Source organism: Kitasatospora sp. NPDC048239 (assembly GCF_043202015.1).
In the GTDB taxonomy this organism is placed as follows: Bacteria; Actinomycetota; Actinomycetes; order Streptomycetales; family Streptomycetaceae; genus Kitasatospora.
Genome location: NZ_JBICZP010000016.1, coordinates 55597 through 169350, shown reverse-complemented (window position 1 = coordinate 169350; position 113754 = coordinate 55597). Strand labels below are relative to the sequence as shown.

Annotated in this window: 100 protein-coding genes and 1 pseudogene (1 of these 101 only partly in view); 64 read left to right on the top strand and 37 right to left on the bottom strand. The window is 73.3% G+C overall.

What is annotated here, in order from left to right:
* From ACGFZP_RS32675 to ACGFZP_RS32665, 3 genes are all read left to right on the top strand, one after another.
* Window positions 1–1367: the 3' portion of an alpha/beta fold hydrolase gene (locus tag ACGFZP_RS32675; RefSeq protein WP_392939850.1), read on the top strand. 22 nt of this gene lie to the left of the window's left edge; only the last 1367 of its 1389 coding nucleotides appear in the window; the start codon falls outside the window, past its left edge; the stop codon is at window positions 1365–1367.
* Between the two features lie 94 nt (window positions 1368–1461).
* Entirely contained in the window at window positions 1462–1965 is a 504-nt protein-coding gene (gene tsaE, locus ACGFZP_RS32670) for a tRNA (adenosine(37)-N6)-threonylcarbamoyltransferase complex ATPase subunit type 1 TsaE (protein WP_392939848.1), read from the top strand.
* Between the two features lie 146 nt (window positions 1966–2111).
* Window positions 2112–2363, top strand: coding sequence for a hypothetical protein (locus tag ACGFZP_RS32665; RefSeq protein WP_392939846.1), 252 nt, complete (start codon window positions 2112–2114; stop codon window positions 2361–2363).
* 26 nt (window positions 2364–2389) lie between these two features.
* On the opposite strand, the gene ACGFZP_RS32660 is transcribed toward ACGFZP_RS32665, so the two are convergent.
* Window positions 2390–2962, bottom strand: a complete 573-nt coding sequence (locus ACGFZP_RS32660; protein WP_392939894.1) for a hypothetical protein — start codon at window positions 2960–2962, stop codon at window positions 2390–2392.
* A gap of 174 nt (window positions 2963–3136) precedes the next feature.
* Here ACGFZP_RS32660 and tsaB point away from each other — a divergent pair, with 174 nt between their 5' ends.
* The 5 genes from tsaB (at window position 3137) to ACGFZP_RS32635 (ending at window position 6690) form a co-directional block, all read left to right on the top strand.
* The gene (gene tsaB / locus ACGFZP_RS32655; RefSeq protein ID WP_392939844.1) at window positions 3137–3793 is read left to right on the top strand and encodes a tRNA (adenosine(37)-N6)-threonylcarbamoyltransferase complex dimerization subunit type 1 TsaB; all 657 of its coding nucleotides are present in this window, start codon (window positions 3137–3139) and stop codon (window positions 3791–3793) included.
* A 23-nt stretch (window positions 3794–3816) separates the two neighbouring features.
* Entirely contained in the window at window positions 3817–4296 is a 480-nt protein-coding gene (gene rimI, locus ACGFZP_RS32650; protein ID WP_392939892.1) for a ribosomal protein S18-alanine N-acetyltransferase, read from the top strand.
* Entirely contained in the window at window positions 4289–5392 is a 1104-nt protein-coding gene (gene tsaD, locus ACGFZP_RS32645; RefSeq protein WP_392939842.1) for a tRNA (adenosine(37)-N6)-threonylcarbamoyltransferase complex transferase subunit TsaD, read from the top strand. Before rimI ends, tsaD begins: the two co-directional genes overlap by 8 nt.
* Entirely contained in the window at window positions 5389–5652 is a 264-nt protein-coding gene (locus tag ACGFZP_RS32640; protein ID WP_392939840.1) for a hypothetical protein, read from the top strand. The genes tsaD and ACGFZP_RS32640 overlap by 4 nt, the downstream gene beginning before the upstream one ends.
* 66 nt (window positions 5653–5718) lie before the next feature.
* Window positions 5719–6690, top strand: coding sequence for a polysaccharide deacetylase family protein (locus ACGFZP_RS32635; RefSeq protein ID WP_392939839.1), 972 nt, complete (start codon window positions 5719–5721; stop codon window positions 6688–6690).
* A 25-nt stretch (window positions 6691–6715) separates the two neighbouring features.
* Here ACGFZP_RS32635 and ACGFZP_RS32630 read toward each other — a convergent pair whose 3' ends face one another.
* The gene (locus tag ACGFZP_RS32630; protein ID WP_392939837.1) at window positions 6716–7891 is read right to left on the bottom strand and encodes a methyltransferase domain-containing protein; all 1176 of its coding nucleotides are present in this window, start codon (window positions 7889–7891) and stop codon (window positions 6716–6718) included.
* 298 nt (window positions 7892–8189) lie between these two features.
* Here ACGFZP_RS32630 and groES point away from each other — a divergent pair, with 298 nt between their 5' ends.
* The 3 genes from groES to ACGFZP_RS32615 all read left to right on the top strand — a co-directional run bounded on the left by groES (window position 8190) and on the right by ACGFZP_RS32615 (window position 11428).
* Complete coding sequence (gene groES / locus ACGFZP_RS32625) at window positions 8190–8495, top strand: co-chaperone GroES (protein ID WP_014136232.1); 306 nt, start codon at window positions 8190–8192, stop codon at window positions 8493–8495.
* Window positions 8496–8629: 134 nt separating this feature from the next.
* Window positions 8630–10258 carry a chaperonin GroEL gene (gene groL / locus ACGFZP_RS32620; RefSeq protein WP_209414095.1) on the top strand — a complete coding sequence of 543 codons (1629 nt, stop codon included), beginning with the start codon at window positions 8630–8632 and terminating at the stop codon, window positions 10256–10258.
* A gap of 141 nt (window positions 10259–10399) precedes the next feature.
* Window positions 10400–11428, top strand: a complete 1029-nt coding sequence (locus ACGFZP_RS32615) for a LysR family transcriptional regulator (RefSeq protein ID WP_392939835.1) — start codon at window positions 10400–10402, stop codon at window positions 11426–11428.
* Between the two features lie 78 nt (window positions 11429–11506).
* On the opposite strand, the gene ACGFZP_RS32610 is transcribed toward ACGFZP_RS32615, so the two are convergent.
* Window positions 11507–11833 carry a WhiB family transcriptional regulator gene (locus ACGFZP_RS32610; RefSeq protein WP_387948329.1) on the bottom strand — a complete coding sequence of 109 codons (327 nt, stop codon included), beginning with the start codon at window positions 11831–11833 and terminating at the stop codon, window positions 11507–11509.
* Between the two features lie 561 nt (window positions 11834–12394).
* On the opposite strand from ACGFZP_RS32610, the gene ACGFZP_RS32605 reads away from it, so the two are divergent.
* The 4 genes from ACGFZP_RS32605 to ACGFZP_RS32590 all read left to right on the top strand — a co-directional run bounded on the left by ACGFZP_RS32605 (window position 12395) and on the right by ACGFZP_RS32590 (window position 17176).
* Entirely contained in the window at window positions 12395–13006 is a 612-nt protein-coding gene (locus ACGFZP_RS32605) for a response regulator transcription factor (RefSeq protein ID WP_014136228.1), read from the top strand.
* 476 nt (window positions 13007–13482) lie between these two features.
* Window positions 13483–14067 (top strand): RNA polymerase sigma factor ShbA, encoded by a 585-nt coding sequence (gene shbA, locus ACGFZP_RS32600; protein WP_387948528.1) that lies wholly within the window; start codon window positions 13483–13485, stop codon window positions 14065–14067.
* Window positions 14068–14363: 296 nt separating this feature from the next.
* On the top strand, window positions 14364–15872 hold the full coding sequence (gene guaB / locus ACGFZP_RS32595; RefSeq protein ID WP_392939890.1) for an IMP dehydrogenase: 1509 nt from the start codon (window positions 14364–14366) through the stop codon (window positions 15870–15872).
* Window positions 15873–16048: 176 nt separating this feature from the next.
* On the top strand, window positions 16049–17176 hold the full coding sequence (locus ACGFZP_RS32590) for a GuaB3 family IMP dehydrogenase-related protein (protein ID WP_392939833.1): 1128 nt from the start codon (window positions 16049–16051) through the stop codon (window positions 17174–17176).
* Window positions 17177–17259: 83 nt separating this feature from the next.
* Here ACGFZP_RS32590 and ACGFZP_RS32585 read toward each other — a convergent pair whose 3' ends face one another.
* The gene (locus ACGFZP_RS32585) at window positions 17260–17844 is read right to left on the bottom strand and encodes a hypothetical protein (protein WP_392939832.1); all 585 of its coding nucleotides are present in this window, start codon (window positions 17842–17844) and stop codon (window positions 17260–17262) included.
* A gap of 253 nt (window positions 17845–18097) precedes the next feature.
* Between ACGFZP_RS32585 and ACGFZP_RS32580 the strand changes: the two genes are divergently transcribed.
* The gene (locus tag ACGFZP_RS32580; RefSeq protein ID WP_392939830.1) at window positions 18098–20092 is read left to right on the top strand and encodes a serine/threonine-protein kinase; all 1995 of its coding nucleotides are present in this window, start codon (window positions 18098–18100) and stop codon (window positions 20090–20092) included.
* A gap of 45 nt (window positions 20093–20137) precedes the next feature.
* Here ACGFZP_RS32580 and ACGFZP_RS32575 read toward each other — a convergent pair whose 3' ends face one another.
* On the bottom strand, window positions 20138–20680 hold the full coding sequence (locus tag ACGFZP_RS32575) for an SHOCT domain-containing protein (RefSeq protein ID WP_392939828.1): 543 nt from the start codon (window positions 20678–20680) through the stop codon (window positions 20138–20140).
* Between the two features lie 69 nt (window positions 20681–20749).
* Between ACGFZP_RS32575 and ACGFZP_RS32570 the strand changes: the two genes are divergently transcribed.
* The 8 genes and pseudogenes from ACGFZP_RS32570 (at window position 20750) to ACGFZP_RS32535 (ending at window position 33090) form a co-directional block, all read left to right on the top strand.
* On the top strand, window positions 20750–21844 hold the full coding sequence (locus ACGFZP_RS32570; protein WP_392939826.1) for a hypothetical protein: 1095 nt from the start codon (window positions 20750–20752) through the stop codon (window positions 21842–21844).
* Between the two features lie 158 nt (window positions 21845–22002).
* On the top strand, window positions 22003–23742 hold the full coding sequence (locus ACGFZP_RS32565; RefSeq protein WP_392939825.1) for a serine/threonine-protein kinase: 1740 nt from the start codon (window positions 22003–22005) through the stop codon (window positions 23740–23742).
* A 90-nt stretch (window positions 23743–23832) separates the two neighbouring features.
* Window positions 23833–25470, top strand: coding sequence for a succinic semialdehyde dehydrogenase (locus tag ACGFZP_RS32560; RefSeq protein ID WP_392939824.1), 1638 nt, complete (start codon window positions 23833–23835; stop codon window positions 25468–25470).
* Window positions 25471–25524: 54 nt separating this feature from the next.
* Window positions 25525–27330 carry a GMC oxidoreductase gene (locus ACGFZP_RS32555; protein WP_392939823.1) on the top strand — a complete coding sequence of 602 codons (1806 nt, stop codon included), beginning with the start codon at window positions 25525–25527 and terminating at the stop codon, window positions 27328–27330.
* A 120-nt stretch (window positions 27331–27450) separates the two neighbouring features.
* Window positions 27451–29205 carry a hypothetical protein gene (locus ACGFZP_RS32550; RefSeq protein ID WP_392939821.1) on the top strand — a complete coding sequence of 585 codons (1755 nt, stop codon included), beginning with the start codon at window positions 27451–27453 and terminating at the stop codon, window positions 29203–29205.
* A gap of 1090 nt (window positions 29206–30295) precedes the next feature.
* Window positions 30296–31879, top strand: coding sequence for a glutamine-hydrolyzing GMP synthase (guaA, locus tag ACGFZP_RS32545; protein ID WP_392939888.1), 1584 nt, complete (start codon window positions 30296–30298; stop codon window positions 31877–31879).
* 194 nt (window positions 31880–32073) lie between these two features.
* Window positions 32074–32604, top strand: a pseudogene (locus ACGFZP_RS32540) (DoxX family membrane protein); the annotation flags it as partial.
* Between the two features lie 42 nt (window positions 32605–32646).
* On the top strand, window positions 32647–33090 hold the full coding sequence (locus ACGFZP_RS32535; RefSeq protein ID WP_392939886.1) for a ubiquinol-cytochrome c reductase iron-sulfur subunit: 444 nt from the start codon (window positions 32647–32649) through the stop codon (window positions 33088–33090).
* A gap of 59 nt (window positions 33091–33149) precedes the next feature.
* Here the strand turns inward: ACGFZP_RS32535 and ACGFZP_RS32530 are convergent, their stop codons facing one another.
* Both ACGFZP_RS32530 and ACGFZP_RS32525 read right to left on the bottom strand, forming a co-directional pair.
* On the bottom strand, window positions 33150–33359 hold the full coding sequence (locus tag ACGFZP_RS32530) for a hypothetical protein (protein ID WP_392939819.1): 210 nt from the start codon (window positions 33357–33359) through the stop codon (window positions 33150–33152).
* Window positions 33356–34843, bottom strand: coding sequence for a PspC domain-containing protein (locus ACGFZP_RS32525; protein WP_392939818.1), 1488 nt, complete (start codon window positions 34841–34843; stop codon window positions 33356–33358). Before ACGFZP_RS32525 ends, ACGFZP_RS32530 begins: the two co-directional genes overlap by 4 nt.
* Window positions 34844–35045: 202 nt before the next feature.
* On the opposite strand from ACGFZP_RS32525, the gene ACGFZP_RS32520 reads away from it, so the two are divergent.
* The 3 genes from ACGFZP_RS32520 (at window position 35046) to pcrA (ending at window position 39891) form a co-directional block, all read left to right on the top strand.
* Window positions 35046–36446, top strand: a complete 1401-nt coding sequence (locus ACGFZP_RS32520) for a PspC domain-containing protein (RefSeq protein ID WP_392939884.1) — start codon at window positions 35046–35048, stop codon at window positions 36444–36446.
* Window positions 36439–37191, top strand: a complete 753-nt coding sequence (locus tag ACGFZP_RS32515) for a LuxR C-terminal-related transcriptional regulator (RefSeq protein ID WP_392939816.1) — start codon at window positions 36439–36441, stop codon at window positions 37189–37191. The genes ACGFZP_RS32520 and ACGFZP_RS32515 overlap by 8 nt, the downstream gene beginning before the upstream one ends.
* Window positions 37192–37275: 84 nt before the next feature.
* On the top strand, window positions 37276–39891 hold the full coding sequence (gene pcrA, locus ACGFZP_RS32510) for a DNA helicase PcrA (RefSeq protein ID WP_392939814.1): 2616 nt from the start codon (window positions 37276–37278) through the stop codon (window positions 39889–39891).
* Between the two features lie 73 nt (window positions 39892–39964).
* Here pcrA and ACGFZP_RS32505 read toward each other — a convergent pair whose 3' ends face one another.
* Window positions 39965–40771, bottom strand: a complete 807-nt coding sequence (locus ACGFZP_RS32505; protein WP_392939812.1) for a M23 family metallopeptidase — start codon at window positions 40769–40771, stop codon at window positions 39965–39967.
* Between the two features lie 332 nt (window positions 40772–41103).
* Here ACGFZP_RS32505 and ACGFZP_RS32500 point away from each other — a divergent pair, with 332 nt between their 5' ends.
* A complete protein-coding gene (locus tag ACGFZP_RS32500; RefSeq protein WP_392939883.1) occupies window positions 41104–41511 on the top strand; it encodes a cobalamin B12-binding domain-containing protein in 408 nt (135 codons plus the stop codon).
* Between the two features lie 16 nt (window positions 41512–41527).
* Here ACGFZP_RS32500 and ACGFZP_RS32495 read toward each other — a convergent pair whose 3' ends face one another.
* Window positions 41528–43126 (bottom strand): DUF5691 domain-containing protein, encoded by a 1599-nt coding sequence (locus ACGFZP_RS32495; RefSeq protein ID WP_392939810.1) that lies wholly within the window; start codon window positions 43124–43126, stop codon window positions 41528–41530.
* A 58-nt stretch (window positions 43127–43184) separates the two neighbouring features.
* Window positions 43185–44513, bottom strand: coding sequence for an SWIM zinc finger family protein (locus ACGFZP_RS32490; protein WP_392939809.1), 1329 nt, complete (start codon window positions 44511–44513; stop codon window positions 43185–43187).
* 194 nt (window positions 44514–44707) lie between these two features.
* On the opposite strand from ACGFZP_RS32490, the gene ACGFZP_RS32485 reads away from it, so the two are divergent.
* The 5 genes from ACGFZP_RS32485 (at window position 44708) to sucD (ending at window position 51896) form a co-directional block, all read left to right on the top strand.
* Window positions 44708–45790 carry an AAA family ATPase gene (locus ACGFZP_RS32485; RefSeq protein ID WP_392939807.1) on the top strand — a complete coding sequence of 361 codons (1083 nt, stop codon included), beginning with the start codon at window positions 44708–44710 and terminating at the stop codon, window positions 45788–45790.
* Window positions 45791–45827: 37 nt separating this feature from the next.
* Window positions 45828–48215 carry a DUF5682 family protein gene (locus ACGFZP_RS32480; protein ID WP_392939805.1) on the top strand — a complete coding sequence of 796 codons (2388 nt, stop codon included), beginning with the start codon at window positions 45828–45830 and terminating at the stop codon, window positions 48213–48215.
* Window positions 48216–48307: 92 nt separating this feature from the next.
* The gene (locus ACGFZP_RS32475) at window positions 48308–49480 is read left to right on the top strand and encodes a VWA domain-containing protein (RefSeq protein ID WP_392939803.1); all 1173 of its coding nucleotides are present in this window, start codon (window positions 48308–48310) and stop codon (window positions 49478–49480) included.
* A 337-nt stretch (window positions 49481–49817) separates the two neighbouring features.
* Window positions 49818–50993 carry an ADP-forming succinate--CoA ligase subunit beta gene (gene sucC, locus ACGFZP_RS32470; RefSeq protein ID WP_392939801.1) on the top strand — a complete coding sequence of 392 codons (1176 nt, stop codon included), beginning with the start codon at window positions 49818–49820 and terminating at the stop codon, window positions 50991–50993.
* A gap of 18 nt (window positions 50994–51011) precedes the next feature.
* A complete protein-coding gene (gene sucD, locus ACGFZP_RS32465) occupies window positions 51012–51896 on the top strand; it encodes a succinate--CoA ligase subunit alpha (protein WP_392939800.1) in 885 nt (294 codons plus the stop codon).
* A gap of 76 nt (window positions 51897–51972) precedes the next feature.
* On the opposite strand, the gene ACGFZP_RS32460 is transcribed toward sucD, so the two are convergent.
* On the bottom strand, window positions 51973–54087 hold the full coding sequence (locus tag ACGFZP_RS32460) for a sigma factor-like helix-turn-helix DNA-binding protein (RefSeq protein ID WP_392939798.1): 2115 nt from the start codon (window positions 54085–54087) through the stop codon (window positions 51973–51975).
* A gap of 135 nt (window positions 54088–54222) precedes the next feature.
* Between ACGFZP_RS32460 and ACGFZP_RS32455 the strand changes: the two genes are divergently transcribed.
* Window positions 54223–55716, top strand: a complete 1494-nt coding sequence (locus ACGFZP_RS32455; RefSeq protein ID WP_392939796.1) for a DUF6350 family protein — start codon at window positions 54223–54225, stop codon at window positions 55714–55716.
* Between the two features lie 28 nt (window positions 55717–55744).
* Here ACGFZP_RS32455 and ACGFZP_RS32450 read toward each other — a convergent pair whose 3' ends face one another.
* Window positions 55745–56380 (bottom strand): hypothetical protein, encoded by a 636-nt coding sequence (locus ACGFZP_RS32450; protein WP_392939794.1) that lies wholly within the window; start codon window positions 56378–56380, stop codon window positions 55745–55747.
* 358 nt (window positions 56381–56738) lie between these two features.
* On the opposite strand from ACGFZP_RS32450, the gene purN reads away from it, so the two are divergent.
* Both purN and purH read left to right on the top strand, forming a co-directional pair.
* Window positions 56739–57398, top strand: a complete 660-nt coding sequence (purN, locus tag ACGFZP_RS32445; protein ID WP_392939792.1) for a phosphoribosylglycinamide formyltransferase — start codon at window positions 56739–56741, stop codon at window positions 57396–57398.
* Complete coding sequence (purH, locus tag ACGFZP_RS32440; RefSeq protein WP_392939791.1) at window positions 57395–58978, top strand: bifunctional phosphoribosylaminoimidazolecarboxamide formyltransferase/IMP cyclohydrolase; 1584 nt, start codon at window positions 57395–57397, stop codon at window positions 58976–58978. Before purN ends, purH begins: the two co-directional genes overlap by 4 nt.
* Before the next feature lie 101 nt (window positions 58979–59079).
* Here the strand turns inward: purH and ACGFZP_RS32435 are convergent, their stop codons facing one another.
* Window positions 59080–59826: an RDD family protein gene (locus tag ACGFZP_RS32435; RefSeq protein ID WP_392939789.1), complete on the bottom strand. Its 747-nt coding sequence runs from the start codon at window positions 59824–59826 to the stop codon at window positions 59080–59082.
* 475 nt (window positions 59827–60301) lie between these two features.
* Here ACGFZP_RS32435 and ACGFZP_RS32430 point away from each other — a divergent pair, with 475 nt between their 5' ends.
* The 6 genes from ACGFZP_RS32430 (at window position 60302) to ACGFZP_RS32405 (ending at window position 65951) form a co-directional block, all read left to right on the top strand.
* Window positions 60302–61156, top strand: a complete 855-nt coding sequence (locus ACGFZP_RS32430) for a bifunctional methylenetetrahydrofolate dehydrogenase/methenyltetrahydrofolate cyclohydrolase (protein WP_392939787.1) — start codon at window positions 60302–60304, stop codon at window positions 61154–61156.
* A gap of 55 nt (window positions 61157–61211) precedes the next feature.
* The gene (locus tag ACGFZP_RS32425; RefSeq protein ID WP_387948391.1) at window positions 61212–61637 is read left to right on the top strand and encodes a DUF3017 domain-containing protein; all 426 of its coding nucleotides are present in this window, start codon (window positions 61212–61214) and stop codon (window positions 61635–61637) included.
* A gap of 203 nt (window positions 61638–61840) precedes the next feature.
* Window positions 61841–62833 carry a malate dehydrogenase gene (locus ACGFZP_RS32420; protein ID WP_392939785.1) on the top strand — a complete coding sequence of 331 codons (993 nt, stop codon included), beginning with the start codon at window positions 61841–61843 and terminating at the stop codon, window positions 62831–62833.
* A gap of 131 nt (window positions 62834–62964) precedes the next feature.
* The gene (locus ACGFZP_RS32415) at window positions 62965–64287 is read left to right on the top strand and encodes a hemolysin family protein (protein WP_392939783.1); all 1323 of its coding nucleotides are present in this window, start codon (window positions 62965–62967) and stop codon (window positions 64285–64287) included.
* A 30-nt stretch (window positions 64288–64317) separates the two neighbouring features.
* The gene (gene trpS, locus ACGFZP_RS32410) at window positions 64318–65358 is read left to right on the top strand and encodes a tryptophan--tRNA ligase (RefSeq protein ID WP_392939781.1); all 1041 of its coding nucleotides are present in this window, start codon (window positions 64318–64320) and stop codon (window positions 65356–65358) included.
* Window positions 65355–65951, top strand: a complete 597-nt coding sequence (locus tag ACGFZP_RS32405; protein ID WP_392939780.1) for a 2'-5' RNA ligase family protein — start codon at window positions 65355–65357, stop codon at window positions 65949–65951. The genes trpS and ACGFZP_RS32405 overlap by 4 nt, the downstream gene beginning before the upstream one ends.
* A 7-nt stretch (window positions 65952–65958) precedes the next feature.
* On the opposite strand, the gene ACGFZP_RS32400 is transcribed toward ACGFZP_RS32405, so the two are convergent.
* Together ACGFZP_RS32400 and ACGFZP_RS32395 are read right to left on the bottom strand one after the other, a co-directional pair.
* On the bottom strand, window positions 65959–68457 hold the full coding sequence (locus tag ACGFZP_RS32400; RefSeq protein WP_392939779.1) for a CDP-glycerol glycerophosphotransferase family protein: 2499 nt from the start codon (window positions 68455–68457) through the stop codon (window positions 65959–65961).
* 281 nt (window positions 68458–68738) lie between these two features.
* Complete coding sequence (locus ACGFZP_RS32395; protein ID WP_392939778.1) at window positions 68739–72311, bottom strand: CDP-glycerol glycerophosphotransferase family protein; 3573 nt, start codon at window positions 72309–72311, stop codon at window positions 68739–68741.
* Window positions 72312–72486: 175 nt separating this feature from the next.
* On the opposite strand from ACGFZP_RS32395, the gene ACGFZP_RS32390 reads away from it, so the two are divergent.
* Both ACGFZP_RS32390 and ACGFZP_RS32385 read left to right on the top strand, forming a co-directional pair.
* Window positions 72487–73485 carry a glycosyltransferase family 2 protein gene (locus ACGFZP_RS32390; protein WP_392939776.1) on the top strand — a complete coding sequence of 333 codons (999 nt, stop codon included), beginning with the start codon at window positions 72487–72489 and terminating at the stop codon, window positions 73483–73485.
* A 102-nt stretch (window positions 73486–73587) separates the two neighbouring features.
* A complete protein-coding gene (locus tag ACGFZP_RS32385; protein WP_392939775.1) occupies window positions 73588–74523 on the top strand; it encodes a YihY/virulence factor BrkB family protein in 936 nt (311 codons plus the stop codon).
* A 39-nt stretch (window positions 74524–74562) separates the two neighbouring features.
* Here the strand turns inward: ACGFZP_RS32385 and ACGFZP_RS32380 are convergent, their stop codons facing one another.
* Window positions 74563–75774 (bottom strand): D-alanyl-D-alanine carboxypeptidase family protein, encoded by a 1212-nt coding sequence (locus tag ACGFZP_RS32380; RefSeq protein ID WP_392939773.1) that lies wholly within the window; start codon window positions 75772–75774, stop codon window positions 74563–74565.
* Window positions 75775–75920: 146 nt separating this feature from the next.
* On the opposite strand from ACGFZP_RS32380, the gene ACGFZP_RS32375 reads away from it, so the two are divergent.
* Window positions 75921–76178 (top strand): SCO4848 family membrane protein, encoded by a 258-nt coding sequence (locus ACGFZP_RS32375; RefSeq protein WP_392939772.1) that lies wholly within the window; start codon window positions 75921–75923, stop codon window positions 76176–76178.
* Window positions 76179–76293: 115 nt separating this feature from the next.
* On the opposite strand, the gene ACGFZP_RS32370 is transcribed toward ACGFZP_RS32375, so the two are convergent.
* The 4 genes from ACGFZP_RS32370 to sdhC are packed head-to-tail and all read right to left on the bottom strand — an operon-like array spanning window position 76294 to window position 79744.
* Window positions 76294–77067 carry a succinate dehydrogenase iron-sulfur subunit gene (locus tag ACGFZP_RS32370; protein WP_392939770.1) on the bottom strand — a complete coding sequence of 258 codons (774 nt, stop codon included), beginning with the start codon at window positions 77065–77067 and terminating at the stop codon, window positions 76294–76296.
* A complete protein-coding gene (gene sdhA, locus ACGFZP_RS32365) occupies window positions 77067–78809 on the bottom strand; it encodes a succinate dehydrogenase flavoprotein subunit (RefSeq protein ID WP_392939768.1) in 1743 nt (580 codons plus the stop codon). Before sdhA ends, ACGFZP_RS32370 begins: the two co-directional genes overlap by 1 nt.
* Window positions 78810–78863: 54 nt before the next feature.
* The gene (gene sdhD, locus ACGFZP_RS32360; RefSeq protein ID WP_392939766.1) at window positions 78864–79355 is read right to left on the bottom strand and encodes a succinate dehydrogenase, hydrophobic membrane anchor protein; all 492 of its coding nucleotides are present in this window, start codon (window positions 79353–79355) and stop codon (window positions 78864–78866) included.
* A gap of 8 nt (window positions 79356–79363) precedes the next feature.
* Window positions 79364–79744: a succinate dehydrogenase, cytochrome b556 subunit gene (gene sdhC / locus ACGFZP_RS32355; protein ID WP_392939764.1), complete on the bottom strand. Its 381-nt coding sequence runs from the start codon at window positions 79742–79744 to the stop codon at window positions 79364–79366.
* Between the two features lie 255 nt (window positions 79745–79999).
* On the opposite strand from sdhC, the gene ACGFZP_RS32350 reads away from it, so the two are divergent.
* A complete protein-coding gene (locus tag ACGFZP_RS32350) occupies window positions 80000–80779 on the top strand; it encodes a hypothetical protein (RefSeq protein ID WP_392939762.1) in 780 nt (259 codons plus the stop codon).
* Window positions 80780–80785: 6 nt separating this feature from the next.
* Here ACGFZP_RS32350 and ACGFZP_RS32345 read toward each other — a convergent pair whose 3' ends face one another.
* From ACGFZP_RS32345 to ACGFZP_RS32335, 3 genes are all read right to left on the bottom strand, one after another.
* Window positions 80786–81271 carry a 2-oxo-4-hydroxy-4-carboxy-5-ureidoimidazoline decarboxylase gene (locus ACGFZP_RS32345; RefSeq protein WP_392939761.1) on the bottom strand — a complete coding sequence of 162 codons (486 nt, stop codon included), beginning with the start codon at window positions 81269–81271 and terminating at the stop codon, window positions 80786–80788.
* 346 nt (window positions 81272–81617) lie between these two features.
* Window positions 81618–83282, bottom strand: coding sequence for an alpha/beta hydrolase (locus ACGFZP_RS32340; protein WP_392939759.1), 1665 nt, complete (start codon window positions 83280–83282; stop codon window positions 81618–81620).
* 67 nt (window positions 83283–83349) lie between these two features.
* Entirely contained in the window at window positions 83350–84105 is a 756-nt protein-coding gene (locus tag ACGFZP_RS32335) for an SDR family oxidoreductase (RefSeq protein ID WP_392939757.1), read from the bottom strand.
* A 179-nt stretch (window positions 84106–84284) separates the two neighbouring features.
* On the opposite strand from ACGFZP_RS32335, the gene ACGFZP_RS32330 reads away from it, so the two are divergent.
* The 8 genes from ACGFZP_RS32330 to ACGFZP_RS32295 all read left to right on the top strand — a co-directional run bounded on the left by ACGFZP_RS32330 (window position 84285) and on the right by ACGFZP_RS32295 (window position 94749).
* Window positions 84285–85874 (top strand): methylmalonyl-CoA mutase, encoded by a 1590-nt coding sequence (locus ACGFZP_RS32330; RefSeq protein WP_392939756.1) that lies wholly within the window; start codon window positions 84285–84287, stop codon window positions 85872–85874.
* Between the two features lie 226 nt (window positions 85875–86100).
* The gene (locus tag ACGFZP_RS32325) at window positions 86101–87363 is read left to right on the top strand and encodes an amidohydrolase (RefSeq protein ID WP_392939754.1); all 1263 of its coding nucleotides are present in this window, start codon (window positions 86101–86103) and stop codon (window positions 87361–87363) included.
* A 253-nt stretch (window positions 87364–87616) separates the two neighbouring features.
* Window positions 87617–88672, top strand: a complete 1056-nt coding sequence (locus ACGFZP_RS32320; RefSeq protein WP_392939752.1) for a BMP family protein — start codon at window positions 87617–87619, stop codon at window positions 88670–88672.
* A gap of 89 nt (window positions 88673–88761) precedes the next feature.
* Window positions 88762–90552 carry an ABC transporter ATP-binding protein gene (locus tag ACGFZP_RS32315; protein ID WP_392939750.1) on the top strand — a complete coding sequence of 597 codons (1791 nt, stop codon included), beginning with the start codon at window positions 88762–88764 and terminating at the stop codon, window positions 90550–90552.
* Between the two features lie 4 nt (window positions 90553–90556).
* Window positions 90557–91720 (top strand): ABC transporter permease, encoded by a 1164-nt coding sequence (locus tag ACGFZP_RS32310; RefSeq protein ID WP_392939749.1) that lies wholly within the window; start codon window positions 90557–90559, stop codon window positions 91718–91720.
* A complete protein-coding gene (locus tag ACGFZP_RS32305; RefSeq protein WP_392939747.1) occupies window positions 91717–92982 on the top strand; it encodes an ABC transporter permease in 1266 nt (421 codons plus the stop codon). Before ACGFZP_RS32310 ends, ACGFZP_RS32305 begins: the two co-directional genes overlap by 4 nt.
* Complete coding sequence (locus tag ACGFZP_RS32300; protein ID WP_392939745.1) at window positions 92979–93374, top strand: cytidine deaminase; 396 nt, start codon at window positions 92979–92981, stop codon at window positions 93372–93374. Before ACGFZP_RS32305 ends, ACGFZP_RS32300 begins: the two co-directional genes overlap by 4 nt.
* 97 nt (window positions 93375–93471) lie before the next feature.
* On the top strand, window positions 93472–94749 hold the full coding sequence (locus ACGFZP_RS32295) for a thymidine phosphorylase (RefSeq protein ID WP_387948443.1): 1278 nt from the start codon (window positions 93472–93474) through the stop codon (window positions 94747–94749).
* Between the two features lie 89 nt (window positions 94750–94838).
* Here the strand turns inward: ACGFZP_RS32295 and ACGFZP_RS32290 are convergent, their stop codons facing one another.
* Window positions 94839–95513, bottom strand: coding sequence for an alpha/beta fold hydrolase (locus ACGFZP_RS32290; protein WP_392939744.1), 675 nt, complete (start codon window positions 95511–95513; stop codon window positions 94839–94841).
* Window positions 95514–95765: 252 nt separating this feature from the next.
* Window positions 95766–97067 (bottom strand): MFS transporter, encoded by a 1302-nt coding sequence (locus ACGFZP_RS32285; RefSeq protein ID WP_392939742.1) that lies wholly within the window; start codon window positions 97065–97067, stop codon window positions 95766–95768.
* Window positions 97068–97198: 131 nt separating this feature from the next.
* On the opposite strand from ACGFZP_RS32285, the gene ACGFZP_RS32280 reads away from it, so the two are divergent.
* From ACGFZP_RS32280 to ACGFZP_RS32270, 3 genes are all read left to right on the top strand, one after another.
* A complete protein-coding gene (locus ACGFZP_RS32280; protein ID WP_392939881.1) occupies window positions 97199–98146 on the top strand; it encodes a LysR family transcriptional regulator in 948 nt (315 codons plus the stop codon).
* Window positions 98147–98254: 108 nt separating this feature from the next.
* Window positions 98255–99403 (top strand): adenosine deaminase, encoded by a 1149-nt coding sequence (locus ACGFZP_RS32275; RefSeq protein WP_392939740.1) that lies wholly within the window; start codon window positions 98255–98257, stop codon window positions 99401–99403.
* 201 nt (window positions 99404–99604) lie between these two features.
* Window positions 99605–99973: an ATP-binding protein gene (locus tag ACGFZP_RS32270; RefSeq protein ID WP_392939739.1), complete on the top strand. Its 369-nt coding sequence runs from the start codon at window positions 99605–99607 to the stop codon at window positions 99971–99973.
* A gap of 154 nt (window positions 99974–100127) precedes the next feature.
* Here ACGFZP_RS32270 and ACGFZP_RS32265 read toward each other — a convergent pair whose 3' ends face one another.
* Window positions 100128–100310 carry a PspC domain-containing protein gene (locus ACGFZP_RS32265; RefSeq protein WP_392939737.1) on the bottom strand — a complete coding sequence of 61 codons (183 nt, stop codon included), beginning with the start codon at window positions 100308–100310 and terminating at the stop codon, window positions 100128–100130.
* 295 nt (window positions 100311–100605) lie between these two features.
* Here ACGFZP_RS32265 and ACGFZP_RS32260 point away from each other — a divergent pair, with 295 nt between their 5' ends.
* Entirely contained in the window at window positions 100606–101445 is an 840-nt protein-coding gene (locus tag ACGFZP_RS32260; RefSeq protein ID WP_392939735.1) for a MerR family transcriptional regulator, read from the top strand.
* A 131-nt stretch (window positions 101446–101576) separates the two neighbouring features.
* Here the strand turns inward: ACGFZP_RS32260 and ACGFZP_RS32255 are convergent, their stop codons facing one another.
* The 3 genes from ACGFZP_RS32255 to ACGFZP_RS32245 are packed head-to-tail and all read right to left on the bottom strand — an operon-like array spanning window position 101577 to window position 102287.
* Window positions 101577–101903: a hypothetical protein gene (locus ACGFZP_RS32255; protein WP_392939734.1), complete on the bottom strand. Its 327-nt coding sequence runs from the start codon at window positions 101901–101903 to the stop codon at window positions 101577–101579.
* Between the two features lie 40 nt (window positions 101904–101943).
* On the bottom strand, window positions 101944–102078 hold the full coding sequence (locus tag ACGFZP_RS32250; protein ID WP_392939732.1) for a hypothetical protein: 135 nt from the start codon (window positions 102076–102078) through the stop codon (window positions 101944–101946).
* On the bottom strand, window positions 102075–102287 hold the full coding sequence (locus tag ACGFZP_RS32245; RefSeq protein WP_392939730.1) for a hypothetical protein: 213 nt from the start codon (window positions 102285–102287) through the stop codon (window positions 102075–102077). Before ACGFZP_RS32245 ends, ACGFZP_RS32250 begins: the two co-directional genes overlap by 4 nt.
* Before the next feature lie 2 nt (window positions 102288–102289).
* On the opposite strand from ACGFZP_RS32245, the gene ACGFZP_RS32240 reads away from it, so the two are divergent.
* The 3 genes from ACGFZP_RS32240 to ACGFZP_RS32230 are packed head-to-tail and all read left to right on the top strand — an operon-like array spanning window position 102290 to window position 103487.
* Entirely contained in the window at window positions 102290–102445 is a 156-nt protein-coding gene (locus tag ACGFZP_RS32240; RefSeq protein WP_392939728.1) for a hypothetical protein, read from the top strand.
* A gap of 29 nt (window positions 102446–102474) precedes the next feature.
* Window positions 102475–103275 (top strand): DUF5753 domain-containing protein, encoded by an 801-nt coding sequence (locus ACGFZP_RS32235; protein WP_392939727.1) that lies wholly within the window; start codon window positions 102475–102477, stop codon window positions 103273–103275.
* Window positions 103276–103286: 11 nt separating this feature from the next.
* On the top strand, window positions 103287–103487 hold the full coding sequence (locus ACGFZP_RS32230; protein ID WP_392939726.1) for a DUF397 domain-containing protein: 201 nt from the start codon (window positions 103287–103289) through the stop codon (window positions 103485–103487).
* A 73-nt stretch (window positions 103488–103560) separates the two neighbouring features.
* Here ACGFZP_RS32230 and ACGFZP_RS32225 read toward each other — a convergent pair whose 3' ends face one another.
* On the bottom strand, window positions 103561–103998 hold the full coding sequence (locus tag ACGFZP_RS32225; protein ID WP_392939724.1) for a hypothetical protein: 438 nt from the start codon (window positions 103996–103998) through the stop codon (window positions 103561–103563).
* A gap of 135 nt (window positions 103999–104133) precedes the next feature.
* Between ACGFZP_RS32225 and ACGFZP_RS32220 the strand changes: the two genes are divergently transcribed.
* Window positions 104134–104781 (top strand): PhzF family phenazine biosynthesis protein, encoded by a 648-nt coding sequence (locus ACGFZP_RS32220; RefSeq protein WP_392939722.1) that lies wholly within the window; start codon window positions 104134–104136, stop codon window positions 104779–104781.
* A gap of 25 nt (window positions 104782–104806) precedes the next feature.
* Here the strand turns inward: ACGFZP_RS32220 and ACGFZP_RS32215 are convergent, their stop codons facing one another.
* A complete protein-coding gene (locus ACGFZP_RS32215; RefSeq protein WP_392939721.1) occupies window positions 104807–104950 on the bottom strand; it encodes a hypothetical protein in 144 nt (47 codons plus the stop codon).
* Window positions 104951–105165: 215 nt separating this feature from the next.
* Here ACGFZP_RS32215 and ACGFZP_RS32210 point away from each other — a divergent pair, with 215 nt between their 5' ends.
* A complete protein-coding gene (locus ACGFZP_RS32210) occupies window positions 105166–107685 on the top strand; it encodes a tetratricopeptide repeat protein (RefSeq protein WP_392939719.1) in 2520 nt (839 codons plus the stop codon).
* On the opposite strand, the gene ACGFZP_RS32205 is transcribed toward ACGFZP_RS32210, so the two are convergent.
* The 4 genes from ACGFZP_RS32205 to ACGFZP_RS32190 all read right to left on the bottom strand — a co-directional run bounded on the left by ACGFZP_RS32205 (window position 107660) and on the right by ACGFZP_RS32190 (window position 110944).
* Window positions 107660–108202, bottom strand: a complete 543-nt coding sequence (locus ACGFZP_RS32205) for a VanZ family protein (RefSeq protein WP_392939717.1) — start codon at window positions 108200–108202, stop codon at window positions 107660–107662. The genes ACGFZP_RS32210 and ACGFZP_RS32205 overlap by 26 nt on opposite strands.
* 139 nt (window positions 108203–108341) lie before the next feature.
* Window positions 108342–108725 carry a hypothetical protein gene (locus ACGFZP_RS32200; protein WP_392939715.1) on the bottom strand — a complete coding sequence of 128 codons (384 nt, stop codon included), beginning with the start codon at window positions 108723–108725 and terminating at the stop codon, window positions 108342–108344.
* A complete protein-coding gene (locus ACGFZP_RS32195; protein WP_392939713.1) occupies window positions 108722–110227 on the bottom strand; it encodes an ATP-binding protein in 1506 nt (501 codons plus the stop codon). Before ACGFZP_RS32195 ends, ACGFZP_RS32200 begins: the two co-directional genes overlap by 4 nt.
* Before the next feature lie 39 nt (window positions 110228–110266).
* The gene (locus ACGFZP_RS32190) at window positions 110267–110944 is read right to left on the bottom strand and encodes a response regulator transcription factor (protein ID WP_329487983.1); all 678 of its coding nucleotides are present in this window, start codon (window positions 110942–110944) and stop codon (window positions 110267–110269) included.
* 558 nt (window positions 110945–111502) lie between these two features.
* Between ACGFZP_RS32190 and ACGFZP_RS32185 the strand changes: the two genes are divergently transcribed.
* Window positions 111503–112207, top strand: coding sequence for a SigE family RNA polymerase sigma factor (locus tag ACGFZP_RS32185; protein ID WP_392939879.1), 705 nt, complete (start codon window positions 111503–111505; stop codon window positions 112205–112207).
* A gap of 182 nt (window positions 112208–112389) precedes the next feature.
* Here ACGFZP_RS32185 and ACGFZP_RS32180 read toward each other — a convergent pair whose 3' ends face one another.
* A complete protein-coding gene (locus ACGFZP_RS32180) occupies window positions 112390–113040 on the bottom strand; it encodes an ATP-binding protein (protein ID WP_392939711.1) in 651 nt (216 codons plus the stop codon).
* 63 nt (window positions 113041–113103) lie between these two features.
* Window positions 113104–113520, bottom strand: coding sequence for a hypothetical protein (locus ACGFZP_RS32175; protein ID WP_392939710.1), 417 nt, complete (start codon window positions 113518–113520; stop codon window positions 113104–113106).
* Window positions 113521–113754 lie beyond the last annotated feature (234 nt).

Sequence of the window (113754 nt, the reverse complement as noted above, 5' to 3'; positions counted from 1 at the left end):
GCCCGGTGGCGGCTGTGGCCAGGGCGGCCGGCGCGGCGTCCGGGGTGAGCCGGGCGGGCCTGATCGGGATCTCGGTCGGCGTGGTCGCGGCCGGCGCCGCCGCGGGTGTGGCGATCGAACGGCTGACCGTCGGCCGGGCGATGCGCCGCCGGGCCCGCGCCGAGCTGGACGCCGAGGCCCCCTACGGCTCGCTGCGCGGACGCCCGCGGCTCGTCCCCGCCCCGGACGGCACCGAGCTCTACGTCGAACTGGACGGCGCCGGCTGGCCCGGGCCCCTTGCCCTCGGGGCCCCCGCGGCACCGCTGCACGACGGCTCCGGGCGGCGCGGCTGGTTCGCCCGCCGCGCCGAGGAGGCCGGCCCGGACGGCGAGCGCCCGGTGGACCGGGCCGGACTGCCCGGGCTGCTGGCAGGCTCCGGCGCGCTGGCCCGGGCCGGGAGCCGCCAGGGCTTCGGCGCGGACGCCCCCGCCGGCCGGGAGCCGCTGACCGTCGTCTTCTGCCACGGCTACTGCCTCAACCAGGACAGCTGGCACTTCCAGCGCGCCGCGCTGCGCGAGGGCGTGCGGCTGGTCTTCTGGGACCAGCGCAGCCACGGCCGCTCCGAGCGCTCCCGCTCCTACCTGGCCGGCGAACCCGCGAGCATCGACCAGCTCGGCGGGGACCTCAAGGCCGTGCTCGACGCCGTCGTGCCGACCGGGCCGATCGTGCTGGTCGGCCACTCGATGGGCGGCATGACCGTGATGGCGCTGGCCGACCAGCACCCGGAGCTGTTCCGGGAGCGGGTCGCCGGGGTCGCGCTGATCGGCACCCTGGCGGGGGACTGGGACGCCGTCACCCTCGGCCTGCCCGCCGTGGGCGCCAAGCTCCTCAAGCGGGCCGCGCCGGGCGTGATGAAGCTGCTCGGCCGCCAGGTCGAGCTGGTGGAGGCGACCCGGCGGTTCGGGGCGGACTTCGCCGCGGTCTTCTACCGGAAGTTCTCCTTCGGCGGCCGGGACGTCGACCCGGGCGTCGTCCGGTTCGCCGAGCAGCTGCTGGACGCCACCCCGATCGACGTGGTCGCCGAGTTCTACCCGGTCTTCGGCGCGCACGAGAAGACGGCGGCGCTGGCCACCCTGAGCGGCATCCCCACCCTGGTACTGGCCGGGACGAAGGACCTGCTCACCCCGCCCGGCCACAGCGCGGCGATCGCCGAACGGCTGCCCGGTGCCGAGCTGGAGCTGGTCGAGGACGCCGGACACCTGGTGATGCTGGAGCGCCCCGAACTGGTCGACCGGCGGCTGGCCGCACTGCTGCGCCGCGCCGCCGCCTTCCGGGGCGCGGCCCCGCCGCCGGCCGCGGTGTCCGAGCCCGCCGAGCCGCAGGACTGAGAGCCCGGGGCCGGCCGGCCGCGCGGATGTGGCACCGTAGCGGAGGGCGGCCGGAGGTCGGCACGCCGTACGGACCGAAGGGCATGACACGCGCATGGGCTCGCACGCCACTCTCACCGTCCCCACCCCCGAGCGGATGGGCCGGCTCGGCCGGGAGCTGGCCGCGCTGCTGCGGCCGGGGGACCTCGTGCTGCTCTCCGGTGAGCTGGGGGCCGGGAAGACCACGCTGACCCGGGGGCTCGGGGCGGGCCTCCAGGTGCGCGGCGCGGTCACCTCGCCGACCTTCGTGATCGCCCGGGTGCACCCGTCGCTGGTCGGCGGCCCGTCGCTGGTGCACGTGGACGCGTACCGGCTGGGCGGGGACCTGGACGAGATGGAGGACCTCGACCTGGACGTCTCGCTGCCGGAGTCGGTGGTGGTGGTCGAGTGGGGCGAGGGCAAGGTCGAGCGGCTCTCCGAGGACCGGCTGGAGGTGCGGATCGAGCGCGCCCTCGGCGACACGGCCGACGGGGCGGACGGCGACCTGGACCCGCGCCGGGTGCTGCTGACCGGCGTCGGCCCGCGCTGGGAGGGCGTGGAGCTCACCGCGCTGGGCTGAACGGGAGGGCCCGGACACGGCCCGGGCGCGCCGCCGCTGCCCGAAAGGGTCGCTTCCCGACAGGCTGTCGGCAAAGTGTTGCGGGCGGGGTGCCGGGCGTGATGGGATGGGTGCTGCGGTTAGGTCTGCCTAACTAGGGAGGCGCCATGTCGAGCACCACCCCCGTTCCGGAGCGCGCACCGCGCGGAGCCGGAGCCGGAGAGCCCGCCCACAGCGCTCACGCCCAGGCGTCCCCCGGGAGCCAGGCGGCGCAGGGAGCGCCGATGCGGGCCCTGCTGGCCGCGTGCGCGGCCGCGGAGGCGGTGTCCACCCCGCCCGAGCGCCCGGAACGCCCCGAGCGCCGCACGGCCGCGGACCGCACGGAGACGGCCGAGGCCGCCACCCCCCGCGCGGCCTGACGACGGCTCCTAGGACCGGACAGCGCCTAGGCGATCACGACCACCTTGGTGCCGTTCGGCGCGAAGTCCCAGAGCAGCTGCCCGTCCTGGCGGCTGCTGCGGATGCCGCCGGTCTTGCCCTTCGGGTCGGCGGTCGCGGTGGCGCCGTCGACGGCCGCGCTGAAGCCGAACACCACGCCGTTCTGCTGGGTGAACCGCACCACGTGCTCGATCTGGCGGCCGTCGGTACCCGTGGTGGCGGGGGTGCGGCTGTAGACGGGGTAGCTGCCCGGGGTCGGCTCCACGGTGCCCGGGGTGACCGTGAAGGCGGCCACCACCTGCGGGGTCTTCTTCGGGTCGACCAGCCAGACGCTGTGGCTGCCGACCGAGTAGACGACCCGCAGCCCGGCGCCCGAGCTCGCGGGCAGCGCGGGGACGGTCGGCGTGGCCGGGGCGGAGGGCGTGGCCGTGGCCGTCGGGCCGCTCGACGAGGAGGACGCGCTCGGACTGGGGTGCGGACCGCCCGCGCGCTCCTGCGCGCCGTTGGCCTGGAAGGCCAGCAGGCTGACCACCGCCAGCGCCCCCAGGGTCAGCCCGGTGACCACCACTCCCGGACCCATCTTCGCCACGTGCCGCTCCCACCGCCGTCCCAAAACCCGTCGGCCCCATCGTGCCAGGTCCACCCGCCCGGACCCGCACCCCGTAGGACGTGTGTTCCGAATCCGGACACCCGGTCGACCGGGTGGACCGGCTCCGGCGGCCGCCGCCCGCCCCGACCGGTCTAACCTTGACCCGTGCTGCTGCTCGCGTTCGACACCGCTACCCCCGCCGTCACCGCCGCCGTCCACGACGGCACGGCCGTCCTCGCCGAGACCGACCAGGTCGACGCCAGGCGCCACGGCGAACTGCTCCTCCCCGCCATCGACCGGGTGCTGCGGGAGGCCGGTGTCGACAAGCACCGGCTCACCGGCATCGCCGTGGGCGTCGGCCCGGGCCCGTACACCGGCCTGCGGGTCGGCCTGGTCACCGCCGCGGCCCTCGGCCACGCGCTCGGCCTGCCCGTGCACGGCGTCTGCACCCTGGACGCGATCGCCCACCGGGCCCGCGCCGAGGGCCTGGCCGGCGTGCCGTTCACGGTGGCCACCGACGCCCGCCGCAAGGAGGTCTACTGGGCCTCCTACGACGCCGACGGCCGCCGTACCGAGGGGCCCGCCGTGGACCGCCCGGCCGAGCTGGCGCCGCACCCGCGGGCGGTCGGCGCCGGTGCGCTGCTCTACCCGGAGGCCTTCCCCGGCGCGCACGGCCCCGAGCACGTCTCGGCCGGCGCGCTCGCCGACTTCGCCGCCGCCGAGCTGGCCGCCGGCCGCGAGCTGCTCCCCACCGTGCCGCTCTACCTGCGCCGCCCGGACGCCCAGGTGCCGGCCGGCTACAAGGCGGTGCTCCCGGCGTGAGCAGCGGCACCACCCTGCGCCCGATGCGCTGGTGGGACATCGCCCCGGTGATGGAGCTGGAGCTGCGGCTCTTCCCCGAGGACGCCTGGTCGACCGGGATGTACTGGTCCGAACTGGCCGAGGCCCACCCCGGCGGTACCCGCCACTACACCGTCGCCACCGACGCCGACGGCGCGATCGTCGGCTACGCCGGACTGATGGCGGTGGCCGGCGAGGGCGATGTGCAGACCATCGCCGTCGACCGGCGCCACCAGGGCGCCGGCCTCGGCGCGGCGCTGCTCACCGACCTCATCCGGGAGGCCGCCCGGCGCGACTGCGCCGAGCTGCTGCTGGAGGTGCGGGTGGACAACCCGCGCGCCCAGCGGCTGTACGAGCGCTTCGGCTTCGAGGCGGTCGGCATCCGGCGCGGCTACTACCAGCCCGCCAACGTCGACGCGCTGGTGATGCGCCTCGACCACCCCTGCACCGAACCGAAGGACCTGAAGGAAGACCGCCATGGCTGACGAACCGCTCGTCCTCGGTATCGAGACCTCCTGCGACGAGACCGGCGTCGGCATCGTGCGCGGCACCACGCTGCTCGCCGACGCGGTCGCCTCCAGCGTCAACGACCACGCCCGCTTCGGCGGCGTCGTCCCCGAGATCGCCAGCCGCGCGCACCTGGAGGCCATGGTCCCGACCATCCAGCGCGCCCTGGACACCGCCGGGGTCAAGGCCTCGGACCTCGACGGCATCGCCGTCACCGCGGGCCCGGGCCTGGCCGGCGCGCTGCTGGTCGGCGTCAGCGCCGCCAAGGCGTACGCCTGGGCGCTGGACAAGCCGCTGTACGGGGTCAACCACCTCGCCTCGCACATCTGCGTGGACCAGCTGGAGCACGGTCGGCTGCCCTCGCCGACGATGGCGCTGCTGGTCTCCGGCGGGCACTCCTCGCTGCTGCTGAGCGAGGACATCACCACCGACGTCCGCCCGCTCGGCGCGACCATCGACGACGCGGCCGGCGAGGCCTTCGACAAGGTCGCCCGGGTGCTCGGACTCGGCTTCCCCGGCGGCCCGGTGGTCGACCGCACCGCCCGCGAGGGCGACCGCAAGGCGATCGCCTTCCCGCGCGGCCTGAGCGGCCCGAAGGACCCGGCGTACGACTTCTCCTTCTCCGGTCTGAAGACCGCCGTCGCCCGCTGGGTGGAGGCCAAGCGCCGGGCCGGCGAGGAGGTGCCGATCGCGGACGTCGCGGCCTCGTTCCAGGAGGCGGTCACCGACGTGCTGACCCGCAAGGCCGTCAAGGCGTGCAAGGAGAACGGCGTCGACCACCTGATGATCGGCGGCGGGGTGGCGGCCAACTCCCGGCTGCGTGAGATGGCCCAGCAGCGCTGTGACAAGGCGGGCATCCGGCTGCGGGTGCCGCGTCCGGGCCTGTGCACCGACAACGGCGCGATGGTCGCCGCGCTCGGCTCCGAGATGGTCTGGCGGGACCGCGCGCCGTCCTCCTTCGACCTGTCGGCCGACTCCTCGCTGCCCGTCACCGACGTGCACGTGCCCGCCGCGGCCGCGCACGGCGACGTCCACGGCCAGGCGTACCTGGCGCTGGGCGGCGACGCGCGGTGACCACCACCGCCGCGATGTGGGAGGCCCGGGCCGCGGAGGGGCGCGGCGCCGCGCTGGAGGCCTGGGTCCGCGAGGCGGTGCTGCCCGCGCTGCGCGGCTCGGCCGGCCTGGTCCGCACCGAGCTGTTCGACGCGCCCGGCGACCGGGTGCTGCTGATCACCTGGTGGACGGGTGCGCCCGCCCCCGTGCCCGAGCCGCCCGCCGGGCTGCTCGGCCGCCCGGTGCACCGCTGGTCCTTCACCCGTACGCACGCGGAGTAGACCGGCTCCGACACGCCTTCGACGCCCCGGCAGGGCCGGCGGGGAACCGAACAGCCGACCGTTACCGTGCAAGCTGATAAGAAGCTGAACGGGACCGGGGAGCGCAGCGCGGTGAAGAAGTACGGGCGGGGCAGGACGAGGACGTACGCGGTGGGGGCGCTGGTCCTGCTGGCGGCCGCCACGGGGTGCGGCGGCGGCGACACCGGCAGTGCGGCGGCCGCCCTCGGCGGCTCCCAGGGCGCCGCGAAGCCGTCGACCGGCGGCGCGGTCCAGACCCCGGCGGCCGCCTCGCCGCCGGCCGCCTCGTCCCCGGCCGCGCCGCTCGCCGCCGGGGACGCGGCCGCCTGGGCCAAGTGGGGCCTCAAGCCGCTGCCGACCGCCCCCGCGGCCCCCGCCGACAAGCCGGTCAAGCTCCAGCGGACCGGCCCGGTGCCGGTGTTCAGCGAGGTGAGGACGAACGACAAGGTCGTCTTCATCACCATCGACGACGGCGCCGAGAAGGACCCGAAGTTCGTCGAGATGCTGACCGACCTCAAGGTGCCGGTCTCGATGTTCCTGACCCGGGACATCGTCAAGGACGACTACGGCTACTTCAAGCCGCTCCAGGCGCTCGGCAACCACATCCACAACCACACCGTGGACCACGCGCAGATGAGCAAGGTGGCGCCGGAGAAGCAGAAGTCCGAGATCTGCGACGCCCAGTCCGCGCTCACCCAGCAGTACGGCACCGCGCCGCTGCTGTTCCGCCCGCCGTACGGGGACGGCGCCAACACCCCGGCGCTCAACACCTCGGTGCAGCAGTGCGGGCCGCGGGCGATCGTGCTGTGGCGCGAGTCGATGCAGATCCACGACATGCAGTACCAGGCGGCGGACAAGAAGCTGAAGCCCGGCGACATCGTCCTCGCGCACTTCCGCGGCCCGAAGGACCTCAAGGGCGAGAGCATGACGCAGATGTTCGGGGAGATGCTGGCCCGGATCCAGGAGCAGGGCTTCGCGGTGGCGCGGCTGGAGGACTACATCCAGCCACCCGCGCCCTGAGCCGGCCCCGCCGCCCGGACCGGCCCTACGGCTTCGTGACGGGCTGACCGAGCATCATCAGCGGCCCGTGGTCGGTGCGGCTGAGGATCACCGTGACGGAGTTCGGGCCGCTCGGCTTCAGCTGGCGGCGCAGCTCCTCCGGGGTGATCGCCATCCCGCGCTTCTTGATCACCACCGTGCCGACGGCACGCTCGCGCAGCAGCGCCTTCAGCTTCTTGATGTGGAACGGCAGCACGTCGGTCAGCTCGTACGCATGCGCGTACGGGGTGGCGACCAGCCGGTCCGAGGTGACGTAGGCGATCTTCGGGTCGATCAGCCGGCCGCCCACCTGCGCGGCCACCTCGGCGACCAGGTGGGCCCGGATCACCGCGCCGTCCGGCTCGTACAGGTAGCGCCCGACCGGTCCGGCGGGCGGATCGGGCAGGTCGCCGCCGACCAGCGAGTCGCCGTGCGGCAGCAGGGTGGCCCGGTGCGGGCGCGCGGCCCCGGTGCCGAACCAGAGCACCGCCTCCTTGACGTCGCCGTGGTCGGAGACCCACTCCGCCTCGGCGTCCGCCGGGACGGCCTCGTGCGGGATGCCCGGGGCGACCTTCAGCGCGCCGATCGGGGTGCGCCGGCCGGCCTCGACCGCCCAGGAGAGCGGCGGGGTGTACGCCTCAGGGTCGAACACCCGGCCGCGCGCCGTCCGGCGGGCCGGGTCGGTGAAGACGGCGTCGAAGCCGGTGACGTCGACGTCGGCGACGTCCGCGCAGCGCACCTCGACCAGGTCGGCCAGGCCCAGCGCCGCCGCGTTGGCCGCGGTGGCGGCGCAGGCGGCCGGATCCCGGTCGACGGCGAGCACCTCGATCCCGGCCCGGGCCAGCGCCAGCACGTCCCCGCCGATCCCGCAGCAGAGGTCGGCCAGCCGCCGGACACCGAGCTCGGCGAACCGCCGCGCCCGCCACTCGGCGACGCTGCGCCGGGTGGACTGCTCGACCCCGTTGGGCGTGAAGTACATCAGGTCGGCGTCCGCGCCGAACTTCGCCCGCGCCCGCTGCCGCAGCCGGGCCTGCCCGAACGCGGCGGACACCAGCTCCGCCGGGTGCTCCCGCCGCAGCCGGGTGGCCAGCGCCAGCTCCTCCTCGGGCGCGAACTCGCGCAGCTCGGCGAGCAGGGCTCGGCCCTCGGGCGTCAGCAGGGGCTGCAGGTTCTCGGTCTCCACCCGGCCATTCTCGCCGGTCACCCGCCGGGCGGGCCCGCGGGCGGGTGTCCGCCGGGGGCGCCGGGACCGAACGCACGTACGGCCGATCGCCCCGCAGGTGCCCCGTGATCCGAATCCGGAGGGCGCGCCGTTGGCACTCTGGTTGACTGAGTGCTAACACCGGCCTATGGTCGTCCTTGGCACTCCCCCCATGGGGAGTGCTAACGCGACAACGTGTGTCTGACCCCCGCGACGGCAGACTCGCAGGTTCGCCCCTACCCGTTAGAAAACCCCGTAATCTCCGAAGGGGAGCTCGGACGTGACCACCAGCAGCAAGGTTGCCATCAAGCCGCTCGAGGACCGCATTGTGGTCCAGCCGCTCGACGCCGAGACCACCACGGCCTCCGGCCTGGTTATCCCGGACACCGCCAAGGAGAAGCCCCAGGAGGGCGTCGTCCTGGCCGTCGGCCCGGGCCGCTTCGAGGACGGCCAGCGTCTGCCGCTCGACGTCGCCGTGGGCGACATCGTCCTGTACTCGAAGTACGGCGGCACCGAGGTGAAGTACCAGGGCGAGGAGTACCTCGTCCTCTCGGCGCGTGACGTTCTCGCCATCATCGAGAAGTAAACGCAGCATCGAGAAGTAAGACGTTCCAGCCCGCCCCGGATCCGTGTCCCTAGTGACAGGGGCCCGGGGCGTGGTTGTTGGCTCACGTAGTTCGCGGCCGCCGCGATGGCCGCACCCCCGAGGGAATAGGGAACATGGCGAAGATCCTGCAGTTCGACGAGGACGCCCGCCGCTCGCTGGAGCGCGGCGTGAACAAGCTGGCCGACACCGTCAAGGTGACGATCGGTCCCAAGGGCCGCAACGTCGTCATCGACAAGAAGTTCGGCGCCCCGACCATCACCAACGACGGTGTCACCATCGCGCGTGAGGTCGAGCTCGACGACCCGTACGAGAACCTTGGCGCGCAGCTCGTCAAGGAGGTCGCCACCAAGACCAACGACGTCGCGGGCGACGGCACCACCACCGCCACCGTGCTGGCCCAGGCCCTGGTCAACGAGGGTCTGCGCAACGTCGCCGCCGGTGCCGGCCCGGCCGCCCTGAAGAAGGGCATCGACAAGGCCGTCGCCGCCGTCTCCGAGCACCTGCTGTCCATCGCCCGCGAGATCGAGGGCAAGGACGACGTCGCCGCCGTCGCGTCCCTCTCCGCCCAGGACACCCAGGTCGGCGAGCTCATCGCCGAGGCGATCGACAAGGTCGGCAAGGACGGTGTCATCACCGTCGAGGAGTCCAACACCTTCGGCGTGGAGCTGGACTTCACCGAGGGCATGCAGTTCGACAAGGGCTACCTCTCGCCGTACTTCGTCACCGACGCGGAGCGTCAGGAGGCGGTCCTCGAGGACCCGTACATCCTGATCAACCAGGGCAAGATCTCCTCCATCCAGGAGCTCCTGCCGCTGCTGGAGAAGATCCTCCAGGGCGGTGCCTCCAAGCCGCTGCTGATCATCGCCGAGGACGTCGACGGCGAGGCGCTGTCCACCCTCGTGGTGAACAAGATCCGCGGCACCTTCAACGCGGTCGCCGTCAAGGCCCCGGGCTTCGGTGACCGCCGCAAGGCGATCCTGGGCGACCTGGCCACCCTGACCGGTGCCACCGTCATCTCCGAGGAGGTCGGCCTCAAGCTCGACCAGGCCGGTCTGGACGTGCTGGGCACCGCCCGCCGCGTGACCATCACCAAGGACGAGACCACGGTCGTCGACGGTGCCGGTGACGCCGAGGCCGTTGCCGGTCGCGTCGCCCAGATCAAGGGCGAGATCGCCAACACGGACTCCGACTGGGACCGCGAGAAGCTGCAGGAGCGCCTGGCCAAGCTGGCCGGCGGCGTCTGCGTCATCAAGGTCGGCGCCGCCACCGAGGTGGAGCTGAAGGAGCGCAAGCACCGCCTGGAGGACGCCATCTCGGCGACCCGTGCCGCGGTCGAGGAGGGCATCGTCGCCGGCGGTGGCGCCTCCCTCGTCCACGCCGCGAAGGTGCTGGAGGGCGGCCTGGGCCTGTCGGGCGACGAGGCGACCGGTGTCGCGGTCGTCCGCAAGGCGCTCGCCGAGCCGCTGCGCTGGATCGCCCAGAACGCGGGCCTCGAGGGCTACGTCATCACCCACAAGGTCGCCGAGCTGGAGGCCGGTCACGGCTTCAACGCGGCCACCGGTGAGTACGGCGACCTGCTGAAGGCCGGCGTCATCGACCCGGTCAAGGTCACCCGCTCCGCGCTGGAGAACGCCGCGTCGATCGCCTCCCTGCTGCTCACCACCGAGACCCTCGTGGTGGAGAAGAAGGAAGAGGAGGCCGACAACGGCCACTCGCACGGCGGCCACGGCCACTCCCACTGACGTCTGATCAGTGACCGGCGGCCCGGCCGCTCCCCTCGGGGTGCGGCCGGGCCGCCGGCGTTTTGCCGCGCGGGCGTGTTGTCCCGCATTCAACCATCAGCATAATTTTGCTTATGGCAAAGATTGCCTTATAACTGAGGCATGATCGAGGCCCGCCATCTGCGCGTCCTGCGTGCTGTCGCCCGCACCGGCTCCTTCTCCGCCGCCGCGCGTGAGCTGGGCTGCACCCAGCCTGCCATCAGCCAGCAGATGAAGGCCCTGGAGAAGTCCGTGGACACCCCGCTGGTGGTCCGCTCCGGCCGCGGCATGCAGCTGAGCGAGGCCGGGCGGGTGCTGCTCAAGCATGCCACCGGGATCCTGGCCGGGCTCTCCGCGGCCGAGGAGGAGGTGGCGGCGATCGCCGGCCTGCGGGCCGGACGGGTGCGGCTGGTCTCCTTCCCGACCGCGAGTTCCACCCTGGTGCCGCCCGCCGTCGCCCGGCTGCGGGACAGCCATCCGGGGGTGCGCGTGTCGCTGGTCGAGGCGGAGCCGCCGGAGTCCCTGGCGATGCTGCGCGGCGGCGAGTGCGAGGTGGCGCTGGCGTTCCGCTACCCGCACACCCCCGGCGGCGCCCCGGCGCCGGCGCCCGCCCACGGCACCCCGCGCGAGGCGAGGGCCGAGGCGAACCTGGAGGCGCAGCAGCTCAGTGCCGTCACCGACTGGTCGGACCTGGTGGTCACCCCGCTGCTGGACGACCCGCTGATCGGGCTGCTGCCGGCCGCGCACCCGCTGGCGGGGCGCGGCGCGGCGGGCGGCGGGCCGGCCGCCGCGGCGGAGCCGGTGGAGCTGGCCGAGCTGGCGGGGGAGCAGTGGATCGCCGGCTGCCCGCAGTGCCGGGGCCACCTGGTGGAGCTGTGCGCGGGAGCGGGCTTCGAGCCGCGGATCGACTTCGCGACGGACGACTACCCGGCGGTGGTCGGCCTGGTGGCGGCCGGGCTCGGGGTGGCGGTGCTGCCGGGGCTGGCGCTGGAGTCGGTACGCCCTGACGGCGTGTCGGCGGTGCCGGTGCGGACCGCCACGGGGGCGCCCGCGGTGCGGCAGGTGGTCGCCCTGACCCTGCCGGACCTCGCGGAGGTGCCGGCCGTGGCCCTGATGCTGGAGCGGCTGGCGGGGGCGGCCGCCGGGCGCTGAGCCGCGGTCACACCGGCCCGGAGGTGCCCTGGGGCGCGGCGAAGAAACGTTTCTTCACGACGCGGGACGGGTCCGTGTTCAGCGCGGGATGCCGGACGGCATGGCCAGTGGCACCTCGACCAGGCGGTTGCGCGAGCGTCCCATCATCTCCTCGCGCTCGTCCTCGGTGAGCCCTCCCCAGACGCCGTACGGCTCCCGGACCGCCAGCGCGTGCGCGGCGCACTCGGTGCGGACCGGGCAGCGCATGCAGACCTCCTTGGCGCTCGCCTCGCGCGAACTGCGCGCGGCCCCGCGCTCGCCCTCGGGGTGGAAGAAGAGCGAGCTGTCCACGCCGCGGCAGGCTGCGGACAGCTGCCAGTCCCAGAGATCAGCGTTGGGCCCGGGGAGGCGGGAGAAATCTGCCATGGCTCATTCCCTTCAGAGGCTCGTCGGCCGGCACCGGCCGCAGCGGCGGGCTGGACTGTGCGGCACGGCGAGGCTTCGATGCGCTGGTGTGGACACCTGGAAATATGACTTAAGGCAACTCCATGGACAAGTCACCCACAGAGTGGCACAACAGTCAATGACCATACAAAAGCTATAAAAACGGGCAAAGTGGGCATGGCCTTCGGCAGGCGCAGACGTGGCAATCGGGTGGCCTCCGGGCGTGCGGCGCCCCGTGCCGGTGTGCGGGTCGCGCGCCCACCGCGCGCGAGCTGCACAAAAGTGCGGCGTGTGCCCCGCGATGCGGCTGATCGGTAACGGGTTGGCCACGTACAGTGGTGGAGATGGCCCTGAAAGCCGTAACTCATTCGAGTGACGGTCGTTGGAAGTGCGGAGGCGGTTAGCGGGCGCCGGACGTCGGGAACGATCGCGGGGAAGTACCGGCGATCAGTACGGGGTCTGTCGCCAATCGGCCGTGTCGGAGAGATTCGTACCAGCCAGGAGGCTCAACGTGACGCGGATCAGCTGCGGAGGACGACGGTCATGACTTCCGTTCTCGTTTGCGACGATTCCCCGCTCGCCCGCGAGGCGCTTCGCCGCGCGGTCGCGACCGTACCCGGCGTCGACCGGGTCACCACCGCGACGAACGGGGAGGAGGTCCTCCGCCGCTGGGTGGCCGACCGCTCCGATCTCGTTCTGATGGACGTCCGGATGCCCGGCCTCGGCGGGGTCGAGACGGTCCGGCGGCTGCTGTCCGCCGACCCGGGCGCGCGGATCATCATGCTCACCGTCGCGGAGGACCTCGACGGCGTCGCCCTCGCGGTGGCCGCCGGGGCCCGCGGTTACCTGCACAAGGACGCCTCGCGCGCCGAGCTGCGAGCCACCGTCACCCAGGCGCTGGCCGACCCGACCTGGCGGCTCGCCCCGCGCCGGCTGCGCAGCCCCGACATGGGCGCCGCGCCGACCCTGACGGCGCGTGAGATCCAGGTCCTGGAGGGCATGAGCCACGGCCGGAGCAACGCCGAGATCGGTCGCGAGCTCTTCCTCTCCGAGGACACCGTGAAGACCCACGCCCGGCGGCTGTTCAAGAAGCTCGGCGCCTCGGACCGTGCGCACGCGGTGGCCCTGGGGTTCCGCTGGGGCCTGGTCCGCTGACCCCCGGCGGCCCGGCCGGAATCGGCGGGCCGCTCGCGATTCCCCGTGCCGAGGCGTGTGACGTTACGGTCCCGAGGTTGCACCATGGAGGAGTGGAGCACCTCGGGGACCAGCGGACAGGCACTGCGGCGAACCACACGGCCGCAGCTCACTCGGCGGACGGCGCAACGGACGAGGCCACCGACGGCGGCGGGGCGGGAGGCACGGTGCAGGAGGGGCCGGTGGTGCGCGGTGCCGTGGTGCGCGGCGCCGCACCGCATAACGTTCCGGTGCACAACTCCGGACGCGGTGCCGCGTTTTCCCGTTCGACCAGGCACCATGGACCGATGCGTGACGACGTTGCCGGTGCTACCGGCGAGGCGGACCCGGTGGAGGCCGAGCCCTCCGGCCAGGGCCTCGATCCGTCGTACGCGGATTCCGGCGACGACGGGTCCGTCGAGGGCGTGACCGGGGGGAGCGGGATCGTCCGGCCTCCGGTGCTCGGCGCAGGCAGCTCGCCGCTGGTCGGCGAACTGGTCGCGGCGGCCGTCCGCGGCGAGGGCCCGGCGATCGACGCGCTGCTCGCCTACGTCCACCCGCTGGCGCTGCGCTACTGCCGCGGCCGGCTGGTCCGGCTGCCCGGCGGTGCCCGGCACCACGTGGACGACGTCGCCCAGGAGGTCTGTGTGGCGGTGCTCTGCGCACTGCCCCGCTACCGGGACCAGGGCCGGCCGTTCGAGGCCTTCGTCTACGGCATCGCCGCGCACAAGATCGCCGACCTGCAGCGGGCCGCGATGCGCGGGCCTGGCTCGACGGTGATCGCGCAGGACGACCTGCCGGAGGTGCCGGACGAGGCGCTCGGCCCGGAGGAGCGGGCACTGCTCAGCAGCGACGCGGCCTGGGCCAAGGAGCTGCTCTCCAACCTGCCGGCCCGTCAGCGCGAACTCGTGCTGCTCCGGGTGGCCGCCGGGCTGTCGGCCGAGGAGACCGGGGAGGTGCTCGGGATGTCGCCCGGCGCCGTCCGGGTGGCCCAGCACCGCGCGCTCAGCCGTCTGCGGGCGCTCGCGGAGGAGTCCTCCTAGCCGCGGTCCAGGCGCGGCCCGGGGCCGGTCGTCCCGGCACGCACCGTGGCGGAATGGCCCACGGCCGACTGGTGTTGTCAAGGGCACACGAGCACCCATTCGCGGTGCCAGTACCATGGGGTATCGGCGCCTGGGCGGGTCGCCAAAGTTTCGTGGGTGCGAACGGGGTTCCCCTGGAGGTTCCTCCAATGGCACCGAGCGTTTCGGCGGCCTGAGCGAGTGAGCGATGACAGCGCCCCCACCCTCAGGGCGCGAGCGGAATAGGCCGGCCACGGAAGGTACCCCCCGAAATGCCCATGAACAACGGCGTCAACGCCGCAGGCGTACCCGAGAAGTTCGCGATGCTCGGACTCACGTACGACGACGTCCTGCTGCTGCCCGGGGCCTCCGAGGTGCTGCCGAACCAGGTCGACACCTCCTCCCGGGTCTCCCGGAACGTGCGGGTGAACATCCCGCTGCTGTCCGCGGCGATGGACAAGGTCACCGAGGCGCGGATGGCGATCGCGATGGCCCGCCAGGGCGGCGTCGGCGTGCTGCACCGCAACCTCTCCGTCGAGGACCAGGCCAACCAGGTCGACCTGGTCAAGCGCTCCGAGTCCGGCATGGTCACCGACCCGATCACGGTCGGCCCGGAGACCACCCTGGCCGAGGCCGACGCGCTCTGTGCCAAGTTCCGGATCAGTGGTGTGCCGATCGCGGACGAGGCGGGCAAGCTGCTCGGCATCGTCACCAACCGCGACATGGCCTTCGAGTCGGACCGCCGCCGCCAGGTCCGCGAGATCATGACCCCGATGCCGCTGATCACCGGCAAGGTCGGCATCTCCGGCGAGGACGCCATGGCGCTGCTGCGCCGCCACAAGATCGAGAAGCTTCCGCTGGTCGACGACGAGGGCCGGATCAAGGGCCTGATCACCGTCAAGGACTTCGTCAAGGCCGAGAAGTACCCGAACGCCGCCAAGGACGCCGAGGGCCGGCTGCTGGTCGGTGCCGCCGTGGGCGCCAGCGCCGAGGCGTTCGACCGGGCCCAGGCCCTGGTCGAGGCGGGCGTCGACTTCCTGGTCGTGGACACCTCGCACGGGCACAGCCACAACGCGCTGGCCTGGATCGCCAAGATCAAGGCGGCCGTCGGCGTCGACGTGGTCGGCGGCAACGTCGCCACCCGGGACGGCGCCCAGGCGCTGATCGACGCCGGCGTGGACGGCGTCAAGGTCGGCGTCGGCCCCGGCTCCATCTGCACCACCCGCGTGGTCGCCGGCATCGGCGTCCCGCAGGTCACCGCGATCTACGAGGCCGCCCTCGCCTGCCAGGCGGCCGGCGTGCCGGTGATCGGCGACGGCGGCCTGCAGTACTCCGGCGACATCGGCAAGGCGCTCGCCGCCGGTGCCGACACCGTGATGCTGGGCTCGCTGCTGGCCGGCTGCGAGGAGTCCCCGGGCGAGCTGCTGTTCATCAACGGCAAGCAGTTCAAGTCCTACCGCGGGATGGGCTCGCTGGGCGCGATGCAGACGCGCGGCCAGGCGAAGTCCTTCTCCAAGGACCGGTACTTCCAGGGCGAGGTCACCTCGGACGAGAAGCTGATCGCCGAGGGCATCGAGGGCCAGGTCCCCTACCGCGGCCCGCTCTCCGCGGTGCTGTACCAGCTGGTCGGCGGCCTGCGGCAGACCATGGGCTACGTCGGCGCGGCCACCGTGGCCGAGATGGAGAGCAAGGGCCGTTTCGTCCGGATCACCTCTGCGGGCCTCAAGGAGAGCCACCCGCACGACATCCAGATGACCGTCGAGGCGCCGAACTACACCACCCGCTGACCCAGCGCGTACCGAGGGGCCCGCAGCCGCGGGCCCCTCGGGCGTGTCCGGGACCGGGCCGTCGCGGCGCGTCCCGCCCCGGAGGCGAGCGCGCGAGTCACAGCGGGTGCGGGATACTGGGGGCGGCCGGGGTGACCCGGCGGGCATGAGCAACAAACCAGAAGGGCTCGAACGAAGTGACTGAGATCGAGATCGGGCGAGGCAAGCGCGGCCGCCGGGCATACGCATTCGACGACATCGCCGTCGTCCCCAGCCGGCGTACGCGTGACCCGAAGGAGGTCTCGATCGCCTGGCAGATCGACGCCTACCGCTTCGAGCTGCCGTTCCTGGCCGCCCCGATGGACAGCGTGGTCTCCCCGCAGCAGGCCATCGCCATCGGCCGCCTCGGCGGGCTGGGCGTGCTCAACCTCGAAGGCCTCTGGACCCGCTACGAGGACCCGCAGCCGCTGTTCGACGAGATCGCCACGATCAGTGACCAGGCCGCCGCCACCCGCCGCCTCCAGGAGATCTACGCCGAGCCGATCAAGGCCGAGCTGATCAAGCAGCGGATCCAGGAGGTCCGCGACTCCGGCGTGGTCACCGCCGCCGCGCTCTCCCCGCAGCGCACCGCCGAGTTCTCCAAGGCCGTCGTGGACGCCGGCGTCGACGTCTTCGTCATCCGCGGCACCACCGTCTCCGCCGAGCACGTCTCCGGCGCGGCCGAGCCGCTCAACCTCAAGCAGTTCATCTACGAGCTGGACGTCCCGGTGATCGTCGGCGGCTGCGCCACCTACACCGCCGCGCTGCACCTGATGCGTACCGGTGCGGCCGGCGTCCTGGTCGGCTTCGGCGGCGGCGCCGCCCACACCACCCGCGGCGTGCTCGGCATCCAGGTGCCGATGGCCACCGCCGTCGCCGACGTGGCCGCGGCCCGCCGCGACTACATGGACGAGTCCGGCGGCCGCTACGTGCACGTGATCGCGGACGGCGGGGTCGGCTACAGCGGCGACATCCCCAAGGCCGTCGCCTGCGGCGCCGACGCGGTGATGATCGGTGCCGCCCTGGCCCGTGCCACCGACGCGCCCGGCAAGGGCTTCCACTGGGGCATGGAGGCCGTCCACGAGGAGCTGCCGCGCGGCAAGCGGGTGGACCTCGGCACCGTCGGCAGCACCGAGGAGATCCTCACCGGTCCCTCGCACACCCCCGACGGCACCATGAACCTGTTCGGCGCGCTGCGCCGGGCGATGGCCACCACCGGCTACACGGAGCTCAAGGAGTTCCAGCGCGTCGAGGTGACGGTCAACCCGGGCCTCAGCCACCGCTGAGCCGGCCGATAGCGACCAGGGCCCCCGCCGGACGTGTTCCGGCGGGGCCCCGGCGTTTCCGGGCCTAGGGCTTGAGACAAGCCCTAGTCCGTGGCGGCCGTGCGGCGGGTGAGCAGGAAGCCGCCGATCAGGGCGATGCCGTAGAAGGCGAGGTCCACCGGGTGCCGGTCCGCGCGCCAGATCCGCAGGGCGTCGCCGAGCAGGTCCCCGTACGGGGTGCCGGCCAGCCGGTGCAGACGCAGCGTCTGGCCGAGCAGCTGGCCGAGCAGCAGCCCGCCGACCGAGAGCAGGGCGCCCAGCGGCGGCAGGGCCCGGTTCGGGCCGCCGATCCGGCCGAGCGGCCAGGCGACGGCGGCGGCCAGGGCGATCGCCAGCCAGCCGATGCTGCTCGCCGCCCGGGACAGGGCGGCGCCGTACGCCAGGGCGCCGATCAGCATCGCGGTGAGGGAGAGCGCCACGGCCAGGCCGGTCCGACGGCGGGGGCGGCGCCGACGCCCGGCCGGCGGTTCGGCGGGGTCGGGCACGGGGTCGTAACCGGCCACCGGTGCGCCCGGCATGCCGGGGGCGACATAGCCCTCAGGGGCGTCCGGTTCGGGTGCCACCGAGTAGTGCTGGGCCATGCGCGGCCGGACCGACTGGCCGTCAGTGCCCGGTTCGGGTGCGGTCATGGGTGTCGAATCCCCCCGGAAAGACTGTGAGCGGCCGAACGTTAGCAGCGCGCGGGGTGGGGCGGACAGAGTTTTCGATCACAGATCGGGCACGGAGCGCCGAGCCGGGCCGGGTTCCCGTGCAGGGTGGCCGGGGGGCGGGTGGCCGCGGGCCCTCGGGACAGGGGATGATGGAGGCTTGGCATTCCGGTCCGGCGTCGGGCCGATACGCCGTCACGTCGACCGGCCGGCAGCACATGGGGGAGCGTTCCGAATGAGCCAGGCGCAGGGTTCCACCGGCCGCCTCCTGGCCGGACGCTACCGGCTGGACGCGGTGCTCGGCCGCGGCGGCATGGGTACCGTCTGGCGGGCCGAGGACGAGATGCTCGGCCGGATCGTCGCGGTCAAGGAACTGCGGATGCACGGCAGCGTGGACGAGGACGAGAAGCACCGGCTGATCGTCCGTACGCTGCGCGAGGCCAAGGCGACGGCGCGGATCAGGCACGGCTCGGCGGTCACCGTCTTCGACGTGGTCGAGGAGGACGACCGGCCGTGGATCGTGATGGAGCTGGTCGAGTCCCGCTCGCTGGCGGACGTGATCAAGGAGGACGGGCCGCTGGCGCCCGCCCGGGCCGCCGAGATCGCGCTCGACGTGCTGGGCGTGCTGGGAGCCGCCCATGCGCTCGGCATCCTGCACCGTGACGTGAAGCCGTCCAACGTGCTGATCGGCGAGGACGGCCGGGTGGTGCTCACCGACTTCGGCATCGCCAGCGTGGAGGGCGACGCCTCGGTGACCTCCACCGGGATGCTGGTCGGCGCGCCCTCGTACATATCCCCGGAGCGGGCCCGGGGGCAGAAGCCCGGCCCGCCGGCCGACCTGTGGTCGCTGGGCGGCACGCTGTACGCGATGGTGGAGGGCCGTCCGCCGTACGACCGGGGGTCGGCGCTGGCCACCCTGACCGCGGTGATGACCGAGGACCTCGGCACGCCGTACAACGCCGGGTCGTTGCGGCCGGTGATCGAGGGACTGCTGGAGAAGGATCCGGCCAAGCGGCTGGACGCCTCGCAGACCCGTTCGATGCTCAGGCGGGTGGCCGCCGAGGCGACCGCGCGGGCCGAGTCGACCACCGAGCACGCGGTGCCGGTGGCGCCGGCGGAGCCGGACACCGGCGACGCCGAGGGCGCCAAGGGCGACAAGGACTTCAAGGACTCGAAGGACTCGAAGGGCCTCACGGACGGTCAGGGCGTCGGCGGTGACGCGCCGGCCGGGAGGCGGACCATCGGCGGGCTGCTCGGTACCGTCCGGGTGGGGAGCCGGGCGCGGGACGAGGAGAAGGCCGCTCCGGCCGCCTCGACCGCCTCGGGCACGTCGGCAGCCTCGGACGTCTCGGTCCCGGAGAAGGGGGAGGCCGCCGCGCCCGGGCCCGATCCGGTCCGGACGGTGAGCGGCGAGTGGACCCGTGGTGCGACCCAGGCAGCCGGGGCCGACCCGCGCAAGGGCCGGCGGCGGCTGGCCGTGGTCGCGGTGGTGCTGGTCCTGCTGCTGATCGCCGGGGTGGTGGCGGTGGTCCAGGCGCTGGGCGGCTCCGAGGACGGCTCGGCGACCGGCGCCGGTTCGACCTCCCCGGTGGCGAGCGGCGGGGCCGCGCCCGCGTCCGCGGCGGTGACGGCCACCGGGGGCGGCGGCACGGCGGCGCCTTCGCCGACCGAGGCGGCGCCGCCGGCGCCGGCCACGGTCGCGCCGGTGTCCACGACGCCGGTCGCGCCCCCCGTGACGACCCCGGTCGCCCCGGTTCCGGCCGCTCCGGTGCCGACCGGTGCGACGGTTCCGGCCGGGTACCACGAGTACAAGGACCCGTCCGGCTTCTCGATCGTGCTGCCGGACTGGCTGCAGCCGGCCGGTTCGGAGTCGATCCGCCGCACCTTCAAGGGCAACGGCAGCACCCTGAAGATCGAGTGGACCACCTCGCCCGGCCCGAGCGCCGTCGCGGACTGGCAGGAGTCCGAGCCCGGGCTGCGCGGACAGCTGACCAACTACCAGCGGGTGGCGCTGCAGGCCCTCACCTACCGCGAGTGGAGCAACGCCGCCGACTGGGAGTGGACCTTCGGCAGCCCGCGGATGCACTCGCTCAACCGGGGCTTCGTCACCGGCACCCCGGCCAAGTACGGCTACGCGATCTACTGGACCACCCCGGACGCGGAGTGGGGCTCGCCCGCGAACGTCCAGGCCCGGCAGACCGCGTTCGACACCTTCCATCCGGCGCCGTAACCCGGGCCGTCACCGGCGCCGCGGCGCTCGGCGGCCGGCGGCGGCTCAGCCGATCAGGCGCTGCTTGGCGCGGGCGAACTCCTCGTCGGTGAGCGCCCCGGAGTGGTGCAGGGAGGCCAACCGCTCCAGCTGGTCCAGCAGTTCCGCTCCGGAGGAGGCCGCCACCGGCGCGGCGGCCGGGGCCGCGACGGCCTGGTGCGCCGCGTCGCGGGCCAGTTGGGCGGCCGCGCGGACCTGCTCGGCGAACACCTCGGCCTTCACCACGTCCTCGAACCGGTGCGAGCCGGTCAGTGCCACCACCAGCAGCACCTCGCCGTTGATCCTGGTCCTGCTGACGGTCGCGTCGGTCACCGCGGAGAGCGGAACCGGGACCGGCGGCTTGCCGTCCTTCAGGAAGAGCAGCCGCCGGGTGGTGAGAACCAGGACGCCCCGGCGGAAGTGGTCGGGGTGCCGTCCGGCGGTCGAGGCGACCGGCCTCTCGTCGGGGACGACGTTCGCCTCCACGGTGCGCAGAGCCTCGGCCCGGGTGTCACTGTTGCTGTTGCCGGCCACATCGAAGGCCGCGTCGATCAGATCGGTCCAGTCCATGGATCGAGGGTAACGATCGGGGTGTCCACCGGGGCCAACTAGGCTGGGCGGCGAGCGAGAGGAACACGCATGCGAGCGGGCCCGGGACAGGTTCTGGCAGGGCGATACCGGCTGACGGACCACCCGGAGGCGGTGCGCGCGCTCGCGGTGGACGAGCGGACCGGCGCCGCCGTGCTGCTGCGCGGCCTGGAGCTGTCGGCCCTGCTGACGAGCGGTCACGACCCGGACGACCCGGTGCCCGAGCAGGGCGAGCGGCTGGTCCGCCGGGTGGCGGCGGTCGGCTCCGCCGCGCCGACGCACCCTCGGCTGCTCCAGGGGGCCGGGGCCTTCGTCGAGGGCGGCCTGCTGTGGACGGTCGAGGAGCACCCGGCCGGGGCGTCGCTGGCCGCGCTGGCGGCGGCCGGCCCGGTGCCGCCGTACCGGGCGGCCGAGTTGGCGGCGGACCTCGCGGGCGCGCTGCGGGCGCTGCACGAGGCCGGGATCGTGCACGGGAACGTCACCACCGATGCGGTGCTGGTCTGCGAGGACGGCGCGGCCCTGCTCGGCGGACTGCTCCCCGGGGTGGCCGAGGAGGCGCTCGCCGAGGAGCTCGGCGGACCGGGCGGCCGGCGCCGCTACGACGTCCGGGCCACCCTGGTCGGCCCGGTGGCGGAGCGCTGGCCGCTGGACGGCGGCCCGGCCGGGGACTGCTGGGCGCTGGGCGTGCTGCTGCAGCGGCTGGTCACCGGCCGCTCGCCGTTCCCGGACGGCGGGGTGCCGGAGCTGGTGACGGCGGTCCGGGACGGGCGGCGGGAGCCGGCCGTGGTGTGCGGGCCGCTGGCGCCGCTGGTGGAGCGGCTGCTCCAGCCCGACCCGGGGATCCGGCCCACGGCGGAGCAGGTCCAGCGGGAGCTGGCGGCGCTGCTGGCCGGCGCGCCGGAGCCGGTCGACGGGGAGCGGGCCGGGCGGGTGCTCGCGCTGCGCCCGGACGGGCCGCTGGTGCCGCTGGTACCGCGTCAGCGATGGCGGGGCGGACGGTCGGCGGAGCCGGCCGAGGGCGTGGGCGAGGCCGGTCCGGCCCGGCCGCCGCGGATACCTCCGGCGATGCTGGGCCCGCTGCTGGTCGGTGGGATCCTGGTGCTGCTGGTGCTCGGGGTGGCGGCCGTGGTGCTGTTCGCAGGCTGACGGTGCCCGCCGCGCCCCCGCCGCCTCCACTGTGGCCGGGGGAGATTACCGGGGTACGGTCGCTGCGCCTAGTGTGTGCATGGGATTTGTTCGAACAGTGGTCTGCACCGGGCCCTCCGTCGCGGTGACGGCAGGTGGATGAGGGGGAGCGGTCACCGATGGGCGTGCAGGACGGGCCACAGGCGCCCGACGCGGAGCGGCTGCTGGCCGGCCGCTACGAGTTGGGCGCGCGGCTTGGCCGTGGCGGCATGGGCACGGTCTGGCGGGCCTGGGACCGGATGCTGGACCGCGAGGTCGCGGTCAAGGAGCTGACCGTCAGCCACCTCCCCGAGGAGGACCTGCAGATCCTGCACGCCCGGATGAAGCGGGAGGCCAGTGCGGCCGCCCGGATCAAGCACCCCGGCGTGATCACCGTCCACGACGTGCTGGAGCAGGACGGCCGGCCGTGGATCGTGATGGAGCTGGTCGACGGCCGCTCGCTGGCCGATGTGATCAGCCAGGACGGCACCCTGCAGCCGCGGGCCGCCGCCGAGGTCGGCGGCCAGGTGCTGGCCGCGCTGCACCGGGGCCACCAACTGGGCGTGCTGCACCGGGACGTGAAGCCCGCCAACGTGCTGCTGGAGCGCGGCACCGGACGGGTGGTGCTGCTGGACTTCGGCATCGCGACCTACGAGGGCTCGGCCGAGCTGACCCGGCCCGGCGACCTGGTCGGCTCGCCGGACTACCTGGCCCCCGAGCGGGCCCAGGGCGAGCGCCCCGGGCCGGCCTCCGACCTGTGGGGCCTGGGCGCGACGCTGTACGCGGCGGTGGAGGGCGAGTCGCCGTTCCGCCGGACCTCGCCGCTGACCACGCTGGCCGCGGTGGTCGGGGAGCCGCTGCCGGAGCCGCGGCGGGCCGGGCCGCTGGGCCCGGTGCTGGCCGCGCTGATGGCCAAGGACCCGGCCGACCGGCCCACCGCGGACGAGGCGGCCCGGATGCTGGCCGAGGTGCAGGCCGGGCACACCGTCGGCCTCAAGCCCGTCGCGCCGCTGAAGACGCCGACCCGGACGGTGCCGGTGGTGGACCGCAACGACGTTCCGGCCGTGACTGCGGCCGTGGCCGGGTCCGAGTCCGCGGTCGGGTCCGGGGACACGGGCGGGTCGGAGGCGGTCACCGCGCCGCAGCCGGCCGCGGCGGGCCAGGCCGGTGCCGTCGAGGCTGTGGGCGCACCCGCGGGCCCCGAGGCGCACACCGCACCGGTCGCGCCCGTCTCGCACCCCGTCACGCCCGCGCGTGGCCCCGCCAGGCGCCGCAGACTGCTGCAGGTCGCGGGCGCCGCCCTGGCCGTCGCCGTGCTGGCCGCCGGGGCGACGTACCTCGCGACCCGCCACGGCGGCACACCGGTCGCCGAGCCGACGCCGACCCTCACGGCCGCGCCGGACCCGGCCGACACCGCCGCCGCCGCGCCGACCGGCTACCGCTGGGTGGACGACCCGGCGGGCTTCCGCTTCCCGCTGCCGTCCGGCGTCCCGGTGTGGCAGCGCAGCACGGACACCGCGAACCAGATCTTCTACAGCCCCGACGCCAAGTCGCACTACCTGCAGTTCGCGGTCACCGTCGGCCAGTCGGTCAAGCCGCTGGAGCACCTGCAGCAGATGGAGACCACCGTCTCCAAGCTGAAGGAGTACCGCCAGCACAAGCTGACCAGCGTCCAGGTGAACGGCCACGACGCGGCCGTCTGGGAGTTCAGCTACGCGGCCAAGGAGGGCGGGCGCCGGCGCGCGATCGAGGCGGAGTTCATCGACGGCGACGGCACCGGCTATGCCATCTACCTGTCCTGCCCGGACAAGGAGAAGGACTGGACCGAGGGCGAGCAGCGCTTCACCACGGTGCTCAACCACTTCACCCCGACCCGCTGAACCCACCCGTCGGGTGGTTTCGGACGGCACCGGCAGTTTCTTGTTACCGACGGGTACCGAACCGGCCGCCGAGCGCCTAGGCTGCGCCGTATGACGGACCTCACAGCAGATGCACCGGCCGCCGAGCAGCCCGGCTCGGAGGCCGGCAACCCCGCCGCGCCCGGCGGCGGCCGCACCGTCGCCTCGGCCGTCCCGTCCTCGCTGGTCGCCCGCCTCGCCGCCGGCATCACCGCGGCCGGGGAGCCCGCCCTGGTGGAGACCGTCGCCCCGCTGACCGGCGAGCGGCTGGCGAGCCTGCCGCAGTCCACCCCGGCCGACGTCGAGGTGGCGTACGAGCTGGCCCGCCGCGCCCAGCACAGCTGGGCCGCCCAGCCGGTCCGCCGCCGGGCCGCCGTCCTGCTGCGCTTCCACGACCTGCTGCTCAGGCGCCAGGACGAGGTGCTCGACCTGATCCAGGCCGAGACCGGCAAGGCCCGGCTGCACGCCTTCGAGGAGGTGCTGGCCGTCGCCCTGGCCGCCCGGCACTACGGGCGGGCCGCGCACGCCTACCTGCGCGACAAGCGCCGCGGCGGGGCGCTGCCGGTGCTCACCCACGTCGTCGAGGGCCGTCGGCCCAAGGGCGTGATCGGCCACATCTCGCCGTGGAACTACCCGCTTGAGCTGTCCATCGGCGATGCGCTGCCCGCCCTCGTGGCCGGCAACGCGGTGGTCAACAAGCCGGACACGCAGACCGCGCTGACCGCGCTCTGGGCCCGCGAACTGCTGGTCGAGGCCGGGCTGCCGGCCGACCTGTGGCAGATCGTGGTCGGCGACGGCCCGGTGATCGGACCGGCGGTGGTCGAGCACGCCGACTACGTCTCGTTCACCGGCTCCACCCGCACCGGCCGGGACGTCGCGCAGCGCGCCGCCGCCCGGCTGGTCGGCGCCTCGCTCGAACTCGGCGGCAAGAACGCCATGCTGGTGCTCGCCGACGCCGACCTCGACCGGGCCGCCGAGGGGGCCGTCCGGGCCTGCTTCTCCTCGGCCGGCCAGCTCTGCATCTCGATCGAGCGCCTGCTGGTCCACCACTCGGTGGCCGACGAGTTCCTGGCGAGGTTCGCCGAGCGCACCAGGGCGCTGCGGCTGGGCGGCGGCCTGGCGTACGGCGCGGACATGGGATCGCTGGTCTCCGTCCGGCAGCTGGACGCCACCACCCGGCACGTGGACGAGGCGGTCAAGGCGGGGGCCACCGTGGTGGCCGGCGGCCGCCCCCGGCCCGACCTCGGCCCGTTCTTCTACGAGCCGACCATCCTGGACGGCGTCACCCCCGAGATGGCGGTCTGCGCCGAGGAGACCTTCGGCCCGGTGGTCGCGGTCTACCGCTTCGACACCGAGGACGAGGCGGTCGAGGCCGCCAACGCCACCTCGTACGGCCTGAACTCCAGCGTCTGGACGAAGGACCGGCGGCGCGGCCGGGCGATCGCGGCCCGGCTGCGCACCGGCACCGTCAACGTCAACGAGGCCTTCGCCGCGGCCTACGGCTCGGTCGGCGCACCGATGGGCGGGATGGGCGAGTCCGGGCTCGGCCGGCGCCACGGCGCCGAGGGCATCCTGCGGTTCACCGAGGCACAGACCATCGCCACCCAGCGGCTGCTGCCGCTCGCGCCCTCGCTCGGGCTGGACGACCGGCAGTTCGCCGCGGTGTTCACCGGCGGGCTGCGGGTGCTGAAGGCCCTGCGGTTCAAGTAGCCGGTCCCCGGACCGTCCCCGACATCGGTTCTCTTCCCGAAGGAGCAGTGGCACATGGTGGGGTCCCGCGGTGATTCCGAGTTCGACTACGACGTGGTCGTGATCGGCTCCGGCTTCGGCGGCGCGGTCTCCGCGCTGCGGCTGACCGAGAAGGGCTACCGGGTCGCCGTCCTGGAGGCCGGGCGGCGCTTCGAGCGCGGCGAACTCCCCAGGAACTCCTGGGATCTGGCCAACTACCTGTGGGCGCCCAAGCTCGGCCTGTACGGCATCCAGCGGATCCATCTGCTGGCCAACGTGCTGATCCTGGCCGGCGCCGGGGTCGGCGGCGGCTCGCTGAACTACGCCAACACCCTGTACGTGCCGCCCAAGGCGTTCTTCGAGGACCGCCAGTGGGGCCACATCACCGACTGGCAGGAGGAGCTGGCGCCGTTCTACGACCAGGCGCAGCGGATGCTCGGGGTGCGCCTCAACCCGACCGTCACCCCCTCCGACGTCCACCTCAAGGCCGCCGCCGAGCGGATGGGCGTCGGCGACACCTTCCACATGGCGCCGGTCGGGGTCTTCTTCGGCGACGGCGAGGACTCCGACCGCACCGCCCACGCCGCCCCCGGCACCGAGATCGAGGACCCGTACTTCGGCGGTGCGGGGCCGAAGCGCAAGGCCTGCACGGAGTGCGGCGAGTGCATGACCGGCTGCCGGCACGGCGCCAAGAACATGCTCACCGAGAACTACCTCCACCTGGCCGAGCAGGGCGGCGCCGAGATCCACCCGCTCACCACGGTGGCCCGGATCCGCGAGCTCGCCGGGGCCGACGGCACCGAGGGCTTCGCGGTGGACGTGCGCCGCACCGACGCGCGCTCCACCACCGACCGGGTGAAGGCCGGTGCGCGGACCATCACCGCCGCCCGGGTGGTGGTCGCGGCCGGCACCTACGGCACCCAGGCACTGCTGCACCGGATGCGCGACGGCGGCCACCTGCCCCGGATCTCCGGCCGGCTCGGCGAGCTGACCCGCACCAACTCGGAGGCGCTGGTCGGCGCGCAGACCACCGACCGGCGGTACGGCTCCCGGGTGGACTTCACCAAGGGCGTCGCGATCACCTCCTCGATCCACCCGGACGCGAACACCCACATCGAGCCGGTGCGCTACGGCCGGGGCTCCAACGCCATGGGCGCGCTGTCGATCATGCAGGTCAAGGGCGTCGGACGCGGCCCGCGGTGGCTGCGCTACCTGGGCACCGCGGCCCGCCACCCGGTGAACTTCGCCCGGTCGGTGAACCAGCACCGCTGGTCGGAGAAGACCATCATCGGACTGGTGATGCAGTCGCTGGACAACTCCATCACCGTCTCGCTGAAGAAGAAGGGCCTCGGCAAGGGGCAGCTGACCTCCCGCCAGGGCCACGGCGCGCCCAACCCGTCCTGGATCCCGGCCGCCGAGCAGGGCGCCCAGGCGCTGGCCACCGAGATCAACGGGTTCCCCGGGGGCACCGTCGGCGAGATCTTCGACATCCCGATGACGGCGCACTTCCTCGGCGGCTGCACGATCGGCGACTCCCCGGAGAACGGGGTGGTCGATCCGTACCACCGGCTCTACGGGTACCCCGGGATCAGCGTGGTCGACGGCTCGGCGGTCTCCGCCAACCTGGGCGTCAACCCCTCGCTGACGATCACCGCACAGGCCGAGCGCGCCATGTCGATGTGGCCGAACAAGGGCGAGGAGGACCCGCGCCCGGCCGTCGGCGAGGAGTACCGGCGGGTCGCCGCGGTGGCCCCGCTGGAGCCGGCCGTGCCGAAGGACGCCTTCGGTGCGCTGCGGCTGCCGCTGCTCGCCGTTCCCGACGTGCCGAAGCGGGGGAGCTGACCGCCCGGGCGCCCCAATGCGCGCCATGCCCATGGCGGTTGACAGCCGTCCGCACCCGATGGGATAAACGGGGCTTCCTGGGGGGACCAGGGAACTCGCTCGGACGGGGGGATCGCGGGAATGGCCATCTGCGCATCATGCGGCGCGGCTTCGGCGGAGGGTGCGCTCGCCTGCGCCTCGTGCGGCAGGCCGCTGGCACCGCCTCCGCCGCCGGCCGCGCCGCCCGCCGGGCCGCCGGTCTCCTACGGGCCGCCGCCCGCCGGGCCGCCCTCCTACCCGCCGCCGGCCGTCGCCCCGCCGGGCCACGCCCCGCCCGGCATCCCTCCGGCGGTGGGCGGCTGGGGGGCCGGCACGCCGTACGACGCGGCGGCCGCACAGCCCGCCGCGCTGCTCTGGCTGACCGGCTCGGACTGGCGCCCGGCGCTCAAGGCGGTGATCGCGCCGACCGCCGTCCTGCTGCTGGCGGCGCTGATCGCGGCCATCCCGAGCGACTACGACCTCGGCGGACTCGCCGACACCCCCGAGTTCGGCGACCGCTTCGGCATGACCCTGGCGATGGCCCTGGCCGGGCTCGGCGCACCCTTCAAGCTGGGCTTCTCGGGCCGGGTTCTGCGGTCGGAGAGCGGCACGGACATCGTGCTGCGGGTGGTACCGATGACGGTCACCGTGCTGTGGCTGTTCACGCTCTGGCTCGGCCTGCGGGCCGGGGCCCGACTGCGCCAGGCCCGCACCGGCGCGCAGTTGACCAGGTCGCAGGCGGCCGGCGAGGCCCTGCGGACCGCCGTGCTCGCGGCCGCCGTGACCCTGCTGCTCGGACTGGTCGGCGGGGCCACCTGGCGCCCCGTGATCGAAGGCCGGAGCGGGTACGGCAGCTTCGGATCCTCCGGCGACTCCTACGGCGGCCTCCAGTACGTCGCCGACTCCGGCTGGGTGGAGGCGGTCGGCTGGACGCTGCTGCTCGCGGGGCTGCTCGCCTTCGCCGTCCACGGCACGGACGCGCTGCGCTGGGCGGCCTGGCGCAACCGCGCGATCCGCGGCTGGGCGGTGGCCGGGCTGACGGCGGGCCGGGCGCTGGCGCTGTCGGTCGGCCTCTCCTCGCTGGTCGCGTTCATCGTGGTCGCCGCGCAGGACGAGGGCTGGCAGACCGGCGTCTCCCTGGCGTTCCTGCCGAACCTCGGCCTGATCCTGCTCGGGGTGGGCTCGGGGGCGACCGCCCTGGCGGGCCAGGGCTCCTCCGGTTACGAGGGCGGCTACGACGGCTCCGGCTACCGCGACTCGGACAGCCCGGGGGAGGAGCTCTCCTTCTTCGACCTGCACGGCGAGACCGCCGACTGGCGCTGGGCCGGACTGCTGGCGGTGGCCGCGGTGGGCGTCCTCGGCTGGACGGCCTACAAGCGCCGGCTGGACGCGCTGGACCGGATCCGGCTGGCCGTCGTGTACGCGGTCGGGCTGACCCTGCTGATGACGGTGGCCGGCTTCCTGGCGACGACGACCTCCTCGGGCAGCGGCACCTGGGGCGGACGGGGGGAGAGCGGGCGCGAGTTCTCGGTCGGTCTGGTGTTCGCCACCGTGCTGGCGGCCAACGTGGTCTGGTCGGCGATCGGCGCGCTGGCGGTGCCCCCGGCCCTGGCGGCGCTGCGCCGCGGCGGACCGGCCGCCGCGGGGCCCGGCACCGTCCCCGGGCAGGGCGCGCCGTACGGGTCGGGCCCGGAGGCGTACCAGCCCGGCCCGGTGGCCACGGACACCCCGGCGGTCGGGGTGGGCGAGGTGATCGGCTCGCACGACGCACCGCCCTCCGGCCCGGCCGCGCCGCCCGCCGAGCGGGCGCCCGGTGAGGACGCCCCCGACCCGAGCGTCTGGCGCAAGCAGCCGTAGCCGCGCGCGGGGCCGGGTGCGCACGGCGCGCACCCGGCCCCGCGCGCCGTGCGCTCCGGGGGGCGCCCGGCCGGCTCCGGACAGGGCAAAGGGCCCCGCGGGGGAACGGGGCCCTTTGTCGCTCAGCACGCGGCGTCAGGGCTGCGCCGGTGCTGGGGTGACGGCGCCGGGGGAGGAGCGCCGTCGCGTCGGATGGCTCGTCGGGCGCGCCGTCGCGGCTCCGGCGCGGGTGGGCCGGTCACGCGGGGCGCGCACGCTCGCGGTGCGGCGGGTCGGCGTGCATGCCTGCGCCGGGCCCGCGCTCACGGAGCGTGAGGTGATAATCGTTGTCACCGCGGGTCTCGGTGGCAGCGGGACAGGTGTCCCGCGGTCGGCCGGTGGCCGCCGGGAGAACCCCGTCCATCAGCATCGTGCTGGACGAAGGGCTTGCTCTGCAACCGATTCGGCACACTTCGGCACAGTCCATTTTCGGCCGGGCCGCTTCGGGGCATCCGTCTCGGACCCGCTCGGCGGCTCCGGGGAGGGCGCGGGCAGGCGGCATCGATGATCACTGTGAGTAGTGGTGTAGGCCGGAGCGCACAGGGACGCGCGTAGCGGCGCGGGACGGTGAAAGGTGTGCGCCGGGGTCGCGCCGGGGTGCGGCGGTCGGCCTCCGGGCGTCCCCGGAAGCCGACCACCCCACCTCCTTGGTCCAGTCGCGGCCGGGGTCGCTGTCCCCTGCTGGCCGGCCGCGGCACCCGCGCACGGTCCCACGGCGCACCGCTCCCGGCAGGGCCGGGACCGCGGCGGCGCCACGCGCGCCGGTGGACTGGGATGAGCTCCACGCGTGGTCCTGCAAGCCCGTACGGCGGCGCCCCTGGCCGGGGCGGAGGCGGCGCACCTGGCGGGCGCGGCGCGGTCGTACGGTCGTCAGGAGCAACGAACCGGCCGCCCGGCCGGTCACGGCCGCACGGCGGGGCAGACGAGTGAAACGCGGCGGCCGGTAGACTCGTCCTCAGACCCCCGCCCGTCGCCCGGCGCCACCCTCGAAGGACGCGCTGCGCGCGACACCTTTCGTACCGCTGCCGGAAGGCCGTCCGTGTCCTCTGCTATTCCCGTTCAGTCCGTACCTGAGACCGACACCGTCCTGGTGGTCGACTTCGGTGCCCAGTACGCCCAGCTCATCGCCCGTCGGGTGCGTGAGGCCCGGGTCTACAGCGAGATCGTGCCGAGCACCATGCCGGTCGCCGAGATGCTCGCCAAGAACCCGAAGGCGATCATCCTCTCCGGCGGCCCGTCGTCGGTCTACGAGGAGGGCGCGCCGCAGATCGACCGCGCGATCTTCGAGGCCGGCGTCCCGGTCTTCGGCATGTGCTACGGCTTCCAGCTGATGGCCGTGTCGCTCGGCGGCACCGTCGACAACAGCGGCGCCCGCGAGTACGGCCGCACCCCGCTGACCGTCTCCCGCTCCGGCTCGACCCTGTTCGAGGGCGTCCCGGCGGAGCACTCGGTGTGGATGTCGCACGGCGACGCCTGCTCCGCCGCCCCCGAGGGCTTCACCGTCACCGCCTCCACCGCGGTCGTCCCGGTCGCCGCCTTCGAGAACGACGAGGCCCGCCTCTACGGCGTCCAGTACCACCCCGAGGTGCTGCACTCCGACCACGGCCAGCAGATCCTGGAGCACTTCCTCTACCGCGGCGCGGGCCTCGCCCCGACCTGGACCACGGGCAACGTGGTCGAGGAGCAGGTCGCGCTGATCCGCGCCCAGGTCGGCGACCGGCGCGCGATCTGCGGCCTGTCCGGCGGCGTGGACTCCGCGGTGGCGGCGGCCCTGGTCAACAAGGCCATCGGCTCCAAGCTCACCTGCGTCTACGTCGACCACGGTCTGATGCGCAAGGGCGAGACCGAGCAGGTCGAGAAGGACTTCGTCGCGGCCACCGGCGTCCAGCTGAAGGTCGTCGACGCGCAGGAGCGCTTCCTCGACGCGCTGAAGGGCGTCAGCGACCCGGAGGAGAAGCGCAAGATCATCGGCCGGGAGTTCATCCGGGTCTTCGAGCAGGCGCAGGCCGAGATCGTGGCCGAGGCCGGCGAGCACGGCGAGTCGGTGGACTTCCTGGTCCAGGGCACCCTGTACCCGGACGTGGTGGAGTCCGGCGGCGGTACCGGCACCGCGAACATCAAGTCGCACCACAACGTCGGCGGCCTGCCCGAGGACCTGCAGTTCCAGCTGGTCGAGCCGCTGCGCAAGCTGTTCAAGGACGAGGTCCGGATGGTCGGCCAGGAGCTCGGCCTGCCGGAGGAGATCGTCCAGCGCCAGCCGTTCCCGGGCCCGGGCCTGGGCATCCGGATCGTCGGCGAGGTCACCCGCGAGCGCCTGGACCTGCTGCGCGAGGCCGACGCGATCGCCCGCGAGGAGCTCACCGCGGCCGGCCTGGACCGGGAGATCTGGCAGTGCCCGGTCGTGCTGCTGGCCGACGTCCGCAGCGTCGGCGTCCAGGGCGACGGCCGCACCTACGGCCACCCGATCGTGCTGCGCCCGGTGTCCTCCGAGGACGCCATGACGGCCGACTGGTCGCGCCTGCCGTACGAGGTGCTGGCGAAGATCTCCACCCGGATCACCAACGAGGTCCGCGATGTGAACCGCGTGGTGCTGGACTGCACCAGCAAGCCGCCGGGCACCATCGAGTGGGAGTGAGCACTCCCCGCCGGATGTGAACCGGCATTGAACGGCCGCGTCGTCGTTCCCGTATACAAGGGAGCGGCGGCGCGGCCGTTCGCGGTGTACCGGGCGTTCGCCGGGTGGGCCGTCCCACCGAATGCGCTCAGAAACGTGCAGAATGCGGACCGGACCTGTCAGAGTGCGGCAGGCCGTGAGGGAAGGTGTGAGCGATGTCGGAGGCCAGCAGCTCCGGGGTGGCCGGCGCGGAAGCGACCGGCAGAGCCGAGCGGGCGGCCCGGGGCAAGGCGCTCGCGGCGCAGTACGCGCTGCTGCCGCTGCGGATCTTCCTCGGCATCACCTTCGTGTACGCCTCGCTGGACAAGCTCGCCGACTCGCACTACCTGGCGGGCGCGGGGGACCCGGCCTCCTTCGTCTCGCAGACCCAAGCGGCCAAGGGCTCCAGCCCGATCTCGTTCCTGCTCGGCGCGGCCCTGGACGCACCGACCCTGTTCGCCCTGGCCATCGCCTTCGGCGAGCTGGCGGTCGGCCTCGGGACGCTGCTCGGCCTCTGGGGCCGGGTCGCGGCGCTCGGCGGCGCGCTGATCAACCTCAGCCTCTGGCTGACCGTCAGCTGGAACGTCTCGCCGTACTACCTCGGCAACGACCTGATCTACCTGATGGCCTGGACCCCGCTGATCCTGGCCGGCACCCCGTACCTCTCGCTGGACGGCTACCTCGCCAGGCGGGCAGCCCGGGACCGCACCCGCGGGCTGCGCGAGAGCCACGTCAAGCGGCGGGCGCTGGTGGACGGCGGCATCGCGGCCGTCGCGATCGGCGGCGCCGGGCTGCTCACCGGCTCGCTGACCGCCACCTTCGGGCGGGACCGCAAGGCCGTCGGGCCCAAGCAGTCCGCCGCCCCGGTCAGCCCCGCCGGGCCGCCCCCCTCGGTGGCCGCGGCGAGCGTCCCGGTCGGCGGTTCGGCCCAGGTCAAGGACCCGGCCAGCGGTGACGCCGTCTACATCGTGCAGCCCAAGGCCGGCCAGTACTGCGGCCTCTCCGCGGTGTGCACGCACTCCGGCTGCGCGGTGGACGCGCCGAAGAACGGGCAGCTGTACTGCCCCTGCCACGGCTCCCGGTTCGACGCGGCCACCGGCGCGGTGGTCAACGGCCCGGCGACCAAGCCGCTGCCCCGGTACGGCGTCACCAAGGACGGCGACAAGCTGAACCTCGGGCCGCTGCAGAGCTGACGGCCCGCGGGCCGGTCGGTGAAGCCCCGCCGGACCGGGCGGGGCTTCACCGGCCGGTCCTACTCCGGTGCGTCGGTCCGGCCGCGCCGGGCCACCGCCGCGACCGCCCCGGCCAGGCCGCCGAGGCCGAGCACGATGAACGTCACCGGGATGACGATCCGGCCGTTCACCGACATGTCGTTCAGCGCCGCCACCAGGTAGAGCACCGCGATCACGGTGAACAGCCCCCCCGCGATCAGCGAGAACAGATCGAGCTGGTGCTTCCTCACGACTGGACCACCTTGATGTCGCCGAGCCCGACCGTCAGCTGGAGGTCGAGCGTGCCCTTGGATGTCTGACCGTTCAACGGGTGGTACTGGTAGGTACGGGTGGTGCCCTCGCTGGTGAGCGGCTCACCGGGGGCGCGGACGCTGCCGAGCAGCAGACGGGTCTTCAGGTTCACCGTCACGTCTGGCGGCAGGACGACGTTCAGCACGCCCGCCCCGAGCTCGACGGTGGTCGACAGGGTGGCGCCGGCCGGGTCGAGGGCGTGCAGGTCCAGCCGGATCTCGCCGGCCCCCAGCACGTACTCGGGCTCCAGCCCGGCCGCGGACGAGACCGTCCAGGACCGCGCGCCGGCCGCGTTCTGCAGCGAGTCCGGCGAGTGGCCGACGAAGGTCAGCGCCAGGGTGAGCAGCAGCCCGACCACGGCGAGCTTCCGGGCCCGGCCGAACCTCGCCCCGACCAGCAGCGTCAGACCGACCACCAGCAGGGCGGTGGCCAGGGCCGCGGAGCCCACCACGGTGGTGCTGTGGCCCGCCGAGGACGACCAGACGGCGCTGGCCGCGCCGGCCGCCAGCAGCAGGCCCACCAGGCCGAGCACGGAGTGCTCGCGGCGCCGGCGGCGGACCGCCGGCGGCGGCGGGGCGGCCGGGCCGCCGCCCTTGCGCAGCGGGTCGCCCTTCGGCAGGTCGGGGCGCTGCCACCACGGCTGGGCGGGCGCCCCGGGCGGCGGGGTCGGCGCGCCGAACGACGGTGTGGCCGAGGCGGCCGGCGCCGACTCGCCGTACGGGTTGCGCTCGGGGTGGCGCGGGTCCCACAGATAGCCGGTCGGGCCGGCGTGCGGGGTGTCGGCGGGGACCGTCCCGGCGGCCCGCTCCTGGGCGTGCCGCTCGCGCGCCGCCTCGGCCGCCTCCGCGCGCGGCCAGCTGTACGCGGAGGCCGAGGCCTCGGACCCGGCCTCCGAGCTGGGGAAGAACCGGTCGTAGGGGCCGCCGTGGTGGCGGCGGCCGCGCCGGCGCCCGCGGAGCCGGCCGGTCCGGTGGCGCTCCGGGTCGTAGCGCACGGCCAGGAAGACCAGCGCGCCGAGCAGCAGCAGCGGGAACATCTGGTCCCCGTCGCCCATCGAGGAGAAGAACACCCCGGTGCCGATCACGGTCAGCAGCACCGCGCCGACCGACTGGCCGTCCACCCGCCCGGTGAGCACCCGCTGGAGCTCGGTGCGCCCCGCCCGGCTGCCGCCCTTGCCGTCGGGGACGGGCTCGGTCGGGACGACCAGCCAGGCCAGCCCGTACAGGAACAGGCCGAGCCCGCCGGAGAGGCAGAGCACCACCGTCACCACGCGGAAGACCACCGGGTCGATGTCCAGGTGCCGGCCGAGGCCGCCGCACACGCCGGCCACCACGCGATGGTGCTCGGTACGGGTCAGCGGGGGGCGTTCCGGCTCCGCCGGGGCGCCGGGCCCGCTCTCCTGGGTGAGGTGGTCTTCCGTCATGCCCACCATCCTGGTGGCTGCCGGGCCCCCGCCCAACCGGGCCCGGCCCTGTCCGGACCCTGACTTGTCCCTGAGAACGGGTAGGGCTCCACCCTGATGCGCCCGGGCCCGCCCGCGTGGAACCATCGGTGCCGTGGCAGCACCCGGCACCGATCCCCGCGCCCTCGTCCCCGACGCCCCGTCGGCGGGCCCCGACCCGGCCGTGCCCGGTGAGGGCCGCCCGCCGTACCGGCGGCTCTACCGCAGCCCGCAGGGGCGGATGCTCGGCGGGGTCGCCCACGGGCTCGCGGTGCACCTCGGGCTGCCGGTGGCCTGGGTCCGGGTGGCCTTCGTGCTGTTGTTCCTCGCCCAGGGCATCGGGGTGCTGCTGTACGCGGCCTTCTGGTTCGTGGTGCCGATCGGCATCGGCGAGCCCTCGCACCGCGGCGGCGCCCAGTGGGTCTACGTCAACGGCGCCTTCGTGCCCGCCGGGGCCGGGCAGGTCCCGGGCACGGCGCTGAACAAGGGGCGGCGCGGGCGGCTCGGCCGGCTGCGCGAACTGCTCCAGCACACCTTCCAGGGCGAGCCCGTCCCCGCGGGCGGCGCTCCGGGTGACGAGAACTCCCCGGCCCGGCCGGCCGCCGCCTCCGGCCAGGGCGGCCTCTGGCAGCTCGCCGCCCTGGTGATGGTGGTGATCGGCCTGATCGCGCTGCTCAGCGCGCTCGGCTGGCAGACCGCCAAGCCCTACACCTGGCCGTTGCTGGCGATCGGCGTCGGCGTCGCGCTGGTCTGGCGGCAGGCCGACGACTCCCGCTGGCAGCGCTGGTTCGGTCTGGAGGAGGGCGAGAAGCGGCGCGGCGCCTACACCAGGGTCGGCGCCGGCGTCCTGCTGGTGGTCGCCGGCACCATCGCCTTCCTCGCCATGCAGGGCAGCGGCTCCACGCTCGGCTCGGTCGTGGAGGCCTCGCTCGCGGTGCTGGTCGGTGTCCTGGTCCTGGTCGGCCCGTACGCGCTGCGGATGTGGCAGGACCTCGGCGCCGAGCGCACCGCCCGCATCCGGGCCCAGGAGCGCGCCGAGATCGCCGCGCACGTCCACGACTCGGTGCTGCACACCCTGACCCTCATCCAGCGCCGGGCCGAGGACCCCAAGGAGGTGCTGCGGCTGGCCCGCGCCCAGGAGCGCGAGCTGCGGCTGTGGCTCTACCGCCCGGAGGCCGCCGCCGAGGCCGCACCGGACACCATGGCGGAGAGCCTGCGCGCGGTGGTCGCCGAGGTCGAGGACCGCCACGGGGTGCCGGTCGAGGTGGTCGTCGTCGGCGACTGCGCGATGGACGACCGGATCGCGGCCCAGATGCAGGCCGCGAGGGAGGCGACCGTCAACGCGGCCAAGTACGGTGGCGGGGGACCGGTCCAGGTCTACGCCGAGGTGGAGGGGAAGACGGTGTCGGTGTTCGTACGCGACCACGGCCCCGGCTTCGACCCCGAGACGGTGCCCGAGGACCGGATGGGTGTCCGCGAGTCGATCATCGGCCGGATGAAGCGCAACGGCGGCACCGCACGGGTGCGGCCCGCGCCGGACGGCGGCACCGAGGTCGAGCTGGAGATGGAGAGAGCGAATGACTGACGCAGCGCCGATGGGGGTGCCCCCGGCCGACGGCGGGGGGAGGGTCGCGCGGGTCGTCCTGGTCGACGACCACCGGATGTTCCGCACCGGGGTCCGGGCCGAGATCGGGCGGACCGAGACGACCGGCATCGACGTGGTCGGCGAGGCCGACGACGTGGAGTCGGCGGTCCGGGTGGTCGCCGAGACCAGGCCCGACGTGGTGCTGCTCGACGTCCACCTGCCCGGTGGCGGCGGGGTCGAGGTGCTGCGCCGCTCGGCGGGGCTGATGGGCGAGCAGCCGGCCGGGGCGGGGCGGGGCGGCGCGGACAAGGGCGGCGGGCGACGGGAGGGCGTGAAGTTCCTCGCGCTGTCCGTCTCCGACGCGGCCGAGGACGTGATCGGCGTGATCCGCGGTGGCGCGCGCGGCTACGTCACCAAGACCATCACCGGCACCGACCTGGTCAACGCGATCTTCCGGATCTCCGACGGCGACGCGGTGTTCTCCCCGCGGCTGGCCGGCTTCGTGCTGGACGCCTTCGCCGCGACCGACACCCCGCCGGTGGACGAGGACCTCGACCGGCTGACCCAGCGCGAGCGCGAGGTGCTGCGGCTGATCGCGCGCGGCTACGCGTACAAGGAGATCGCCAAGCAGCTGTTCATCTCGGTGAAGACCGTGGAGAGCCACGTCTCCGCGGTGCTGCGCAAGCTCCAGCTCAGCAACCGGCACGAGCTGACCCGCTGGGCCACCGCCCGCCGCCTGGTCTGACGCCCGCCGCCGACAGGCCCGCCCGGTCCGGATTCCCGCGGACCGGGCGGGCTTGTCAGTGCCTGGCCATAGACTCGGAGTGCCATGAGTAGCCTCTTTGACAACCTCCCGCTCCCCGGTTTCGAGGCGCCCGCCGCCGGGTCGAAGCAGCAGCCCGGCGGTGCCGCGCCCCTCGACGAGGAGGCGCCGCCGTACGAGGACGACCTCCCGTACGACGCGTACGAGGAGGCCATCCCCGAGGGGCTCTTCCAGACCGACCACGCCGCCGAGACCGAGCGGGACGCCTACTACCGCAACGGCGCGGCCCGGACGGTGGTGGACCCGGCGCAGCTGCTGGAGGGGATGAACGAGCCGCAGCGCGAGGCCGTGCTGCACGCCGGCGCGCCGCTGCTGATCGTGGCCGGCGCCGGCTCCGGCAAGACCAGGGTGCTCACCCACCGGATCGCCTACCTGCTGGGCGCCCGCGGGGTGCAGCCGGGCGAGATCCTGGCGATCACCTTCACCAACAAGGCGGCCGGCGAGATGCGCGAGCGCGTCGAGCAGCTGGTCGGGCCGCGCGCCCGGGCCATGTGGGTGTCGACCTTCCACAGCGCCTGCGTGCGGATCCTGCGCCGCGAGTCCAAGCTGCTCGGCTTCACCTCGTCGTTCTCGATCTACGACTCGGCGGACTCCCAGCGGCTGATGTCCCTGGTCTGCCGGGATCTCGACCTCGACCCGAAGCAGTTCCCGCCGAAGTCCTTCACCGCGAAGATCAGCAACCTCAAGAACGAGCTGATCGACGAGGAGACCTACGCCGACCAGGCCGCCAACCCGACGGAGAAGAAGCTCGCCGAGGCGTACTTCCTCTACCAGCGGCGCCTGCGCGAGGCCAACGCGCTGGACTTCGACGACATCATCATGACCACGGTGAACCTGCTGCAGGCCTTCCCCGACGTCGCCGAGCACTACCGCCGCCGGTTCCGGCACATCCTGGTCGACGAGTACCAGGACACCAACCACGCCCAGTACATGCTGGTGCGCGAGCTCAGCGGCGGCACCGCCACGACCGCCCCCAAGCGCACCGTCGACGGGGACTTCGTGAACCCGGCGGCCGGGCGGCTCTCCGAGGTGCCGCCGGCCGAGCTCTGCGTGGTCGGTGACGCCGACCAGTCGATCTACGCCTTCCGCGGCGCCACGATCCGCAACATCCTCCAGTTCGAGGAGGACTATCCGAACGCGACGACGATCCTGCTGGAGCAGAACTACCGCTCCACCCAGACCATCCTCAGCGCCGCCAACGCCGTCATCGAGCGGAACACCAGCCGGCGCGAGAAGAAGCTCTGGACGGCCGGTGACCACGGCGAGAAGGTGATCGGCTACGTCGCCGACGACGAGCACGGCGAGGCCCAGTTCATCGCCGACGAGATCGACCGGCTGACCGACAAGGGCGATGCCAAGCCCGGCGACGTCGCGATCTTCTACCGGACCAACGCCCAGTCCCGGGTGTTCGAGGAGGTGTTCATCCGGGTCGGCCTGCCCTACAAGGTGGTCGGCGGGGTGCGCTTCTACGAGCGCAAGGAGGTCCGGGACGTCCTGGCGTACCTGCGGGTGCTCTCCAACCCGGAGGACACCGTGCCGCTGCGCCGGATCCTCAACGTGCCCAAGCGCGGTATCGGCGACCGGGCCGAGGCGATGATCGACGCGCTGGCCGCGCGCGAGCGGATCTCCTTCGCGCAGGCGCTGGTCCGGGTCGACGAGGCGTACGGGATGGCGGCGCGCTCGGCGAACGCGGTGCGCAAGTTCAACGAGCTGCTGGCCGGGCTGCGCCAGGTGGTGGCGTCCGGGGCCGGACCGGCCGCGGTGCTGGAGGCGGTGCTGGAGGAGACGGGCTACCTCGCGGAGCTGCAGTCCTCCACCGACCCGCAGGACGAGACGCGGGTGGAGAACCTCCAGGAGCTCGCCTCGGTGGCGCTGGAGTACGAGCAGGACCCGGGCGAGCGGCCCGACGCGGGCGAGGACGGCGCGCCGCCGGTCGGCTCGCTGGCCGACTTCCTGGAGCGGGTCGCGCTGGTCGCCGACTCCGACCAGATCCCGGACGACGACGAGGAGGGCCAGGGCGTCATCACGATGATGACCCTGCACACCGCCAAGGGCCTGGAGTTCCCGGTGGTCTTCCTGACCGGCATGGAGGACGGCATCTTCCCGCACATGCGGGCGCTCAACCAGGTCAAGGAGCTGGAGGAGGAGCGGCGGCTCGCGTACGTCGGGCTGACCCGGGCGCGGGAGCGGCTGTACCTGACGAGGTCGGTGCTGCGCAGCGCGTGGGGCCAGCCCGCGTACAACCCGGCCTCGCGGTTCCTGGAGGAGATCCCGGAGACGCTGGTGGAGTGGAAGCGCAAGGGCGCGGCCTCGGCGCCGGCCTCGCGCGGCTACTCCAGCGGGTCGGGCGGCTTCGCCGGGTCGGGCGGCGGCTCGCGCGGGTCGGCGCGCGGCGGCGCGGCGGCCTCGCCGAAGGCGGGCTGGGGCCAGTCGGCGCGGCGCGCGGTGGAGCGGGAGGTCGTGGCGCTGGCGGTCGGGGACCGCGTCACCCACGACACCTTCGGCCTGGGCACGGTGGTGGCCACTACCGGCGTCGGGGACAAGGCGCAGGCCACGGTGGACTTCGGCACGGACGGGCGCAAGCAGCTGCTGCTGCGCTACGCGCCGGTGGAGAAGCTCTAACTCTCGGGCCGCTACCCCCGGGCCGTGCCTGCCACGGCCCGGGGGTAGCCGGCGAGCCGTGCGGGCCCCGGGCTCAGCGCGGGTCGACGCCCTGGGCGAGGAGCCAGGGCAGCGGGTCGACGGGGCCGCCGCCGCCGGCCGGGCGGATCTCGAAGTGCAGGTGCGGGCCGGTGCTGTTGCCGCTGGTGCCGACGAAGGCGATGACATCGCCCGCCTTCACCGGCCCCTTGCGGATCTTGTACGCGCGCAGATGGCAGTACCAGGCCTCTGTGCCGTCCGACATCTTCAGGATCGTCATGTAGCCGTACGACGGGTTCCACTGGGTGCGGATCGTGCCGTCGGTGACCGCCATGACCTCGGTGCCGCCGTCCACCGGGAAGTCGATGCCGGTGTGGCGGGCCGCCCAGTGGGTACCGGCGGCGCCGAAGGTCTCGCCGAGGCCGCGCTGGGCGACGGGCAGCGAGACGGTGGGGCGCGCCGGCGGCGTCGGGGCCTCGGCGGCCGGCTCCGCCGGGGCGGGCTGCGCACCGGAGAGCGGCTGGCGGGCGTCCCCGCGTGAGGCCTGCGCGACATCGCCCGTGGCGAGGGCCTGCCGGGCGGCCGTGACGGCGGCGTTCGCGGAGTCGGTGGCGGTGTCGGGGGCGGTGGCCTGGGCGGGAAGCCGGCCGGCCGCCTGTGCGCGCTGCTGGTCGGCCTCGCCGTGGACCGTCGCGGCGGCCGCGGCGGCGACCCCGAGGGCGGCCACCGAGGGCAGCGCGACCCGCAGCAGGGCCGTCCGGGTGGCGGCCTTGGCGGCGTCGCGGCGCTGCGCGCGGGACTGCTCGCGGGCGGCCATGCGCAGCTCCGCTCGGGTCGGGCGGGCGGCTGCGTCGGGAGCCATCGGGGGCTGCCTCCTGGGTGGGCCTCGGGCGCGTCGTCGGGCGAGGGGGAAAACTGCCGAGACTGTAGCCGGAACGCCGACATCCGGACAAAAGTCCGGATGTCAAGAGGCCCGGCGGACGCCTGATGGCCGGGAATCGCCCCCCGCCGCCGGGGAATTGCGGAGCCGGGGGCGGGGCGCGGACCTGTGATTTTCCACTCCTCTTGAGGGGTGGCACGATCGACCGGCCAGGGTGGCGCTACCCTCCCCTCAGGTTGGTTATTGCTGGTTAACCGCGCCCGCGCCCGACGAGGTCCGGTGGGGTGATGGACAACGAGGTCCAGGAGGCAGTGATGGGTGTTTCAGGGCCGATCCGTGTGGTGGTCGCCAAGCCGGGGCTCGACGGTCACGACCGCGGCGCCAAGGTCATCGCGCGCGCCCTGCGCGACGCCGGTATGGAGGTCATCTACACCGGTCTGCACCAGACGCCCGAGCAGGTGGTCGACACCGCGATCCAGGAGGACGCGGACGGCATCGGCCTGTCGATCCTCTCCGGTGCGCACATGACGCTCTGCGCCAAGGTGCTCGAACTGCTGAAGGAGCGCGACGCGGAGGACATCAAGGTCTTCTGCGGCGGGATCATCCCGGATGACGACATCGCCGAGCTGAAGGCGATGGGCGTCGCGGACATCTTCACCCCGGGCACGCCGACCCGGGACGTGGTCGCGTGGGTCGAGGCCAACCTGCGGGCCGCGGGCTGAGCCTGCCGGACGGGCCCTAGGCACCCAGCTCGGCGAGCATCGCCTCCCGGAAGCGCAGGGTGCCGGCCAGCCGGGCGAAGGTCTCGGCCCAGGCCGAGGCGGGTGCGGCCGTGGCCGCCAGCGCCTCGACGGCGGCCGCCGCCCCGGGGGAGAGCGCGCGCTCGGTCATCCCGAGCACCCCGCTGTGGCTCCACGGGTACGCGCCGGAGGCGGTGGCCCGCTCCAGCGCCGCGACCACGGCGGTCGACAGCGGCGGGGTCCACGGGGTGGCGCAGGCGCCGAGCAGTTGGAACGCCTCGCCCAGGCCGTGCACCTCGATGAACGCGGCCGTCCAGACGGCCCGTTCGGCGGGCGGAAGCACCGAGAGCAGTTTGGCGGGCGCCCCGGCCGTCCGGGCCGCCCGGCCGGAGCGGCCGCGGCCGCCGGTGCCGGGCGCGGGCCCGAGCAGGGCGCGGGCCCAGTCGGCGTCCTGCTGCCGGACGGCGGCCCTGGCCCAGGCCTCGCGCAGGTCGTCTGCCCAGCTGCTGCTGGTCTCGTCGATGCTGTCGCCGACCCGCAGCGCCAGCAGCCGGTCGGGCGTCAGGCCGGTGGCCTCCTGCCAGGTGGCGAGGGGCGCGGCGGCGATCACCTCGCCGAACCACCAGGCCCGCTCGCCCCGCCCGGTCGGGGACTTGAGCGCTATGCCGTCGCGCTGCATGGCCGGATCGCACTCGGTGGGCGGGGTGACGAGCAGGTGCGTGCCGCGGTCCGCGAGGCGGACGGTGGCGCGGGCGCGGGCGGCCATCCGGAGGGCGAGCGCGGAGCCGGGCAGGGTGGAGAGCAGCTCGGCGGCGGTGGCGCGGACGTTCTTGCTGCGGTCGCCGAGGGCGGCCTCCAGGAAGGGTTCGTCGGCGGGGGAGAGGCCGTCCTGGAGGGCGTCCAGGAAGAGCAGCCGGTCCTCGGCGCGCTCGGTCGGCCAGGTGCTCTGGAGGAGGGCCAGGCCGGCGGCCGGGTCGGTGCGGCGGAGCAGGGTGAGGTGGGTGACGCGCTCGGCGAACAGGCCCTCGTGCCAGAGGTGGTCGCCCCCGTCGGTGGCGGATCCGGGGGCGGCGGCCGCGTCGGCGGTGCGCAGGACGAAGCGCCAGTCGGGGTTGCGGGCGGCGAGCCAGCGGCCGAGCGGGCCGCAGAGGGCGACCGCGTCGGGGCGCAGTTCGCTGCGGGCGCGGGCGGCGTCCAGCAGGGCGGGGACGAGGGCGGCGGGCGGGCGGTAGCCGCGGGTGCGGCCGGTGGTGAGCCACTGCGGGAGCAGCTCGGCCAGGTTGGCGAGCGAGCCGGACGTGCTGCTGCCGTTGCGGCTGCTGAGCAGGACGGTGAGGCGGCGGGCGGCGGGGGTGGGGAGCTCGGGGCGGGGGTCCTCGGGGGCCGGGGCGCCGGGCGGCTCGGTGGCGGCGGTGGGAAGGGCGCCGGCGCGGCGTCGGACGGTCTCCAGGGCGGCGAGTTCGAGCAGGGCGGTCGCCGGGTCGGTGTGGTCGACGCCCTGGTGGGTGGGGCCGGCCTCGGCGACCGGCGGGAGGGGCCTGCGGTCGGTGCCGAGCAGGGCGGCGGTGTGGAGGGGTTCCCAGAGGGCGGGCTGCATGTGGGCTCCTGCGGGTTCGGTCGGGGCCTGGCGGGGTTGCCGGTGGGTGCCGACGGCCTCAGGCGGTGGTGAGGCTGGTCGGGCGGCCTTCGGGGGTCCAGGCGGTGATGGGGGTGAAGCCGCGGTGGCCGTGCTCGCCGAAGAGGGTGAGGGGGCGTCCGGTGGAGACGGCGGCGAGGCGCCAGAGGGCGGACTCCGGCATCCCGGGGTGGTGGACGGGGATGGTGTGGCGGCTGTCGGTCAGGTGCCAGCCGTCGGGGGTGAGGACGGGGACGACGCCGGTGAGGACGGTGGGCCAGGAGTCGAGCCAGGGGTCGTCGGCGACGGCGGCGCCGTAGGCGGTGACGGCCTCGGCGGGGGTGAGGCCGGCGGGGGGTGCGGGCGGGGCGGCCTCGGGCGCGCCGTAGCGGGCGCCGAGGGCCGCGCGCAGCGGGCGGGCGCCCGGGTGGAAGGCGAGGTCGGCCTCCAGGAAGTGGCCGGTGGGCAGGGCGAGGTCGGGGGCCTGGCCGGGGCCGCCGAAGGCGAGCAGAAGGGCCGGTCGGCCGGTCTTGGCGCCGCGCAGCCAGACCCGGCGGGTGGTGAGGCGGTCGTCGGAGGTGTCCCGGCTGCCGAGGACCTGCCACCGGTCGCGGACGGTGGGGCCGGCCAGGAGTTCGGTGGTGCTGGTGGTGTAGCCGACGCGGGCGCGGACGGTCGCGGCGAGTGGCGCGGGAAGGTCGTCGACCCGGGTGGCGGCGGTGGCGAGCAGGTGCAGCAGGGCGTACTCCTCAAGGAGGCGGTGCTGGGGGGTGGTGTCGAGCTCACGGACGCGGGTGGCCAGACCGGGGGCCTGGGCGTCGACCATCCGGGCGGCGACCTCCTCCCAGGGGCCCGCGGTGGACTGGTCGGCGAGCCCGTGGCGGATCCGGTCGGCCAGTCGCAGGCGCAGTTCGCCGGCGCCGGCGGCGACCCGGGTGGCGCGCCGCTCGGCGCGGCGGCGGGCGGCGGCCGGGTCGGGGGCGGTGGCCGGGTCGGGGGCGGCCTCCGCCTTGGCGGCGCGCTGCTCGGCCCGGTCGCGGCGGTCGGCGAGCCAGCCGGCCGCCCAGTCGGTCGGCTCGGCGCCGTCGGGGACGGCTTCGGGGCTGCCGCTCCAGAGCAGGAGGAGCCCGAGCGCGTGCTTGCACGGGAACTTCCGGCTCGGACAGCTGCACTGGTAGGCGGGGGTGGCCAGCTCGACCACGGTTCGGTACGGCGTGCTGCCGCTGCCCCTGCACTCGCCCCAGAGGGCGCTGCCGTCGGTGCCGGCGCCCGACCAGGGTGCGGGCGCGGAGAGCTTGCCGGCGGCCTTCCGCGAGGCGGCGTCAGGTGCCAGGGACAGGACGTGTTCGGTGCTCCAGCGTTCCTCCATGGTGACGACGCTAGGGGGAGGGACTGACAGACCGGCCGGTCGAACTGAGGTCCGGTCAGAATTGTCAGTGGTCGGGTGCAGAGTTGTTCTCGCAGGTCGGGACGCCGCCCTGTCGACATCTGCGCCGATGCTCCCCTCTGATCACCCCGTCGCCTGCCACAGGTGTGTCCGGCGGCCGACCTGAAGGAGCCCCCATGACCGAGGTTCTGCGGCAGCACGCCGAGGACGCGTTCGCCGGTGAACTGGCCGCCCTGGCCGCGCAGGACGACCGCCCGCGCCCGCAGCGGTGGCGGCTGTCGCCCTGGGCCGTCGCCACCTACCTGCTGGGCGGCGAGCTGCCGGACGGCACCGTGATCACACCCAAGTACATCGGACCGCGCCGGGTGGTGGAGGTCGCGGTCACGACGCTGGCCACGGACCGCGCCCTGCTGCTGCTCGGAGTGCCGGGCACCGCGAAGACCTGGGTGTCGGAGCACCTGGCCGCCGCGATCAGCGGCGACTCGACACTGCTGGTGCAGGGCACCGCCGGTACGCCGGAGGAGGCGGTCCGCTACGGGTGGAACTACGCCCAGCTGCTGGCCCACGGCCCGAGCCGGGACGCCCTGGTGCCCTCGCCGCTGATGCGGGCGATGGCCGACGGGAAGATCGCCCGGGTCGAGGAGCTGACCCGCATCCCGGCGGACGTGCAGGACAGTCTGATCACCATCCTGTCGGAGAAGACGCTGCCGGTGCCGGAGTTGGGCGGCGAGACACAGGCCGTCCGCGGCTTCAACGTGATCGCCACGGCGAACGACCGGGACCGCGGGGTGAACGAGCTGTCGAGCGCGCTGCGCCGGCGCTTCAACACGGTGGTGCTGCCGCTGCCCGCCTCGCTGGAGGAGGAGGTGGACATCGTCACCCGCCGGGTCGGCCAGCTCGGCCGCTCCCTTGAGCTGCCCGAACTGCCCGGCGGCGCCGAGGAGATCAGGCGGGTGGTGACCGTCTTCCGCGAGCTGCGGGCCGGCCTCACCGTGGACGGCCGGACGAAGGTCAAGTCGCCCAGCGGCACCCTGTCGACCGCCGAGGCGATCTCGGTGGTCACCAACGGCCTTGCGCTGGCCACCCACTTCGGGGACGGCGTGCTGCGGGCCGGTGACGTCACGGCCGGCATCGTCGGCGCCGTCGTCCGCGATCCGGCGGCCGACCAGGTGGTGTGGCACGAGTACGTCGAGGGGGTCGTCCGCGAGCGCGACGGCTGGAAGGACTTCTACCGCGCCGCCCGCGAGAACGCCCGCTGATCCGACGGTACTTCGAGAGTTCGAGGAGGGAGGGCGCGTGAACGAGCGGAGCGAGGGGAGCCCGGGTGTGGGCGCGGAGGTGACGCTGCTCGGGGTACGGCACCACGGCCCGGGCTCGGCGCGTGCGGTGGCCGCCGCACTGGAGTGGCTGCGGCCGGACGCGGTGCTGATCGAGGGCCCGCCGGAGGCCGACCCGATCATCGGCCTGGCGGCCGAGAAGGACATGGTGCCGCCGGTCGCCCTGCTCGCCCACGCCGTGGACGACCCGGGCAAGGCCGCGTTCTGGCCCTACGCGGTGTTCTCCCCGGAGTGGGTGGCGATCCGGTACGGCGTCGAACTCGGGCTCCCCGTCCGCTTCATCGACCTCCCGGCCGCCTACGGCTTCGCGCCGGAGGAGGAGCAGTCGTCGCAGGCGGACCCGTCGCAGGCGGAGCGGTCCGAGGAGGAGGCGGGCGTGCCGGGGGGCACGTCCGCGGACCCGATCGCCCTGCTCGCCGAGGCGGCCGGCCACGACGACCCGGAGCGCTGGTGGGAGGACGTGGTCGAGCACCGCACACCGGGCTCGGACCCGCTCGCCCCCTTCACTGCCGTCGCCGAGGCGATGACCGCCCTGCGGGAGCAGGGGCTCGGTGGCGGCTCCGCCCGGCGGGACGACCTGCGCGAGGCCTACATGCGCCAGCAGATCCGGGCCGCCCGCCGGGCCGGGTACCAGCGGATCGCGGTGGTCTGCGGGGCCTTCCACGTGCCCGCGCTGGCCGCGATGCCGACCGCCGCCCACGACCGGGCGCTGCTCACCGGCCTGCCCAGGAAGGTGCGGACGGACGTCACCTGGGTGCCCTGGACGCACCGCAGGCTCTCCCAGGCCACCGGGTACGGCGCCGGCATCGTCTCGCCGGGCTGGTACCACCACCTCTTCACGGCGTCGGAGGACCCGCTGCCCGGCTGGCTCACCAAGGCCGCCGCACTGCTGCGCGCCGAGGACCACCCGGTCTCCTCCGCCCACGTCATCGAGGCCGTCCGGCTCGCTCAGACGCTGGCCGTGATGCGCGGCCGCCCGCTGGCCGGCCTGACCGAGACGCTGGACGCCGTCCGGTCGGTGATGTGCGACGGCTCGGACGTCGCCCTGGCGCTGGTGCACGACCGCCTGGTCATCGGCGACGCGCTCGGCGAGGTGCCGGAGGGCGCGCCGGCGGTCCCGCTGCAACGGGACCTGGCCCGGCTGCAGCGCTCGCTGCGGCTGAAGCCGCAGGCGGAGCCGCGGGACTTGGACCTCGACCTGCGCAAGGAGAACGACGCGGCCCGTTCGCGGCTGCTGCACCGGTTGCGGCTGCTCGGCGTCGACTGGGGCGTGCCGAGCCGCTCCGCCGTCAACTCGACCGGCACCTTCCGGGAGAGCTGGCGGCTGCGCTGGGAGCCGGAGTTCGCCGTCCGGATCGCCGAGGCCGCCCAGTGGGGCACCACGGTCGAGGACGCGGCGACCGGCAAGGCCGTCGGCACCGCCCGCGCCGCCACCGAGCTCGCCGACCTGACCGGTCTGGTGGAGACGTGCCTGCTCGCCGGCCTGGGCCGGGCGCTGCCCGCCGTGATGCGGGTGCTCGCGGACTGCGCGGCGCTGGACACCGATGTCGCACACCTGGCGGGCGCCCTGCCCGCCCTGGTCCGGGCGCTGCGCTACGGCGACGTCCGGGGCACCGACGACGGCGCGCTCGCCGAGGTGGCGGGCGGGCTGGCCGACCGGATCTGCGTCGGCCTGCCACCCGCCTGCGTGGGCCTGGACGCGGCCGGCGCCGCCGTGCTGCGCGGCCACCTCGACGAGGTGCACGGCGCGATCACCCTGCTGGAGCCGGCCGGGGCCCAGGGGGAGCTGTCCGAGCGCTGGGCCGGCACGCTGCGCGCGCTCGCCCGCCGCGAGCCGACCGGGGGACCGGCGACGGGCGTGCCCGGCCTGCTGCGCGGCCGCGCCGTCCGGCTGCTGCTGGACGACGGCCGCCTCGACTCCGAGGAGGCGGGCCGCCGGATGGGCCTGGTCCTCTCGGCGGCCAACGCGCCGGCGGACGCGGCCGGCTGGATCGAGGGCTTCCTCACCGGCGGCGGCGCCCTGCTGCTGCACGACCCCCGGCTGCTCGGCCTGCTCGACGCCTGGCTGACGGGCGTCCCGGGCGAGGTGTTCACCGACGTGCTGCCGCTGCTGCGCCGCACCTTCTCCGCCCTGGAGGCGGGCGTGCGGAGCACCGTCGGCAGCCGGGTCGCGGCCGGTCCGCTCGGCGCGGAGCCGGTCCGGACGGCCGATCCGGTCGATGCCGGGCTCGACCGGGCCCGCGCGGACGCCGCCCTCCCGGTCCTCGCCCTGCTGCTCGGCCTCCCCGCGCCGGCCCCGGCGGAGCGTCCGCGGATCCCGAAGCAGGCCTCCGGGCGCGACACCTGACACCCGGCGGCGGAGCGGCCGGCCCGGCCGCCCGCTCCGCCGCGCACCCCTCCGCCCACCCCACGAACACCCACCCCACGAAGGAGCATCCGATGGCTGTGACCACTCCCCTCGCCGCCGAGGAGCGGCTGCGCCGCTGGCGACTGGTGCTGGGCGGCGAGGCGGACGGCACGGGCTGCACGCTGCGGGGCCGGGACGCCGCGATGGACGGGGCGCTCGCCGCGCTGTACCGGGGGGCGCCCGAGGAGGGCCGGGCCGGGCGGACCGGTCGGCGCAGCGCGGGCCTGGGCGGGTCGGCCCCCCAGGTGGCGCGCTGGCTGGGGGACATCCGGGAGTACTTCCCGTCCACCGTCGTCCAGCTGATGCAGCAGGATGCCATCACCCGGCTCGGGCTGGACCGGCTGCTGCTGGAGCCGGAGATGCTGGAGGCCGTCGAGCCGGACGTGCACCTGGTCGGCACCCTGCTCTCGCTGAAGCACGCGCTGCCCGAGACCACCCGGGAGACCGCCCGCGCGGTGGTCGGCAAGGTGGTCGCCGAACTGGAGCGCCGGCTCGCCGACCGGACCAGGGCCACCCTGGGCGGCGCACTGGACCGCAGCGCGAAGGTGAACCGCCCGCGCCACCGCGACATCGACTGGGACCGCACCATCCGGGCGAACCTCAAGAACTACCTGCCCGAGCACGGCACCGTCGTCCCCGAGCGGCTGATCGGCTACGCCCGCGCCCAGCGCGCGGTGAAGAAGGACGTCATCCTCTGCATCGACCAGTCCGGTTCGATGGCCCCCTCGGTGGTGCACTCGGCGGTCTTCGGCGCGGTGCTCGCCTCGATGAAGACCTTGGACACCCGGCTGGTCGTCTTCGACACCTCGGTGGTCGACCTCACCGAACAGCTGACCGACCCGGTGGACGTCCTGTTCGCGACCCAGCTCGGCGGCGGCACCGACATCAACCGGGCGCTCGCCTACTGTCAGTCGAGGATCACCCGCCCGTCCGAGACCGTCGTGGTGCTGATCAGCGACCTCTACGAGGGCGGAATCCGCGACGAGATGCTGAAGCGGGTGGCGGCGATGAAGGCGGCCGGCGTCCAGTTCATCGCACTTCTCGCGCTCTCCGACGAAGGTGCGCCCGCGTACGACCACGCGCACGCCGCGGCACTGGCCGCACTCGGCGCACCGGCGTTCGCGTGCACACCGGACGCCTTCCCGGACATCATGGCGGCGGCCATCGAGAAGCGCCCGATTCCGGTACCGGACCGGCAGGCGTAGGGCGGCGGCCCACGGGTTCACCCGGACGGGGGAACCGCCACCCGCCTGCGCCGCTGACCTGCCCACCCGCTGAGCAGGGCGCGCCACACACCTTCGTGCCCTGTCTGTGACGGTTCTCACCATAGACGGGACGGCCCCGGGCGAAACACGCCCGTCGTCCGGGGATAACCTGCCAGACGGACGTGACGCGCGTGTTGATTGACGTGTGCGCCCGTGGCTGTGTGGGCCGCAAGGCCGTACCTCTGCGTACCCGCACCGCCCCGACGACCCGCAGCGAAGATCCTGCCGTGGCACGCTCGTAGAGACACAATCCGCGACCACGAACAAGGACAAACACGTGGACCTGTTCGAGTACCAGGCGAGGGACCTCTTCGCCAAGCACGGTGTGCCCGTGCTTGACGGTGATGTCATCGAGACCGCCGCAGACGCTGCCGCCATCGCGGAGCGCTTCGGCGGCCGCGCCGTCGTCAAGGCTCAGGTGAAGGTGGGTGGCCGAGGCAAGGCCGGTGGCGTGAAGCTCGCCGCCGACCCGGCGGACGCCGTCGCCAAGGCCGGGGCGATCCTCGGCATGGACATCAAGGGCCACACCGTTCACAAGGTGATGCTGGCCCAGACGGCGGACATCAAGGAGGAGTACTACGTCTCCTTCCTGCTGGACCGCACCAACCGCACCTTCCTGGCCATGGCCAGCGTGGAGGGCGGTGTGGAGATCGAGGTCGTCGCGGAGGAGAACCCCGAGGCGCTCGCCAAGATCCCGGTCGACGCCAACGAGGGCTGCACCCCGGAGAAGGCCGCCGAGATCGTCGCCGCCGCGAAGTTCCCGGCGGAGATCGCGGACCAGGTCGCCGACGTCCTGCAGAAGCTGTGGAAGGTCTTCATCGCCGAGGACGCGCTCCTCGTCGAGGTCAACCCGCTGATCAAGTCCGGCGACGGCAAGATCATCGCGCTTGACGGCAAGGTCTCCCTGGACGAGAACGCCGAGTTCCGCCAGCCGGACCACGAGGCGCTCGAGGACAAGGCCGCCGCCAACCCGCTGGAGGCCGCTGCCAAGGCCAAGGGCCTGAACTACGTCAAGCTCGACGGCCAGGTCGGCATCATCGGCAACGGCGCGGGCCTCGTCATGAGCACCCTCGACGTGGTCGCCTACGCCGGTGAGCAGCACGGCGGCGTCAAGCCCGCCAACTTCCTCGACATCGGTGGCGGCGCCTCGGCCGAGGTGATGGCCAACGGTCTGGAGATCATCCTCGGCGACCCCGACGTCAAGTCGGTCTTCGTCAACGTCTTCGGTGGCATCACCGCGTGCGACGCCGTGGCCAACGGCATCGTGCAGGCCCTGGAGCTGCTGACCTCGAAGGGCGAGGCCGTCACCAAGCCGCTCGTCGTCCGCCTCGACGGCAACAACGCGGAGCTGGGTCGCAAGATCCTGGACGACGCCAACCACCCGCTGGTCCAGCGCGTGGACACCATGGACGGTGCGGCCGACCGCGCCGCCGAGCTGGCCAACGCCAAGTAAGGAAGGGGACTTAACACCATGGCTATCTTCCTTACCAAGGACAGCAAGGTCATCGTCCAGGGCATGACCGGCTCCGAGGGCATGAAGCACACCCGCCGCATGCTCGCCTCCGGCACCCAGATCGTCGGCGGTGTCAACCCGCGCAAGGCCGGCACCACCGTGGACGTCGACGGCACCGACGTGCCCGTCTTCGGCTCCGTGGCCGACGCCATCGAGAAGACCGGCGCCGACGTCACCGTCATCTTCGTGCCGCCGAAGTTCACCAAGGACGCCGTCGTCGAGGCCATCGACGCGGAGATCGGCCTCGCGGTCGTCATCACCGAGGGTGTCCCGGTCCACGACTCGGCCGCCTTCTGGGCCTACGCCGGCTCGAAGGGCAACAAGACCCGGATCATCGGCCCGAACTGCCCGGGCCTGATCAGCCCCGGACAGTCGAACGCCGGCATCATCCCGGCCGACATCACCCAGGCCGGCAAGATCGGCCTGGTCTCGAAGTCCGGCACCCTGACGTACCAGCTCATGTACGAGCTGCGCGACATCGGCTTCTCCTCGGCCGTGGGCATCGGTGGCGACCCCGTCATCGGCACCACCCACATCGACGCCCTCAAGGCGTTCCAGGAGGACCCGCAGACCGAGATCATCGTGATGATCGGTGAGATCGGCGGCGACGCCGAGGAGCGTGCCGCGGCCTACATCGCCGAGCACGTCACCAAGCCGGTCGTCGGCTACGTCGCGGGCTTCACCGCCCCCGAGGGCAAGACCATGGGCCACGCCGGCGCCATCGTCTCCGGCTCCTCGGGCACCGCGCAGGCCAAGAAGGAGGCCCTCGAGGCCGCCGGTGTCAAGGTCGGCAAGACGCCGTCCGAGACCGCCCGCCTGGCGCGCGAGATCATCGGCGGCTGACGCCGCCCGCTCGTCGAGCGCCCCCGTCCGGACTCCGGGCGGGGGCGCTCGACGTTTCGGCCCGGGCGCGCGGCGCTCAGCGGTCGCCCGGGCAGGGGTGCAGCGACCAGCGGGTGCAGGACTGCGGGCCGGCCGTGACCGTCGCGGGCGGGGGCAGCGCGGCGGCGGCGCGGCTGTCGGTCGGCAGCAGCCACGGCCGGTCCCGGGGCGGCGGCGGGTCCACCACCACCGGCGGCAGGCCCGGCGTCGGACTGCACCAGAGGCTGAGGACGCCGGTCGGCGGGCCGGCCGGGACGAGCGGCAGGGCGCCGTCGCCCCCGGTCGGGGCGCAGAGCGTCGGGGCCGGTGCCTCGGGCGGCCGGAACAGCGCCGCCGGTCCGCCCCCGGCCAGCGTCGCCACCGCGGCTCCGCCGACCGCGACGGTGAGCAGGGCCGCGGCCCCGGTCCGGGTGGCGTTGCGCAGCCCGTGCCGGGCGCGCAGCAGCGGTACGGGCGGGCGGTGCGGCGCGGGGCAGCCCCGGACGGCCGCCCGGTGCAGCAGCCCGCTCAGCCGGTCCGCGAAGCCCTCGGCGGCCGGGTCGGCCCCGACCAGGTCCGGCACCCACTGCGCCAGCGCCGTCCGGGCCGCCCAGACCCGGCCCTCGGCGGCGGCCAGCGTCGACTCCACCTCGACGGCGATGGCGGCGGCGGGCAGGCCGAGGCCGTCGTGCAGCACCAGGGCCCGGCGCTGCGGGCGGGAGAGCCGCTTGAGGGCCTTGAGCAGGGCGCGGTCGCGGTCGGTCAGGCGGTCGTGGTCGGGCAGTACGGCCTGGCTCTCGTCGGCCGGGCGGACCTTGATCCGGCGGTGCGGGAGCCGCCACACGTGCGCGCGGCGCGGGCCGCCCCGGTGCCAGGGCGAGAGCGCCGCCTCGGAGGCCCGCACCCGCACCCACCCCTCCGGATCGGGCCCGGTCGCCACCTCCTCCCACCGCCGTCCGGCCTCGCCGAACGCCCGCCGTACGCAGTGCAGGGCGCGGTGCTTGCAGGTGGTGAGCAGGAACATCTGCTGTGCCAGGCGGGTGTGGGCGGCCTCGTACAGCTCCTCGAAGGTGAGGACGGCGGCGGGCCCGCCCGGGCCGTCGGCCTCGGCGGTCTTGGCGGTCTTGGCGACGGCGGGGGCCGGGGCGGGCCCGGTGGCCTGCTTGCCCGGCCGCCCTTCGGACGCGACGGCGGCGGGGGCCGGTGTCGGTGCGGGTGCGGGTGAGCGTGCGGGTGAGCGTGCGGGCTGCGCCGGGTCGGCGGTGCGGCCGCCGCCGTTGCGTGCGGCGGCGGGGGTGCCGGGGGCGGCGGGGGTGGCGCGTGCGGTCGAGGGGGCGGGGGAGTCCGCCGACCGTCGCTCGGGTGTGGCGGTGGTGGCGGCTGCGGGCTTGCGAGGGCCGGGGTGCGAGGCGCCGTCCACGCGGTCGGTGCGGGACGGGCCCTGGCCTCCGGCGGTGCCGGCAGAAGGAGCGGAAGGACCGGAAGGAGCGGACGCGGCACCCTTCCGGTCGGTGCCCTTCCGGTCGGCGGCCGCCTCCGGCCTGCCGGTCGGCCGGGCGGCCTGCGGCTTCTGCGGGCCCGTACCAGGCCCCCCGTCACCCGGCCCGGTCGCGTCACCCCGGCGGTCGCCGTCGCCCGCCGCCCCGGACGCCTCCCGGCGCCGGGCAGCGGACCCGGCGTCCGGTCGGCCCTCCGGCGCCGGGGCCGGTCCGGAGCCGCGGACACCGCCCGCGGCGGCCCCGTCGGCCCCGTCGGCCGGGTCGGCCCGGTCCGGCCGGCCCGCCTGAGGGGTGCTCAGCAGCGCCGCGAAGGCGGCGAGCTCGGCCTGGGTGCGGGTACCGAGCTTGCGCATGGCCCGCTGCAGGTGGCTCCTGGCGGTGGCCGGGGTGACGCCCAGGGCGGCCGCGGACTGGGCGGTGTCCAGGCCGGCCGCGAGGTGGGCCAGAGCCTGCGCCTCACGCGGCGTCAGCTGCCGGAGCAGCCGGGCGGCGTCCGGCGGGGGAGGGGGCGGGGGCCCGCTGTCGGGGCCCGCGCCTCTGGTGCGGGTGGCCTTGGCGGCCTTCGCGGCCCGGCCGCGTCCGGACCGGGCCTTTCCGGGGTGGCTCGGCGGCGAGGACTGGTCGGCGCCCTCGGCGGCGTCGGCGGGGCGCTCGGCGGTCGGCGGCGTGGTCATCAGACGCTCCGGGCCGGAGCGGCGGCGACGGCGCGGGGGCAGGGTCTGAAAATGCGCATAAGCCAATAATCTGGGACACGACGGCGGTTTGCCTCTTCACGGAGCATGGCGAGTCGCCTTGGCACCATGAGGCGCATGACGCAGCTGATGGGCCGTCCGATCCTGGAAGTGCCGGGCGAACTGGGCGCCGGACCCGTTCTGGCCGACCTGCTCGCCGGGGTGCGGACGGCGCTGCTCGGCCTGGCGGTGGTCGCGGTACCGGTCCTCGGACTCTGGGTGGTGACCCCGTACGCGGACGACGGTGCGGCCGGCGCCGCCCGGCTGGCGGGGGCGCTCTGGCTGCTCGGGCACGGTGCCCCGGTGCTGCGCGGGGGCCTGGACGCCCCGCTGACCGTCACCCCTTTGCTGCTCAGCCTGTTGGCGGTGGGCCAGCTCCACCGGGCGGGTGCCCGGGTGGCGGCCAGGCGCGGTGCGCGGGTCCGCTGGGGCGGTCCGGCGGCGGTCTGGGCCGGCTACTGCGCGGTGGCGCTCGCGGTGGCGGTGCAGTGCTCGGGGGCCGGGCTGTTCCGGGCGCGGGTGCTGCCGGACGTACTGGTGGTGGCCCTGCTGGCCGCTGCCGCGACGGCCGCCGGCGCCCGGTCGGCCCACCGGACGGCGGCCCGGCAGGCCGCCCGCCGCGAGGCCCGCTCCGCCCTACCGGACCGCTCCACCGGGCCCGTCGCCGCCTGGTGGCTACTCCTGGACCGCGTGCCCGGGTGGGCGCGCCCGGTCGGGGCCGCGCCGGTGGTCCGGGCGGCGGCGCTGGCCGCCGTGGCCGGGCTGGTGGCGGCGGGAGCCCTGCTGGTCGCGGTGGCGGCGGTACTGGCCGGGGTGGGCGGCGGAGGGCCCGCGATGGCGGCGCTCGGCCACGGCCCGGCCGCGGTGGCCGGACTGCTGCTGCTCAGCGTGCTGCTGCTGCCGAACGCGGTGCTCTGGGGTACCGCGTACGCGCTGGGGCCGGGGTTCGCGGCGGGAACGGGGACGGTGGTGGCGCCCTCCGGCGCGGCGCTGGGCCCGGTCCCCGAGTTCCCGCTGTTCGCGCTGCTTCCGGAGCCGGGTGCGGGCGGCTGGCGGCTGCTGGTCTGCCTGCTGCCCGTGCTGGCCGGGGCGGTACCGGCCCTGCTGCTCGGCCGGGCGGCCGCGGCCGGCCCCGACCAGGACCGGCACCAGGGCCGCGACGGGCACGACGGCCCCGACCATGGAGACGGCGAGGAGTACGAGCCCGGGGAGGAGGCCGCCGCGGCCCCCTGGCACCCGGCGGCGACCGCCGTGGCGGCGCTGGCGGCGGCGCTGCTGACCGGCGCGGCGGCGGCGGCCCTGGGCTGGCTCTCCGGCGGTGCGCTGGCCGGTGGCCGGATGGCGGAGCTGGGCCCGGTGCCGTGGCGGACGGGCCTGGCGGCCGCGGGCTGGTTCGCGGTGGTGGCGGTGCCAGGCGCGCTGCTGGTCCGCGGCTGGGCCCCGGCGGCCAGGCGCCTCGACGGGCTGGGCGGCGCGTTCGCCGTTCGCGCACGCCGGAGCGCTCTGCTGCTGCGCGCCCGGGCGTACGCGGTGGTACTGCGGCTGGGGCGGCCGACGGACGACCCGGACTGAGCCGTTCACGCCCGTCGGCGGCGGGTGGTCAGTCGCCCTTGGTGGCGATGTCCACGTACCACTTGGGCGCCAGCCGGTCGCAGTTCTGCTCGCCGGTGGAGGTGAGCGAGTCCCGTACGCAGGTGACGTAGTCGTTGTAGTACAGGCTGAGCCCGATCACACCGGCCACGAAGACCACCGTCATCGCGCCGGTGAGCACCCCGCCGAGCGCGGCCGGCGTCAGCGGGTTGGGCGTGGGGGCGGCCGTGGCTTGCACACCCTCGGTGGCGGCGGCGGCCGGCCTGGGCGAGCGCATCGCGGTGACGCCCCAGAGGATGGCGAGCGCGCCGAGGAACAGCGCGACGTAGTAGATCCCGGCGACCGCGCAGACCAGGGCCGCCATGCCGGCCAGGGCCGCGTTGCGGGCCTTGCGCTGGGCCGGGTCGGCGGGGTCGAGCCGGGGCGGCTGCGGGGCGGGCGGCCGGGGCTGCCAGCCGCCGCCCTGGTAGCCGGAGCTCCACGGGTGCGGCGGCGGGACGTGGGGGCGCTCCTCGGGGTTCTCGCCGTCCTCCGGGGTCTCCGAGCCGTCGGGCCGGGGATTGCGCGGCTGCCACGGCTGGTCCGGGGCATCCGCCGGCGGCGGCGCGAAGGGATTGCGCTCGCCGGTGCTGTCACCGCTGCTCATGGTTCAGCCATTCCTTCTCGGTCGGTGCGACGGGTACCCCGCGCACCCTATGATCCCGCAGTCGCGCGCGGGCCCTTCGGCGGCCTGCCGTCGCGGGCCGCGGACCCGTCCGGATCCCCGGGCCCGCGGCTCCGAGGAGATCCCCGTCTCAACTACGCGCGTAGCGCCCTCGGGCCGTTTCGGAGGCCGTCCGACCAGCCGTTATCGTGGTGACGGTCAGCAGCTCGCATCGGTTCCCGGGGCCCGCGTCGCGGTGGGTTTCCCGTGTGTTCCCCCTCGCTCGACCTGCCGTTCGTAGTGGCCCCACCGCCGGTGGACGTACCAGCGTACGGCGCCCGAACCTACGGAGAATCGCGCAGTGGCCGCCGCCCCCGCTCAGCTCTTCCCCTCCCGCACGCCCGGACCGGCCCGTCTGGTGGTGCTGGTCTCCGGCTCCGGCACCAACCTCCAGGCGCTGATCGACGCCGCCGCCGACCCGGCCTTCGGCGCCGAGATCCTCGCCGTCGGCGCGGACCGCGACGGCATCGCGGGCCTGGAGCGGGCCGAGCGCGCGGGCCTGCCGTCCTTCGTCCACCGGATGAAGGACTTCCCCGACCGGGCCGCCTGGGACGGCGCGCTGACCGCCTCCGTCGCCGCGTACCAGCCGGACCTGGTGGTCACCGCCGGCTTCATGAAGATCCTCGGCCCCGCGTTCATCGCGGCGTTCGCCGGACGGATCGTCAACACCCACCCCGCACTGCTGCCCGCCTTCCCCGGCGCCCACGGCGTCACCGACGCCCTCGCGTACGGGGTGAAGGTCACCGGCTGCACCGTCCACCTGGTCGACGCCGGCGTGGACACCGGGCCGATCATCGCGCAGGGCGTCGTGGAGGTCACCGACGCCGACCACGCCGATGGCGGCGAAGCGCTGCACGAGCGCATCAAGACAGTCGAGCGCAAGCTGCTCGTCGACATCGTTGGCCGGCTGGCCCGCGAGGGCCACCGCATCGAGGACCGAAAGGTATGGATCCCGGCATGAGTGCCAGCTCCACCACCCCCCCTGTCTCCGAGAACACCCGACCGATCCGTCGTGCGCTGATCAGCGTGTACGACAAGACCGGTCTGGAGGAGCTGGCCCAGGGCCTGCACGCCGCCGGGGTCGCCATCGTCTCCACCGGCTCCACCGCCGGCCGGATCTCCGCCGCCGGCGTGCCGGTCACCGAGGTCTCCGAGCTGACCGGCTTCCCGGAGTGCCTGGACGGGCGCGTGAAGACGCTGCACCCCCGCGTGCACGCCGGCGTGCTCGCCGACCTGCGGCTGGAGTCGCACCGCGCGCAGCTGGCCGAGCTGGGCGTCGAGCCCTTCGACCTGGTCGTGGTGAACCTCTACCCGTTCAAGGCCACGGTCGCCTCCGGCGCCACCCCGGACGAGTGCGTCGAGCAGATCGACATCGGCGGCCCGAGCATGGTCCGCGCCGCCGCCAAGAACCACCCGTCGGTCGCCGTCGTGGTGGACCCGGCCCGCTACGAGGACGTGCTCAAGGCGGCGCAGGAGGGCGGCTTCGACCTGCTGACCCGCAAGCGCCTGGCCGCCCAGGCCTTCGCGCACACCGCCGCCTACGACGTCGCGGTGGCCAACTGGTTCGAGACCTCCGGCTACACGGAGACCGAGGACGCCGCCTTCCCGGCCTTCCTCGGCGCCTCCTACGAGCGGCAGAGCGTGCTGCGCTACGGCGAGAACCCGCACCAGGGCGCCGCGCTGTACAGCGACGGCACCGGCGGCCTGGCCGGCGCCGAGCAGCTGCACGGCAAGGAGATGTCGTACAACAACTACGTCGACACCGACGCCGCCCGCCGCGCCGCCTACGACCACGAGGCCCCGGCCGTCGCGATCATCAAGCACGCCAACCCGTGCGGCATCGCGACCGGCGCGGACGTCGCCGAGGCGCACCGCAAGGCGCACGAGTGCGACCCGGTCTCCGCGTACGGCGGCGTGATCGCCGTCAACCGCCCGGTCACCGTCGAGCTGGCCGAGCAGATCGCCCCGATCTTCACCGAGGTCGTCGTCGCCCCGGCGTACGAGGACGGCGCCGTCGAGGTGCTGGCCCGCAAGAAGAACCTGCGGGTGCTGCTCGCCCCCGAGGCGCCGGCCAACCGCCAGGAGGTGCGCCCGATCTCCGGTGGCGCGCTGCTCCAGGCGGCCGACCGGATCCACGCCGAGGGCGACGACCCGGCGAACTGGACGCTGGCCACCGGTGAGGCGCTCTCCCCGGCCGAGCTGGCCGAGCTGGCCTTCGCCTGGCGGGCCTGCCGGGCCGTCAAGTCCAACGCGATCCTGCTGGCCAAGGACGGCGCCTCGGTGGGCGTCGGCATGGGCCAGGTCAACCGGGTCGACTCGGCGAAGCTCGCGGTCGAGCGGGCCGGCGAGCGGGCCAAGGGCTCGTACGCGGCCTCGGACGCCTTCTTCCCGTTCGCGGACGGCCTGCGGATCCTGCTCGACGGCGGCATCCGGGCCGTGGTGCAGCCGGGCGGCTCGATCCGCGACGAAGAGGTGGTCGCGGCCGCCGCCGAGGCGGGCGTCACCATGTACCTCACCGGCACCCGGCACTTCTTCCACTGACGCGCCGACGTGCTGAGGCGCTGACCCGCTGACGGTACGACAGAGCGGCCCGGTCCCCTCCGCGGAGGGGACCGGGCCGCTCTGTCGTACCGGTGTGCGCGCTACTTCTTGATCACCACGGTGCCGGCCGCACGGTCGTGCCAGCCCTGCAGCTTCCCGGAGTTGTCGAAGAAGGGCGACAGGTACACCAGGATCGCCCCGATGTAGCAGAGGATCGCGCCGACGATCGGGATGATGAAGCGGATGAAGCCGCCGCCGATGCCGGGGACCTGGCCGTCGCTCTCCTTGACGACCCGCAGGCCCATCGCCAGCTTGCCCAGCGTGGCGCCGGTGAAGGCCACCATCAGCCACTCGTAGAGCAGGCCGATCACCGAGAACACGCCGAAGATGATCAGGATCGTGACGAACCAGCCGGTGGCCGCGTCCTGGTTCTGGTGCAGGCAGTCGTAGTACGCCGAGTTGGAGCCGCCGTAGGAGTACTTGGAGCTGCAGTCCTCCTGGTCGTTGGCGATGCCCAGCGCGCTGGCCATGCCGAACGCCACGAACAGCGCGTACACCGCGCCGACGGCCGCGCCGTCGATCAGCCGGGCCAGGAACCGCTGGCCCATGGTGGCGATCTTCACCGGGCCCAGGTGGGCGATGTTGATGTAGCCGTTGTTGGCCTGGATGGTGCCCGGCATCGGCGCGTACCCGTAGGCCTGCTGCTGCGGCACGCCGTACGGCGGGGCCTGCGGCGGCTGCTGCGGGTAGCCGTACCCGGCGGCCGGCGGGGCCTGCTGCGGGTAGCCGTAGCCGGGCGGCGGGGGCTGCTGGCCGTACGGGTTGTTCGGGTCGGGCGGGTAGCTCATCGGTGCCTCCGGGCAGGATGGGGGACGTGGGGACGGGACAAGCGGGAGGACCCTGGACGGACGGGCGGTCGACGCGCCGGCCGGTCGGGACGATAGCGCGGCGGGGCGACACCGGGAGCGGCACGGAGCCGGGCCCGGGCGCCGCTGCTCAGCGACGTGGGAACGGCGGAAGCGGGAGCGTCGACGGCTGCGGCCCTGCGAGCACGCCGCGGCGAAGCGCGGACGGCGCTGTGCGATGTGGTGGTCTGCTCACTGTCTCTTCCCCCGGGTACGTCCCCGCCAGGTGTCCGTCGGCCCGTCACCGGGCCGGAAGCGGCAGGGAATGCCCGCATATCGTCAACCGGACGGCCGGGTGCTGTCCAGCCGCGCCCGCGCAACGGACAGGACTGTGGCGCAACCGCAACGTGACCCACACGTTCCGTACCGGGCCGGGGCCCTGGCACGGCGGGTCGCCGGGATCCGGGAGAATGGGGTCATGACTGCCCAGATTCTCGATGGCAAGGCCACCGCGTCCGCGATCAAGTCCGAACTCGCCGCCCGCGTGGCGGCCCTCAAGGCGAAGGGCGTCACGCCCGGCCTCGGCACCGTCCTGGTCGGCGACGACCCGGGCAGCCGCTGGTACGTCAACGGGAAGCACAAGGACTGCGCCGAGGTCGGCATCGCCTCGATCCAGCGCGAGCTGCCCGCCACCGCCACCCAGGAGGACGTCGAGAACGTCGTCCGCGAGCTCAACGCCGACCCGGACTGCACCGGGTACATCGTCCAGCTCCCGCTGCCCAAGGGCCTGGACCAGAACCCCGTCCTGGAGCTGATGGACCCGGACAAGGACGCGGACGGCCTGCACCCGACCTCGCTCGGCCGCCTCGCCCTCGGCATCCAGGGCCCGCTGCCCTGCACCCCGCTCGGCATCGTCGAGCTGCTGCGCCGCCACGACGTGGCGATCAACGGCGCCGAGGTGGTCGTGATCGGCCGCGGCGTCACCGTCGGCCGCTCGATCGGCCTGCTGCTCACCCGCCGCAGCGAGAACGCCACCGTCACCCTCTGCCACACCGGCACCCGGGACCTCGCCTACCACCTGCGCAAGGCCGACATCGTCATCGCCGCCGCCGGTGTGCCGCACCTGGTCAAGCCGGAGGACGTCAAGCCGGGCGCGGCCGTGCTGGACGTCGGCGTCAGCCGCAGCGAGGGCAGGATCGTCGGTGACGTCCACCCGGGCGTGGCCGAGGTGGCCGGCTGGATCTCCCCCAACCCCGGCGGCGTCGGCCCGATGACCCGCGCCATGCTGCTGAACAACATCGTCGAGGCGGCCGAGCGCCGCGTCGGTCTCTGACCCCGGCAGTCCGACCAGAGGGGCGAGCCATGAGCGAGCGGAGCGAGGTGGACGCATGAGCGACCCACGACCGGCACGGTCCCGGCGCAGGCCGGTCAAGACCACCGGGACCCTGCCCCCCGAGGGCTCGGCCGCGGCACTGGGCCGTGACCACACCCTGCCGGTTCGCCAGTGGCCGATAACGCTGGTCCTGCTGGTGGTCGGCGCCGGGCTCGCCGTCACCTGGTTCGCCGACTTCAAGGACGGCTTCAAGTACGGCCTGTTGATCCTCGGCGGCGGGGTGCTGCTCGGCGCGGTGCTGCGCCTGGTGCTGCCCGAGGTCGGCATGCTGGCGGTGCGCAGCCGCTTCACCGACGTGATCGTGCTGACCTTCCTCGGCGTCTCGATCGTGCTGCTCACCCTGGTCGCCCAGCCCAACCCGTGGCTGGAGATCCCGCTGATGGACAACGTGGGCCAGCTGATCGGCCGACCCCGGCACTGACGGCCCGGCCCCTGCGACGGCCCCCGCCCGGCTCCCCGGGCGGGGGCCGCCGCCGTCTGTGACCTGTCAGTCACCACCGTCCACGCGGCGTACGCTTCGCTTTGCGATAACCTGACGCCGGTCTCTCGATGTCGAGAGACCATCCTCGGCTCCAGTGCGCCGGTGTGCCTGGGGCACCTGGCGATTTGCTGGAGAAGGTAGAAATGACCCGCACCCCCGTCAACGTCACCATCACCGGAGCGGCCGGCCAGATCGGCTACGCGCTGCTCTTCCGCATCGCCTCGGGCCACCTGCTCGGCGCCGACGTGCCGGTGAACCTGCGCCTCCTGGAGATCCCGCAGGGCCTCAAGGCCGCCGAGGGCACCGCGATGGAGCTCGACGACTGCGCCTTCCCGCTGCTGCGCGGCATCGAGATCACCGACAACCCGAACGTGGCCTTCGCCGGCGCCAACGTCGCCCTGCTGGTCGGCGCCCGCCCGCGCACCGCCGGCATGGAGCGCGGCGACCTGCTGCAGGCCAACGGCGGCATCTTCGGCCCGCAGGGCAAGGCGATCAACGACAACGCCGCGGACGACATCAAGGTCCTGGTGGTCGGCAACCCGGCCAACACCAACGCCCTGATCGCCCAGCGCAACGCCCCGGACGTGCCGGCCGAGCGCTTCACCGCGATGACCCGCCTGGACCACAACCGCGCGGTCGCCCAGCTGGCCCGCAAGACCGGTGCCGCCGTGGCCGACATCAAGAACGTCACCATCTGGGGCAACCACTCCGCGACCCAGTACCCGGACATCTTCCACGCCGAGGTCGCCGGCAAGAACGCCTTCGAGGCGGCCGGCAGCGACCAGGCCTGGCTGGAGGGCGACTTCATCCCGACCGTGGCCAAGCGCGGCGCCGCGATCATCGACGCCCGTGGCGCCTCCTCGGCCGCCTCGGCCGCCAACGCCGCCATCGACCACGTCCACACCTGGGTCAACGGCACCGCCGAGGGCTCCTGGACCTCGATGGGCATCGTCTCCGACGGCTCCTACGGCGTCGAGCCGGGCATCATCTCCTCCTTCCCGGTCACCACCAAGGACGGCTCCTTCGAGATCGTCCAGGGCCTGGAGATCTCCGACTTCTCCCGCGGCCGCATCGACGCCTCGGTCAAGGAGCTGGTCGAGGAGCGCGACGCGGTCCAGGCGCTCAACCTGATCTGAGCACCGCCCCCTGGGCACCGCCTCTGAGCACCGCCGCACCACGGCACCCGGCCCGCCGCCTCCACCCGGAGGCGGCGGGCCGCTCCGTTCCTCCACCACCTGCTCCCCGGCCGGACCTACACTGACCCCCCGTGAGCGAAACCATCGAGGACGCGGCGCTCGTACTCGTCTTCATCATGCTGGGCGGCCTGTTCAACGTCGCCGAGATCTCGCTGATCTCGCTGCGCGAGGGGCAGATCAGGACCCTGGAGTCCCGCGGTACCCGGCGGGCGGCCCGGGCGGCCCACCTCGCGGCCGACCCGAACCGCTTCCTGGCGGCCGTGCAGGTCGGGGTGACCTGCATGGGCTTCCTGTCCGCGGCCTTCGGCGCGGACACCCTGGCGGGCAAGCTGGCCCCGGTGTTCGTCCGGGCGGGGCTCTCGGAGGGCCTCGCCGACGCGGTCGCCCTGGTCGGGCTGACCCTGGTGATCAGCTACGCCTCGCTGGTCCTCGGCGAGCTCACCCCCAAGCGGATCGGCCTGCAGCGCGCCGACTCCATCGCGGTGCTCGCCGCGCCGGTGGTGGACGTCATGTCGGTGGCGCTGCGCCCGGTGATCTGGCTGCTCGGCCACTCCACCGACCTGATGGTCCGGCTGCTCGGCGGCGACCCGGCGGCCGGGCGCGGCTCGATGAGCTCCGAGGAGCTGCGCGGCCTGGTCGCCGCCAACACCGAACTCGGCAGCGACGAGCGGGCGCTGATCGCCGACGTGTTCGCGGCCGGCGAGCGCCAGCTGCGCGAGGTGATGGTCCCGCGGACCGAGGTGACCTTCCTGGACGCCGATCGGCTGCTCCCCGAGGTCCGCGAGCAGGCCGGCTCCTCTCCGCACTCGCGCTACCCGGTGGTCGAGGGCAGCTACGACGCGGTGACCGGCTTCGTGCACGTCCGCGACCTCTACGGCGCGCGCGGCGAGCAGGCGGTCAAGGTCCGCGACCTGGCCCGCCCGGTCAAGCTGCTGCCGGGTACCAAGCGGGTGCTGGAGGCGATGGGCGAGATGCGCCGCGAGGGCCACCACCTGGCGATCGTGGTGGACGAGTACGGCGGCACCGCCGGCATCGTCACCCTGGAGGACCTGGTGGAGGAGGTGATCGGCGAGATCCGCGACGAGTACGACTCCCAGGAGCCGACCACCACCCGGCGGATGGCCGGCGGCGGCATCGAGCTGGACGGCCTGCTCAACCTCGGAGACTTCACCGAGGAGACGGGCGTCACCCTCCCCGAGGGCCCCTACGAGACGGTGGCCGGCTGCGTGGTGGCGGCGCTCGGGCGGCTGCCGGCCGACGGTGACCAGGTGCGGATCGCCGACGGCGCGGACGGCGTCCTGCTGACGGTGGCCAAGCTGGAGGGCCGTCGGATCGCCCGGATCAGGGTGAGTGCCGTCACACTGTCGGAACCTCCGGGGGCAGAGGTTTCCTGAGCGGTCGGTGGAACTGGAACAATGGCCCGCATGGTCAACGCAGCGGTCACTGGTCCGGTCAAGGACCGTCCCCGGGTGCTCTCCGGCATCCAGCCCACCTCCGGCTCGTTCCACCTCGGCAACTACCTCGGCGCGGTGCGCCAGTGGGTCGATCTCCAGGAGGCCAACGACGCCTTCTACATGGTGGTCGACCTGCATGCGATCACCGTCGAGCAGGACCCGGCGACGCTGCGCCAGAACACCCGGATCTCCGCCGCCCAGCTGCTCGGCGCGGGCCTGGACCCGGAGCGCTGCACGCTCTTCGTCCAGTCCCACGTGCCCGAGCACGCGCAGCTCGGCTGGGTGATGAACTGCCTCACCGGCTTCGGCGAGGCCTCCCGGATGACCCAGTTCAAGGACAAGTCCGCGAAGCAGGGCGCCGCGAGCACCTCCGTCGGCCTGTTCACCTACCCGATCCTGCAGATCGCCGACATCCTGCTCTACCAGGCGGACGCGGTGCCGGTCGGCGAGGACCAGCGCCAGCACGTGGAGCTCACCCGGGACCTCGCGGAGCGCTTCAACACCCGCTACAGCCCGACCTTCACCGTGCCGAAGCCGTACATCCTCAAGGAGACGGCGAAGATCCAGGACCTCCAGGACCCGGCCGTCAAGATGAGCAAGTCGGCCTCCTCGCCCAAGGGCCTGGTCAGCCTGCTGGACGAGCCGAAGGTGAGCGCCAAGAAGTTCAAGAGCGCCGTCACCGACACCGGCACCGTCGTCTCCTACGACGAGGAGGAGAAGGCCGGCGTCTCCAACCTGCTGCGGATCCACTCCGCGCTCAGCGGCCAGTCGGTCGAGCAGCTGGTCGAGCACTTCGAGGGCCGGATGTACGGCGCCCTGAAGACCGAGCTGGCCGACCTCTTCACCGAGTGGGTGACGCCGTTCCAGCAGCGCACCCACAGCTTCCTGGACGACCCGGCCGAGCTGGACCGCGTCCTGGCGATCGGCGCGGAGAAGGCCCGGGCGGTGGCCTCGCAGACGCTGGAGACGGTGTACGACCGGATCGGCTTCCTCCCGGCCGCCAAGCGGTGACAGCGCTGACGAGCCTGCCCGGTGGTGGCAGCGGTTCGCCCTTCGCCTCCGAGCGCTCGGAGGCGGAGGGCGGCCTTCCCGAGGTCGTCACCATCGGCGTGTCCGTGAGCGTCCCGGATCCGTACGGCTCGGCGATCCAGGACGCGCGGGCCGGGCACGGCGACCCGCTGGCCCGGTCGATACCCACGCATGTCACGCTGCTGCCGCCGACCGAGGTGCCCGCGGCGGAGCTGGCGAAGATCGAGGAGCACCTGGCGGCGGTGGCCCGGGCGCACCGGCCGTTCCGGATGCTGCTGCAGGGCGGCGGGACCTTCCGCCCGGTCTCCCCGGTGGTGTTCGTCCGGGTCGAGGAGGGCGCGCAGGAGTGCCGGCTGCTGGAGGCGGACATCCGCTCCGGCCCGCTGGCCCGCGAGCTGGCGTTCCCGTACCACCCGCACGTCACCGTGGCGCACGGGCTGTCCGAGGACGCGCTGGACCAGGCGTACGAGCAGGCCAAGGGCTTCCGGGCGGCCTTCCGGGTGCCCGGGTTCAGCCTGTCCCGCTTCGACGCGGACGAGGTCTGGCGGCCCTGGCGGGCCTACCGCTTCTGCTGACCGGCCCTCATCCGGCGCCGCCGAGTTCGAGCATCCGGTCCACCACCCGGCGGGCGGCGCCGCCGTCGTCGAGCCGGCAGTGCGTCGCCCGGAAGCGCCGGTAGCGCTCCTGGTACCCGGCGGGCAGCGCCCCGCCGCCGTCGGCGAGGTCGCGCAGCGCGTCCAGCAGGCCGGCCGAGTCGGGGATCAGCGGGCCCGGGGCCTGCGGCTCGAAGTCGAAGTAGAAGCCGCGCAGGGTGTCCCGGTAGTGCTCCAGGTCGTAGGTGAAGAACAGCACCGGACGCCCGGTGATCGCGAAGTCGAACATGATCGACGAGTAGTCGGTGACCAGCACGTCGGCGATCAGCAGCAGCTCCTGCACGTCGGGGTAGTCCCCGCAGTCGTACAGGAAGCCGTCCCCGGCGCCGGGCAGCGGTTCGCGGACGTGCGCGTGCGGGCGGATCAGCAGCACGTGGTCCCGGCCGAGCGCGCGCCGGGCCCGGTCGAGGTCGATCCGCAGGTCCAGGCGGAACCCGTCGCCGTCGCCGTGCTGCTGGTCCTCGCGCCAGGTCGGGGCGTACAGCACGACGCGCCTGCCCTCGGGGATGCCGAGCCGGCGCCGGACGAGCGCGGCCGTGTGCGCGTCGGGCCGGGCGAGGACGTCGCCGCGCGGGTAGCCGGCCTCCAGGATCTCGCCCTGGTAGCGGAAGGCCCGGCGCATCACCGGGGTGGCGAAGGGGCTGGGGGAGAGCAGCAGGCTCCACTGCGGGGTCTCCCGGTCGAGCGCCTCCAGGTAGCCGTGGTCGGCCAGCCAGGGGTTCTCGACGTCGTGGGCGATCCGCTTGAGCGGCGAGCCGTGCCAGGTCTGCACCACCACCTGGCCGGGGCGGCGGCGCAGGAAGTCCGGGAAGTGCGTGTTGCCGACCAGGTACCGGCTGGAGCCCATCGCCTCGTACCACTCGGGGCTCCAGATCCGCACCGGCCGGACCCCGGCGGGCAGCCGGGCCTGGGCGTCGTCGACCACCCACAGGTGCTCCAACGGGGCGTCCCGCCGGGCGAGTTCCGCGTGCACGGCGCGTGGTGAGTCGGCGTAGCCGCGGCCGCCGAACACGTCGTAGAGCACGGCCTCGCGCAGCGGGCGGCAGCGGGCGGCCGGGTAGCCGTCGGTGCGCTGGCGGGCCTGCGTCCAGGCGCTGCGCTCGGCGGCGGTGAGGACGGGCGTGGAGTCCAGCAGCAGGGTGTCGTGCCAGCGCCGCTGGAGCAGGATCCTTTTGCCGCCGACCCGGGTTGCGGTGGGCAGCGAGCCCAGCGCGCCGGGGGCGGCGACCAGCGGCCGCTGCGGACCGGCTCCGCCGACGGGCCGCAGCTCGGCCTCCCAGACGCCCTTGCGCAGCGGCAGGGCGGCGCCGTCCGAGCCGGTGCGGGTGGCGGGCAGCCGGATCCGGAACCGGCCGTCCTCGGCGAGGTCGACCGGGTGGCGGACCTCCCCGGCGTTTCCGGTGTGGCGCAGGACGAGTTCGAGCGGCCCCGGGCCGGGGCAGCTGCCGGTGAGCTCGAAGCCGTCCGGGCGGGTGGCGACCCGCTCGACCCAGCCGGCCGCGGGCTGGACGCAGAGCTGGAGCCGGCCGTCGGCGAGGTGCTTGAGGTAGAGGACCCGGTCGGGCACGCCGGGCAGCGGGTGCTGGCCGGCCACCGGGCCGCCGCGCTCGTCCAGGGTGAGCTGCTCGGTGGAGCCGTCGGGGCGCAGCAGTTCGACGTCCCAGTGCTCGGGCTCCCCGGCGCCGCGCCCGTCGGCGGTGAACGGCCGGAACGGCAGGTGGGCGGCGAAGCTGTTGCCGGTCAGGGCGACGGGCGCGGTGAGGACGGCGTCGCTCTCGCGGTGGCGCAGCCGCAGGACGGTGCCGGGCGGGCAGTGGTCGGCGGTGCCGCACAGGGAGAGGCCGTCCGCGCCGGGGTGGGCGGAGCCGAGCCGGACGCCGGGGCGTTCGAGGCGCAGCCACAGCCGGCCGTCGGCGAACCGGGGCTGCAGCCGGACGTCGCGGTCGACCCAGCGGGCCGGCGGGTACTCGCCGGAGCCGCACCAGTGCGGGGCGAGGGCGCCGTACTGGCGGCGCAGCCGGGCCGCGCGGGGCCGGGTGAAGAGGGTGGCCTCGATCTGCCAGTCGCCGAGCAGCCACTCCTCGCCGCGGCGCAGCCGGCGCGGCTCGATCAGGGCGGTGAAGCCGGACCAGTCGTGGTTGTGCTCGGACTGGGCGCTGTCGTCGGTGACCTCGGGCAGTCGGCGGGGCCTGGAGCGCAGGTGGACCGGGGGCTCGTCCTCGGAGCGGCGCAGGGTCAGCCAGGTCCAGGCGGAGCCGGGCCGGGCGGTGTCCAGGTCGTCCGGCCGGGCGAAGCCGGTGAGTTCGAGGCCGCGGGCGCTCCAGCGGGCGCGCAGCAGGCCGAAGGCGACGTCCTCGTCCCCGAAGGGTGCGCCGTCCGTCCCGCGGGGGGCGGAGTGCGGGAGGACGAGCCGGGTGAGGACTGGCATGGGGGTGCCCTTCGGGACGGGATCCCGGTCCATGGCGGTGGGCCGGGGGCCCTTCGTGCCGATGGGGGTCGGACGAGGGGCCGATTCGATATCCCATACCGAAATGACTGGTGTGGTCAACTGTGCAGTTCGGTGGATTCCCTGAGAAATTCGTTGACGAAACGTGAGTTCGATGGCAAAAGGGGCGCAAAGCACAGGCGGTGTCCAGGTAACCCCCGGAAAACCGAACAGGCGCCCGACGCGGATCGCGTCGGGCGCCTGACGGGCGGTACGGGCCGGGGCTACTCCTTGCGGAGCATCGCGTCCACCACGCGGGCTGAGGCCTGGCCGTCGTCCAGGTCGCAGTACGCCTCACGGAAGGCCGTGTACCGGTCGGCGTACTCGGCGCTCACCTCGTCCAGGCGGCCCAGCGCGGAGACCAGCTCCTCGGAGGTCGCCAGCATCGGGCCGGGCGCCTGCGCCTCGTAGTCGAGGCTGAAGCCGCGCAGGTTGTCGCGGTAGTGCTCCAGGTCGTACGTGAAGAGCAGCACCGGCTTGCCGGTGGCGGCGAAGTCGAACACCGCCGACGAGTAGTCGGTGACCAGCACGTCCGCGACCAGCAGCAGCTCGGCCATGTCGGGGTAGCTGCCGACGTCCCAGACGTAGCCGTTGCCGGCCCCGGGGATCTGACCGCACATCACGCTGTGCCGGCGCACCAGCAGCACCTGGTCCTCGCCCAGTGCGGACTTGGCGGCCTCCAGGTCGAGTCGCAGGTCCAGCTGGTAGCCGCCGTTGGGGCGCCGCCGGTCCTCGCGGAAGGTCGGCGCGTAGAGCACCACCTTCTTGCCCTCGGGCAGGCCGAGCCGCTCCCGGACCTGCTCCGCGGTCTTCTCCCGGTCGGCGGCGAACAGCAGGTCGTTGCGCGGCGAGCCGCTCTCCAGGATCTCGCCCTTGAAGTCGAACGCGCGGCGCAGGACCGGAGCCGAGAAGGTGTTGCCCGCGACCAGCAGGCTCCAGTTCGGGACCTCCTTGGCGACACCCTTCAGGTAGTGCGCGTCGGTGAACCAGATCTTCTCGAAGTCGTACCCGATCTGCTTCAGCGGGGTGCCGTGCCAGGTCTGCACGACCACCTGGCCCGGGCGGCGGACGAAGAAGTCCGGCAGGTGGGCACTGGTGACGATGTACTTGGCGGTGGCCAGCGCCTCGAACCACTCCGGGCTCCAGAGCCGGATCGCGTCGGCGCTCTGCGGCACCGCGGCCTGCAGGTCGTCGCTGCCCCACAGGTGCTCCAGCGGCAGGCCGCGGCGCACCAGCTCCTCGTGGATCGCCCGGGGCGAGTCCGCGTAGAGCCCGCCGAGCGCGGCGTTGTACAGCACCGTCTCGCGCAGCGGGTGGCGGCGGGCGGCCGGGTAGTCGACCGTCCGCAGCTGGCGCTGGCGGTAGCCGCTGCGCTCCTCCGGGAGCAGCGCGGAGTGCGACTCCAGCGAGAGGCCGTCGTAGTGGCGGCGCTCCAGCACGATCCGCTTGCCGCGCGACTCGACCTCCAGCGGCAGTGCGCGGAAGCACTCCGGCCCGATCAGGGCGTGCGAGTGGGCCGTCGCGCCGACCGGGGTGCCGACCTCGCGGAAGAAGACGTCCCAGGTGCCCTGGGCGAGCGGCACCCGGCCGGCGAAGGAGGCGGTGGGCACCGGCGGCAGCGCGGTGCGGAACCGGCCGTCCGCGATCTCCACGGGGTAGGCGTGCTCCTCCTCGCGCCAGTTGTGCCGGACCACCAGCTCCCAGCGGTGGCTGCCCGGCAGCGGGAAGGACCCGCTGATCAGGAAGCCGTCCTCGCCGCGGGCGGCGACCTCGTCCACCACGGGCTGCAGCACCTGGTCGGCCAGCTGCAGGTAGCCGCCGGGGGAGGGCTTGGAGTACAGCGCGCGGCGTTGGGCGGCCGGCGCCTGCGGGTTCAGCGCGAGGTGCAGCTGCTCGGGCGCGTTGCGGTCGTCCAGCGCCACCGGCACGGTGGTGCCGTCGGCGAGCAGCAGGGCGGTGTCCCAGCGGTCCCGGCTGCGGTCCTCGGCGACCGGGTCCAGCTCGGCCCAGGCCTCGCGGACGGCGGTCAGCTCGTCCACCGCGAAGGAGGCGCTGAACGGCTGGAGCAGGCCCGCGGGGGTGCCGAGCTCCAGCGGGTACACCAGCTCGCGGTCGGACTCGACGTGGGTGAGCTTCAGCCGGGCGCCGGCGAGGTCGGAGCCGGAGCGGGCCGCGCCGGAGAGCTCGATCCGGCCGTCGTGCGCGGCCAGCCCGGTCACCCGGGCCCGCACGGTCTCCACCCGCAGGTAGACGTGGCCGTCACGGACCCACGGCACGATCCGCACGTCCTGCTCGACCCAGTGCGAGGGCAGGTACTCGGCGCTGTCGCTCCAGCCGGAGGAGATCCGGCCCTTGTAGACGCCGCCCTTGCCCATGCCGGCCACCAGCACCCGCCAGTTGCCGTCCTTCCACTGGCCGCGGTGCCTGAGCCGCTTGGGGTCGATGGCGGCGGTGAAGCCCGCCCAGTCGCAGTTGTACAGGTCGTGCTTGGAGCTGGCGGTGGCCTCCGGGCTGTACTGCGTCCTGGTCTGCACGGCGAGCACCCGGCGGCCCTTGGCCTCGCGGAGCACCAGCACCTTGACCATGTCGTGCCGGCCCTCGGCGCCGAGCTGCTCCGGGTAGGCGTGCCCGGTCAGCTGCAGCTTGCCGTCGACCCAGGCCGACTCGTACAGCCGGCTGCGCATGACCAGCGAGTTCTCGAGCTTCAGCACGCCGCTCGGCACGCTCTTGCGGCCGCCGCGCAGGAACGGGTAGTCGGCGTACGGGCGCAGCAGGCCCTTCGCCGGGGCGCCGCCGTTGGTCTCGCCCTCGTACTTGATCTGCTCGACCAGCTCGTCGATCCGGCCCTGCAGGGTCAGGTGGTACTTCAGCCGCAGCGGCGCGCGCAGCTTGCGGACCTGCTCGGGGCCGATCGCCCGCAGCAGCCGGCTGACGCACTTGATGTAGGCGGCCCGGTACTCCTGGTCGCCGTCCACGACGGACCAGAAGAACATCGGGATCTCCTCGACGAGGGTGTTCTCGTCGTAGGAGTGCAGGTACTTGGCGAAGCGCGGGTCGGTCTGCTTCTTCAGCCAGCCGCGGACCAGCTCCACCGAGGTGACGCGGTCGATCAGGCCCTTGGGGTTGGTGCGCATCTGCGTGATCGACATCTCGCCGACCTCGCGCTCGCGCCAGTGGTAGATCGGCTCGGAGAGCACGTCCACGCTCTTGGCGAGGTAGTGGTGCGGCACGCTGACCGGGGCGTCCTCGTACAGGATGCCCTCGGGGTAGAGCAGGTCGGCCGCGTCGAAGAAGGTGCGGCGGTAGACCTTGTTCCACGCCGTGCGGTCGGTGACCAGCGCCGGGATCTCGGTGATGTGGGTCTTGAGCCTGGTCTCCTTGAACGGCCTGCTGTGGCCCCCGGACTGGTAGTAGCCGACGGCGCGGAACCGCAGCACGTTGCCGGTGGCGAAGTCGGAGCCGGTCTCGTCGAGCGTGTTGATCATCAGCTCGTAGGCGCTCGGCGGCATCGAGTCGTCGCTGTCGACGAAGCAGAGGAACTCGGCGTCCGGGTCGATGTGCCGGATGCCGGTGTTGCGGGCCGCGCCGAGGCCCTTGTTCACCTGGCGGACCAGCCGGAACCGGGAGTCCTTGGCCGCGTACGCCTCGGCGAGGGCCGCGCTGTCGTCCTTCGACCCGTCGTCGACCATGACGCACTCGAAGTCCGTGAAGGTCTGGGCGGCGATCGAGTCGAGGCATTCCTCGAGGTAGCGCTCGACGTTGTAGATCGGGACGACGATGGAGAGGCGGGGAGCCATCGGCTACGCAGGCCTTTCTTGGGAAGGAGCGTGGCAGCCCGTTCGGGGTCTGGCCGCACTTTGAACCGGTGCGTACGTGCCCACCGATCCTACCGTCCGGGCTGCGGGCCCCTCCGGGTGCCGGGGGCCCGGGCACGGCGGCCGAGCGCGGACCGGTGACCGCTACTGTGTGCCCATGCCCCGCTTCAGCGTCATCGTCCCCGTGTACCAGGTGCAGGAGTACCTCGGTGAGTGCCTCGACTCGGTCCTCGGCCAGGGTGGACCGGACCTCGAACTGATCGCGGTGGACGACCGCTCCCCGGACGGCTGCGGCGCACTGCTGGACGAGGCGGCCGCCCGCGACCCGCGGGTACGGGTGCTGCACCTGCCGGAGAACGTCGGCCTCGGCCGGGCCCGCAACGCCGGCCTGGAGGTCGCCACCGGAGAGTACGTGCTCTTCCTGGACAGCGACGACACGCTCACCCCCGGCCTGCTGAAGGCCGTCGACGACCGGCTCGCGGCCGGCGGCGACCCGGACGTCCTGGTCTACGACTACGCCCGCACCTACGCCGACGGCCGGATCACCAGGGCCGCCTCGGCCAAGGTCTTCGACGCCCCCTCCGCGGACGTCTTCGACCTCGACGCCCGCCCCGACCTGCTGGACCTGCTGCAGGTGGTCTGGAACAAGGCCTACCGGCGCGACTTCATCGCCGCACAGGGCCTCGTCTTCCCGGCCGGCTACTACGAGGACACCCCCTGGACGTACCCGGCGCTGCTCTCCGCCGCGAGCATCACCCTGCTCGACCAGGTCGGCGTGCACTACCGCCAGCGCCAGGAGGGCGGGAACATCCTGGCCACCGCCAGCCGCAAGCACTTCGACGTGTTCGCCCAGTACGCCCTGGTCTTCGCCTTCCTGGACGCCCGCCCCGAGCTGGACCGCTGGCGCCCGGTGGTCTACGGCCGGATGCTGCACCACCTCAACACCGTGGTCTCCCGGCCCGGCCGGATCCCGCCCGGTGACCGCCGCGAGTACTTCCGCCGCGCCGCCGCGCACTGCGCCCGGCTGCGCCCGGCCGGCTACCGGCCGGCCCCCGGCGTCGACGGCGTGCGCACCGAGCTGCTCAGCCACGGCCGCTACACCGCCTACCAGGCCGTCCGCGCCCTGGCCCGGGCCCGCCGCGCCCTGCGCCGCTGACCGTTCGACCGCCGCCGCCGCCGACCGCCGCGGGCGGGCCGACTCCAGGCCGCCGCGTCGAGCCTGACGGCCGTTCGGAGGACGGCCCGGTATAAGGGGACGGTGGACTTCCTCACCCGCCTCCCGGTGATCGGCCCGCTCGTGGCGCGGGTGCTGCGCAGCCGCCCGTACCGGGTCTACGAGCACTTCACCGCCGCCCGGGGCAACCGGCTGGCCGGCGCGGTCACGTTCTTCGGCTTCCTGGCGCTCTTCCCGCTGCTCACCGTGGCGCTGGCGATCGCGGTGGCCACCCTCAGCGACAGCCGGATCGACGAGCTGCAGAAGCGCATCTCCGACCAGCTGCCCGGCATCTCGGACTCGCTCAACCTGCCGTCGCTGGTGGCCAACGCGGGCGCCGTCGGACTGGTCAGCGGTGTCCTGCTGCTGCTGTCCGGCCTCGGCTGGGTGGACACCATGCGCACCTCGATCCGGGACATCTGGCAGCTGCCCGAGGAGGACGGCAACCCGGTGCTGCGCAAGGCCTGGGACTGCGTGGTGCTGGGCGGCCTCGGCCTGATCTCGCTGTTCTCGCTGGCCGCCTCCGCCGCCGGCACCACCCTGGCGGGCCGGATCGCCGACTGGATCGGCCTGGGCACCGGCGGACCGGGCGGCTATCTGCTGACCGGCGTCGGCCTGCTGATCGCGATCGCCTCGGACGCCGTGCTCTTCGCCTACCTGCTGGCGCCCTTCCCCCGGATCGGCGGCCAGCACCGACGCGACGTGCTGCAGGGCGCGCTGATCGGCGCGGTCGGCTTCGAGCTGCTGAAGATCCTGCTCGCCTCCTACCTGGGCTCGGTCGCGGGCAGGAGCCTGTACGGCGCCTTCGGCGTGCCGGTCGCACTGCTGCTGTGGATCAACTTCGTCTCGCGGCTGCTGATGTACTGCGTGGCCTGGACGGCCGTGGCCGATCCGGCCGCCGCCCGGGAGCGTGCCGTCGCCCGCGCCCGCGAGGTGCTGGCGGAGCCGGACGACACGGCGGGGGCCCGGTCCGGGGGCTGAGGCCGAAGCCCCGGGGGACCGGGCCCGTCCGCCCGGCGGTCAGGCCGTGCGGCCGCGCCTGCGCAGGACGACCAGCATCACCGTGCCGCCCGCGGTCAGGCCGAGCGCGATCCCCAGCCAGCCGGCCGGGCCGATCCCGTCGCCGCCCTCGACGGCGGGCGCGGCGACCGCGGCGGCGGCCGTCGGCGAGGGGTGCGGCGGCGGCGCGGGCACCCCGGCGGCGCCGCCCGCCTGCCCGGTCGGCGCGGTCTCGGCCGCGGCGGGCGCCTCGTCGACCAGCTTCCCGATCGGCGTGACCTTGTCGGCGGCGGCGAACCCCCAGTCCAGCAGCGCCGCCGTCTCGTCGTACACCTTCTGGTAGGTCGTCGGGTGCATCACCGTCACCAGCAGGGTGCGGCCGCCCCGTTCGGCGGCGCCGACGAAGGTCGATCCCGCCTCGGTGGTGAACCCGTTCTTCACGCCGATCAGTCCCGGGTACTTGCCGAGCAGCCGGTCGGTGTTGGCGATCCCGAAGCTGCCGCGCTGACCGGTGTTCTTGTCCACCGCGCCGGGGAACAGGGCGTCCCGGGTGGCGCAGTACATCCGGAAGTCGGGGTTGCGCAGCCCGGCCCGGGCGAACAGGGTCAGGTCGTACGCCGAGGAGAGCTGGCCCTCCATGTCGTAGCCGTCGGGCGAGACCACCCGGGTGTCGCGGGCCTGCAGCGCGTCCGCGCGGGCCTGCATCTCGGCGACGGTCTGCTGGACGCCGCCGTTCATGTGGGCGAGCACGTGCACCGCGTCGTTGCCGGAGCTGAGGAACACCCCGCGCCAGAGGTCCTCGACCTTGTAGTCCAGGTCCTCCTTGATGCCGACCAGGCTGCTGCCCGCGCCGATCCCCTGGATCTCGGCGTCGGCGACCCGGTGCACCAGGTTGCGGTCGAACTTGGGCAGCACGGTGTCCGCGAAGAGGATCTTCAGCGTGCTGGCCGGGGCGAGTCGCAGATGCGGATTGCTGGCCGCCAGCACCTCGCCCGAGGTGGCGTCGGCAACTATCCAGGACCGCCCGGTGAGGTCGCCCGGTAGCGCCGGGGCGCCGGCCAGCGGGGCCACCTGGACACCCGACAGCCCCATCCGCTCGCCGCCGATCGCGGTCGGCGGCGGTGGCGGCTCCTGCGGGGCCGCGGCGGCGGCCGGGGCCCCCAGTGCGAGCGCGGTGAGCGCGGAGATCAGCGGTGCGAGCGTACGGCGCGGGAAATGACGGCGTGTGGGCACCCGCAGACCGTACCCAGTCCGCGGCTGCGCCGTCCGCCACTCCGGATCCGTCCTTCGCAGGAGGGGTCCGCGGTGCTCCGAACGGCCCTCCGCGCATACTGGGGGAGCACGCCATCTTCACGCCGCCGCCCCGCCGAAGGACCCTCATGAAGCTCAGCCGCCGCACCTCCTGGTTCCTGACCGCCTTCGGCGTCTGGTCCATGATGATCTGGGTCACCTTCGTCAAGAACCTCTGGAAGGACTCCGGTGGGCAGGCCTTCACCGGCGGCGACCACTCCCAGCCGACCGCGTTCTTCTGGATCCACCTCCTGCTCGCCGTGACCTCCTTCGTCCTCGGCGTCCTGGTCGGTTCCGTCGGTGTCCGCGGCCTGCGCGCCACCCGGCGCACCCCGGCCGTCGACTGAGCGGTTGCGCGCCCTGCCGCGGTCGGGGACGGCCGCGGGCGCGGGGAGGGGCCGGGAACGCCGAAGGGCCCGTCCGATCGGAGGATCGGGCGGGCCCTTCGGCGTCAGGCGCGGCTCAGAAGCGGCGGGTGACCAGCGCCCGCTTCACTTCCTGGATCGCCTTGGTGACCTCGATGCCACGGGGGCAGGCCTCCGAGCAGTTGAAGGTGGTCCGGCAGCGCCAGACGCCCTCGCGGTCGTTCAGGATCTCCAGCCGCTGCTCCGCACCCTCGTCGCGCGAGTCGAAGATGAAGCGGTGCGCGTTGACGATCGCGGCCGGGCCGAAGTACTGGCCGTCGTTCCAGAAGACCGGGCAGGACGACGTGCACGCGGCGCACAGGATGCACTTGGTGGTGTCGTCGAAGCGCTCGCGGTCCTCGGCGGACTGCAGGCGCTCGCGGGTCGGGTCGTTCCCCTTGGTGATGAGGAACGGCATGACGTCCTTGTACGCCTGGAAGAACGGGTCCATGTCCACGACCAGGTCCTTGAGGACCGTGAGGCCCTTGATGGCCTCGATCGTGATCGGCTTCTCCGGGTTGACGTCCTTGATCAGGGTCTTGCACGCCAGCCGGTTGCGGCCGTTGATCCGCATCGCGTCCGAGCCGCAGATGCCGTGCGCGCAGGAACGGCGGTAGGTGAGGGTGCCGTCCTGCTCCCACTTGATCTTGTTGAGCGCGTCCAGGACGCGCTCCTTCGGGTCCAGCTCCAGCTGGTAGTCGACCCACACCGGGTCCGGGTGCTCCTCCGGGTTGAACCGGCGGATCCGGAAGGTGACGGTGATCAGCTGGACGCCGCCGGCCTCGGCCGCGTCCAGAGCGGACGAGTGCTTCTCCATCGTCGGAGTGCCCATCAGTACTTACGCTCCATCGGCTGGTAGCGGGTCGTGACGACCGGCTTGTAGTCGAGGCGGATGGAGGTGGTGCCGTCCTCGGCAACCTCCTGGTACGCCATGGTGTGCTGCATGAACTTCACGTCGTCACGGGTCGGGAAGTCCTCGCGGTAGTGACCGCCGCGCGACTCCTCGCGGGCCAGCGCGGAGACGGCCAGCACCTCGGCGAGGTCGAGCAGGTTGCCCAGCTCGACGGCCTCCAGGAGGTCCGTGTTGTACCGGAAGCCCTTGTCCTGGATGGAGACGTTCTTGTAGCGCTCACGCAGCCCGGCGATGTCCTCGACGGCCTGCTTCAGGGTCGCCCCGGTGCGGTAGACCATGGCGTTGGTGTCCATGGTCTCCTGCAGCTCCTTGCGGATCTGCGCCACGGACTCGGTGCCGGTGGACTCGCGCAGGCCGTCGACCAGCGCCTGCACCTTCTCGGCCGGGTTCTCGGGCAGCTCGGTGAAGTCCACCGTCTGCGCGTAGTCGGCGGCGGCGATGCCGGCGCGCTTGCCGAAGACGTTGATGTCCAGCAGCGAGTTGGTGCCCAGGCGGTTGGCGCCGTGCACGGACACGCAGGCGACCTCGCCGGCCGCGTACAGGCCGGGGACGACGTCGGTGTTGTTGCGCAGCACCTCACCCTCGACGTTGGTCGGGATGCCGCCCATGGCGTAGTGCGCGGTGGGCTGGATCGGGATCGGGTCCGTGTAGGGCTCGATGCCGAGGTACGTGCGCGCGAACTCGGTGATGTCCGGGAGCTTGGCGTCCAGCTGCTCCGGCGGCAGGTGGGTGAGGTCCAGGTAGACGTGGTCGCCGTCCGGACCGCAGCCGCGGCCTTCGCGGATCTCGGTGTAGATCGCGCGGGAGCAGACGTCACGGGACGCGAGGTCCTTCATGACGGGGGCGTAGCGCTCCATGAAGCGCTCGCCGTCCTTGTTGCGCAGGATGCCGCCCTCGCCGCGGGCGCCCTCGGTGAGGAGGATGCCCATGCGCCAGATGCCGGTCGGGTGGAACTGGAAGAACTCCATGTCCTCCAGCGGCAGGCCGCGGCGGTAGACCAGGGCCTGGCCGTCACCGGTGAGGGTGTGGGCGTTGGAGGAGACCTTGAAGAACTTGCCGGTGCCGCCGGAGGCGAACACGACCGACTTGGCCTGGAAGACGTGGATCTCGCCGGTGGCCAGCTCGTAGGCGACGACGCCGGAGGTCTTGCCCTCGTTGATCAGCAGGTCGAGGACGTAGAACTCGTTGAAGAACTCGACGCCGTGCTTGACGCAGTTCTGGAACAGCGTCTGGAGGATCATGTGACCGGTGCGGTCGGCCGCGTAGCAGGAACGGCGGACCGGGGCCTCGCCGTGGTTGCGCGAGTGGCCGCCGAAGCGCCGCTGGTCGATCCGGCCCTGCTCGGTCCGGGAGAAGGGGAGGCCCATCTTCTCCAGGTCGAGGACGGCGTCGATGGCCTCCTTGCACATGATCTCGGCGGCGTCCTGGTCGACCAGGTAGTCACCACCCTTGACCGTGTCGAAGGTGTGCCACTCCCAGTTGTCCTCCTCGACGTTGGCGAGGGCGGCGCACATGCCGCCCTGGGCCGCGCCGGTGTGGGACCGGGTGGGGTAGAGCTTGGTCAGCACGGCGGTACGGCTGCGCTGGGTCGACTCGATGGCCGCGCGCATGCCGGCGCCGCCTGCGCCGACGATGACGGTGTCGTACTGGTGAATCTGCATGGGGGTTCTAACTCGCCTCTGGCCTCTGCCGATTGCCGATTAGATGCTGCGTCGTCAGATGTTGGGGTCGAAGGTGAAGATCACCAGGGTGCCGAGGAGCACGGTGAAGACCGTGGCGGCGCCCATGAGGCCCTTCAGCCAGAGCCGGGTGGAGTCCTTCTCGGCGTAGTCGTTGATGACCGTCCGCATGCCGTTGGCGCCGTGGAGCATGGCGAGCCAGAGCATCAGGAGGTCCCAGACCTGCCAGAACGGGGACGCCCAGCGGCCCGCCACGAAGGCGAAGCCGATCTTGGAGACGCCGCCGTCGAGCACCAGCATGATCAGCAGGTGGCCGAGGATCAGCACCACGAGGACGATGCCCGACAGCCGCATGAACAGCCAGGCGAGCATCTCGAAGTTGGTACGGGTGCGGCGCGGGGTCTTCTTGCTCCGCTGGCGGGCGGGCTCGATGACGAAGGCGTCCGCCGGGTTGCCGGTGCCGAGACCCTTGCCGGTGTGCGCCTGGGCGGAGGGGACCACCAGGGCGTCGGAGTATTCCGTGGACATGTCTCAGATCACTTCCCGAACCAGGTGGTCAGCGTGTGCTGCAGGATCGGGTAGAAGGCGCCGGCCATCAGCACGACCCACACCCCGACCACGGTCCAGAGCATCTGCCTCTGGTACTTCGGGCCCTTGGACCAGAAGTCCACGGCGACGACCCGCAGGCCGTTGAGGGCGTGGAACAGGATGGCGGCCACCAGGCCGTACTCCATCAGGTTCACCAGCGGCGTCTTGTACGTCTGAATGACGGTGTCGTACGCCTCGGGTGACACCCGCACCAGCGCGGTGTCCAGGACATGAGCGAACAGGAAGAAGAAGATGAGGACGCCGGTGACTCGATGAGCCACCCAGCTCCACATGCCTTCCCGGCCGCGGTACAGCGTTCCAGCCGGCACGGAAAAACCCTCCGGAAGCGGATCGGGGGCTCGGCCGGCTTCGGTGTCGGTCAGCCCGGCCGGGTACGGTCCACCGGCCGCCAGCATCCTATCGACGCGTTGTCGGGAACCGCCTCCGGGGGCCCGAGGTGTGATCAATCAGGCACGAGTGGCCTAGCCGGACAGGAACCACGGGCCGTTTGGTCGCTCTGGGTGACGGCTCGGCTGCGCTACGGTGGCGGCCCCTGCCGCCGCCGACACCCTGCCGAGGCCCCCGTGCCGCTCCGCCCGCCCCGCCCGCCCCGCCCGTCCACCGTCCTCCTCGGCTGCGCGCTGCTGGCCGCCGTCGGCTGCACCACGGTCGACGGCTCCGCCGACCGGGCCGGGGCCGGGCGCGAGCTGTCCGCCGCCGAACTGCGGGCCGCGGCGGTGGCCGACGGCGACCTGGGGCCCGGCTACACGGTGACGGTGATGACGCCTGGTCACGGCGAGACCGGCTCCGGCGGCGGGCGGGAGGTCTCGGACGTGCCCGCCTGTCAGCCGCTGCTGGCCGCGGTGAGCCCGGCGGCCGGTGCCGGCGCGGCCTCACCCGGGGCCTCGCCCGGTTCGGCCTACCCGACTGCGGAGACCGATCTGAGCGTGGCGCGGGCGGCCGATCCCAAGGGCGGCGTGTACGGAGGACTGCTGGCCTACCCGGCGGGCCGGGCGGCGCTGCTGCAGGGGGAGCTGGAGAAGCTGTTCGGCCCGTGTGCCGCCTTCACCTCCACCGCGCCGGCGCCGCCGAGTGACAAGGCGCGCAAGGGCGTGCGGACGAAGCACCGGCTGAGCCGGGACGACACGCCCACGCCCGGGGGAGCCGACGCGGTGACCGGGTTCACCCTGACGAATGAATCGGGCGCGGTGGTGCTCTCTCAGCGTGCGGTGCTGACCCGGGTCGGACCGGTGCTGGCGGTCTTCACCACCGTCGGCGTCGGCGCGGAGCGGGCCACCGCGCCGGACGAGCGGATCGTCCGGCAGCAGGTGGCCAAGCTCCGCGCCGCGCAGGCGCACAAGTGAGCCGGATCAGCGTGCGGCGGCCCCCGAATGGGTGGCGACCAGGTGCTCCAGACGGGTGAGGGCGATCCGGCGGAGCTCGTCCGCCGCGATCAGCCGCTCCTCGTCCGGGTCGTGGGCGAGTCGGGTGCGGATCGAGGTGAGCACGGTGTCGAGCATCTCCTCGGGGGCCACACCCTCCAGGCAGACCACGAAGACGTGGCCGAACCTGGCCTCGTACGCCGCGTGGGCCGCCCGCAGCGCGGTGTGCGCCGCCTGACTGCCGGGTGCGCGCATGCCGAGGAGCGGCTGCGGCATCCAGCTCTCGTCGGCCAGCGCCTCGGCCAGGTCGGCCGGACGCAGGTCGTAGGAGGCCTCGCTCGCGGCGGCGAGCAGGGACTCTATGTCGGGGTAGGGCCGGTGTGCGGTGAGCCGCAGGGCCCACCGGTGGCTGCCGCAGCAGGCGAGGAGAGCCTCCTCGGCCGCCCCGGCGTCGGCCTCGTTGAAGCGGTGCAACCCGAGGAGGGTCGGCTCGGAGCTGGGATCGAGCCGCTGTGACGGGATGTCGCTGGCCAGCGGGTCCTCCTCGTGAGGGCGGAGAGGTGCCGGTGAAGTGTGGGTGGTGGAGCAGCTGAAGTATGGGCTGCGGGGCGGTGTCCTGAATGCCCGCCGGGCTGCGGCTCCACGGTAGTTGAGCGGTCATCAGTTGGGGAGGGCGCACGCGGAATTCATCCGATCGAGCTATCAAGTTGTGACGTTGACACCTCGCTGTCAGCGCCCTCCCCATCCTCATCTGCTAATAATCCCGGCCTTGGCCCTCACCGCGGCCGGGCCTGACGCGGCTCGGTCAGGAGCAGCGCGGTCAGGAGCAGCGCGTCCCGGCCGCGGGCATCGTGCCGTCGACGAGGTAGGCCGCCAGCGCGGCGTCGATGCAGGCGTTGCCCTTGCCGAACGCGCCGTGGCCCTCGCCGACCCGGGTCAGCAGGGTGGCGTTGGCGAAGCCCTTGGCCAGCGCCTCGGCGGAGGCGTACGGGGTGGCCGGGTCGCCGGTGGAGCCGACCACCAGGATCGGGGCGCTGCCCTCGGCCCGGACGGCGTGCGGCTGCTCCTTGGTCCTGAACGGCCAGTAGGCGCAGCCGGGGTCGCTGAAGTCGTCCACCGTGGTGCCCTTGGCGACCAGCGGGGCCTCGGCCTGGAGCCTGGCCACCGCCTGCTGGGCACGCTCCGGGGTGGGCGCGGGCCGGGCGGCGTCGGCGCAGCTGATCGCGCCGTTCGCCTCCTCCATCGGGCTGTAGTGGCCGTTCTCGTCACGGCCGTTGTAGTTGTCGGCGAAGGACAGCAGGGGGTCCGGCTTGTTGCCGACCATGGCCCACCCGAGGCCGTTGCGCAGGTTCTGCCAGGCGACCTTCTCGTCGCCGTAGAGCATGCTCAGGGTGCCCGTCCAGGCGAGGTCGCGGCCGAGCTTGCGGCCGTCCTTCGCGGTCATCGGGTGGTCGTACAGGCCGTCCAGGAAGTCGGCGGCCTTCTTGGCGGCCTTGGCCGGGTCCTTGCCGAGCGGGCACTGGTCGGCGTGGTTCTGCACGCAGTCGGCGGCGAAGCGCTCGAAGGCCTTCTCGAAGCCGATCTGCTGGTCGATGCCGTGGTCCAGCCGGTCCTGGGCGGGGTCGACGGCGCCGTCCAGGATGAGCCGGCCGGTGGTCTGCGGGAACTCCTCGGCGTAGAGGGCGCCGAGGTACGTGCCGTAGGAGATGCCGAGGTAGTTGAGCTTCCTGTCGCCGGACACGGCGCGCAGCACGTCGAGGTCGCGGGCGGTGTTGCGGGTGCCGACGAAGGGCAGCAGCCTGCCGGACTTCGCCTGGCAGGCGGCGGCGTGGTCGGTGGCGGCCCTGACGTGCTCGGCCCTGCGGGCCGCCGGTTCCAGCGGGGAGTCGAGCTGGTTGGCCTCGTCGTGCTGCTTGTCGTCGTAGCAGACCACCGGGGAGCTCTCGCCGGTGCCGCGGGGGTCGAAGCCGATCACGTCGAAGCGGTCGTGCAGGGCGCCGTCGTACTCCTTGGCGCCGTACTTGACCATCTCGATGCCGGACCCGCCCGGGCCGCCCGGGTTGACCATCAGCGAGCCGAGCCTCTGGTCGGGCTTGCGGGCCGGCAGCTTGATCAGCGCGATGTCGAGCGCGTCGGCGGCGGGGTTGGCGTAGTCGAGCGGGACGTGCAGCCTGCCGCAGAGCATCCCGGAGATATCGATCTTGGCCTTGGCGGCCTCGGGGTCGGCCGGGCAGGCGGCCCAGGCGATCTGCTGGCCGTAGAACGGCTTGAGCGCCGGGTCCGCGGCGCCGGTGGGCTTGGGGGTCGGCGTCGGGATCGGCGTCGGGCTCGCCGTCGCGGTGGCCGGCGGTGCGGCGGACGCGGGCGTGCCGAGCGCGTCCTGGGCGGGCTTCGCGGTGTCGTTGCAGGCGGAGACGAGGAGCAGGGTGCCGACCGCGAGAGCGGTCAGCAAAAGCTGCGGGCGGGCGGCCCGGGGAGATCTCATCGCACGTATGTATCACTGCCGGGTGACACGTTCGATCAGGGCCCCCGGGCCGCCCGCCCGTCTGCGGTCAGGCCCGGTGGACCTTGTGGTTGGCGGCCTGCGCCCGCGGGCGCACCACCAGCAGGTCGATGTTGACGTGCGAGGGCCGGGTGACCGCCCAGGCGACGGTGTCCGCGACGTCGTCCGAGGTCAGCGGCTCGGCCACGCCCGCGTACACGGCCGCGGCCTTCTCCTCGTCGCCCCGGAAGCGGGTGACGGCGAAGCCCTCGGACCTCACCATGCCCGGCGCGATCTCGATCACCCGGATCGGCTCACCGCACAGCTCCAGCCGCAGCGTCGCCGCGATGGTGTGCGCGGCGTGCTTCGCCGCCACGTAGCCGCCGCCGCCCTCGTACGCGGTGATCGCCGCGGTGGAGGACAGCACCAGCACGGTGCCGTCGCCGCTCGCCCGCAGCGCGGGCAGCAGCGCCTGCGTCACGTGCAGCACGCCGAGCACGTTCACCTCGTACATCGCCAGCCAGTCGGCCGGGTCGCCGGCCTCCACGGACTCGGCGCCGATCGCCCCGCCGGCGTTGTTGACCAGCACGTCCACCCGGCCGACCCCGGCCGCGAAGGCGTTCACCGCGGCCCGGTCGGTGACGTCCAGGGTGACGGCCCGGGCGGAGCCGCCGCGGCCGGCGATCTCCTTGGCCAGTTCCTCGATCCGCTCGGTCCGCCGGGCGGTCAGCACCACGTCGAAACCCTCGGCCGCCAGCCGCCGGGCCGTCGCCGCGCCGATTCCGCTGCTGGCACCGGTGACCACGGCCACCTTCTGCTCGGTCATTTGCCACTCCCTGGGGAACACGTCGGTTTTGGAAGCACTTCAGTCGCTCACCCGATCATCTCAATGGCGATGGTCCGGACGGGCGGGAGCGGGTGCCGTTTCGCCACCGGCCCCGGACCGCCTCAGGGTCTAGATTGCGAAGTCCAGTGCACCTGCCCGCCGATCCCGTGGAGAGACCCATGGCAGCCGAGCCGCGCCGCACCGAGTCGGGCTTCCCGATCGAGCCCCTGTACGGTCCCGAGGCACTGGACGGGTGGGACGCGGCGCAGCGCCTCGGCAGCCCGGGGGAGTACCCGTACACCCGGGGCGTGTACCCCTCGATGTACACCGGCCGGCCGTGGACGATGCGCCAGTACGCCGGGTTCGGCACCGCCGCCGAGTCCAACGCGCGGTACAAGCAGCTGATCGCCAACGGCACGACCGGCCTCTCGGTGGCCTTCGACCTGCCCACCCAGATGGGCTACGACTCGGACGCCGCGGTCGCGGCCGGCGAGGTCGGCAAGGTCGGCGTGGCGATCGACAGCGTCGAGGACATGGGCGTCCTGTTCGACGGCATCCCGCTGGGCGAGGTCTCCACCTCGATGACCATCAACGCGCCCGGCGGCCTGCTCCTGCTGCTCTACCAGCTGGTCGGCGAGGCCCAGGGCGTGCGGTCCGCGCGGCTGACCGGCACCATCCAGAACGACGTGCTGAAGGAGTACATCGCCCGCGGCACCTACATCTTCCCGCCCAAGCCCTCGCTGCGGCTGGTCGCGGACGTCTTCCGCTACTGCCGGGCCGAGATCCCCCGCTGGAACACCATCTCGATCTCCGGCTACCACATGGCCGAGGCCGGGGCGAACCCCGCGCAGGAGATCGCCTTCACCCTGGCCAACGGCATCGAGTACGTGCGCACCGCCGTCGCCGCCGGGATGGACGTGGACGACTTCGCGCCCCGGCTCTCCTTCTTCTTCGTCTCCCGCACCACCCTGCTGGAGGAGGTCGCCAAGTTCCGTGCCGCGCGCCGGATCTGGGCGAGGGTCATGCGCGAGGAGTTCGGCGCGCGGAACCCGAAGTCCCAGATGCTCCGCTTCCACACCCAGACCGCCGGGGTGCAGCTCACCGCCCAGCAGCCCGAGGTCAACCTGGTCCGGGTCTCCGTCCAGGCGCTCGCGGCCGTGCTCGGCGGCACCCAGTCGCTGCATACCAACAGCTTCGACGAGGCCATCGCGCTGCCCACCGAGAAGGCCGCCCGGCTCGCGCTGCGCACCCAGCAGGTGCTGGCCTACGAAACGGACGTCACCGCCACCGTCGACCCGTTCGCGGGCTCCTACGTGGTGGAGGCGATGACCGACGAGGTGGAGGCCGCCGCCGTCGCGCTGCTGGCCAGGGTCGAGGAGCTGGGCGGCGCGGTGGCCGCGATCGAGGCGGGCTACCAGAAGTCCGAGATCGAGCGCACCGCCTACCGCATCCAGCAGGAGACCGACTCGGGAGCCCGGACGGTGGTCGGGGTCAACCGCTTCCAGCTGGACGCCGAGGAGCCCTACCAGCCGCTGCGGGTGGACCCGGCGATCGAGGCCCGGCAGACCGGGCGGCTCGCCCGGCTGCGCGCCGAGCGGGACTCCTCGGCGGTGGACCGCACCCTGGGCGCCCTGCGGACGGCCGCCGAGGGGAGCGACAACGTGCTGTACCCGATGAAGGAGGCGCTGGCCGCCCGGGCCACGGTCGGCGAGGTCTGCGACGCGCTGCGCGCGGTGTGGGGGACGTACACGCCCGTCGAGCGGTTCTGATCTGGCGTCAACGCCGGTGTGGAAGGCTGCGGTTGGCCCTTGACGGGGCCGGTCGGGGGCTGCCCCGTGACCCTTGCCGCGAGTGATCGTTGCACAGGGCAGGCACCCCTCGGAAGGCGGCTGAAACGAGATGTCATACCCACCTGCTCGGCCGGTATGCGCCCATCCGGGGACTTCTTTCGGGGAAGTCGGGCAAAATCCCCCCAACAGGCCTACCCTTGTTGAGATGAAGCGTTCTCAGCCCGCCGAGTCGGCCGTCACCCTCACCGCTGCCCGTCCCGCCGCAGATCTGCGTGCCAGGGTCGCCGGATTCGAGGCCGAGCTGATCGCCTTCCGCCGTGACCTGCACCGGCACCCGGAGCTGGGCCGCCAGGAGTTCCGCACCACCGGACTGCTGCACGACCGCCTGGTGGCGGCCGGCCTCGCCCCGCGGGTGCTGCCGGGCGGCACCGGGCTGATCGTCGACATCGTCCCGGCGGGGGCGCCGCGCGGCGCCGAGTTCCTGGCCTTCCGCGCGGACATCGACGCGCTGCCGATCGACGACGCCAAGACCGAGGCGCCGTACCGCTCGACCGTCCCCGGCCGGGCCCACGCCTGCGGCCACGACGTGCACACCTCCGTCGTGCTCGGCACCGCGCTGGTCCTGGCCGAGGCCGCCCGCACCGGCGAGCTGCGCCGCCCGGTCCGGCTGTTCTTCCAGCCCGCCGAGGAGGTCATGCCGGGCGGGGCGCTGGACGTCATCAACGCCGGCGGGATGGAGGGGGTCGGCCGGATCTTCGCGGTGCACTGCGACCCCAAGGTGGAGGCCGGGCGGATCGCGCTGCGCACCGGGGCGATCACCTCGGCCTGCGACCGCCTGGAGCTGCACCTGGACGGCCCCGGCGGCCACACCGCCCGGCCGCACCTGACCACCGACCTGGTGACCGCGATCGCCCGGATGGCCGCCGACCTGCCCGCCGCGCTGGCCCGCCGGATGGACCCGCGCTGGGGCGTCAGCCTGGTCTGGGGCCGGATCGCCTCCGGCTCCGCGCCGAACGTCATCCCGCAGCACGCCGAGTTGGAGGGCACCGTCCGCTGCCTGGAGCTGGACGGCTGGCGCGAGGCGCCGGACCTGCTGCACGAGCTGATCGCCAAGCTGGCCGAGACCTACCGGGCGAAGTGGACCCTCGACTACCACCGCGGGGTGCCGCCGGTGGTCAACGAGGCGGTCTCGGTGGGCCTGCTGGAGGCCGCCATGACGGCCCGGTTCGGGCAGGACGGCCACACCGTCGTGGAGGACACCGAGCAGAGCCTCGGCGGCGAGGACTTCTCCTGGTACCTGGAGCACGCCCCGGGGGCGCTGGCCCGCCTTGGCGTCCGCACCCCGGGCGACACGACCGTGCGGGACCTGCACCAGGGCCGCTTCGACGTGGACGAGCGGGCGATCGGGATCGGCGTGGAGCTGTTCGCGGCCCTGGCGCTGGACGCGGGCGAGGGGCCCGCGGCGTAGGAGGCCCGGGAAACTCCGGGTGTCCAAATCGTCCTAGTTATACCGATCCGGGCTTTATCTTCGGTTGCGTAAACTGGGCTGCTCCAACAGCACCCGCCGTCCGCGCACGGCAAAGGAGCCTCGGGAAGGCCGTGAGACCACGGTTTGATAACAACCCGAATGCTCCGGCGGCCCGTAATACAACCGTGTTCTACGCGCGTTACGGTGGCGTCCGACCACGCTAAACGGGTGCGTGTGAGAAGGAGATACTCCCTTGCGCCGTTCTACTAAGCTCGCTGCGGTTGTGCTCTCGGGTTCCCTGGGCATTGCCTCGCTCGCCGCTTGCGGCGCAAAGAGCAACGACACCACCGCTTCTGCCGGAGCCTCCGAGGGCAGCCTCAAGGTCGGCATGGCGTACGACATCGGCGGTCGTGGCGACCAGTCGTTCAACGACTCCGCCGCCCGTGGCCTGGACAAGGCCAAGGCCGATCTCGGCGTCGCCGTCACCGAGGCCGACGCCAAGACCGGCGAGGCCGAGGCCGACAAGGAGACCCGGCTCAAGAACCTGGTCACCGCCGGCTACAGCCCGATCATCGCGGTCGGCTTCGTGTACCAGGACGCGGTCAACAAGATCGCCAAGGAGAACCCGAACACCAAGTTCGCGATCATCGACTCGGCGTCCGACGCCCAGCCGAGCAACGTCACCTCGCTGACGTTCTCGGAGCAGGAGGGCTCGTACCTGGCCGGCGTGGCCGCCGCGCTCAAGTCCAAGACCAAGCACATCGGCTTCATCGGCGGCGTGCAGACCGAGCTGATCAAGAAGTTCGAGGCGGGCTACAAGGCCGGCGCGAAGTCCATCACCCCGGACATCACGGTCGAGACCACCTACCTGACCACGCCCCCGGACTTCTCCGGCTTCAACTCGCCCGACAAGGGCAAGGAGGCCGCGCAGGGCCAGCTCGACAAGGGCGCGGACGTCATCTACTCCGCCGCCGGCTCCTCCGGCAACGGCGCCATCGAGGCCGTCGCCAACAAGTCGGGTGCCCTCGCCATCGGCGTCGACTCCGACCAGGCCGCGCAGCCGGCCCTGGCGAAGTACAAGGCCAGCATCCTCACCTCGATGGTGAAGAACGTGGACAAGGCCGTCTTCTCCTACATCGAGTCCGCCAAGAAGGGCGCCATCTTCACCGGTGTGAAGAACTTCGACCTGAAGGCCGACGGCGTCTCGCTCGCCACCACCGGCGGCAAGATCGACGACATCCAGGGCAAGCTGAACGAGGCCGCCACCGCGATCAAGAGCGGCGCCACCACCGTCCCGACCGCCCCGTAAGGCGCGCCCGGACGTAGCTCCCGCTGCCACCTGCCCGGCAGCGCAATGATTGACACGGCATCAGGGAGGGGCCCGGCTGGGTGCGCTCAATGCGTACCCCCGGGCCCCGTCCCGTACCCCACCGTTTTTTCTTGGCCCTCCAGCGCAACGACGCGCCTCCAGACCACCAGGAGATCGCCATCACCGCATCCGACCCCGCCCTCAGCAAGGGCGGTACCCCCAGCGCGGGGACGGCGACACCGGCCGTCGAACTGCGCGGCATCACCAAGCGCTTCCCCGGCGTCGTAGCCAACTACGACATCAACCTCACCGTCCGCACCGGCACCGTGCACGCCCTGATGGGTGAGAACGGCGCCGGCAAGTCGACGCTGATGAAGATCCTCTACGGCATGCAGAAGCCGGACGAGGGGACCATCGCCGTCAACGGCGAGATGTGCGAGTTCAACACCCCCGGCGACGCGATCGGCCGCGGCATCGGCATGGTGCACCAGCACTTCATGCTCGCCGACAACCTGACCGTCTGGGAGAACGTCGTCCTCGGCGGCGAGGCCCTGTACGGCATCGGCGCCAAGGCGAAGGCGAAGATCAAGGAGATCTCCGACCAGTACGGCCTGGGCGTGCGCCCGGACGCGCTGGTCGAGGACCTCGGCGTCGCGGACCGCCAGCGGGTCGAGATCCTCAAGGTGCTCTACCGCGGCGCCAAGATCCTGATCCTCGACGAGCCCACCGCCGTCCTCGTCCCGCAGGAGGTCGACGCGCTGTTCGACAACCTGCGTGAGCTCAAGGCCGAGGGCGTCACCGTCATCTTCATCTCGCACAAGCTGCACGAGGTGCTGTCGGTGGCCGACGCGATCAGCGTCATCCGGCGCGGCACCACGGTCGGCGACGCCGACCCGAAGAGCGTCAGCGCCCGCCAGCTCGCCGAGCTGATGGTCGGCGCCGAGCTCCCCTCCCCGGAGAGCCGCGAGTCCACCGTCACCACCGACGAGATGCTCACCGTCCGGGACCTGCGGATCGCGAAGACCGACGCCGAGGGCATCGAGCGCGTGGTGCTGGACGACATCTCGCTGCGCATCCACAAGGGCGAGATCCTCGGCATCGCCGGCGTCGAGGGCAACGGCCAGGCCGAACTGGTCGAGGCCATCATGGGCATGCTGCCGCTGGACGGCGGCACGGTCACCCTGGACGGCAAGGACCTCTCCGGCACCCTCACCCGGGCCCGCCGCGAGGCCGGCATCGGCTACATCCCCGAGGACCGCCACCGGCACGGCCTGCTGCTGGAGGCCCCGCTCTGGGAGAACCGGATCCTCGGCCACGTCACCGAGGCCCCGAACTCCAAGGGCGTCCTGCTCGACCCGGCCGGTGCCCGCAAGGACACCCAGCGGATCGTCGAGCAGTACGACGTCCGCACCCCCGGCATCGAGGTCACCGCGGCCTCCCTCTCCGGCGGCAACCAGCAGAAGCTGATCATCGGCCGCGAGATGAGCCACGCCCCCAAGCTGCTGATCGCCGCCCACCCCACCCGTGGTGTGGACGTCGGCGCGCAGGCGCAGATCTGGGAGCACATCCGGACCGCCCAGCGGGCCGGCCTCGCCGTCCTGCTGATCTCGGCCGACCTGGACGAGCTGATCGGTCTCTCCGACACCATTCGGGTGATCTACCGCGGCCGTCTGGTCGCCGATGCCGACCCGGCCACCGTCACCGCCGAGGACCTGGGTACCGCCATGACCGGTGCGGCCAGCGGCCACATCGAGTCCGACGCGGAGGCCGTGGAGGAGTCCCACGCGGTCCGCGCGGAGGGCACCGAGGCCGCCGAGGCCGAGGACGGCACCCCGTCCGACACCCCCACCGACACCGCCGACCCGCAGGCGGGGGAGTAGCCACATGACCAGTCCCAACCCCGCCGCCAAGCCCCGCCCGGCGAAGCGGTTCGACGGCGAGAAGATCGTGCTCGCCCTTGCCGCGCCGGTGCTCGCCGTCGTGCTGTCCGTGGCGATCTGCTCGGTGCTGCTGGCGACCTCCGGCAAGAACCCGTTCGACGCGTGGAACGTGATGATCACGTACGCCACCAAGTCGGACGGCCAGGTGGCGATCCTCAACCGGTCCACCACCTACTACCTGGCCGCCGCGGCCGCCGCCTTCGGCTTCCGGATGAACCTCTTCAACATCGGTGTCGAGGGCCAGTACAAGGTCGCGGCGCTGTTCGCGGCCTTCGTCGGCAGCCGGCTCGACCTGCCGTCGTTCATCCAGATCCCGCTGCTGCTGATCACCGCCATGCTGGTCGGTGGCCTGTACGCGAGCATCGCCGGTCTGCTGAAGGTCCTGCGCGGCGTCAGCGAGGTCATCTCGACCATCATGCTGAACGCCATCGCGATCGCCATCGTCGGCCTGCTGCTCGTCCCCGGCGTCTTCGCGCCGGAGAAGGGCACCACGAGCAACTCCATCCAGACCAGCCCGGTCTCGGAGTCCAGCCACTTCTTCGCGATCAACACCGACGGCGGCCCGCTCTACGGCTTCCTCTTCATCGCGATCCTGGTCGGCGTGGCCTTCCAGTTCACCCTGACCCGCACCCGCTTCGGCTTCGACCTGCGCGCCACCGGCCGCTCGGAGACCGCGGCCACCGCGTCCGGTGTGAACGTCAAGCGCATGGTCGTCATCTCGATGGTGGTCTCCGGCGCGCTGGCCGGTCTGATCGGCCTGCCCGAGCTGCTGCAGAACTCGTACAACTTCGGCCAGAGCTTCCAGGGCGGCCTCGGCTTCCTCGGCATCTCGGTCGCGCTGCTGGGCCGCAACAGCCCGATCGGCATGGCCTTCGCCGCCGTGCTGTTCGCCTTCCTGGACGCCACCGGCTCCCAGCTGCCGCTGCCGCAGAACGGCGGCTTCCCGTTCGAGATCGTCCCGGTCATGCAGGGCACCATCGTCATCTGCGTCGTCGTCGCCTACGAGCTGGTGCGGCGCTACGGCCTCAAGCGCCAGCAGCAGAAGGTCGGCGCCGAGCTCGCCGCCCAGGCCGCCGCGGCCAACGAGAAGAAGGAGGTGTCCGCATGAGCACGGCCACCGCTGCCCGCGCGAAGGCGCCGGGCGCTCCCGCCAAGAAGCGCAAGATGTCCTGGCCCGTGGTGCTGCTGCTGATCGCGGGCGCCCTGGTCCTCTTCTCCGCCGTCGGGATGATCACCGACAACCACTCGCTGACCTCCTCCGGGCAGGTCACCGCCGCGCTCAGCGCCGCCGTGCCGATCGGCATGGCCGGTCTGGGCGGTCTCTGGTCCGAGCGGGCCGGCGTGGTCAACATCGGCCTCGAAGGCATGATGGTCGCCGGCACCTTCTGCGGCGCCTGGGGCGGCTACCTGGTCAGCCCGTGGTTCGGCCTGGTGGCCGGCATGCTCGGCGGTGCGCTCGGCGGTCTGCTGCACGCCGTCATCACGGTGACCTTCGGCGTCGACCACATCGTCTCCGGTGTCGGCGTCAACCTGCTGATCCCCGGCATCTGCGCGTACGTCAACCGGATCTACTACAAGGACTACATCTCCGTCGGTGCCGGCGCGAACCAGTCCCCGCCGGCCGATCCGCTGCCGTACATCACCATTCCGGGGCTCTCCTCCGGGCTGAAGGACATCGAGCTCCACCACTGGTTCCTGGTCTCCGACGTCGCCGGTGTGCTCGGCGGCCTGGTCACCAACATCTCGGTGGTCGTGCTGCTGGCCGGCGCGCTGATCGTGGTCAGCTACTTCGCGCTCTGGCGCACGGTGTTCGGCCTGCGGCTGCGCTCCTGCGGTGAGAACCCGACCGCGGCCGAGTCGCTGGGCGTGAACGTCTACAAGTACAAGTACTACGCGGTCGTCGCCTCCGGTGCCTTCGCGGGCCTCGGCGGTGCGTACCTCTCGCTGGTCGCGGCGCACTTCTACAAGGACGGCCAGACGAACGGCCGCGGCTTCATCGGCCTCGCGGCGATGATCTTCGGCAACTGGATGCCCGGCGGTCTCGCCATGGGCGCCGGCCTGTTCGGCTTCACCGACAGCCTCCAGCTGCGCGACCCGGAGTCGGTGCACGTGCTGATCCTGGCGGTCGCCATCGCGATGCTCCTGCTGGCGTTCTGGAACCTGTACCGCCGCAAGCTGACCTCCGCGGCGGTCACCTTCGTGGTCTCCGGCGGCCTGTTCGCCTGGTACGCGACCACCGAGGAGGTGCAGCGCCCGCTGATCGTCGCGACGCCGTACGTGATCACCCTGGTGGTGCTCGCGCTGGCCTCGCAGCGGCTGCGGCCGCCGAAGGCCGACGGCCAGATCTACCGCAAGGGCCAGGGCAAGTGACGGCCGCTCCCGCCGTCGACTGGGACGAGCTGCGCGCCGCCGCCCGCGAGGCGATGACCCACGCGTACGCGCCGTACAGCAGGTTCCCGGTCGGGGCGGCCGCCCTGGTGGACGACGGGCGGCTGGTCACCGGCTGCAACGTCGAGAACGCCTCGTACGGGCTCGCGCTCTGCGCCGAGTGCGGGCTGGTCTCCAGCCTGCACGCCACCGGCGGCGGCCGGCTGGTCGCGTTCACCTGTGTGGACGGCCAGGGGCAGCTGCTGATGCCCTGCGGCCGCTGCCGCCAGCTGCTCTACGAGCACGGCGGGCCGGAGCTGCTGGTCGAGCTGCCCTCCGGGGTGAAGCCGATGAGCGAGGTCCTGCCCGACGCTTTCGGGCCGGAGCGGCTCTAGCCCCGATATTTGTTACGCGCGTAGAGTGTCGCGAGTGGGTCGATCACCGGCCTTTCGCGACACTCTTCGCTTTTTGAAACCCTTCTTGGAGTACCCCATGGATGCCATCTCCGTCATCAGGACCAAGCGAGACCGCGGAGAGCTGAGCGACGCTCAGATCGACTGGGTGATCGACGCCTACACCCGCGGCGAGGTCGCCGACGAGCAGATGTCCGCCCTGGCCATGTCGATCCTGCTGAACGGCATGAACCTGCGCGAGATCAGCCGCTGGACCGACGCCATGATCCGCTCCGGCGTCCGGATGGACTTCTCCTCGCTGCCGCTGCCCACCAGCGACAAGCACTCCACCGGCGGCGTCGGCGACAAGATCACCCTGCCGCTCGCCCCGCTGGTCGCCGCCTGCGGCGCCGCCGTCCCGCAGCTCTCCGGCCGCGGCCTCGGCCACACCGGTGGCACGCTCGACAAGCTGGAGTCCATCCCCGGCTGGCGCGCGCTGCTCTCCAACGACGAGATGATGGACGTGCTGCGCTCGTCCGGCGCGGTGATCTGTGCGGCCGGCGACGGCCTGGCCCCCGCCGACAAGAAGCTGTACGCGCTGCGCGACGTGACCGGAACGGTCGAGGCGATCCCGCTGATCGCCTCCTCGATCATGTCCAAGAAGATCGCCGAGGGCACCGGCGCGCTGGTGCTGGACGTCAAGGTCGGCTCCGGCGCGTTCATGAAGAACCTCGCCGACGCCCAGGAGCTGGCCCGCACCATGGTCGGCCTGGGCAAGGCGGCGGGCGTCAACACCGTCGCGCTGCTCACCGACATGTCCACCCCGCTCGGCCTCACCGCGGGCAACGCGCTGGAGGTCCGGGAGTCCGTCGAGGTGCTGGCCGGCGGCGGCCCGGCGGACGTCGTCGAGCTCACCCTGGCGCTGGCCCGCGAGATGCTGGCCGCCGCGGGCGTGCACGGCAAGGACCCGGCCGACGCGCTCCGCGACGGCTCCGCGATGGACCACTGGCGCCGCATGATCACCGCGCAGGGCGGCGACGTCGACGCCCCGCTGCCGGTCGCCCGCGAGCAGCACGTCATCCCGGCGCCCGCCTCCGGTGTGCTCACCTCGCTGGACGCCTACGCGGTGGGCGTCAGCGCCTGGCGCCTGGGCGCCGGCCGCGCGCGCAAGGAGGACCCGGTGCAGGCCGGCGCCGGCATCGAGATGCACGCCAAGCCCGGTGACACCGTGGTGGCCGGCCAGCCGCTGCTGACCCTGCACACCGACACCCCCGAGCGCTTCGAGTACGCGATCGAGGCGCTGGCCGGCGGCATCGAGGTCGCCCCGGCGGGTACCGCGTTCACCCCGAACCCGATCGTGCTGGACCGCATCGCGTAGCGGGCGGGCCTGCGCACGTACGCCGGATCAGGCGTACGTGCGCAGGACACCGGTGTCGAGGGTCGGGGTGCCGACGCCCCGGGCGGGCGTCACTCGGCGGCGGAGAGGGCGATCTTCAGGAACTCCTCGGGGGCCTCGCGGACCAGGTCGTGGCCGACGGGGAGGGTGTGGACGGTCCAGGAGGGGTCCTCGCGCAGGCGCTCGTACGTCTCCGCGAGCGGGCTGTCCTCGAAGCGCTCGGCGTGGATGTAGGTGCGGCGGGTGACGGTGTCCAGGGCGCCGGTGAGGGAGACCCGCTGGAACAGGGTGGCCACCGGGTGGACGGTGGCGCGCGGGTCCAGGAAGGGGCTCAGCCCGAGGACGGTGGTGCCGTCGCCGACGGCGGCGCCGGCCAGGTAGCGCTGCTTCCAGATCTCGTTGACGATCCCGTAGGCCGACTCGCCGTCGCGCGGCGCGAAGGCGTCCGCGTACACCAGCGCCCGGATCCGCTCCGGCGCCCGGTCGGCCACGCCGGAGAGGACCATCCCGCCGTAGCTGTGCCCGACCAGCACCACGTCCGTGAGCCGCTCGGCCTCCAGGGTGGCCAGCACGTCCTGGATGTGCGTCTCCAGGTTGACCGCCCCGTTGTTCAGGTGCCCCCGCTCGCTCACCCCGGTCAGTGTCAGCGGGTAGACCTCGTGGCCGGCGGCCCGCAGCCCGTCGGTGATCGGCCGGTACCACCAGGCGCCGTGCAGCATGCCGGGGACGAGAACGAAGGTGGCCATGGTCGGTTCCTCTGGTCGAGCGGGCGGGACGAGAGGAAAGCTACGGCGGATACCTGACAGCGAGTGTCAGGTATCCGCCGAGAGAAGCCCATGGGAGGCCGACGGGGGTCAGGGCCGCTGGAAGACCTCGTGGGTGCCGATCCGGCGCCAGACGATGTGCGGTTCACCGTCCTGGACGGGCGTCCCGTAGCTGAAGGTGGCCCGGCCGTCGGGAGCCCAGGTGAGCTCCCAGACATCCGGACGCGCGCCTGCCTACTGGGCGGAAAGTCTGCCCGGCAGACCGTTTGCCGTGCGGCGGGCGGTGATGGCCTGGCGGGTGGCGTAGAGGGTGACGGCCGCGGCGAGGGTCATGGCGGTCAGGCCGACGGCGGCGGCGCCGGGCCAGCCGGTGGAGTGGTAGGCGTCGGCGCCGATGGTGCCGCCGAGGCTGTTGCCCAGGTAGTAGGCGATCAGGTACAGCGCGGAGGCCTGGGCGCGGCCCTCGGTGGCGGTGCGGCCGACGGCCGAGGAGGCCGTGGCGTGGCCGGCGAAGAAGCCGGCCGTGATCAGGACCAGGCCGAGCAGCGCGCAGAGCAGCGAGTCGGCGAGCGAGAGCAGCAGGCCGACGGCGGTCACGCCGATCGCGGTGTACAGCGCGCCGCGTCGCCCGAGCCGTCCGGAGAGCCGGCCGGCCGCGGCCGAGGTGCCGGTGCCGACCAGGTAGACCACGAAGATCGAGGCGGCGACCGACTCCGGCAGGTTGAAGGGCGCGCCGATCAGCCGGTAGCCGACGGTGTTGTAGACCGCGCCGAAGACGGCCATGAACAGCAGCCCGAGCGCGTACAGCCGGACCAGCAGCGGGTTGCGCAGGTGGCGGCCGACGGTGCGGGCCAGGGCGCGGGCGTCCACCGGTGCCGGGGTGAAGTGCCGGGCGGCGGGGATCAGCAGCCGGAAGGCGAGTGCGGCCAGCAGGGCGAGCGCGGCGGAGGCGGCCAGGCCCCAGCGCCAGCCGAGGCCGGCGGCCGTCCAGCCGGAGAGCAGTCGCCCGCCCATGCCGCCGATGCTGTTGCCGGCCACGTACAGGCCCATCGCGGAGGCCAGGGCGCTGGGGTGGACCTCCTCGGCGAGGTAGGCCATCGCGGTGGCGGGCAGGCCGGCGAGGGCGGCGCCCTGGACGACGCGCAGCACGACCAGGGTGGTGAGGTCGGGGGCGAACGGCAGGGCCAGCGCGAGGGCGGAGGCGGCGAGCACCGAGGCCGTCATCACGGCGGTGCGCCCGTACCGGTCGGAGAGCGCGCTGGCCGGGAGCAGTCCGAGGGCGAGGCCGAGGGTGGCGGCGGAGGCCGTCCAGCTGGCCTGGCCGGGGGTGATCCCGAGGTCGGCCGAGAGGATCGGCAGCAGGCCCTGGGTGGAGTACAGCAGGACGAAGGTCGCGATGCCGGCGGCGAACAGGGCGAGGTTGGCGCGGCGGAAGGCGCGCTGCCCGGGGCGGTGGCGGTCGTCGGCGAAGAGGGAGGACGGGTGGGTGAGGGCATCCGGCACGGCCACGGATGCCCCGGTACTGGCGGGCTGCATGTCCCTGAACCTAGGCCGGTGCGTTTGATGCGTCCAATGCATGATTGGTCGATAATCGATGTACACCGGTATGAGTGCAGGTGGTGGCGGATCGATCGCGGTCGGAAGGGGCGGTTGTGACGTTCGACGGAGTGGGCGCGGAGCCGCCGCACCGGTTGGCGGAGCTGGGGCCGGAGCTGCCGGCCGCCCAACTGGCGCCCCGGCTGGCCCAGTTCGCCGCCGTGGCGCGGCTGGAGCATGTGACGCAGGCGGCCGCGCTGCTGGGGATGCCGCAGCCGACGCTGTCCCGTGCGGTGGCCCGGCTGGAGGAGGACCTGGGGGTCGTCCTGCTGGCCCGTCAGGGGCGGACGGTCCGGTTGACAAGGGCGGGCCGGCTGCTGCTCGCCTCGGTGGAGCGGGCGCTGGCGGAGGTCGAGCGCGGCGCCGAGGCGGCCCGGGCCGAGGTGGACCCGGCGGTCGGGCGGGTGGCGTTCGGCTTCCTGCACACCATGGGGACGGACGCCGTCCCGGCGCTGCTGCGAGGCTTCCGGGCGGCGCATCCGCAGGTGCGGTTCCAGCTGGTGCAGGACTACGTCGGGGCGATGCTGGAGCGGCTGCGGGCCGGGGAGTTGGACCTCTGCCTGGTCGCCCCGGTGCCGGACGACCCGGCGCTGGTCGCCCGGCCGCTGGACGAGCAGCGGCTGCACCTGGCCGTCCCGGGCGACCACCGGCTGGCCGGGCGGCGCCGGATCCGGCTGGCGGAGGTGGCCGAGGAGCCGTTCGTCGGGCTGGAGCGCGGGTACGGGCTGCGCGCGATCACGGACGGGTTCTGTGCGGAGGCCGGCTTCGTGCCGCGGATCGCGTTCGAGGGGGAGGACGCCGAGACGCTGCGCGGGCTGGTCGCGGCGGGGCTGGGGGTGGCGCTGCTGCCGCCAGGGCTGGTGCCCCGGCCCGGGGTGGTGGAGCTGGAGGTGACGGCGCCGCGCACCCGGCGGGCGATCGGCCTGGCCTGGGCGGCGGGCCGCCCGCTCACCCCGCCGGTGGCCGCGTTCCGGGATTTCGTGCTGTCGCGGCGCGGACGGCTGCTGCAGCACGACTGACCGGGAGGCGGCCCGGATCGTCCGTCCGGTGGAATTTCCGGTGGACATTGGCCGATTCGGCCCTGTTGGCGATAGTCGTTCTACGCGCGTAGGGGCTACACTCCCGCAATGGAGAAGCAGATCCCTGTCACCACCGCGGGCACCGGCCCCCGGATCCCCACCACCGACCAGATCGCCCGCGCGCCGAAGGTGCTCCTGCACGACCACCTCGACGGTGGCCTGCGTCCGGAGACCGTCGTCGAGCTGGCCGCCGCCTGCGGCTACGAGGGCCTTCCCACCACCGACCCGGTCAAGCTCGGCGAATGGTTCCGCGAGGCCGCCGACTCCGGCTCGCTGGTCCGCTACCTGGAGACCTTCGCGCACACCTGTGCCGTGATGCAGACCCGCGAGGCCCTGATCAAGGTCGCCGCCGACTGCGCCGAGGACCTGGCCGCCGACGGCGTCGTCTACGCCGAGGTCCGCTACGCCCCGGAGCAGCACCTGGAGGCCGGCCTCACCCTCGACGAGGTCGTCGACGCCGTCAACGAGGGCTTCCGCCTCGGCGAGGCCAACGCCCGCGCGGCCGGCCACCGGATCCGCGTCGGCACCCTGATCACCGCGATGCGGCACGCGGCCCGCTCCTCGGAGATCGCCGAGCTGGCCAACCGCCACCGCGACCGCGGCGTGGTCGGCTTCGACATCGCCGGTGCCGAGGCGGGGTACCCCCCCACCCGCCACCAGGCCGCCTTCGACTACCTCAAGGGCGAGAACAACCACTTCACGATCCACGCGGGCGAGGCCTTCGGCCTGCCGTCGATCTGGGAGGCCCTGCAGTGCTGCGGCGCCGACCGGCTCGGCCACGGCGTGCGGATCGTCGACGACATCACGGTGAACGAGGACGGCGGCGTCGAGCTCGGCCGCCTCGCCGCGTACGTGCGCGACAAGCGCATCCCGCTGGAGATGTGCCCGACCTCCAACCTGCAGACGGCGGCCGCCACCTCGTACGCCGAGCACCCGATCGGCCTGCTCAGCCGCCTGAAGTTCCGGGTGACGGTGAACACCGACAACCGGCTGATGAGCGGTACCAGCATGAGCCGCGAGTTCGAGCACCTGGTGGAGGCGTTCGGCTACACGCTGGCCGACATGGAGTGGTTCACCGTGAACGCGATGAAGTCGGCGTTCCTCCCGTTCGACGAGCGGCTGGCGATGATCAACGACGTGATCAAGCCGGGCTACGCCGAGCTCAAGGCGGAGTGGCTGTTCAGCTCCGCCGGCTGAGTCGATCGCCTGATCGTCGGATGAACGGCTTTGTCTGGCACGGACATTGGCGTTCATCCGACTACCCACTCGTGTGGGTTAACGCCCTTTGATCCTCGTGCGACCCAATCACTACGGTGTGCCAGTCACTGCTGACACGGTGCGGCGTTCACCGCCATGTCCGGGCGTCGGCCACCGACGAGGATCCAAGGGGACGAACTCATGAAGCAGGCCACTCTCAAGGCAGCCGGCACCGCGGCGCTCGGTATCGCCATCGCCGCGGTCGGCGCCGGCAGCGCGTCCGCGGACCCCGTTGCCGCCGGCGGCCTCGGGCTCCCCACCGGCGCGGTGACCAACCCGGCCGTGACCGGCGCCGTCACCAACACCGCGGCCAAGCTGCCGGGCGGCGACAAGGTCGCCGGCACCCTGGGCACCCTCGCCCCGAGCGCGGGCCAGGCCGCCGCCCCGGTGGCGGACGCCGCGCCGATGGCCGGAGAGACCCGGGGCGCCGTGCCCAGCGTCCCCGGCCTCGACAAGACCCCGCTCGGAGGGCTGACCAACACCCTGCCGCTGCCGGGCCTGGGCGGCTGAGCTCCGGCTCCGCCGTACACGGCGACGGGCCGTCCGCTCCGGTGACCCCGGGGCGGGCGGCCCGTCGGCGTTCGTGCCCGCCTGGTGGTCGGCGCGGGGGAGCGGGCCCGCAGTGGCCTCAGGCCGCGGTGGCCTCGGCGCTCGGGCGGAGGGTTCACGGCTCCTGGGGGAGCAGCAACCAGAGCGCCAGGTAGATCAGGAACTGCGGGCCGGGCAGCAGACAGGACACCAGGAAGATCAGCCGGACCGTCCACGGGGTCAGGCCGAAGCGCTGGGCGATCCCGGCGCAGACGCCGGCGATCACGCGGTTGTGGCGGGGGCGGGCGAGGCGGCTCATGACGGTCTCCGTGGTGTCGCGCCCCAGTGCCGGGCTCTCCGGTGGGCGTACTTCCATGCTCCGCCGCGGCCTCCGCCGAATCCTCAGCCTGGATGGCGATCCAGACCCCGACCCTTCTCACCGGGAAGGCGGACGCCCTGTCGGGGTTCTCCTCAGGGGCGGCCCGGAGAGGGGCCGGGCGTCGGGGGCCGGGCGTCGGGGGGTGGAAAATCGGCGGGGCCGACGTCCTGTGCGGGGGCTCGCACTGGGCGGACGCGATTGCCCCTGCCCCTGGGGGAGGGCGCAGAGTGGCGGCATGCATGAGGACTTGATCGGCATCGGGGAGCTTGCGGCCAGGACCGGGCTGAGCCACAAGGCACTGCGGTTGTACGGGGACCGGGGGCTGCTGTCGCCCGCGCACGTCGATCCGCGGACCGGCTTCCGCCGCTACACCCCGGCCCAGGTCGAGCGGGCCCGCAGGATCGCGCTGCTGCGCGCCACCGGGATGCCCCTGGCGCTGATCGCGGGGGTGCTCGACCCGGGTGGAACCGAGTCCGTCCGGCTGCTCGACGCCTACTGGCGGAAGGAGCGGTCCGTGCACACGGCCCGCCGGGAGGCGGTGGGCTACGCCCGAGAGGTTCTGGCCGGAAGGAATCCGCGCATGTACGAGATGGCCGAGCGCGACGTACCCGAGCAGAAGGTGCTGTTCATCCGGCGCCATGTCACCGCCGAGGGCCTCCTCGGCTTCCTCGGTGAGGCGACCGAGGCGATCTTCGCCCACATGCGGACAACCGGCGCCTGCCTGTCCGGACCGCTCTTCGCCATCTACCACGGCATCGTGAGCGACGACTCGGACGGCCCGGTCGAGGTCTGCGTCCCGACGATGAACACGGTGGAGCCCGTGGGGGCGATCGGGGTGCGGATCGAGCCCGCGCACCGGGAGGTGTACACGGAGCTGGGGAAGAAGCACCGGGATTTCGCGACGATGGCGGGTGTGCACGACGCGGTGCTCACCTGGATCCATGAGCAGGGGTACGAGCGCATCGGGGGTTCGCGCGAGGTGAACTACCCGAACTGGGAGACGGCGGAGGAGGGTGAGCACGTGGCGGATGTCGTGGGGGTGTTCACCGTTCCCGTTCCTGCGGTCGGTTCCTGAGGTTCTGGCTCCTCTTCTGGCTCCCACGGGATGTGCGGGGTGGGTGGCAAGGATGCAAGCAGCGGGGGGTGGCGTGGGAAGTCGGACGGGCCGACTTCCTGCTCCGGGTGCGGTGGCGGTGGCTGAGGTGGTTATGCGCCGGGTGCCGGTCTGGGGTTGAGGCGGGCGGGGTGCCAGTTGGCGTTGCGGCCGGCGCCCTCGCGGTAGGCGATGCGCTGGACGGCGGTGAGGAGCCGGTAGAGGTTGAGGGCGGCGTCGGACTCGTCGGCCTCGTAGCCGAGGCGGTGGATCAGGGCTTCGAGCTGGGGCCAGTCGAAGTCGTCGGGGCAGTAGGGGAGTTGGGTGGGGATGCGGTGCTGCCGGGCGTGGGTGAGGAAGGCGGTGGCGACCGCGTAGTGGGTGGCGGCGAGAGCGTTGGCGAGGAGGGTGTCCAGGGGCGGCGGGGGCGTTTGGGGCATGACGGTGGCGCCCTTCCGGAGGGGGTGGGGTGCGGCGGGGTCAGCGCGGGTCGTCGTCGTCCGGCCTGGTGGTGTTGAGGGCGGTGATGACGCCGAGGACGACGGTGGCGATCGCGAGAGCGAGGAGAAGGGTGAAGGCCGTGCCGATGAGGAAGGCGGCGGCGCCGGGCCTCATCGGACCGCCCGGGTGGGGGTGAGGCGGACGGCGAGGGTGTGCAGGAGCTCTTCGGCCTGGTCCCGGGTGAGCGGGAGGGCGAGGTGCTCGCCGGGGGCGGCGTGGATGTCGAGGTCGACGGCCACGCGGAGTTGGAGGGCGGCGTCGGGCACGGCCTCGACGGCGAGGTAGGCGACGGTGGTGCGCTCGGTGTGGGCGAGGAGGCTCACGGGTGGTCCTCCTTGTGGTCGAGGAGGAGGGTGTGGAGATTGAGCAGGGTGCTGGCGGGGGCGTTGCCGAAGTCGACCAGGATGCGGCCGTCGAGGTTGGTGTCGGTGCCCGTGGAGGGGAATCAGCGAGCGGCAGAAGCGATTCGGCGCTGAGCTGAGGAGACTGCGTGAGGCTGCCGGGCTGGCGGTGAAGGATGCCGGTGCCACGATCGGCATGGGCGGGCCGCAGCTCAGTCACATCGAGGCGGCTCGAACGGGGCTCGATCCGGCGCGGCTCGCGACGCTGCTGTCCACCTATGGGTGCACGGATGAGACCTACGTCGCGATTCTGCAGGAGCTCGGCGCCAGCGATGGCAAGGGCTGGTGGACGGAGTTCAAGGGGAAGGTTCCGTCGCTCGCGCTCGACCTGGCGGAGTTGGAAAACCAGGCGACCCTCGTGGACAACTACGAGACCCTCTACCTTCCGGGCCTCTTCCAGCTGCCTGCGTACGCGGAAGCCATCCATGGAGACGCGTACAACAACGGGAAGTGGGGCATTGCCGACGCAGTCCGCTTCCGAGTGGCGCGGCAGCAGATCTTGGACGAGCGAAGGATGTTCCGCTTCATCATCCATGAAGCGGCTCTGCGTATGAGGTTTCCGGGTGATGCCGTGATGAGGGCGCAGCTGATGCATCTGCTCGACATGGCAGAACGTCCGAACATCACGATCCAGGTGTTTCCGTTCACGGCGGCCAAGCGACCACCTCATTCGGGCTCGTTCGTGCTCTGCAATCCTGGGTGCACCGACCTGTCGACGATCGTCGTGGATGCCCCGGGGCGTACTGAGCACTATGGTGATCCGGAGAGCATCGCGGCCTATGGCCAGAAGTTCGAGGAGCTGGGGCACCTTGCGCTGCCCGCAGTTGACAAGGGAGATGCCCTGCGCGGCATGCCGGCGCGTGACTCATGGGGGATTCTCCATCACCTCCTATACCTGCTCCAAGCTTGAGAGGCCCTGTAATGTCCGAAATCTCCCGGCAGAAGTCGTCATTCAGCGGCGGAGACGCTGGTAACTCCTGCCTCGAACTCGCACCGGCCTCCAGCGACCTTCGTCACCTTCGGGAATCGGACGACCCGGACATCGTCATCACTACCGATGCGGCAAGGCTTCGAGCCTTCCTTCTCGCGGCCAAGGCGGGGGAGTTCGACCACCTCGTCTGATCAAGCCCAAGAAACACCGATGCCCCGGCCCCTCGCAGTTCTGCGAGGGGCCGGGGCATTACCACTATCTCCCTCAGCCGGCCTGGGGCGGCTGGGTGGGCTGCTGCGGCGGGGCGACCGGCGCACCCGGGGCGGCCTGGTACGGCGCGTTCGGGTTGTACTGGGCGTTCGGGTTGTACGGCATGGCCGGCGGGCCGAACTGCTGCGGGGCCGGCTGCGCGGCCTGGGCGGTACCGCGGGTGGCCAGTGCCTTCACCGAGTTGGCGATCAGGACCACCGGGAGGATGAACGCCTGGAAGAACAGCCGGTACTCGCCCCCCTCGAAGACGAACGCCAGGTAGTACGCGTATCCGGCGAACGCGATGCCCGCAAGGATGTTGATCGCGCGCCAGCCGATGCTCAGGCTGCGGCCGAGGTTCGCAGCACCCAGCACGACCATCGCGATACCGCTGATGGCCAGCAGCACGACGTACCAGGAGAAAAGCGGCTCGGCGCTGAAGTCGAGGTTCAAAGAGGATTCCTGTAGGGAAGAAGTAAAAGCTTTGGGGACGACAGCGCACAGTACTGGAGCCCACTGACATCCGCGCCATCTTTTTCATCACGGAGTCGTTTCACTCCCGCCCGCACCCCGTGCTTGGCTGGGGGGATGACTGACTATGAGGTTCTTCGGGTCTTTTGCGCCCCCGACGGCTCGCACGGCAATGCACTCGGTGTCGTCCGCGAGGCCTCCGCCTTCCCCACCCCCGCCGACCGCCAGGAGTTCGCCCGGCAGCTCGGCTTCAGCGAGACCGTCTTCGTCGACGACGCCGAAACCGGCGCCATCGACATCTACACCCCCAGCGCCCGCCTGCCCTTCGCCGGACACCCCTGCGTGGGCTCCGCCTGGCTCCTCGGAACCCCCTCCCTCCTCACCCTCGCCGGCACCGTGAACGTCCGCCGCGACGGCGAGTTCACCCGGATCGAGGGCCGTGCCGAGTGGGCTCCCGGCCGCACCACCAAGCAGTACGGTTCGGCCGCCGAGGTCGACGCCCTCGACGTCCCGCCGCCCGGCGAGTGGATCTACGCCTGGGCCTGGCAGGACGAGGCAGCCGGCACCGTCCGCGCCCGCGCCTTCCCCGGCCGCGGTGACGGCATCGACGAGGACGAGGCCACCGGCGCGGCCGCCATCATCCTGACCGCCGAACTCCAGCGCGACCTCACGATCACCCAGGGCCGCGGCTCGCAGATCGTGACGGCCGTCCGCCCCGGCGGACTGATCGAGGTCGGCGGCCGGGTGCGCCCGGGGAGCCGCTGAGCACGGCCCCCCGGGCAGCCCGTCATCAGTGGTGGTCGACCCACCACTTGATCACGATCACGACGACCGGACCGGCGGACCCGGCCAGCCCCCGCACCCCGGCGAACGCGGCGGTGCGCAGGAGACGGCGGGCGGTGGTGCGGCGGCGGTTGCGGCTACGGCGCTTCATGCGGGTTGCCCCCTTGTGAGCAGTGCGGATGGTTGGCGCCGGGCCCGGCGTGCCGCCAACACTCCGCCCGCCGCCCGCCGCCCGTCCCAACCCCCGGGCACCGCGGGCGAATCCGCTCTAAGCTGCTGGCCAGCGCGTTGCCCGCCCTGCCCGCCGAGGGCAGGGCGGGCAACGGGCAACGGCGGGCGGGCAGCACACGGGCAGGGGGCACGGGGTTGGGCGAGCAGGCGGCGCGGGAGCTGTACACCAGGCTGCGCGAGTTGAAGCAGGCCGCGAAGGCGGCACGCGAGCGGGCTGGGCAGCCCTCCTCCGACCGTGAGGTGGAGCGGCAGGCCAAGAGCCTCAACTCGGCCGGCGCCAGGAAGTTCGCCGCCAAGCGCGTCAGCGAATGGGCGCATGAAGACCCTTCGCAGGCCAAGGTGCCCAGCCCCGCCAGCAGCGGTCAGTTCATCGCCCTGGTCACCATCTGGAGCGCCTGGGCCGGCCGGCCGTTCGACGAGCGCTCCTGGCGCACCCTCCTCGACGAGGCCCAGTCGAACCGGGCCGCCGCCGCCAAGGACCGCCCGTCCGCCCCGACCGCTCCGCCGCTCCCGCCGCTGCCGCAGCTGACCCGGGACTTCACCGGCCGTGACGGGGAGTTGAAGCGGCTGCTCCCCCTCCTCGACCCGGATGCGAGCACCGCCGACCCGGTACTGGTCGCCTCCGTGGCCGGAATGGGCGGCATCGGCAAGACCACCCTCGCCCTCGCCGTGGCCCACCGCGCCCTCGCCAACGGCTGGTTCGCCGACGCCCTCTTCTTCGACCTGCACGGCTACGACGAGAACCCGACCACCGTCGGCCAGGCCCTCGACTCCACCCTGCGCGCCCTCGGCGTCACGGCCGAGCGGATCCCCACGGACGACGACGGCCGGGCCGCCCTCTTCCGGGCCCAGCTGGACCTGCGGATCCAGCAGGGGCGCGGCATCCTCGTGGTCGCCGACAACGCCTCCGCCTCTGACCAGGTCCGCCACCTGCTCCCCGGGGCCGGGCCGCACCGCCTGCTGATCACCTCGCGGCACACCCTCGCCGACCTGGACGCGGAGCTGATCGACCTCGACGTGCTGACACCGGAGTCCTCCGTCGAGCTGATGGCGACCACCCTGCGCACCACCAAGCGCCGCCCCCAGCAGATCACCGCCGACCCGGAGGGCGCGCTGCGGCTGGCGAAGATGTGCGGGTACCTGCCGCTGGCCCTCGAACTCGCCGCCGCCCAGCACGTCCTGGACCCGCATCTGACCCCGGGCGGTCTTGCCGACGACCTGGCGGAGGCGCTCGCCGAGACGGGCAGCCGGCTCGACCAGCTGGACGACGGACAGCGGGCCGTCGTCCGCGTCTCACTCGACCGCTCACGGCGCCTGCTGAAGATCCCGGAGGCGGAGCTGCTGGACTTGTTGGCCATCGCCCCGGGTACTGACATCTCCACCGATTCGGCGGCCCACCTCACCGGGCAGAAGCCTCGGGAGGTCCGCCGCCGCCTGACTTCTCTCGCGGCCACCGGGCTGATCCGGCAGAGTGTCGGCGGCGGCCGCTGGATCATGCACGACCTTGTTCGGGACCACGCTACGGAGCAGGCCCGCATAACTGGTGCCAGAAATCGTATGGCGCTTGACCGCCTCTACGAATACTACGAATTGTGCGTGGCCGCCTACGTGGCCGCCGATCGCTCCATTTCGGTGAACGGGGCTCTGCGTGCAGAATTCGAGAACTTTGCCGCAAGGGCGTTCCCGAGCGGCTGGGACTCGGTGAGCTGGTTTGATGCCGAGTACTCCAACCTCATCGCTGCTGTCCATGCGGCGTATGCCGATGGTCGATGGCTTACCGTCGCGCGGTTGAGCTCGATCGTCTCCGTCTATCTCGCCAGATGGCGTTATCTCGACGACTGGTACAGCACTTCCTTGATCGGTGTCGCAGCGGGGCGGGCCTCCGGCAACCGCATGGACGAGAGTGATGCGTTGGGGAGTCTCGGCAATGCGCTGCGAGAGCTGCGCCGTCTCGATGAGGCGATTGAGGTGCATCGAAGCTGCGTTGCCATTCGTATGGAACTCGGCACCCGGGCGGCCGATGCGTGGAATTCACTCGGTGACTCCCTCCGTGCACGGCGGTTATTCGGCGAAGCCATCGACGCATATGGACGGGAACTGACCTTGCATCAGTTGGAAGGCGGCTGGAAGGGGGAAGCGCGTGCTCGGAACGACATGGGATTTACCCTTCGGTTGATGGGGCGATTCGACGAGGCGCTCGATTCCCACCAGATGTCACTCGCCATCACTGAGAAGGTAGGCGACCGCGTCGGCGAAGCTCAGACGCGTGGGTACCTCGGGCTGGCCTACACGGCTCTGGGGCAGTTTGACGAAGCTGTCGAAAACTACCGCAAGAGCCTCGCGATCAAGCTCGACATCCTTGATCGGGTCACGGTCGGAGCCACGTTCAACAACATCGGCAAGGCGCTGCGCTGCCAAGGCAAGTACGAGGAGGCCACCGAGGCCGGACGGCAGGCGGTTGAGCACTTCCGCTCCCCGCGGAACCCGTACCGCGAGGCGCACGCCCTCGGTGAGCTGGCCGACACCCTCGCGGCGGCCGGGCACCCCGATGACGAGGTCCGGCAGCTCCGGCAGCAGGCCTCCGAGGCCTACGCCTCCGTCGGTGAGGTGGACCAGGCCGCCAAGGCGCTCACCGGCGAGGACTTCCGGGACTGAGGGCCGCCTCCGCGTACACCGGGGCCGGACTCGGCGCCGGCGCGGTGGCCCGCACCCTCGTGGCCCGCACCCCCTGCGGCCGCAGCAGCAGGGACCGGCAGGCCGGGACGACGGCCAGGTGGGTGATCCCCACGCCGACCACCGCGAACAGTATGTGGTCGACGTTCAGCACGTGCCCCGGCGTCCACGAGGAGAGGAACTCCAGCGCCGTCGCCAGCAGCGCGGACGCACCCGTGGTGCGCAGGAAGGACGGGAACCAGGGGGCCTGGAGCCGGCCCCCGGTCAGCGGGAGCAGCGCTCCCAGCGGCGCCAGCAGCAGCAGCTCCCCGAGCACCTGCCACGCCGTGGAGGACCGCAGCGATCCCAGTGGCGTCAGGTTGGCGTCGTACACCCAGGCCACCGGCGGCGGCGTCAGCACCAGCCAGCAGACCAGGGCCAGATGGAGGGTGAGTCCGACGACCCCCGCCAGCCGCAGGGGACGGTGGACGGCCGTCGCCGACCCTGTCGTGGTCCGCACGCCGGCACGCTCGTCGCGTGTGCTGGTGCCATCTCGCTGCACGCGGGGAAGGACGTGAGCCGGTGGCGCAACGGTTCCACGTGCGGCGCGAACATTCCGACGCGCACCCGGAACGCAGCCCGGGTGCGTGTGCGGAGGTTTACCGACAGGTCGGCGAGGGCGAGGGCGGCGCGGTGAACGCGTTGTCGGGCGGCGGGGTGGACGGCACCACCGGCGAGACCACCGAGGGCGCCGCCGACGGGACGCCCGGCGCCGGGCTGACCCCGGCCTTCGCCGTCGAGCGCGCGGCCGTGGGGGCCGTCACGGCGGGCGCCGTGGGCCCGACCGGGCTCGGCACCACCGGAGCCGTCGGGACGGCCGGCTGGGTCGGGCAGGCGGTCCGGCTGGCCGGCGCACCCGCGTCCACGGGCACGGCGGTCGGGCGGATGCCGCACCCGGTGGCGACGGCGAGCAGCAGGGCGATACCGGCGGTGCGACGCAGGCGGGTACGGCTCAAGCGGGTACGGCGCAGACGGGAGGTCATGCCGCATCCTCCTCGGGGGAGACGGGCGGGGCCGGCTGGGTGGTCGGCAGGGTCAGTGTGAACACCGCGCCCGCCTCCCCGTTGGCCGCCGTGATCGTCCCCCCGTGTATCTGCGCGTTGGCCATCGCGATGGACAGGCCCAGCCCGCTGCCCTCCGACCGCGCCCGCCCCTTGTCGGCCTTGTAGAAGCGGTCGAACACGTGCGGCAGCACGTCCTCCGGGATGCCGGGCCCGCTGTCGGAGACCTCCACCGTCACCGAGTCGTCCGTCTGCCGGACCTTCACCCGCACCGGCGAGCCGCCGTGCTTGAGCGCGTTGCCGATCAGGTTGGCGAACACGACGTCCAGCCGGCGCGGGTCCACCACGGCCCGGATGCCGCGTGGGGCGTCCAGCTCGACCGCGTCGTACCAGGCCCGCCCGTCGATGCAGGACATGATCAGATCGGAGATGTCCACCTCGTCGGCGACCAGCTTCGCGGTGCCGGCGTCGAAGCGGGTCACCTCCATCAGGTTCTCCACCAGGTCGGAGAGCCGGCGCGTCTCGTTGACCACCAGCCGGACGGCCGGCTCGATCATCGGGTCCAGCGACTCCGCCTCGTCCTCCAGGATGTCCGTCACCGCCGTCATCGCGGTCAGCGGCGTGCGCAGCTCGTGCGACATGTCGGCGACGAACCGCCGGCTCTGCGCCTCGCGCGCGCTCAGCTCCTCGACCTGCTCGTGCAGGGACTCCGCGGTGCGGTTGAAGGTCCGGGCGAGATCGGCCAGTTCGTCCGAGCCGTCGACCTCCAGCCGGGTGTCCAGGTGGCCCTCGCCGAGCCGGCGGGCGGCCTCGCCGAGGCGCTTGACCGGGCGCAGCACCGTCGCCGAGGCGGCCTGGGCGAGCAGCGCCGAGCCGATCAGGGCGAGCAGGGTGGCGATGGCCAGCGACCAGCCCAGCGTGTTGAGGTCGGCCCGCTCGTTCTCCAGCGACTTGAACATGTACGCCGTCGGGCCGGTCGGCACCACCTTGGTGCCGCCGATCAGGAACGGGCGGCCGTCCAGGTTCTGGCGCTGCCAGTACAGGTGGAACGCGTACGGGTTGTTCTCGGTGACCTCGCGCTGACGGGCCACGGTGGACCGCAGCCGGTCCGGGACCTCGGCCTCCGTGTAGCGCCCCGGGTTGGAGGAGGCGACGCAGCCCGGGAGCGCGGCGTCGACCACGACCACGTCGTAGCCCAGGCCCGAACCGGAGACCAGGCTGGCCAGCTCGTTCAGCTGCAGGCAGGTGGCGTTCAGCGGCAGTTGGGAGACGTTGCGGGTGAGCGAGACCCGGAAGTCGTTGAGCGCGGTGTCCTGGGCGCGCTTGAGCACCGCGTCCCGGTTCAGCCAGTACGCGATGCCGGAGGCCGAGGCGGCGGCGAGCAGCGCGACCGCGGCGAACACCGCGATCAGCCGTACCCGCAGGGAGCGCAGCCGCCGCCACGGGCCCGAGGAGAACCGCCGGGTCGTCTGATGGTCAGTCACGTCAGCCTGTCGTTATGGAAGTCAGGAGCGGCGCGGGCGTCACGCCGGAGGGTCCAGCCGGTAGCCGACGCCGCGCACGGTGCGGATCAGGGTGGGCGCCGACGGGACGTCCTCGACCTTGGCCCGCAGCCGCTGCACGCAGGCGTCGACCAGGCGGGAGTCGCCGAGGTAGTCGTGCTCCCAGACCAGCCGCAGCAGCTGCTGGCGGGAGAGCGCCTGGCCGGGGCGGCGGCTGAGCTCCAGCAGCAGCCGCAGCTCGGTCGGGGTGAGCTGGAGGTCCTCGCCGTCCTTGGTGACGGTCATCGCGGCGCGGTCGATCACCACGGTGCCGTACGCGGACGAGTCCGAGCTCTCCCGTTCACCGCGCCGCAGCACGGCCCGGATCCGGGCGTCCAGGACGCGCGGCTGCACCGGCTTGACGACGTAGTCGTCCGCACCGGACTCCAGGCCGACCACGACGTCGATGTCGTCGGAGCGGGCCGTGAGCAGGATGATCGGCAGCTGGTCGGTGCGGCGGATGCGGCGGCAGACCTCGAAGCCGTCGATTCCGGGCAGCATGACGTCCAGCACGATCAAGTCCGGCCGCTGCTCCTTGAAGAGCCTCAGACCGTCCTCGCCGGAGGCGGCGGTGGCCACTTTGTGGCCCTGGCGGGTGAGGGCGAGTTCGAGGCCGGTGCGGATGGCGTCGTCGTCCTCGATCAGAAGGAGGAAAGGCACGGCCTCATTCTGGCTCACCCGGGGCGCCGAATCACCCCCCGGCACCCTTCGCCGGCCGGGCTGGAACCGGAACCCGCGCCACCGGCGTCCGGGACGGTAGGAGGGACTGCGGGGCGAGGGCCCCCTCCCTGTGACAGCCCTGTGACAGTCGGCGGACAGCGCCATCACAACCGGCGGGCAGGATTTTCCATGTCGCCGCAGTACAGCGGGCCAACAGGCCGGCCGAACGGCGGCGACAGGATCCGCTCGTACCGACCAAGGGGGCGCATGATGAACGCCACGCTTCAGACCCGGACCAACCCGGCTGGGCGGACCCCGCGTTCGTCAGAGACCACCCACCGGACCCGGTACGAGGTCAGGACCGACGAGGCCTCCGGTGCCGTGATCGTACGGGGGTGCGCACACAGCACCGGTGGAAACACTGCTGCCCGCCGGGTGAGCGGCGGCGGCAGGCAGGGGGAGCTGTACGGAATCGGCCGGACGGGGAGTGCGGCCGATTCCGCCAACACCCTCACGCTGCGGGGGATCCTCCCCGTCCGCGTCGAGGGCAAGGACACCCTGGGGGGGAACGGGGGAACCCGGGGGATCGGGGGGAGCGGTCTTCGGACGGTCGATTCGGGGGAGTCGGCCGGCCGCGAGGCCGCGGGTACGACGCTGCTGCGGGTGTCCCCCGCAGCGGGTCGCGCCAACGAGGCGGGACAGGGAGGCGCGCAGGGGGAGCACCCGGCCGTCGCGGAGGACCACACCAAGGAGTTCACCGCGTACGTGCGCGAGCGCCGCGCCTCCCTGTACGCCACGGCGTACCACCTCACGGGTGACCGCTACGAGGCCGAGGACCTGCTGCAGAGCGCGCTCTTCAGCACCTACCGGGCCTGGGGCCGGATCACCGACAAGGCCGCGGTCGGGGGCTACCTCCGCCGCACCATGACCAACCTGCACATCTCCGCGTGGCGGCGCCGCAAGGTCAGCGAGTACCCGACCGAGGAGCTGCCGGAGACGGCCGGCGACACCGACGCGATGGGCGGCACCGAGCTGCGCACCGTGCTGTGGCAGGCGCTGTCCACGCTGCCGGAGAACCAGCGGACCATGCTGGTGCTGCGCTACTACGAGGGCAAGACCGACCCGGAGATCGCCGATGTGCTCAACATCAGCGTCGGCACGGTCAAGAGCAGCATCTGGCGCGCACTGCGCCGGCTGCGTGACGACGAGCACCTGAACCGGTCGGGCGACACGGCCCGGGCGTTCGGCGAGCTGGTCGCGTAACGCGGCGAGAGACTCCCGTCGGGGGACGGGTAAGGACGGTTGGGGGACTGGCGGCGCCGGCTCGGGGGAGCGGCGCGGTCAGGGAGCCCGGTGACCGTCCGGGAAGGCGGCGGGCCCGGTGCGGGGGAGACGCACCGGGCCCGCCGTTCGTTTTTCCTGGCTACGCGGTGCCGGAGGCGCCGTTACGCGGTGGCCTGGACGGCCGCGAGGGCGCGGTGGTCGGCCGCGGCGCGGATCCGGCGGGCGGCCTCGGCGCCGCCGCAGGGCTGGGCGCCCAGCTCGACCTGGCGGCCGACGATGCCGCGCTCGGCACGCATCAGGCGCCAGCCGCGGCGGATCAGCACGGGCAGCGACTTGCGGCCCTCCCGGACGTCCCGGCGCAGCCGGCGCCAGGCGGTGGTGAGCGGGCGGTTGCGCAGGCACAGGGCGTCGCCCAGCAGGCCCTCGGCGGCGCAGTCGGCGGTGATCTCGGCGGCGAAGATGCCCTCGGCGATGAACGCGGGCGCGCCGGCCAGGTCCAGGACGCGGGTGTCGATCCGCCCGTTGTCCGGGATCGAGTACACCGGGACGTCGGCGCGGCCGGTGTCGTGCAGGCTGCGGATGGCCGCGACGGCCTGCTCGCGGTGCCAGGCGAGCGGGGAGTCCCAGTCGACCGCGCCGTCCGGCAGCAGCGGCAGGGTGGGGTCGTCCCCGTCCTTGTAGAAGTCGTCGAGCTGGAGGACCGGCAGGCCGCTGCGCTCGGCGAGCGAGGACTTCCCCGATCCGGAGGGCCCGGACAGCAGGACCACCCGGGCACGGGCTATCGGCACAGGGTTCAGCGGGGAGTCACTCACGGGACACCAGTCTGACGCATCAGGGCGGGATGCCGAAACCGGTCGTACGCGTGAACCTTTCGCTCAGGTCCGCTGTTGCGCGGCGGGCGCGGCGAGTACGAGGTGGAGCAGCGGCAGGTACCGGCTGTCGACCTGGAGGAAGACCGGCTCCCCCGGGCCCGGGGGCAGGTATGAGGTGGCGGCCCAGTCCTGGTCGTGCCAGGTGTCGGGCTCCGGGTCGTGGAAGGCCCCGCCGGTGGCCAGCTCCGGTTCGACGGCGGCGCCGCGGACGGTGAAGCGTACGGCGGGGGCGCCCGGGGTGATCCGCAGCCGGCCGCCGGCGTAGTGGTCGGCGGGCCAGCCGGGCCGGCGCGAGCGGGCCGAGCAGGGCATCCGGACGGGCTTGCCGGCGGCGAGCCGCCGCCGCGTCCGGGCCACGTGCAGCCGGCGCAGGAAGCCGTCCGCGAACAGGGCCATCAGCTCGCCGGCGATCTCTCCCATGAATCCCCCCAGGTCCTCGGTGTGGCCACAGTCTCCCGGGGCGCGCGGGCGGCCCGGGAGCGCCGAACGGCTTTCGGTGCGGCGACGAAAGTCGACGGCGGCGAAGAGGCGGCCGAAGAGGCGGGGAAGAGACGGCGAAGGGGGCGGGGAGGAGTGGGCGCCCGGGAAAACCGACGGACCCGCGCCAGGGGGGGAGAGGCGCGGGTCCGTCCTATGACCGTCCGGGCCCTGGGG

Bases quoted from the DNA above. Each gene is read 5' to 3' on its own strand.
- tsaE (WP_392939848.1), top strand. From the start codon at position 1,462: ATGGGCTCGCACGCCACTCTCACCGTCCCCACCCCCGAGCGGATGGGC.
- ACGFZP_RS32665 (WP_392939846.1), top strand. From the start codon at position 2,112: ATGTCGAGCACCACCCCCGTTCCGGAGCGCGCACCGCGCGGAGCCGGA.
- ACGFZP_RS32660 (WP_392939894.1), bottom strand. From the start codon at position 2,962: ATGGGTCCGGGAGTGGTGGTCACCGGGCTGACCCTGGGGGCGCTGGCG.
- rimI (WP_392939892.1), top strand. From the start codon at position 3,817: ATGCGCTGGTGGGACATCGCCCCGGTGATGGAGCTGGAGCTGCGGCTC.
- tsaD (WP_392939842.1), top strand. From the start codon at position 4,289: ATGGCTGACGAACCGCTCGTCCTCGGTATCGAGACCTCCTGCGACGAG.
- groL (WP_209414095.1), top strand. From the start codon at position 8,630: ATGGCGAAGATCCTGCAGTTCGACGAGGACGCCCGCCGCTCGCTGGAG.
- ACGFZP_RS32615 (WP_392939835.1), top strand. From the start codon at position 10,400: ATGATCGAGGCCCGCCATCTGCGCGTCCTGCGTGCTGTCGCCCGCACC.
- ACGFZP_RS32610 (WP_387948329.1), bottom strand. From the start codon at position 11,833: ATGGCAGATTTCTCCCGCCTCCCCGGGCCCAACGCTGATCTCTGGGAC.
- ACGFZP_RS32605 (WP_014136228.1), top strand. From the start codon at position 12,395: ATGACTTCCGTTCTCGTTTGCGACGATTCCCCGCTCGCCCGCGAGGCG.
- guaB (WP_392939890.1), top strand. From the start codon at position 14,364: ATGAACAACGGCGTCAACGCCGCAGGCGTACCCGAGAAGTTCGCGATG.
- ACGFZP_RS32585 (WP_392939832.1), bottom strand. From the start codon at position 17,844: ATGACCGCACCCGAACCGGGCACTGACGGCCAGTCGGTCCGGCCGCGC.
- ACGFZP_RS32580 (WP_392939830.1), top strand. From the start codon at position 18,098: ATGAGCCAGGCGCAGGGTTCCACCGGCCGCCTCCTGGCCGGACGCTAC.
- ACGFZP_RS32575 (WP_392939828.1), bottom strand. From the start codon at position 20,680: ATGGACTGGACCGATCTGATCGACGCGGCCTTCGATGTGGCCGGCAAC.
- ACGFZP_RS32570 (WP_392939826.1), top strand. From the start codon at position 20,750: ATGCGAGCGGGCCCGGGACAGGTTCTGGCAGGGCGATACCGGCTGACG.
- ACGFZP_RS32565 (WP_392939825.1), top strand. From the start codon at position 22,003: ATGGGCGTGCAGGACGGGCCACAGGCGCCCGACGCGGAGCGGCTGCTG.
- ACGFZP_RS32560 (WP_392939824.1), top strand. From the start codon at position 23,833: ATGACGGACCTCACAGCAGATGCACCGGCCGCCGAGCAGCCCGGCTCG.
- ACGFZP_RS32555 (WP_392939823.1), top strand. From the start codon at position 25,525: ATGGTGGGGTCCCGCGGTGATTCCGAGTTCGACTACGACGTGGTCGTG.
- ACGFZP_RS32550 (WP_392939821.1), top strand. From the start codon at position 27,451: ATGGCCATCTGCGCATCATGCGGCGCGGCTTCGGCGGAGGGTGCGCTC.
- ACGFZP_RS32525 (WP_392939818.1), bottom strand. From the start codon at position 34,843: ATGACGGAAGACCACCTCACCCAGGAGAGCGGGCCCGGCGCCCCGGCG.
- ACGFZP_RS32515 (WP_392939816.1), top strand. From the start codon at position 36,439: ATGACTGACGCAGCGCCGATGGGGGTGCCCCCGGCCGACGGCGGGGGG.
- pcrA (WP_392939814.1), top strand. From the start codon at position 37,276: ATGAGTAGCCTCTTTGACAACCTCCCGCTCCCCGGTTTCGAGGCGCCC.
- ACGFZP_RS32505 (WP_392939812.1), bottom strand. From the start codon at position 40,771: ATGGCTCCCGACGCAGCCGCCCGCCCGACCCGAGCGGAGCTGCGCATG.
- ACGFZP_RS32500 (WP_392939883.1), top strand. From the start codon at position 41,104: ATGGGTGTTTCAGGGCCGATCCGTGTGGTGGTCGCCAAGCCGGGGCTC.
- ACGFZP_RS32495 (WP_392939810.1), bottom strand. From the start codon at position 43,126: ATGCAGCCCGCCCTCTGGGAACCCCTCCACACCGCCGCCCTGCTCGGC.
- ACGFZP_RS32490 (WP_392939809.1), bottom strand. From the start codon at position 44,513: ATGGAGGAACGCTGGAGCACCGAACACGTCCTGTCCCTGGCACCTGAC.
- ACGFZP_RS32485 (WP_392939807.1), top strand. From the start codon at position 44,708: ATGACCGAGGTTCTGCGGCAGCACGCCGAGGACGCGTTCGCCGGTGAA.
- ACGFZP_RS32475 (WP_392939803.1), top strand. From the start codon at position 48,308: ATGGCTGTGACCACTCCCCTCGCCGCCGAGGAGCGGCTGCGCCGCTGG.
- sucD (WP_392939800.1), top strand. From the start codon at position 51,012: ATGGCTATCTTCCTTACCAAGGACAGCAAGGTCATCGTCCAGGGCATG.
- ACGFZP_RS32460 (WP_392939798.1), bottom strand. From the start codon at position 54,087: ATGACCACGCCGCCGACCGCCGAGCGCCCCGCCGACGCCGCCGAGGGC.
- ACGFZP_RS32455 (WP_392939796.1), top strand. From the start codon at position 54,223: ATGACGCAGCTGATGGGCCGTCCGATCCTGGAAGTGCCGGGCGAACTG.
- ACGFZP_RS32450 (WP_392939794.1), bottom strand. From the start codon at position 56,380: ATGAGCAGCGGTGACAGCACCGGCGAGCGCAATCCCTTCGCGCCGCCG.
- purH (WP_392939791.1), top strand. From the start codon at position 57,395: ATGAGTGCCAGCTCCACCACCCCCCCTGTCTCCGAGAACACCCGACCG.
- ACGFZP_RS32435 (WP_392939789.1), bottom strand. From the start codon at position 59,826: ATGAGCTACCCGCCCGACCCGAACAACCCGTACGGCCAGCAGCCCCCG.
- ACGFZP_RS32430 (WP_392939787.1), top strand. From the start codon at position 60,302: ATGACTGCCCAGATTCTCGATGGCAAGGCCACCGCGTCCGCGATCAAG.
- ACGFZP_RS32425 (WP_387948391.1), top strand. From the start codon at position 61,212: ATGAGCGACCCACGACCGGCACGGTCCCGGCGCAGGCCGGTCAAGACC.
- ACGFZP_RS32420 (WP_392939785.1), top strand. From the start codon at position 61,841: ATGACCCGCACCCCCGTCAACGTCACCATCACCGGAGCGGCCGGCCAG.
- trpS (WP_392939781.1), top strand. From the start codon at position 64,318: ATGGTCAACGCAGCGGTCACTGGTCCGGTCAAGGACCGTCCCCGGGTG.
- ACGFZP_RS32400 (WP_392939779.1), bottom strand. From the start codon at position 68,457: ATGCCAGTCCTCACCCGGCTCGTCCTCCCGCACTCCGCCCCCCGCGGG.
- ACGFZP_RS32395 (WP_392939778.1), bottom strand. From the start codon at position 72,311: ATGGCTCCCCGCCTCTCCATCGTCGTCCCGATCTACAACGTCGAGCGC.
- ACGFZP_RS32390 (WP_392939776.1), top strand. From the start codon at position 72,487: ATGCCCCGCTTCAGCGTCATCGTCCCCGTGTACCAGGTGCAGGAGTAC.
- ACGFZP_RS32375 (WP_392939772.1), top strand. From the start codon at position 75,921: ATGAAGCTCAGCCGCCGCACCTCCTGGTTCCTGACCGCCTTCGGCGTC.
- ACGFZP_RS32370 (WP_392939770.1), bottom strand. From the start codon at position 77,067: ATGGGCACTCCGACGATGGAGAAGCACTCGTCCGCTCTGGACGCGGCC.
- sdhA (WP_392939768.1), bottom strand. From the start codon at position 78,809: ATGCAGATTCACCAGTACGACACCGTCATCGTCGGCGCAGGCGGCGCC.
- sdhD (WP_392939766.1), bottom strand. From the start codon at position 79,355: ATGTCCACGGAATACTCCGACGCCCTGGTGGTCCCCTCCGCCCAGGCG.
- ACGFZP_RS32340 (WP_392939759.1), bottom strand. From the start codon at position 83,282: ATGAGATCTCCCCGGGCCGCCCGCCCGCAGCTTTTGCTGACCGCTCTC.
- ACGFZP_RS32335 (WP_392939757.1), bottom strand. From the start codon at position 84,105: ATGACCGAGCAGAAGGTGGCCGTGGTCACCGGTGCCAGCAGCGGAATC.
- ACGFZP_RS32330 (WP_392939756.1), top strand. From the start codon at position 84,285: ATGGCAGCCGAGCCGCGCCGCACCGAGTCGGGCTTCCCGATCGAGCCC.
- ACGFZP_RS32325 (WP_392939754.1), top strand. From the start codon at position 86,101: ATGAAGCGTTCTCAGCCCGCCGAGTCGGCCGTCACCCTCACCGCTGCC.
- ACGFZP_RS32315 (WP_392939750.1), top strand. From the start codon at position 88,762: ATGCGTACCCCCGGGCCCCGTCCCGTACCCCACCGTTTTTTCTTGGCC.
- ACGFZP_RS32310 (WP_392939749.1), top strand. From the start codon at position 90,557: ATGACCAGTCCCAACCCCGCCGCCAAGCCCCGCCCGGCGAAGCGGTTC.
- ACGFZP_RS32305 (WP_392939747.1), top strand. From the start codon at position 91,717: ATGAGCACGGCCACCGCTGCCCGCGCGAAGGCGCCGGGCGCTCCCGCC.
- ACGFZP_RS32295 (WP_387948443.1), top strand. From the start codon at position 93,472: ATGGATGCCATCTCCGTCATCAGGACCAAGCGAGACCGCGGAGAGCTG.
- ACGFZP_RS32290 (WP_392939744.1), bottom strand. From the start codon at position 95,513: ATGGCCACCTTCGTTCTCGTCCCCGGCATGCTGCACGGCGCCTGGTGG.
- ACGFZP_RS32285 (WP_392939742.1), bottom strand. From the start codon at position 97,067: ATGCAGCCCGCCAGTACCGGGGCATCCGTGGCCGTGCCGGATGCCCTC.
- ACGFZP_RS32275 (WP_392939740.1), top strand. From the start codon at position 98,255: ATGGAGAAGCAGATCCCTGTCACCACCGCGGGCACCGGCCCCCGGATC.
- ACGFZP_RS32270 (WP_392939739.1), top strand. From the start codon at position 99,605: ATGAAGCAGGCCACTCTCAAGGCAGCCGGCACCGCGGCGCTCGGTATC.
- ACGFZP_RS32265 (WP_392939737.1), bottom strand. From the start codon at position 100,310: ATGAGCCGCCTCGCCCGCCCCCGCCACAACCGCGTGATCGCCGGCGTC.
- ACGFZP_RS32260 (WP_392939735.1), top strand. From the start codon at position 100,606: ATGCATGAGGACTTGATCGGCATCGGGGAGCTTGCGGCCAGGACCGGG.
- ACGFZP_RS32255 (WP_392939734.1), bottom strand. From the start codon at position 101,903: ATGCCCCAAACGCCCCCGCCGCCCCTGGACACCCTCCTCGCCAACGCT.
- ACGFZP_RS32250 (WP_392939732.1), bottom strand. From the start codon at position 102,078: ATGAGGCCCGGCGCCGCCGCCTTCCTCATCGGCACGGCCTTCACCCTT.
- ACGFZP_RS32230 (WP_392939726.1), top strand. From the start codon at position 103,287: ATGTCCGAAATCTCCCGGCAGAAGTCGTCATTCAGCGGCGGAGACGCT.
- ACGFZP_RS32220 (WP_392939722.1), top strand. From the start codon at position 104,134: ATGACTGACTATGAGGTTCTTCGGGTCTTTTGCGCCCCCGACGGCTCG.
- ACGFZP_RS32215 (WP_392939721.1), bottom strand. From the start codon at position 104,950: ATGAAGCGCCGTAGCCGCAACCGCCGCCGCACCACCGCCCGCCGTCTC.
- ACGFZP_RS32200 (WP_392939715.1), bottom strand. From the start codon at position 108,725: ATGACCTCCCGTCTGCGCCGTACCCGCTTGAGCCGTACCCGCCTGCGT.
- ACGFZP_RS32175 (WP_392939710.1), bottom strand. From the start codon at position 113,520: ATGGGAGAGATCGCCGGCGAGCTGATGGCCCTGTTCGCGGACGGCTTC.